This window comes from Knoellia altitudinis, assembly GCF_042666355.1.
GTDB classification, from domain to species: domain Bacteria; phylum Actinomycetota; class Actinomycetes; order Actinomycetales; family Dermatophilaceae; genus Knoellia; species Knoellia altitudinis.
This window is the reverse complement of the sequence record NZ_JBHTDK010000001.1, coordinates 2,332,436-2,446,992: the sequence shown is the minus strand read 5'-3', so window position 1 is coordinate 2,446,992 and position 114,557 is coordinate 2,332,436. Positions and strand designations below refer to the sequence as shown.

The window sequence follows — 114,557 nt, the reverse complement described above, 5'->3', positions numbered from 1 at the left end:
CGTTGTGGCCACCCTCACCGCCCCCCAGCTTCAGGCGCACGTCACCCGCAGGGATGTCCAGCTCGTCGTGGATGACGACGAGGCGGTCGGGCTCGACCGAGAAGAAGCCCATGAGCGCCTTGACCGGTCCACCCGACTCGTTCATGTAGCTGCTGGGCACGGCGATGACGGCGCTCGGCCCCGGCACTCCCCCGGGGGCCGTGCCGATCCGGACCTGCGCTGCCGCGGCACGCGCCTTGTGCGCGCGCAGCGCGCTCTTCGTCCGCGAAGCCAGCTCGCCGACGACCATCGCTCCCACGTTGTGGCGGTTTCCGGCATACGTCGGTCCGGGGTTGCCCAACCCGATGACCATCCACGTCTCACTCACAACGCACGAGTATGCCGTCCGCACACCTTCCGTCCCCAACCCACCGTGGCCGTCCGGGACGCCAGCAGGCCCGGTCCGCCATGGACCGGGCCTGCTGGTGCGAGCAGTGGAGCTGTGGCTCAGGCGTCGTCGGACTTCTCAGCGTCGCCCTCGGCAGCAGCGTCGCCCTCGGCGCCCTCTGCAGCCTCGCCCTCGGCCTCGGCGGCCTCCTCGTCGGTCGGCTCGTGCTCGATGCCGGCCTCTGCCTCGGCCTCGGCGAGCTCGGCCTCGAGGGCCTCGGCGGAGATCTGCTGGGTGACGTTGACGACGAGCGCCTCGGGGTCGGTGATCAGCATCGCGCCCGCGGGCAGCTCGACGGCGCCGGCGAGGATCAGGGTGCCGGCCTCGAGTCCCTCGACCGAGACGGTGACGGACTCGGGGATGTTGGTGGCCTCGACCTCGACCTGCAGGCTCGAGTTGTCCAGGTTGACCAGGGTCTCGGGGGCGGCTTCGCCCTCGAGGTGCACGGGCACGTCGATGACGACCTTCTCGCCCTTGCGGACGATGACGAGGTCGATGTGCTCGATGACCGGCTTGATCGGGTCGCGCTGCACGTCCTTGGCCAGGGCCAGCTGCTCGTCACCGTCGAGGACGATCGTGAGGAGCGCGTTGGGGTTCTTGAGCGCCATCATGGCGTCGTGACCCACGAGGGTGATGTGCAGCGGGTCGGCGCCGTGGCCGTACATGACCGCGGGGATCTTGTTCTCGCGGCGGATCTGGCGGGCGGCGCCCTTGCCGAACTTGGTGCGGGCCTGCGCCTGCAGCTTGATGGTGTCGTTGGACACGGGGACTCCTGGGAATGGGGGGATCGGTCAGGGACGACGCCGGTGGGGGCTGGGCGTCTGCGGTGGCCTCGACGCGGGACACGGCACGGACAGGCGCGCTGGTCCGCGGAAAGCCACGAGCCCGATGAGCCGTGCTTCCTCTGACCACCGCGTCGATCACGGACGTGCATGACCCGAAACTGTGTGGGCCGTGCTGCGTCCCTCGCCGAGGCAACCAGGGAAGTCTAGGCGACAGGGTGTGGAGCAGGGAAATCGGCGTCGTGTGCCGGGCGCTCGCCATCCGCCGCCACGTCACCATCCGCCGTCGTGTCACCGTCCGTCTCCGTGTCGGCGTCCGCGGTGCGCTCACCGACTCGGACGGCGACCACGCCACCGAGGATGAGCAGCCCGCCGGCGAGCTGGATCCATCCGGGCAGCTCGTCGAGGAGCAGCCAGGCGATGAGCACCGCGAAGAGCACCTCGGAGAGCCCGATGAAGCTCGCGACGGTGGCGCCGACGAGGCGGGTGCCGATGACGCCGACGCCGTAGGCGAGGGCTGCGGCCACGAGGGCGAGCTCGGCGACAGGCACCCACCACGCCGTGTCGACCCCGGCGATCTCGACGCTCGCGCGGGCGGTGCCGTAGTCGATGAGACCCGTCGCGCTGGCCGCGACGAGCACCACCGCACCCACCCCGAGCCCGAAGCCGGCGAGCGCCAACGGCGGCAGCGACTCCTCGTGCTCGTGGCCGGAGGTGACGTAGTAGGTCGCGAGGCCGACGGCTGCGAGGAGCCCCCACACCACTCCGGCCCAGGAGATCTGCACACCCGAGAAGACGTCGAGGACGAGGACGAGCCCGGCCACGGAGAGCGCGACGCCGCCCAGCGTGAGGCGTGACGGGCGGTGACCGTGCCGCGCCCACATCCAGCCGACGACGACGACGATCCCGAGGTACTCCAGGAGCAGTGCCACCGCCACGGACAACGTCTCGACGGCGTTGAAGTAGGCGAACTGACAGCCGGCGACGGCGACTGCACCGAAGGCGATGACCTGACCAGCGTTGCGGCGCAGGAGGCCCCACTGACCCCGCACGGCCCAGACCGCGACCGGCAGCAGGACGACGGCGGCGACCCCGACGCGCCAGGTCACCACACCGGCAGGAGTCCAGCCGGCACCGAGCAGCGACTTCGCGAACGCCCCCGAGGAGCCGAACGCCGCCGACGAGACGACGACGAGGACGAGCCCCAGGAGCACGGACCGTCCCGATCGGTTCTGGGTTCCGGCGTTCATGGCACTCACCTCTGTCAGGAGTAAACTAGATCTATGACCCTTACGAGAACCACGGTAGGGGTAGGCCATGTCAGGAGTCAAGATGCTTTTTGCCCATGACACCGAGCTGGCGCTGCAGTACGCCGCGTCGCTCATCAACACCGCGCCCGGGCACGGTGACTCGATGGTGGAGGACCTCCCCACGGTGGAGTCTCTGGTGAGCCACATGGACGGCTGGCAGTGGAGCGGAGACCGCCCGCGGACCCGCGCTGCGCTCGAGGAGGTCCATGCCCTGCGGCCCCGGCTCCTCGATCTCTGGACGCGCGACGTCGACGGTCTCGTGGCCGGCGTGAACGAGCTCCTCGCCAAGCACCAGGCCCTCCCCCGCCTCGTCAGGCACGACGACCTCGACTGGCACATCCACGCGACCCGCGACGACGAGCCCATCGCCAAGCGCATGGCCGTCGAGGCCGCCATGGCCTTCATCGACCTGATCCGGTCCGGCGAGACCGAACGCCTCCGGGTGTGCGCGGCCGACGACTGCGACGACGTGGTCATCGACCTCAGCAAGAACCGGAGCCGGCGCTACTGCGACGGGACCTGCGCCAACAGAGCCCACGTCGCGGCATACCGGGCTCGTCAACACGCTGACTGAACGTGCGACCTACTGCACCGCAGGTGGGGTGAGCACTCCACCTACGGTGCTGTAGGTGGCGTCGGAGAGCTCAGCCCGGGGGTCAGGCGCGGCCGCCGAAGAGGCTCGTCACCGAGCCGTCCTCGAAGACCTCCTTGATCGCGGCGCTGATGAGCGGCGCGATCGACAGCACGGTGAGGCCGTCGAACTCCAGCTCCGGGGCGATCGGCAGGGTGTTGGTGACGATGACCTCGCGGGCGGCGCAGTCACGCAGCCGCTGCGTCGCCGGCGCGGAGAGGATCGCGTGGGTCGCGGCGATGATGACGTCCTTGGCGCCGTCGGCCATGAGCGCGTCGGCGGCCTTGGTGATGGTGCCGCCGGTGTCGATCATGTCGTCGACGAGGACGCAGACACGGCCCTTGACGAGACCGACGACGCGGTTGGCGACGGCCTGGTTGGGCTGGTTGATGTCGCGCGTCTTGTGGATGAAGGCCAGCGGCGCACCCCCGAGGCGCTTGGACCACTGCTCGGCGACCTTGATGCGGCCCGCGTCCGGCGAGACGACGGCGAGGTCCTCGTGGCCGTACTTCGCCGACACGTAGTCGGACAGCACCGGCTGCGCCATGAGGTGGTCGACCGGCCCGTCGAAGAACCCCTGGATCTGGTCGGTGTGGAGGTCGACGGCGATGAGGCGGTCGGCGCCCGCGGTGTGGAAGAGGTCGGCCATGAGGCGGGCCGAGATGGGCTCGCGCCCGCGGTGCTTCTTGTCCTGACGGGCGTAGCCGTAGAACGGCATGACCACGGTGATCCGCTTGGCGCTGGCCCGCTTGAGCGCGTCGATCATGATGAGGTGCTCCATGATCGCCTCGTTGAGCGGGGCGGCGTGGCTCTGGATGACGAACGCGTCGGAGCCGCGCACGGACTCCTCGTAGCGGACGTAGATCTCGCCGTTGGCGAAGTTGTAGGCGCTCGTGGGGACGAGCTCGGTGCCGATGAGCGCGGCGATCTCCTGCGCGAGCCCGGGGTGCGAGCGCCCGCTGAAGATCATCAGCTGCTTCTTGGGCTTCTTGCGGATGTTGGCCGACTTCGGACGGTCTTCCTTCATCGTCAGGCCTTCTGCTCGGTGTCCGTGGGGTCCACAGGCGATTCGGTATGCCGGGTGCCCGCGTCCGTTGCCGCCTGGGCAGCCTCTGCGGTCGGGGTGCCGGCGCGGGCCCGGGCCACCCAGCCGTCGACGTTCTTCTGGCGGCCGCGGGCGACGGCGATCTGACCGGGCTCGACGTCGCCGGTGAGCGCGCTGCCCGCGGCGACATAGGCACCGTCAGCGACATCCACCGGGGCGATGAGGACGGTGTCGGAGCCGACGAAGGAGTGCTTGCCGATCGTCGTGTGGTGCTTGGCGACGCCGTCGTAGTTGGCGAAGATCGTGCCGGCGCCGATGTTGGCACCCTCGCCGATCGTGGCGTCGCCGGCGTAGGTGAGGTGCGGGACCTTGGCCCCGTCGCCGATCGTGGCGTTCTTGGTCTCGACGAAGCCGCCGATCTTGCCCTTGACGCCGAGCACGGTGCCGGGACGGAGGTAGGAGTACGGACCGACGGTGGCCTGCGCTCCGATCTGCGCGAGGTTGGCCTCGGTGCGCTTGACCTCGGCGCCCTCCCCCACCTCGGTGTCGGTGAGCGTGGTGTCGGGGCCGATCCGGGCATCGGGACCGATCGACGTCGCACCCAGGAGCTGGGTGCCCGGCAGGATCGTCGCGTCACGGCCGATGGTGACGTCGGCGTCGATCCACGTCGTGGCGGGGTCGACGATCGTCACGCCCTCACGCATCCACCTCTCGTTGTTGCGGCGGTTGAGCTCGCGGCCGAGGGTGGCGAGCTGGACGCGGTCGTTGACGCCCTCGGTCTGCCAGAGGTCGTCGATGAGGTGAGCTCCGACCCGGTGGCCGCCGTCGCGGGCGATGGCCAGGACGTCGGTGAGGTACTTCTCGCCCTGGGAGTTGTCCGTGCCGACCTCCTCGAGCGCGGCCCGCAGGACGGCGGCGTCGAACGCCCAGATCCCGGAGTTGATCTCGGTGATCGCCCGCTGCTCGTCGGTCGCGTCCTTGTGCTCGACGATCCCGAGCACCGAGTCGTCCTCGTCGCGCAGGATCCGGCCGTAGCCGCTGGGGTCCGGCACGCGCGCCGTGAGGACGGTGACCGCGCTGGCTGCGGTGGTGTGGGCGTCGAATAGGGCGGCGATCGTCTCGGCCGTCAGCAGGGGGGTGTCGCCGGAGGTGATGAGGACGGTGCCGCTGACGCCCGCAGGGAGCACGAGCAGGCCGCACTCCGCGGCGCGACCGGTCCCCTTGACCTCGTCCTGGTCGGCGATGATCGCGGCCGGGTCCACCTCGGTGGCGTGGGCGGCGACCCGGTCGCGGTCGTGGCGCACCACGACGACGACGCTCTCCGCGTTGCTCCCCCGGGCGGCGGCGAGCGCGTGACCGAGGAGGGTGCGGCCCCCGATCCGGTGCAGCACCTTGGGGGTGGCCGACTTCATCCGGGTTCCCTCGCCTGCGGCGAGGATGATGACAGCGGTGGGCCGAGCAGTGGTCACGAGTGGGGCTCCCGGGGTTCGTGGCGGCGTACCGCGCCACTCTACCGACGAGGAGCGGGTGTGCCGTCCGCGCCCGTTCCTGCCCCCGCCTCGCCGCGCACAACCCTTCCTGCCACGTGGCGGACCGGGCCAGCCGGAGTCACCTGAGCTGGGTCACCGTGCGCTGACCCGGGCTGCCGCCGAGCAGGATCTTGGTGTTCGACACGTTGTTGCTCGTGTTCGCCTCCTTGAGGCGGTTACGGAAGTTTGTCGTCACGCGCACGGAGTAGGCGCCGTTGGGGAGGCCATTGATGTCGAAGGCCTGGCCCGGCAGACCCTGGTAGTACGTGTCACCCCAGCCCGCCGGGAGCACCTGCCGGACCCACAGGGCAGCCTGACCACCGCAGGCGGACCAGAGCCGGTCGGTGTCGACTCGCTGCTCAGCGCCCGGGATCGTCAGGTCGATCGGATCCGTGGCAGCCAGGCAGAAGGCCTGCTTCCCGCTACGGGTGATCGAGCCGTTGGCGGCGACGAGGTCGTACTGGGCGATGTCCTCGAAGTGCCAGTGCAGGTGGCCCTCCCGCGGGTCCCACTCGAACTCACCGGCCGGGTACGACCGCGTCGGCACGCCGTTCCTGTACTCCCACTGGGTCGCCGTCATGGTGTTCTCGTTGACCCGGTAGCCCTCGACGACGAGTGGCCCGGAGCCGAGGTTGGCGATGTTGGCGCCGAACGTCAGCTGGTCGTTGCCCGCCTCGTCGGTGCCCGCGAACATGCCGAACGCCGGCAGCGCCACCATGTCGGGCAGACCGTTGCCCTTGCCTGACTTGTCGGACTTGCCGGCCGCAGCACGGCTGGTCCGCTCCGGGTGACTCCTGGCCTGGGCGATCCGCAGCGCGACCGACGACTGGAGCGTCGCGGTGCGTGCTGTCCTGGCGTTGACATCGGCGGCAGCAGCCCGCACCACCGGGTCGAGCATGGCGGGACCGTGGTCGGAACCCTTCGGCGTCTGGGCGGAGTGCCCTGCGTGCGGGCCGCTGGCAAGTCGACCCATCGCGCCCGGATCTGTGGTCGGCGGCTCCTCCTCGTTGCCCGAGCACCACTCGGGCTCGTAGGGGCACGGCACGGTCGTCACCGTCATGGCGAGCGAGGCAGAGGACTTGTCCGCCGGGATCGCGAACTGGCGGACGTAGGTCGGCGCGATCCTGAGGGTGAGCCGGTAGTCACCGTCGGCCCCGTCGAAGTTGCTGAGCAGCTCGTTGCCCACGGCAGCTGCCCAACCCTTGTCGAGCCCGTAGACGATGTGTCTGGTCAGCTCGGTGCCGCAGTGGTTCGCGAGCAGGGGCTCGGCCGGGCCGGTGCCGTCGAGCCTCGCCTGCATCTCGCCGCCCCAACCGCCGCCCGGGCAGAAGCTCAGCTTCTGTTGCGAGACGACCTGCCCGGTCGAGCTCTTGAGCTCCAGGTCCAGGAAGTCGGGCAGCCCCAGAGACATCGGCCCTCTGGAGGGTGTCTGGATCTTGCGGTCACGCTTGATCCTGCCCTTGTCGTCCCGGTGGACGAGCCAGAGATCCGCGGTCCCGTCCGCGGCTGGCACTGCCTCGATCTGCAGGGCAGCCTTGGTGACGCCGACGAAGGTCCCCAGCTCGGCAAAGATGTAGGGGTCGCCCTCCATGCGCTCGACCTGCAGGTGTGGCGTTGCGACGCGCAACCCCAGCCGCGGGTCGCCGGGCGCCGCGATGGCGCTCCACCCCTGTGCCACACCGACCGTCGTGAGTGCGAGCACCCCTGTGACAGCCACGATCCGACGACTGAACCTCATGCCAAACCTCCCCTTTGACGAAACCCCGATGACACCTTGGGCAGCAGAGGCCGGTGGGGTTGCCCGCAACCGAGACACATCTGCGTATGCCGCTGGGCACACCTTCACAGATCAGGGCGACTTCTCGCTCCGGAAACGCCCAAAGATGGCCCGTGGCGATCGAGCCGGAGGCAGGAGGGGTGGCTCGACAGGTGAGGCTCGACGGTGCTCCCCGGGTAGGAGTCGAACCTACGTCGCTAGTCCTGATTCAAAGTCAGGCGGGCCCTGCCGGCAGACCAACCGGGGAACGATGCGCGGGGCGAGCCCACGGCATACGACGCACAGGTTAGTTGACCCGTGCGCGACCGCGCGCACGGTCCGGATCTGCGGAGAGCGGCACCGGAGGGCACAATGACGCGTGTGAGTCGAGACGAGGCTACGGCCAGGGGGCGAACTCCACGGGGGCGGATGACGGGTGCGCAGCGTCGTGAGCAGCTCGTGGGGATCGGCCGTCAGCTCTTCGCGAAGCGTGGGTACGAGGCGACGACCGTCGAGGAGATCGCCAGCGCGGCCGGGGTGTCCAAGCCGGTGGTCTATGAGCACTTCGGCGGCAAGGAGGGCCTGTACGCCGTGGTCGTCGACCGTGAGATCCAAGCTCTCCTCGGGGCGATCGCCGGTGCGCTGACGTCGGGGGGCGGCTCGCGGGCGCTGCTCGAGCGGGCCGCAATGGCGCTGCTCGACTACATCGAGGGCTCGACCGACGGGTTCCGGATCCTCGTGCGGGACTCACCTCCCGGGCAGCAGACCGGCAACTTCGCCTCGCTCATGTCCGACGTGGCCTCCCAGGTCGAGCACCTGCTGGCCGCCCAGTTCACCCATCGCGCGCTCGACCCCAAACAGGCGCCGATGTATGCCCAGATGCTCGTCGGCATGGTGGCGCTCACGGGGCAGTGGTGGCTCGAGAACCCCAGGGCCAAGAAGCGCGACGTCGCCGCGGCCCTTGTCAACCTCGCCTGGAACGGGCTCACAGGCCTTGAGGCGAAGCCCGAGATCACCACCGGCTGAGGCAGTGCAGTCTGCCCGGATCGTCAGACGATGAAGTCGGCCTTGCGCGTGGCCACCTGCTGGAACTCGAGGCGGTTGCCGACGGGGTCGTGGGTGTGGAAGCGCCGCACCCCGGGGATGGCGTTGTCCCAGCTCACCTCTCCCCCGGCACCGGCGATGGCTGCCGCCAGACTGTCGACATCGTCCGTCGCGAGGCACGGGTGCGCCTTGGCGGCCGGGGCGAAACCGTCCTCGACGCCGCAGTGCAGCTGCTGCTCGCCCGCGGCGAACCACACTCCACCGCGTGCTGCGAGGACCGGCGGCTTCTGCAGCTCGGCCATCCCGCAGACGACGCCGTAGAAGTGGCGCAGCAGGTCCTCGCTGCCTGCGGGACAGGCGATCTGGACGTGGTGGATCCCGACGACGGACATCAGGCGCCGGCCTGGGTGGTGGTGGTCTCCGGAGCGGCGGCGCCCTTGCGGGCGACCGCGAAGACGCGCCGGAACGGGAAGAGGACTCCGACCTCACCTCGCGGGTAGGCCTGACGCAGGGCGGCGGCATAGGGCTCGATGAAGGCGTCCCGCTCCTCCCCCTCGGGAAGGATGTCAAGGACGGGTCGCAGGCCGGTGGCGCTCACCCAGTCGAGCACCGGGTCCTCCGACTCGCCCTCGGGGTCGAGGATGTGCGAGTAGACCGTCTCCCACGCATCGACGGTGGCGCCGAGGCGGCTGAGGAAGGTCAGGTAGGTCCTGGGCTCGCCCACTGCCGGGAGGTCCAGCGCCGCCAGCAGCTCGTTGGCACGGGCATGGGTGGCCGCCGTCTCGCGCATGAGGGCGTGACTGGGTGCGTCGAAGTTGTTAGGGACCTGGAGGGCGAGCCAGCCGCCCGGAGCCAGGGCCTCGACCCAGGCGGGCAGGAGGTCGAGATGGCCCGGCACCCACTGCAGGGTGGAGTTCGTGATGATGACGTCGGGGGTCTGGCCGAGGGCGGCCGGGTCCCAGTGCCTGAGGTCGGCCTGGATCCACTCGACCCGGCCGTCGGTGTCGAGGGCACGGGCCGCCTCGAGCATGGTCTCCGAGTCATCGATGCCGACGACGCGCGCCCCCGGCCACAGCTCCGCCAGGGTGAGGGTCGCGGGGCCGTTGCCACAGCCCAGGTCGACGACCAGCTCCGGGTCGTCGGCGCGCACCTGCGAGACGAGGTCGGCGAACGGACGACTCCGCTGCTCACCGAACCGTGAGTATGCCGCGGGGTCCCAGCTCGGCTGTGTGCGCATCGTGCTTCCTCCTGCAGGTCATGAACGATCCGTGGGCCAGTCTGCCTGTCACTCACTCTCCCGCGACTTTATCTTGATGTCAAGATACTTGACGGGAGTACAGTCGCCCCATGCCCGAGGATGATGTCGACCGTATCGTCTCAGCCTGGCGCCGGGAGCGTCCCGAGCTCGACGTCACCCCGCTCGAGATCCTCAGCCGGGTCTCCCGCCTCGCCCGCCGCCTCGACCTCGCCCGTGGCAGCGCTTTCGCTGAGCACGGGCTCGACGGCTGGGAGTTCGACGTCCTCTCGGCGCTCCGTCGTGCCGGGGCGCCCTATGAGCTCTCCCCCGGGCAGCTCATCGCCGAGACCCTCGTGACGAGCGGGACGATGACCAACCGGGTCGACCGGCTCCTGGGGCGGGGTTTCGTCGAGCGCCACCCGGACCCTCGCGACCGCCGGGGCGTCATCGTCCGACTCACGAAGGAGGGGATGCAGACGGTCGACGCCGCGCTCGACGACCTGCTGTCCCACGAGCGCGACCTGCTCGCCGAGCTCCCCCACGGCGAGCGCAGCGCCCTCGTCGGCCACCTGCGCGTCCTGCTCGCACCCTTCGAGACGTAGCCGTCGATCAGGGTTCGAGAGTGTCGGCGGCCTCGAGCCACTCGAGCTCGAGCACCTCGCGCTCGTCGACGATCTCGCGCAGCTCCTGGTTGAGTCCGAGCACTTTGGTGTGGTCGGCGACGTGCTCGGCCATCGCCGCGTGGATGCGCTCCTCCCGCGTCGCCAGCTTCGACAGCTGCTTCTCGACGCGGGACATGACCTTGCGCGCCTCGCGCTGCTCGGCCGGGCTGGCCGACGAGACAGGCTGTGCCGCAACGTTTTCGGACTCACGCACAGCGGCAGGCGACGCACCCGCGGCAGGCGGCATCGCGGCATACGTCGGGGTGACCGTGGCGCGCAGCCGGAGGTACTCCTCGACCCCACCGGGCAGCTGGCGCACGTGGCCGTCGCCGAGGAGGGCGACCTGCTGGTCGGCGACGCGCTCGAGGAGGTAGCGGTCGTGCGACACGACGAGGAGCGTTCCCGCCCACCCGTCGAGGACGTCCTCGAGGGCGGTGAGCGTCTCGATGTCGAGGTCGTTGGTCGGCTCGTCGAGGAGCAGGACGTTGGGCTCGTCCATGAGGATCCGCAGCACCTGGAGGCGGCGCCGCTCACCACCGGACAGGTCACCGACGCGCGTCTGCTGGCGCGGTCCGGGGAAGCCCAGGCGCTTGGCCAGCGACGAGGCGGTGACCTCCTTGCCGCCGAGGACGGTGACCTTGCGGACCTCCTCGACCGCGTCGATGACTCGGCTGTTGCTGAGCCGGTCGAGCTCGCGGACGTCCTGGGTCAGGTGCCCGATGCGGACCGTGATGCCTTCCTTGCGCTTGCCGGCCGTGAGCGGGATCTCGCCCGCGATGGCGCGCAGGAGCGTCGACTTGCCGGAGCCGTTGACGCCGACGATGCCGATGCGGGCCCCGGGAGCGAGGTGCCAGGTGATGCGCTCGAGCAGGGTGCGGTCGCCGAAGGACACGGAGGCGTCGAGCAGGTCGATGACGTCCTTGCCGAGCCGGCTCGTCGCGAACGCCATGAGCTCGACGTCGTTGCGCGGCGCGGGTTCGTCCTCGATGAGGGCGTTGGCGGCGTCGATGCGGAACTTGGGCTTCGACGTGCGGGCGGGCGGGCCGCGTCGCAGCCAGGCGAGCTCCTTGCGGAGCAGGTTGTCGCGGCGCTCGGCCGTGACCTTGGCCATCCGCTCGCGCTCGGCCTTGGCCAGCACGTATGCCGCGTAACCCCCGTCGAAGCCGTTCACCTGCCCCTCGACGACCTCCCACGTGCGGGTGGCGACGGCGTCGAGGAACCACCGGTCGTGGGTGATGGCGACGAGCGCGTTGTCGGGCCGGGAGCGGTAGTTCACCAGGTGGTCGGCCAGCCAGGCGACGCCTTCGACGTCGAGGTGGTTCGTCGGCTCGTCGAGGAGCAGGACGTCGGGGTCGTCGACGAGGAGCGAGGCCAGTGCCAGACGACGACGCTCGCCACCGGACTTGCCCGCCACCGTCGACTCCAGCCCGCCGAGCGCTGGTGCGTCGAGGCCGCCGAGCAGACCGGTGAGGACGTCGCGGATGCGCGAGTCTCCCGCCCAGACGTACTCCTCGAGCTCGCCGAGCACGACCTCCCGGACGGTCGCCTCGGGGTCGAGCGTGTCGTCCTGGGTGAGGACCCCGACCGTGCCTCCGCCGAGCCGGGCCACCCGGCCACTGTCCACGGCGAGCTCACCCGCGATGACCCGCAGGAGCGTCGTCTTGCCCCCACCGTTGCGGCCGACGATGCCGATGCGGTCGCCACCCGAGACACCGAGCGAGACGCCGTCGAGCACCTGAGCAGTGCCGAGCGCGAGGGCGGCGCGCTCGACCGAGATGATGACCGCCACTAGTCGACCCGCGCCGGGATGACGTGGGCCCCGTGGACCGGCCCGATGGCCTTGCGCACCTCACGGGCCGCGCCGGTGGCGGTGAGGGCCACGGTGAGGTCGATGGCCGACTCGACGTCCTCGACGAGGAACGCGACCGTGGGGCCCGACCCGGAGACGACTCCACCGAGGGCCCCGAACTCCATGCCGCTCGCGAGCACCTCGCCCAGCTCCGGGCGCAGCGAGATCGCGGCCTCCTGGAGGTCGTTGGTGAGCTGGGGCGCCAGGACGTGCGGGTCACCCGAGCGCAGCGCGACCATGAGCTCGGAGTTGGGTTCCGGTTGCACCGCCTTCGCCTTCGCACGGTCGCGGAGCCGGTCGCACTCCGCATACACCTCCGGTGTCGGCAGACCGATGTCGCTGATCGCGAAGACCCAGTGGTAGCTGCCGCGCGCGAGAACCGGCGCCAGGCGCTCGCCCCGGCCACTGCCCACGGCGGTGCCACCCCGGATCAGGAACGGCACGTCGGAACCCAGCTCGGCGGCATACTCCTCGAGCTCCTCGGTCGACAGGGCGAGACCCCACAGGCGGTCACAGGCCACGAGGGTGGCAGCCGCGTCCGCCGAACCGCCGGCCATGCCACCGGCGACGGGGATCGACTTGGCGATCGAGACATGGACCGGGGTGTCGACTCCGATCTCGTCGGCGAGCAGACGGGCGGCGCGCATCGCGAGGTTGGTCGAGTCGGTGGGCACGGCGTCGGCGTAGGGACCGGTCACGCTGCAGGTCCAGTCGTCGTCGAGGGCCACCGTGACGTCGTCATGCAGGTTGACCGCCTGGTAGACCGTCGACAGCGTGTGGAAGCCATCCTCCCGAGGCGGTCCGACCAGCAGCTCGAGGTTGACCTTGGCGGGGACACGCACCGTGACGGGTGAGGGGTCCGAGTGGGCCGAGGTCATGTCGCCACCCTAGTCATGACGTGGTCACGCACCACATCCACGCTGTCAGCGAACACGCTCGCGCCAGGGCGTCTGGCCGAGGTCCACTGTCGGCATGCGACTTCTTGTGCTCGGTGGGACGGCCATGCTCGGACGTGCGGTGGCGGAGCAGGCCGTCGCCGACGGTCATGAGGTGACCTGTCTCGCGCGCGGCGTCGCCGGTGCCGTGCCCGAAGGCGTCCAGTGGGTGCAGGGCGACCGGGACCTCGCCGACGGGCTCGCCGGGGTCACGGACGGGGGCCGGCCCTGGGACGCGGTCATCGACGTCGCGCGCCAGCCCGGGCAGGTGCGCCGCGCGGTCGCGGCCCTCGAACCGGTCTCCGACCACTTCGTCTTCGTCTCGACGGGCAACGTGTATGCCGACCACTCCGGTCTCGCGACCGACGAGTCCGTCCCGTTGTTGTCGCCGCTGGACGGCGACGTCATGGCCGACATGAGCGTCTACGGCGAGGCCAAGGTTGCGTGCGAGGCGGCCGTGCTCGACGGCTTCGGGGCCGACCGGACGCTCATCGCCAGAGCCGGTCTCATCGGCGGACCCGGCGACGCCTCGGGTCGGTCCGGCTGGTATCCGTGGCGCTTCGCCCACCCGGCGGGGGCCGGCGGGGCCGTGCTGACTCCCGACGACCCGGACCTGCCCATGTCGATCATCGACGTGCGCGACCTGGCTGCCTGGCTCGTGCGCTGCGCCGATGGCGGGACGTCCGGGGTCTTCGATGCCTTTGGCGAGCCGGACACGTTGGGCGGGCTGCTGTCGGCGGCCCGTGAGGTCGCTGGTCACGACGGGCCCGTGGTCCCGGCCTCGGCCGCCTGGCTCGCCGAGCACGGCGTGCAGGAGTGGATGGGCGAGGACAGCCTGCCGCTGTGGGTCTCGGACCCGGACTTGCGGGGCTTCGGCTCCCACACCGGAGCTGCCGCTCGAGCAGCGGGGCTCAGGAACCGACCGGTGACGGACACGCTTCGGGACGCGGCGGCATACGAGGAGGGTCGTGAGGTGAGCGAGCCGCGACGCTGCGGACTTCGCGACGACAAGGAGCGCGAGCTTCTCCGACTGCTGGGTCACTGAGGCCGCCGCTGACGCCTGTGGTCAGGACGGATTCGCAAACCTCAGCCTCGCTCGTGAACCGGATCGATCCGGGTGGCGAGTGAGGTCATGGTTCGCGAACCGCTTCGTGTCGCGCGTCAGTGGTCGGCACGGGTGCGGTGGGCCGAGGCGATGGCGGCGAACTGGTGGACGTCGAGCTGCTCCCCGCGGGTGCGCGGGTCGATGCCCGCCGCGACGAGCGCGGCCTCGGCTGCCTGCGGTGAGCCGGCCCAGCCCGCGAGAGCGGCTCGAAGAGTCTTGCGTCGTTGCGCGAAGGCGGCGTCGACGCAGGCGAACACCTCTTCACGGGCGGCGTCGGTCGGTGGTGCGTCGCGCCGGACGAGCTTGACCAGGCCGGAGTCGACGTTGGGAACCGGCCAGAACACCGACCGGCTGACGTTGCCGGCCAGTGCCACGTCGGCATACCAGGCAGCCTTGACGCTCGGCACGCCGTAGATCTTGGATCCCGGCCTGGCCGCGAGCCGTTCGGCGACCTCGAGCTGCACCATGACGAGGATGCGCTCGAGCGTGGGGAAGCGCTCGAGGAAGCTGAGGACGACCGGCACCGAGATGTTGTAGGGCAGGTTGGCGACGAGCGCGGTCGGAGCCTCACCGGGCAGCTCCTCCACCCGGAGGGCGTCGGCGTGCACGACGGTGAGCCGGTCCGCGACACCGGGAGCCACGGTCTGGACCGTCCCGGGGAGGGCGTCGGCCAGGGTCGGGTCGACCTCGACCACGGTCACGTGCCGAGCCACCGGCAGCAGCGCCAGGGTCAGCGAGCCCAGACCCGGGCCGATCTCGACCACGACGTCGTCCGGGCCGACACCGGCCACCCGCACGATGCGCTGGACGGTGTTGGCGTCGATGACGAAGTTCTGCCCCCAGGACTTCGTGGGGCGGATGTCGAAGCGGGCCGCGAGCTCGCGGATCTGGGCGGCTCCCAGGAGCCCTGACGACGACATGGCCGCCACCTTAGGGCGTGACGGACCCGCTGACACACCGAGGCCGTGCGCCCACCGAAGTGGGACACACGGCCTCGAGGGGGTCGCTCAGGGTCAGGCGGCGTGGCCGCAACCCCATGGCTGGAGACCACGGTCCGCGTAGACGCGGTTGGCGACGGTGATCTGCTCGGCCCGCGACGCGAGGTCGGCGCGGGAGGCGAAGTCGCCACCACCGGCACCGAGCCAGGTGCGGATGTCGAACTGCAGACCGCCGTAGTAGCCGTTGCCGGTGTTGATCGACCAGTTGCCACTGGACTCACACTCGGCGATGCGGTCCCACATGGCGGCGTTGCTGAGGTTGATGCCCGCGCCCGAGGTGTTGCCGGGAGACGGAGCGGGAGCCGGGGCCGAGCGGGTCTCCGGCTCGGGGTCCGGGGTGCTGGACGGAGCCGAGGGCTTGGGGGCCACGGGCTCGGGCTTGGCCTTGGTGCCGACCGCGATGACCTCGGTCACGGGAGCGCTGGTGACCTTGCGGCCGAGGATCCGGTCGCCGGCGGGCCTGCCGTCGACGAGGGTCCGGAGCACGTCGAACGACCGGGTGCCGTCCTTGCCCTCGGTGACGACCTTGCGGGTGCCCTCGAGGAGCGAGGCGTCCTTCTTGGTCCTCGTCGTGTGGTCGATCTCCTGCGTGGTCCTCAGCCGCTGCTGCGAGACCCGCTGCACGGTCACGGCCAGGCCGTTCCGGAGCGGTGTCGTGGCGGTCGGCGAAACGCGGTCGTCCTTGTCGTGCTTCACGCCGAGCTCACGCAGGGCGTCAGCGACGGTCGCGGACGTGGAGGTGTGCGACAACTTCTTCTTGTCGACGCTGACGGTCACGGCCTTGGGGGTGACCAGGCTCAGGGCGAGACCCTGGCGGCCGAGCGCCTGTGAACGCGAGGCGGAGAGCTTGGCGTTGCTGCCGGCGCGGATGTCGAGATCGCGGAGCGCGGCGTCGACGGTGGTGGCCGTCGTCCAGTACTCCTTCTTGACACCGTCGATGGTCACGATGAGCTTGCGCCCATAACGCACCGAGATGGTGTCACCGTCCTCCAGCGGCGAACCGACGGAGGGGACGACCTGGTCGTGCTCGCCGACCTTGATGCCCTTCTTGGCGAGCGCGTCGCCCACGGTCGAGCCGAAGACGTGCAGCGACGAGGTCTGGCCGTCGACGGACACCGCGACAGCCTTGTCGAGGTGGGCGACGCCGAAGGATCCGGCGGCGACCGTGAGTGCCGCGGCACCTTGGGCAGCGAGACGCAGGGGACGAGAAATCAAGAGGGCTCCGATGATCGAACTCTCCGGATACCAGGACGAGCGACAGTCCCTCAGGGAGGACTGCGGGCCCCCAGGGGAGGAGTCCCGACAACAGGAGAGCGAGGTCCACAGGCGTCACCGCCAGCGTCCTCGCCCCTGCTTCCGCCCGGAGCCCAGCTCCGGCCAACTCATCCACCATGACCAGAAATCGGGCAAAGGTCAAATTTCGGTAACGGCGAGATGGCCCGGAGGTGTCACCGGTGAGGCGCCTGTGACATGTGGGGTCTCACCACGGTCCGTAGACGCGCTCCGAGTTCGCCGAGAGCGCCGCACAGAGCGTGGGCACCGCCACGCCCAGGGTCGCCGCCATCGCCCGCACCGTCAACGGCACGAGGTGGGGGGCGTTGATCGCGCCACGCCAGGGGTGCGGAGTGAGGTAGGGCGCATCGGTCTCGACGAGCAGCCGGTCCAGCGGAACCACCGAGAGGGCGTCGCGCAGTCCGTGGGCGTTCTTGAAGGTCACGGTGCCGGCGAAGGACAGGTGGTAGCCCCGCTCCACACACTCCTGCGCCATGGTCAGGTCACCCGAGAAGCAGTGCAGCACAGTCGAATCCGGCGCACCCTCCTCCTCGAGGATGCGCAACACGTCGTCGTGGGCGTCGCGGTCGTGGATCTGGAGGGCCTTGCCCAGTCGCTTGGCCAGGTCGATGTGCCAGCGGAAGCTGTCGTGCTGCACGTCCCGTCCCTCGGGGCCGGTCCGGAAGTAGTCGAGCCCGGTCTCGCCGATGACCCTCACCCTGGGGTGCTGGGCCAGCTCCTCGATCTCGGCGTATGCCGCGTCGAGGCTTCCGCTCTCCGCGAGAGCGGGCACCTCGTTGGGGTGCAGGGCCACGCCACCGAGCATCGCGGCATACGTGTCGAGCATCTCGATCGTGGCGCGAGCTCCCGGGAGGTCACAGCCGATCTGGACGACACGGTCGACACCGACCGCCCTCGCCCTGGCGAGAAGGTCGGCGATGTCGACCGGCACACCCTCGCGCTCGATGTCGAGGTGGGCGTGGTTGTCGACGACGGCGATGGGCAGTGGGTCGGGCAGGTCCGGGACCCCCCTCGTCGAGGTGGTCGCGGTGGTCACGGCTGCTCGAGCCTCGCGAGCTCCTCCTCGACGATCGACTCGTCGAGCTTGACGAACACCCCGGTCGGCTTGGCGATCGGCGCCCCGACGGCCACCGGGCGCGACTCCCAGCTCGGGGTCGCGCTGTAGTCCCCGGTGATGATCGGGTAGGTCCGGTCCTTGTCGGCCTCGTCCAGCCCGTGGACGTCCTCGACAACCGGCATCGGGACGAACTCGCCCTGGCCTCCGATGAACGCGTGCACCCGGTTGGCGGCGTGCGGCAGGAACGGCGCGAGGATGGTGTTGAGGTCGCTGACGCACTGGATCAGGGTGTGCAGCACGGTGGCGAGGCGGTCGCGCTGGTCGTCGCCCTTGAGCTTGAACGGCTCGGTGTCCGTGACGTACTTGTTGACGTCGCCGACCGCCCGCATCGCCTCGCCCACCGCGGCCTTGATGCGCTGCCTGGCGAGCAGGTCACCCACCGTGTCGAAGGCCCGGAGCGTCGCGTCGCGCACGGCCTCGTCGACGGGCTCGAGCTCGCTCGGCGCCGGGATCTCGCCGAAGCTCTTGGCGATCATCGCGCCGGTGCGGTTGACGAGGTTGCCCCAGCCTGCGACGAGCTCGGAGTTGTTGCGCTGGACGAACTCGGCCCAGGTGAAGTTGCTGTCCTGGTTCTCCGGTCCGGCTGCACAGATGAAGTAGCGGATCGGGTCGGGGCCGTAGCGGTCAAGAACGTCGCGCAGGTGGATGACATGGCCGCGGCTCGAGCTGAACTGCTTGCCCTCCATGGTGAGGTACTCGCTGCTCACGACCTCGGTGGGGAGGTTGAGCTCGCCGTACTTCCCCGGCTGACCACCCTTGGCGCCGCGACCGGCATACGCCAGGAGCTCGGCCGGCCAGATCTGGGCGTGGAAGGTGATGTTGTCCTTGCCCATGAAGTAGTAGGAGAGCGCCTCGGGGTCGTTCCACCACTCGCGCCAGCGGTCGGGCTCACCCAGCCGACGGGCCCACTCGATGGACGCGGACAGGTAGCCGATGACCGCGTCGAACCAGACGTAGAGCCGCTTGGTGGGCAGCTCGCGCCACCCGTCGATCGGCACGGGGATGCCCCAGTCGAGGTCGCGGGTCATGGCCCGGGGGCGCAGCTCCTCGACGATGTTGAGGCTGAACTTGATGACGTTGGGACGCCAGGTCCCGGTCGCTTCGCGGCCACGGAGGTAGCCCTCGAGTGCCTCGGCGAGCGCCGGCAGGTCGAGGAAGAAGTGCTGGGTCTCGACGAACTTCGGGGTCTCGCCGTTGATCCGGCTCTTCGGGTCGATGAGGTCCGTGGGCTCGAGCTGGTTGCCACAGTTGTCGCACTGGTCGCCGCGTGCCTCGCCGTAGCCGCACACCGGGCAGGTGCCCTCGATGTAGCGGTCCGGAAGCGTGCGTCCGGTGCTCGGGCTGATGGCCCCGAGCTGGGTCTGCTCGACCATGTAGCCGTTGGCGTGGACCTGGGTGAACAGCTCCTGCACCACGGCGTAGTGGTTGGCCGTCGTGGTGCGCGTGTAGAGGTCGTAGGAGCAGCCGAGGTCGGCGAGCTCGCGGGCGATGACCTCGTGGTTGCGGTCGACGAACTCCTGCGGGGTGACGCCTTCTCGCTCCGCCTGGACGAGGATCGGCGTGCCGTGCTCGTCACTGCCGCTGACGACGAGGACGTCGTGGCCGGCCATCCGCGAGTACCTGCTGAACACGTCCGGGGGGACGCCGATCCCGGCCACGTGGCCGAGGTGGCGGGGACCGTTGGCGTACGGCCAGGCGACAGCAGACAGGATTTTGCTCACTGCTGAATCCTAGGCCGCGCACGCAACCGCGTTTGCCGCCGTCCGGACGCCACCGCCCGTCGAGACGACCAGGTCTTCCCCAGGCGACCAGTCAGGAATGGTCTCCTCGCGAAGGACTGGTCGCCTCAGCGTCGAGGCGTGGGTATGCCGTCCGCTCAGCCCTGTGACTCGGCTGCGGCGAGCTCGGACTTCCAGTCCCGGAAGCCCTCCTCGGTGCGGCCCTGGCGCCAGTAGCCCGAGATCGACACCTGCTCGCGGTCGAGCCCGCGCTCGCCCAGCAGGTGGGGACGGATGCCGTGCATCACCGCATTGCCCTCACCGTGGACGAAGGCGTGCACGCGGCCCTCCAGCCAGTCGAGTCCGCGGATGGCCTCGACGAGGTCTCCCCCACCTTCGCGGTGGATGAAGGTGAGCTCGGCTCCAGGGGGTCGTGCCAGGTGCAGCTCAGCGTCGGGACCGTCGACGAGCAGGAGGATGCGCGCCACGGCGTCGGGTGCCAGAGCAGCCAGCGCTGCGGTGATCGCAGGGATGGCCGACTCGTCACCCGCCAACAGGTGCCAGTCGGCGTCGGGGTCCGGGCGGTAGCCGCCGCCCGGGCCGTTGGCGAGCAGCGTGTCGCCCGGTTGCGCCATTGCCGCCCAGGGGCCGGCCACGCCCTCGTCGCCGTGCACCACGAAGTCGATCGCGAGCGTCCCGGCCTCGACGTCCGGGAAGAGCGCCGTGTAGGTCCGCACCACCGGGAGGTCCTCGGGTGGGATCGTCCCGCGCAGCGCCCTCATGTCGAGAGGCTCGGGGTAGCTGACACCCGGCTTGGGGAAGACCAGCTTCACGTAGCGGTCGGTCGACTCGTTGCCCTCGAACGCCGTGAGGTCTTCGCTGCGGAACCACAGCCGGCGCAGGCGTGGGGTCAGCTGCTCGGCGTTGGTGACGGTGAGGTGCGTGGCCACGAGGTCTCCTCAGGTTGGGTTCGACCAACCCAACTCTGCGCCATTAATCGCTGGCTCCGTCCACCGGGCACCTGTCAGGCTTCCCGACGGCCCGCCGCCAGAACGGCACTCACGGGTGACACGCAACCAGCACGACGCCACCAGGAGGTGCGCGATGAAGCAGATCACTCCCCGGCTCATGAACTGGGCCTCAGTCCTCGAACCTTCGACCCGGGAGCAGGCGGAGCGCACCTCCGAGCTCCCCTTCGTCTTCCCACACCTCGCGCTGATGCCGGACGCCCACCTCGGGCTGGGCGCGACGGTCGGCTCGGTCATCCCAACGGAGCGGGCCATCATCCCGGCTGCCGTCGGTGTCGACATCGGCTGCGGCATGATCGCCGTGCTCACCCAGTTCACCAAGGACGACCTTGGTGACCGGTCCCTCGCTCCCCTGCGGGAGTCGATCGAGCGGTCCATCCCGGTGTCGGCCGGTGCCGCGAACAAGAACGTCGTCGCCACCGCAGAGCCGCGGGTTGCCGAGCTTGCCGCGACGGCGTCCGAGGCCGGGTTCGACCCGACTCAGCGGGCCGGCAGGTGGCGGGAACAGCTCGGGACGCTGGGATCGGGCAACCACTTCATCGAGGTGAGCCTCGACGAGCAGGACCGGGTCTGGGCGTTCCTCCACTCCGGTTCACGAGGTGTCGGCAACAAGATCGCCCAGCACCACATCGCCATCGCCCGTCAGCTCATGGACCGCTACTGGATCACCCTCCCCGACCGGGACCTCGCCTACCTCGTCGAGGGCACGGACGAGTTCTGGGCCTACATCCGGGAGCTCCGGTGGGCGCAGCACTACGCCCTGCTCAACCGGGAGGAGATGATGGACCGGGTCCTGCGGCAGGTCGGCGAGTTCGTCGGGACGCCGGTCGACGAGCAGGAGCGGGTCAACTGCCACCACAACTTCACCCAGCAGGAGAAGCACTGGGGCAGGCAGCTCTGGGTCTCCCGGAAGGGCGCCATCGAGGCCAAGGTGGGTCAGCTCGGCCTCATCCCGGGCTCGATGGGTACGCGGTCCTACGTCGTCGAAGGACTCGGCAACGCGATGTCGCTCAACTCTGCGCCGCACGGTGCCGGACGGCTGTTCTCACGGAGCAGGGCCCGGAAGACGTTCACCCGGGACGAGCTGCGGGAGGCGATGGTCGGCATCGAGTACAAGGACTCCGACGCGTTCATCGACGAGATCCCGGGCGCCTACAAGGACATCGACCAGGTCATGACCGACGCCGCTGACCTGGTCAAGGTTCGGCACACGCTTCGGCAGATCGTCAACGTCAAGGGCGACTGACCCAGGCCCACGACCCACGTATGCCGTGTGGTCCCGACGACGGGACCACACGGCATACGCGATTGTCCCTGTGCGAGAGGGGAACTCAGCCGCGCAGGATCTCCTCGAGGACCTGCGGGTAGTTCGTGATGATGCCGTCGACACCCCAGCGGATGGCGCGCTGCATGTCCTGACCACCGTTGACGGTCCAGACGTTCGTCTCGAGACCGAGCTGGTGGATGCGGGCGACGTCGGACTCCTGGATGACACCCAGGGCCGGGTTGACCTGGTCGGCCCACTGGGCAGCGAGGGTGAGGTCGACCTCGGTCGGGCGGGTTCCAAAGAGCAGCCCCACGGGCACGTCCGGTGCGAGGTCGGCGTACGAGCGCAGCCACACGTGGTTGAACGACTGCATCGTCACGCGACCCGCCTTGACCGCCCTCTGGAACTCGCCCATCGAGCGCAGCTCCTTGTCGATGTCCCGCTCGATGCCGGGGTAGAGCTCGGGCAGCTTGGCCTCCATGAGCATGCCGGCGCGTTGGCCGACCGCGGCGACCCACTCGCGCAGGGTGGGGACGCGCTCCCCCGCGAACTGCGGCGCGAACCACGATCCGGCGTCGAGGCGCTTGACCTCGGCGAGCGTGAACGTGCCCACGTCGTAGGACAGGCGGCCCGGGAAGACCTGTTCGACGTCCGTCGTCCTGGCCAGGCTCGCGTCGTGCAGGATGACGAGCTTGCCGTCCTTGGTGCGCTGGATGTCGTTCTCGATGACGTCCGCGCCCTGGGCGAGTCCGAGGCGGATGGCGGCGATCGTGTTCTCGGGCGCTGCGCCGGACGAGCCCCGGTGCGCGATGTTGGCGACGTCGGGACGCGGGGCGGCCTCGCCCGCCGGCGCCAGGGTGACGCCGAGGCCGAGCGCGACGAAGGTTGCGGCGATGGCGCGCAGGCTGAGGGCAAGACGGGCGACGTGGGCCAGTCGGGACATGGGGACGTGCTCCTCACAAGACAAGATCTCGGTATGCCGTGTGCTCACGACCCCCCGACCCTCGCCGTCGCGGGTGACCCGCGCGTGAAGCGAATGTGGCCGCCCGGCATCGAGTAGACATGTCCTCGACGGTCAAGTCGCCGTCGGGGACGTCACTCAGGAGGTAGGCACGTGATCGCCGCACTGACCGGCATGGGGTTGTCCGCCGCCGCCGGCCTCAACGCCTACATCCCGTTCATGATCGTCGCGCTCATCGCCCGCTTCACCGACGTCATCACGCTGCCCGAGAGCTTCGCGTGGATCGAGTCGCCGTGGGCGATCGGCGTCGGCGCGCTGCTGCTCCTCACCGAGCTCGTCCTCGACAAGATCCCCGCCATCGACACGGTCAACGACGCGGTCCAGACGTTCATCCGGCCGAGCATGGGCGGGCTCATCTTCGCGGCGACGACGGCGGCCGAGGACATCGACCGGTCGACCTGGATGGGTGACAACCCCTGGGTCGGCGTCGTCCTCGGCATCCTCGTGTCCGGCCTCGTCCACTCCGGCAAGATGGCCGCGCGTCCGGCCATCAACGCCGGCACGCTCGGCGCCGGAGCACCGCTGGTGTCGACGGCCGAGGACGGTGCGTCGCTCGGGCTGTCACTCGTCGCGATCTTCATCCCGATCCTCGTGATCTTCGCCCTCATCGGCCTCGCCTGGCTGCTCGTGTGGATGTGGCTCAGGGTCCGCAGGTGGAGGAGGCGGCGACTCGAACGCGGCGGTGCGGACCCGGCATACCCGCGCGTCTGAAGACATCGCCGCGCGACACGCGCCTCGTCAGGAACGTCAGCGGTCGGCGTGCAGCCCACGCACGAGCATGGGCACTGCTGCCCTGACGAAGTCCTCACGCTTGTCCGCCGGCATGCGCGTGGCCGAGCCGAGCACGCCCTCGAGCGCCGCGACGGCGACCGAGGCGCGGATGCCTGAGTCGGTGCTGCCGCCGGCCTCGGAGATGCCGGCCACCAGCGTGTCGAGGCCGGCACGCCAGTTCTGGAAGACCTTCATGAGCTCCGGGCGACGCACGGCCTCGAGGGAGAGCTCCCCTTGCGTGCGAACCACCTGCGGCCGCTCCAGCCAACGCAGGAGCAGGTCCGTGGCCTCGTGGGCCAGGGCGTCGGTGTCGTCGGCATGGGTCGAGGCAAGCGACGCCATCTCGTCGACGTCGCGCGACATGCTCGCGGCGACGTGCTCGGCCAGACCGATGAGCAGCGCCTCGCGAGAGCGGTAGTAGGCCGAGCAGGTGCCCTCGGGCAGGCCCGCCCGCGCATCGACCGAGCGGTGGGTGAGGCCGCGCAGACCCAGGTCGGCCACGACCTCGGTGGCCGCCGCGAGCAGCTCGGCCCGCCGCCCCGATGCGGCGGGAGTCTCACGTGGGGTCATCGCGCCATTGTGCCGGTCGACGTCCCGGCTGACCGGCTGACCCGGGTTGCGGCTCGGGTTTCTACAGATGTAGAATTCTACACACGTAGAAACGAAAGGGGGCCCCTCATGGGCCAGCTCACCGACCTCGCGATCATCACCACCTACCTCACCGTCCTCGTCGGCGTTGCCGGGCTCCTCGTCGTCGGGCTCACTGCCTTCGTCGTCCTGCCCGCACTGCTCGAGTCGCGCACCCTGCGCCGTAGCCGCCGGCTCAGCATCCCGGCGTTCTACTTCCGCACCGCCGCCTCGCACTGACCCACCGCGCGCTGACCCTCAGCGAGGCGCCATAGGCTGCGCCCCATGCGCCGCCAACACCTCGTCGAGACGTGGTTGGTGCTCGGTGTCTCGCTCGGGGCGTCGGCCATCTGGAGCGCGCTGTCACTCATCCGCAAGCTCACGGCCGAGGTCTCGCTGAGCAGGCAGACGACCGCCATGAACTCGTCGGTGACGCCGGACCGGCCATGGCTCGACCTGGCCTACCAGCTCGTTGGGATCGCCCTGGCGCTCGTGCCCGTCCTCCTGGCCCTGCACCTGCTGTCTCGCGATGACGGGCGTGCCCGCTTCGCCATCGGCTGGGACTGGACGCGACCCGCTCAGGACCTCGTGCGGGGACTCGGACTGGCGGCCCTCGTCGGGATCCCCGGACTGGGCCTGTATGCCGCCGCCCGGGCTCTCGACCTCAACACCACCATCGCTGCGGCGAACCTCACCGACGTGTGGTGGGCCGTGCCCGTGCTGGTCCTGGCCGCCGCCCAGAACGCCATCCTCGAGGAGGTGGTGATGATCGGCTACCTCTTCACCCGCTGGTCACAGGCGGGCTGGTCGACGTCGGGAATCATCGTGTCCTCAGCCCTGATCCGCGGCTCCTATCACCTGTACCAGGGCTTCGGTGGATTCGTCGGCAACGCCGTCATGGGACTGCTCTTCGGCTGGCTCTACACCAGGACCAAGCGCGTCGGACCACTCGTCGTCGCCCACACGGTGCTGGATGTCGTGGCCTTCGTCGGGTATGCTCTGCTCAAGGACCACCTCAGCTGGCTCTGACGCAGCCCACGGCTCACCAGTCGGGGGACCTGTGACGGGTCGGGGCGTCTGGCCACCCCGACCCGTCACGCAACCCCCGACTGGTCCCCGCGGTCGAACCAGGTCGAGCGCCGCTCGGGCCGAACACCCTTCTCGGCCAGGATGGCGAGCAGCTGTTGCGGCCTCACGAGGTCGGTCCACACCCAGCGGGCCACCTCCGTCTGGCGCCGCAGCCGGTCTTCACACTTCTTCTCGGCCCACAGCACCCGGCCCGCCTCGTAGTGGCTTGCACCGGCCGGAATGCGGTACTTCATTCTGCCGTCGAACTCGCCGACCGTCCCCTCCCACCAGAAGTCGACGTCGCCCACGTGGCCGTCCTCGTCGGTGAAGGACACCTGCAGCCGCGGCCTGGGGACCAGCAGCCGGAACATCTGCACGCGCGAGAAGCTCTCCGCAGGCGACATGCTCAACCCGTCAGCCAGACTCACCGCCGTCGTGGCCAAAGCCCGCCCACGGGCTCTTGCCGGCACGAGGTCCACCTCGGCGGCGAGCTCGTCGCGGGTGCACATCGAGTGTCGAAGGCAGTAGTCGGCAGCGGTCACGGCGTCCTGCAGGGTGCCGTGACGCGCGAGGTCGACGACGGTTCGGGCCGGCGGGGTGACAAGCACACCGTTGACGAGTCACCCACCGACTCGCGCCCAAGCAGCGGGCGGAGGACCGACGAACCGCTCACGCCACGGCGCGTGACGAGATGCCGCACCCTCCTGGGCCAGGTGCTGATCCGAGGGATTCCGAGGACCGCGGCTGCCGACTCCCCAGCGAACCGGACCGCCTCTCCCTTGAGATGGGTGAGGGCCGTGGCGTGCACGAGGGCGGCGTGGCGGTCCACGGGGTTCAGGTCCTCGAAGCTCGACTCCGGCAGCCACACCCCCGTCCGGATCTGCCGCCATCCGCCACGACGGGGATCGATCCCCAGGCGACGCAGGTCGGACGTCCGGCGGAGCAGGCCGGGATCGAACGGCGGGTGGCGGGGAGGTCCGAGCATCTGCCGAGGATGGCAGGATCCGCTGGCCAAGCCGAAGAGTTGTCCCCAGGGCGCTTGCCCGCTTGTCACCAGTCGGGGCCGCTGTGACGGGTCGGGGCCTGGATGCACCCCGACTCGTCACTGAACCCCCGACTGGTGGGGGCGGGATGGCGAGGGGACACGCGAACGCGAGCGGGCGGCATACCGAGAACGATCCGGTATGCCGCCCGCTCAGCTGTCCGAGGTGTCAGCGGCCGTTCTTGAGGGCGGTGCGCAGGTCGAGGTTGAGCTGGCTGATGACGTCCTGCGGGATGCCCTTGGGGCACGCGCTCGTGCACGCACCGATGTTGGTGCAGCCACCGAAGCCCTCGTGGTCGTGCTGGTTGACCATGGAGACGACGCGGGCGTCGCGCTCGGGCTGACCCTGGGGCAGCTCACCGAGGTGGGTGATCTTGGCGCCGAGGAAGAGCATGCCGCTGGCGTTGGGGCAGGCTGCGACGCAGGCACCACAGCCGATGCACTCGGCGGCCATGAACGCCCGGTCGGCCTTGTCCTTGGGCACGGGCGTGGCATGGGCGTCGGGGGCGGAGCCGGTGTTGGCCGAGATGTAGCCGCCCGCCTGGATCATGCGGTCGAGCGAACCGCGGTCGACGACGAGGTCACGGATGACCGGGAACGCCTCGGCGCGCCACGGCTCCACCGTGATGGTGTCGCCGTCCTTGAACGAGCGCATGTGCAGCTGGCAGGTCGTCGTCCGCTCGGGTCCGTGCGCGTGGCCGGAGATCATCAGGCCACACATGCCGCAGATGCCCTCGCGACAGTCGCTGTCGAACGCGATCGGCTCGTCGCCCTGGGCGTTGAGCGTCTCGTTGAGGACGTCGAGCATCTCCAGGAAGGACATGTCCGGGCTGATGTCGGCCACCTGGTAGGTGACGAGGCCGCCCTTGTCGTCGGGGCCGGTCTGGCGCCAGATCTTGAGAGTGAGGTCCATTACTTGTAGCTCCGCTGCTTCAGCTTGATGAACTCGTACACGAGGTCTTCCTTGTGGAGGACGGGGGCGCCCATCCCGGCGCCGACCCCCTCGGTCTCGCCTGGAGGCGTGAACTCCCAGGCCGCGACGTAGGCGTACTCGTCGTCGTGACGCAGGGCCTCACCGTCCTCGGTCTGCGACTCCGCCCGGAAGTGACCGCCACAGGACTCGCGGCGGTGCAGGGCGTCGATGCACATGAGCTCGCCGAGCTCGAGGAAGTCGGCGACACGGCCGGCCTTCTCAAGGGACTGGTTGAGGGTGTTGGCGGCGCCGAGCACGCGCACGTTGCGCCAGAACTCGTCGCGCAGGCCCTTGATGAGGTCGATGGCCTTGAGCAGGCCCTCCTCGCTGCGCTCCATGCCGCAGTACTCCCACATGATGTTGCCGAGCTCGCGGTGGAACGAGTCGACGCTGCGCTCACCGTTGATGGCGAGGAGGCGCTCGGTGCGCTGCTCGACCTCGGCGCGAGCGGCCACGACCGAGGGGCTGTCCTCGGTGAGCGGCGCGAGCGAGCCGGTCGCGAGGTAGTCGCGGATCGTGTTGGGGAGGACGAAGTAGCCGTCGGCCAGACCCTGCATGAGGGCCGAGGCGCCGAGCCGGTTGGCGCCGTGGTCGGAGAAGTTGGCCTCGCCGGCGACGAACAGGCCCGGGATGGACGACGACAGGTCGTAGTCGACCCAGAGGCCACCCATGACGTAGTGGACCGCCGGGTAGATGCGCATCGGCGTCTCGTAGGGGTTCTCACCGGTGATCCGGGCATACATGTCGAAGAGGTTGCCGTACTTCTCCTCGACGGCCGCTCGGCCCAGACGCTCGATGGCGTCGGCGAAGTCGAGGTAGACGCCGCGCCGGAAGTCACCGACGACCGGGCCGACACCGCGACCCTCGTCGCACACGTTCTTGGCCTGGCGCGAGGCGATGTCACGGGGAACGAGGTTGCCGAAGGAGGGGTAGATGCGCTCGAGGTAGTAGTCGCGGTCCTCCTCGGCGATGTCCACCGCTGCCTTGTCGCAGTCCTCGCGCTTCTTGGGCACCCAGATGCGACCGTCGTTGCGCAGCGACTCCGACATGAGCGTCAGCTTCGACTGGTGCTCACCGGAGACGGGGATGCAGGTCGGGTGGATCTGCGTGTAGCAGGGGTTGGCCATGAGGGCGCCCTTGCGGTGCGCCCGCCACGTCGCAGTGACGTTGGAGCCCATCGCGTTGGTGGACAGGAAGAAGACGTTGCCGTAGCCACCGGAGGCCAGCACGACGGCGTCGGCGAGGTGGGTCTGGATCTCGCCGGTGACGAGGTCGCGCGCGATGATGCCGCGCGCTCGACGGTCGGCTCCCTCGCCGTCGACGATGACCTCGAGCATCTCGTGCCGGGTGAACTGCTCGACCGTGCGTGCGGCGACCTGGCGCTCGAGCGCCTGGTAGGCGCCGATCAGGAGCTGCTGGCCCGTCTGGCCACGCGCATAGAACGTGCGCGACACCTGGACGCCACCGAAGGACCGGTTGTCGAGCAGCCCGCCGTACTCACGGGCGAACGGCACACCCTGCGCCACGCACTGGTCGATGATGTTGGCGCTGACCTCGGCCAGGCGATAGACGTTGGACTCGCGGGAGCGGTAGTCGCCACCCTTGACCGTGTCGTAGAAGAGGCGCTGGACCGAGTCGCCGTCCTCCTTGTAGTTCTTGGCGGCGTTGATGCCACCCTGCGCGGCGATTGAGTGGGCCCGGCGCGGGGAGTCCTGGAAGCAGAAGGACTTCACGTGGTAGCCGGCCTCACCGAGCGTTGCGGCGGCAGCGCCACCCGCCAGTCCGGTGCCGACGATGATCACCGACATCTTGCGTCGGTTCGCCGGGTTGACCAGGGACGCCTCGAACTTGCGACGCGTCCACTTCTTCTCGATCGGGCCGTCCGGTGCCTTGTGGTCGTGGATGGAGGAGCCCTCGGTGTAGATGCCCTGGGCGAGGCCGGCGTTCTTCTTAGTCATGGTTCAGCGACACCTTCAGTCGATCAGGCCGAATGCGATGGCCAGGGGCGGGATGAGGAACCCGACGGTGATGAGCGCCGCGACGGCGAGCCCGATCGTCCGGGCACGAACGCGCGCCTTGGGCGAACCGGTCCAGCCGAGGGTCTGCTGCGCGCTGTAGACGCCGTGCTTGAGGTGCATGAAGAGCGCGACCATCGCGAGGATGTAGATCGCGAGCATCCACCACACCTGGAAGCTCGCGACGACGAGCTGGTAGGGGTTCTCGGTGACGTTGGGGCCCTGCTTGTCAGCGTTGGGCGAGACCTTGATGATCGTGAAGTGGAGGAGGTGCCACACGATGAAGACGAGGAGGAAGGTGCCTCCCCAGCGCATCCACTTCGTCGTCGCAGCCGTCTTGACGGCGGCGTACTTCGTCCGACGCGCACTGCCCGCTCGACTCCACAGCGTGTACGTGGCATACACGTGTCCGACGAGCGACAGGATGAGGACCAGTCGCACGATCCAGAGCAGCCCGTTGTGGGGAAGCATCGGCTCACCGAACGTCCGCAGGTGCTCCGCGTAGGTGTTGAATCCCTCCTCTCCCGTGAGGGCCTTGAGGTTTCCGTACATGTGCAGGAGCAGGTATCCGACGAAGACCAGGCCGGTCACTGCCATGAGCAGCTTGAGCGCGATCGTCGTGCTCCGCGCCGTGGTCCCGCGCGGGGAGAGCGTCGTCGTGGGCATGAACGAAACGTACCTCGCGCCGACCGGACCAACACGCTCAGGCAGACCTAAGTCACGTGTGAGATTGGCACGTTACTGACGCGTATGCCGTCCGCCCGCCGAACGCCGACTCGCTCAGGCGTCGAGGCGGGCCAGCTCGTCCTCGTCGAGGTCGAGGTCCGCCGCGGCTGCCGAGTCGGTGATCGACTGCGGGCGCTTCGCGCCGGGGATGGGGATGACGACCGGGGACTGGGCCAGCTCCCAGGCCAGAGCGACCTGCTGGGCACTGACCCCGCGGGCCGTGGCCACCTCGGCGAAAGCCGGGAAGGTCGAGGCGAGGTCCTTGGCACCGCCCAGGCCGCCGAGCGGGCTCCACGGGAGGAAGGCCAGCCCGAGCTCCTCGCAGACGTCGATCTCCGGGCGGCTGCTGCGGAAGGCGGGGCTGAACTGGTTCTGGACGCTGACTAGCGCGTCGCCGAGCACGGCGTGAGCGGCGCGGATCTGGTCGGGGTCGGCGTTGGAGAGACCGACGCGCGCGACCTTGCCGCTGTCGGCGATCTCCTTGAGGGTGCCGATGACCTCGTCGTAGGGCACGGCGGGGTCCGGACGGTGGTGCTGCCAGAGGGCGAGCTGCTCGACTCCGAGCCGGCCCAGGCTGGCGTCCACCGCTTGGTGCAGGTGGTCGGCCGAGCTGTCGGTGTCCCAGCCGCCGCCGTCGGTGCGCACGTGACCGCCCTTGGTGGCGAGAAGGACCTGGTCGCGCACGCCGAGCTCGTCGAGGATCGAGGCGATGAGCCGCTCGTTCTCACCCTGCGCGTCGGCGCCCTTCTCGTCGCCGGGCCCGTAGGCGTCGGCGGTGTCGAGGAGCGTCACGCCGGCATCGAGCGCAGCCCGGACTGTGTCGAGCAGCTGCTGCCGAGGCTGGCTGCCGCTCTGGTCGAAGGTCATCAGGCCCAGGCCAATGGCGCCGACCTGGACGTCTCCCACGTTGCGTGTCTTCATCGGTCCAACCTATCTCCCGTGCCCGACAAGGGTCTGGGCGTGTGCCGCCCAGCTCTCGTTGTCGCAGGTCGGTGACACGATGCGCGGATGGACGAGACCCGCAGCCTGTTGGACCGGGAGCGACAGGAAGCGCTCTACCGGTTGGCCGCGCTGACGGGTGACTTTGACCGGATCGTCGACGCGTCGCGCGACAGCAACGCCGACGACGAGCACGACCCCGAGGGCGCGACGATCGCCTACGAACGCTCGCAGGTCGACGCACTCATCCACCAGGCGCGAACGCAGCTGGTCGAGATCGACGCCGCCTCCGCTCGCCTGAGCGCTGGCGACTACGGCACGTGCGAGCGGTGCGGCCAGGCGATCCCCGAGGCTCGACTCCGAGCGCGCCCCACCGCGAGAACCTGCGTCACCTGCCCCTGAACCGCCGATTCAGGGTGATGCCGACGCTAGCTCGTCCGCTCTGGCCTGGGCGTTCGCCTGCTGGGCGTCACCGGTGAGGCCGTAGAGGACGGCAAGGTTGCGCCACGCATCAGGGCTCTTAGGGGCCGTGCGGGTCACCTCGACGAACAGGCGCTCGGCCCGGACCAGGTCGCCGCGCTCAGCCGCGACAACACCGTGTCGCAGGGTGAGCACGGGGTCACGGGGTGCGAGCACCCGAGCGGCTGCAAAGTGTTGGTCCGCCTCCGCTAGGTTACCTGCGAGTTCTGAGACGGAGCCCGCATCGCCGAGCGCCGCGGGAGAAGACGACAACAACCCGACGCGCCCGACCCACGTGATGCCGTGGGCGCCGAGCGCTTGGTCGCCGTTGCGCCCCGCGGCGGCGTAGGCGTGAAGAGCGGTGAGAGCGATGTCGTCCGCGGTCCACACGCGCAGCCGGGTCGCGAGCGTGAAGTGCGCGTCCGCTCTTGTCGTGTCGCCGGCCGCGACGGCGTCGATGCCTACCCGTAGCGGGACCTCCGCGACCGCCCCGAGGGTGAGCAGGGTGGCAACGAGAGCCGACCCGGAGGCATACCCCCATGGCGAGTGCAAAGCGGGAGCTTGCGCAGAGAGGCGATTGGGCGGTGATGGCGCGGTGACCGCCAACGGCAGTGCCGCCCCGAGGAGGGTGGCGGCTGCGATCGTGGTCGTCGGCCCGGTGAAATGAGTGAGCAGGACGACTGCGTAGCCCGGCAGGCCTATCATTGCTGCCGCGGAGAGATCGCCGCCCGGGTGACGGTGCAGGACCGTGAGCCGTCGAGCCACTGGCCGCGCCAGCAGCCCCAGACCGATCAGAGCCAGGACGACGAGGGTGAGACCACCCGCCGCCCACAGTTGAAGCGGGAGGGTGTGCGGGCTGTCGAGGATGAGGTCGGTCGGTTGGGTGCGGAACCACGCGACGGTATGCGCTGACGGGATTGCGTCGACGAAACCACTCGGCCCCACGCCGAAGGGGCGTGACGCGACGAGGCCCCAGGTCTCGCGCCACACGTCGAGCCGCCCGGTCACCGTCGCCCTTGACAGTGGTGAGGCGCCGGTCAGGCGATCGCGGGTGCCAGGAAGGGCGAAGGTCGTGAGCATGATCGCGAGCGAGCCAATCAAGACAAATCGGCGCTCTCGCCGGACGCACACGACGGCCAGGACTATCGCAGTCACCAAAGCTCCGAGCAGCGCCGCCCTCGATCCCGACGTGACGACACAGATCACCGCCGTAACCGTCGCAGCGATCGGGAGGGGTCTGCGCTGCCTTACAGACAGCAGCGCGAAGAAGCCCAGGGCCAGCACCCCGAACGCGCCCTGCTCCGTCGCGTTGCCGATCAGAGATCCGGGCCGCTGCTCCTCGCCCCCTAGGGGCTGCAATCCTGCTGTCTCGATGAGCGCGACACCTCCGACCGCGGCGGTGGCGAAGGCAAAGGCCTTGCTGAACGCGGCGAAGAGCTCGGGGCGCGTCGGGGTGAAAAGGCGTGTACCTGCGAGGAAAGCGAAGATGTAGGCCGCGCAGACGACCACACCCTCATAGCGCGGGGCCCGGCCGAGCAACTGGGCCAGTGGCGCGGCGCCGAGCAGCGCGGCAACGACGAGGAGGACCGCGCCCGCACCGATCACGAGCGACACCCGGCGCGGAAGTCGAGTGGCCGGCACGGTCAGCACCAGGACCGCTCCGGCCGCGGCGACGGCCGCCTTCGGGAGGGTGTAGCGGTCGAGGCCGCCGGGGAGGATGACTGCGGGGGCGAAACCGAGCAGCACGGCGCCCCAGCGCGCGAGGGTGCCCGTCGGCATCGGCATGGTCGAAGGCTAACTGCGGACGGGGCCACTCAACGGCGAGTCGCACCGGAGACGAGTTTGCGAAACAGGGCTCGTGAGGTGGCTGAACGATGGTTTGATTCACACCTCAGTGCCGTGAACAAGGGATGGCCGATGAAGCGCATCACGTCAAGGTTTGTTGGTCGCCGCCCCGCGCTCCGTCGCAGAGCAGTAGCGGTGACGGTCACTGTCGTGGTTGTCGCGACAGCTGAAGCCGCTCTTGCAGCTGACCCCCCTGGCACTGTGACTCTTGCCAGCGGACTGAGTAGCCTCCCAACCGGGTTCAACGCGCTGGCTCACACGAGTCGGGGCACCATCTTGGCTCTCGATGGCGCTGAGCAATTCCGTTTGGTGTCGGACAACGGGACACTCACAACGTTCCCCTTCCCCACCGACTCATGGGGACTGGATGCGTGTACGGACGTCGCCTCTGCGGTCCAGTACATGCCGGGGGGAGACCCAAGCATGGTCCACTGGCGCAACGTCGTCACGGCCACCAGCGGCTCGCGCGGTCTTGCCAATGGCCGCGCCTACGTCGGAGCCACCCCTACCGGCTGGCTCGAGAGCGAAACAGTTGCCACCGCAGAGACTGCCACGACGGTTCTCCACGCGATCACCGCCAGCACAGGAAGCGACACGGTGCGCGGGTCTTTCCCTGCCGACGACAGCGGAAATGCCCCCTCCATCCACGACTCAACCTGCGGAGCCACAGGCGTGGCCGTCGCCCTGAGCGGCAGCTCGAACTCGACCGTCGTCGTGATGCCGAACAGTGGTGGCCAGACGAATGTGACGAGCCTTGCCCACCCGCTCGGTGGCAGCGGCTACATCATGCTGCACGGCATCGTCGGCTCGACCGTCGCCTACGACGCCGTGACGTTCGATGGGGACGAGAAATGGACAACGAACACCTATCGCAAGGCGCCGGGAAGCTCCGCCGAGACCATCGCCGCCGAACCGACAAACGTCGCGCACCTCGCCATCTCGGCCACCGACACCTTCTACGCCACGCAAGAGACGGACTCCGCTCAGATGGCCTACTACCGCAAGCCGGTGGGCCAGGCGGCCGTGCAGGTCTCGGGCATCGCGATCTGGCCCTCTCTGATCGCACCCGCGGGCGCAGGCTTCCTAGTAGCGGGCCAGCAGAGGGAGGACTCTGGTATCTACACCGTCGTGGGTACGGCAGTGAAGCGGGTCTGGACTCCGCCCCTTCCGGCGCTGTCCGCGCTCTCGGTCGCCGCCGCGCCGGGGCGTGCCCTCTGGTCCGATGATCGCCGAACCGACGAGCCCCTCTGGTCGCGGTCGGTCACGGGCACGGCTGCCCTGACCGCGGGCGCCGAAGCTCTCATCGGCACCCGCGTCTCCGGTGGAGTCTTCTCCGTCAGCGGTCGGCGAACGGTGTGGACCAACCGAGACACCGGCAAGCTCGTCGTCCAGGACGGCCTGACATCCCAGAACCGGCCCGAACTCGGACTGGTCCGCGCCATGTCCGGACACCGAGTCCTAAGCATTCTCTACCCGGCGACTGGCGCGGGCGACCCGACGGTGGCGGTGACCAACTTGGTGACCGGAACCCGGACGGCAGCGCCTTTCATCACGGCGATCTGGGGCAACGTCGGCGTCGGCTTCGACGCCCTGCGCAACATCGTCAAGCAGGACCTCACCACCGGGACAAGAAGCGTGTTGGTGCCCACCGGATCAACCGGGGTGCCTACGGACGGGTGGGCGGAGGATCCCATCGTCGAGGGTGACCTCGTCGCGTGGATCTCGCACGGCAATGACGGATCCACACAGATCAACTGGCGCAATCTTCGGACAGGCGCCCAGTCTTCCAGGCCTGCCGCCACCGACACTTTTCTCAGCAATCTCAGCATTCGTGGAGCTGCCCTCGTTGCGATCCAATCATCCGCGAGCTCAGAGCCAGGGTCGACGGTGTACTCCGCGTACGCACTCGACACGGCGAGCGGTACGCAAATGCCCGACGTCATTTCAGGTCCAGCCACCTTCGACGACACCGTCCTCAAGGCCGGGCCATCCGGTCTCGCGTGGGTATCGCCCAACGGACAGCCGAAGGTGTCACCGATGCCGGACCAGCACCTGCGCCCCCGGCACGAAGGCAACCCGTTCGCGCCGACCACGTTCAACGCCGGTTCTGGCGCGACGCAGCCGTGGGTGGGGGAATGGGTCTTCACCGACCCCCTCACGGCGTGCTCGGTGCAGGTCAAGAACGATGCCGCCTCCCTGGTGCGCACGCTTGCCTGCGACCCCACCTACGCCAAGCAGGGGGAGGCCGTCGCCTCTTGGGACGGCAAGGACGCCACCGGCACCGTTGTCCCGTCCGGGACCTACACGTGGACGGTGCTGGGCCGTGACGCCGACGGCTCTGCCCTCGACACCGATGGGGTCTCCACGAGCATCACGGGCAGTATCGCCGTGACTGGGGCGGTTGTCGCAGACAAGTACGTCGCCCTGACCCCCGCCAGACTCGTCGACACCCGCAGTGGAACCGGAGCACCCAAGGCGCCTGTCGGCAGTGGGAAGGAGATCGCCGTCCAGGTCACCGGCGAGGGCGGGGTACCGACCACCGGGGTCTCCTCGGTCGTGCTCAACGTCACCGCGGTCGCTCCCACCGCCGGCGGCTACGCCACCATCTACCCGTCCGGCACCAGCCGCCCGACCGCGTCGAACATCAACTATGCCCAAGGCGCCACCATCGCCAACCAGGTCATCGTGAAGGTCGGGGCGGACGGCAAGGCTCGTCTGTTCACCTCCGCTGCCACCAACGTGATCGTCGACGTTGCCGGCTACTACCCGCCCGGCAGCCGCTACACGGGCTTGCCCCCTGCCCGACTTCTTGACACCCGCACCGGCGTCGGCGCCCCCACGGTCCGCATCCCTGCCGGTGGCACGGTCAACCTGCAGGTCACCGGCCGTGGGGGGGTCCCGACCACCGGCGCGGCGTCGGTCGCCTTCAACATCACCGCCGTCAACCCGAGCGCGGGTGGCTACATCACGGCCTGGCCCACCGGCACCGTCAAACCCAACGCCTCCAACGTCAACTTCGCCAAGGCGCAGACGATTGCCGGTTTAGCCGTCGCGAAACTCGGCACGGGGGGCAAGATCAGCATCTCGTCCTCCGCCGCAACGGATCTGCTCCTCGACGTCGCCGGCTGGTTCCCCACCAGCAGCGACTTCCACGGCACCGTCCCAGCCCGGATCCTCGATACCCGTCTCGGGACGGGCGCCCCGGCTGCTCCCGTCGATGGCGGAGGCACCTTGACCCTCCAGGTCGCCGGCAAGGGTGGAGTGCCTGCCACCGGCATCAAGGCTGTCCTCGTCAACGTCACCGTTGTTGGACCGACAACACCGGGGTTCCTGACCGCCTACCCGTCCACCGCGGCACGCCCGACAGCATCGAACCTCAACTTCGGCAAGGGCCAGTCCATCGCCAACACGGTCTTGGCCAAGCTCGGCACCGACGGCAAGATCAAGCTCTACACCTCCGCTGGCACTCACCTCATCACCGACGTCCAGGGGTACATCACGAACTGATCGAGCGGCCCCCGACTTTGTGACTGGCAAGCATGAGCGGGGGCGGCGACGCGTGTCTGAAACCGCGCGCATGTTCGGGACTTGTCTGGATCAGGGCTTCTGGGCGGCGAGCGCGGCGTTGTAGAGGGCCGACCTCGACAGGCCCGTGGCCGAGGCGACGTCGGCGCACACGTCCTTGAGCCGCTCCCCCGCGGCGACCCGGTCGAGGATCGACGTCAGGTTGCTCTCGACGTCACCCGCGACAGCAGCCGCGCCCGCCACGACGACCGTGATCTCGCCTCGCGCCCCGTCGTCGGCCCAGGCCACCAGCTCGACCAACGACCCGCGCCGCACCTCCTCATAGGTCTTGGTCAGCTCGCGGCACACCGCAGCCCGACGATCCCCGCCGAACGCCTCCTCCATCGCCGCCAGCGACTTCGCGATCCGGTGCGGGGCCTCGAAGAACACCATCGTCCGCTTCTCGTCGGCCAGGGACTTCAACACGCGCAGGCGCTCGCCACCCTTGCGCGGCAGGAACCCCTCGAAGCAGAACCGGTCCACCGGCAGCCCTGACACCGCGAGCGCCATGAGCACGGCCGACGGCCCCGGCACGCAGGTCACGCGCACGTCGATGCCGACCGCAGCGGAGACCAGGCGGTACCCCGGGTCCGAGACGGACGGCATACCCGCGTCGGTGACGACGAGGACGCGAGCGCCCTCGCGAAGTCTCTCGACGAGGTCCGCGGTGCGGGCGGCCTCGTTGTGCTCGTGATAGCTGACGACCTTGCCCGAAGGGTTCACGTCGAGCGCCTGGCAGAGCCGTCGCAGTCGGCGCGTGTCCTCGGCCGCGATGACGTCGGCGGTGGCCAGCTCGTCCGCCAACCGTGGGGCCGCGTCGCGGGCATCACCGATGGGGGTGGCCGCCAGCACGAGCACACCTTCGCGAGTCTGCTCCATGGCGCGATCCTCCCACGGCTTGCTCACAGGCAGCGTTGCCTACGATGGCCCGGTGACCCGGACCGAGGAGCTGCGCGAACGGCTGCTCGGGACCCGTCCGACCGATCGCGTCTGGGGGTGGGTCGGGCCGCTGCTCATCGCCGCGATCGGGGGGTTCCTCCGGTTCTGGCACCTCGGCCGACCGGACTCGCTGGTCTTCGACGAGACCTACTACGTCAAGCAGGGCTGGTCGCTCATCGAGCACGGCGTCGAGCTGCGCGTCGCGGGCAAGAACGAGGACGCCGACAAGCTCTGGAACGCCGGCGACGTCAACGTCTTCAGCGACCAGGGCGACATGGTCGTCCACCCGCCGGTGGGCAAGTGGCTCATCGGCTTCGGCGAGTGGCTCTTCGGTCCGGGGAGCTCGTTCGGGTGGCGCTTCGCCGTCGCCGTGCTCGGCACGCTGTCCATCCTCATCGTGGGGCGGGTCGCCCGCCGCCTGTTCGGCTCGACGCTGCTCGGCTGCATCGCGGCGCTGCTGCTCGCCGTCGAGGGCACCCACTTCACGATGTCACGCACAGGCATCCTGGACATGGTCGTGTCGTTCTTCGCGCTGGCCGGCTTCGCGGCGCTCGTGGTCGACCGGGACACGAGCCGCGAGCGACTGGCAGGCATCATCGGCAGCCAGCCGGCCGGCATACCCCTCGAGCACGGACCGTGGCTGGGACTCCGGCCGTGGCGTTGGGTCGCGGGGCTCTCGCTGGGGCTGTGCGTCTCGACGAAGTGGTCGGGGCTGTTCTTCCTCGCGGTCTTCGGGCTGATGACGGTGCTCTGGGACATGGGCGCGCGGCGCGCGGTGGGCGTGCGGCCGTGGATCCGTGAGGGGCTCCTGAAGGACGGGCCGTATGCCGCGGTGCAGCTCGTCGTGACCTCCGCCGTCGTCTATGTCGCCTCGTGGGCGGGCTGGTTCGCGTCGAGCAACGGCTACCACCGGCAGTGGCACACGTTCCATCCGGGCGAGGGCATCCAGTGGCTGCCGGCGGTGCTGCGCAACTGGGTGAAGTACCACCAGGACATGTGGGACTTCAACACCACGCTCTCGACTCCGCACTCCTACTCGTCCAACCCGTGGGGCTGGATGATCCAGGCGCGCCCGACGTCGTTCTTCTACGAGGGCACGAAGCGTGGCGAGGGCTCGTGCGTCGCCGACACGTGCTCACAGGCGGTGCACACGATCGGCACGGTGTCGCTGTGGTGGGTCGGGATCGTGGCCCTGCTCGTGTGCGCCTTCCACTGGGCCGTGCGGCGGGACTGGCGCGCTGGAGCGGTGCTGGCGGGGATGCTCGCGGGGTATGCGCCGTGGTTCATGTACCAGCACCGCACGATCTACGCGTTCTACACGGTGGCGTTCGAGCCGTGGGTGGTGCTGGGGGTGGTGTTCTGCCTCGGGCTCGTGCTCGGCGGCGCAGGTGCGTCGCCGGAGCGGCGGCGGCTTGGTGCGGTCGTCGTGGGCGGCTACCTGCTCGTGACGATCGCCCTGTTCGCGTGGTTCTACCCGATCTACTCGGGGCAGGTCATCCCGTACTCGCAGTGGTTGCGCCTCATGTGGTTCCCCAGCTGGATCTGAGGCGTTCCGGAGCGGTCCTGTCGGGGGCCGTCCGTAGGGTGTGAAACATGTTCCTCCTCCGTGACGACGGGCGACTGATCCTCAGCCCGAGCGACCTGCGCCTCGCCTCCCAGTGCGAGTTCGCCCTGGTGCGCGAGCTCGACGTCACGCTGGGCCGCACGCCGAGGGCGCCGCAGACCGAGGAGCTCATGCTGGAGCGGCTCAAGGAGCTCGGCGACGCCCACGAGCGCCAGGAGCTCCTGCGGTTGTCGGCCGCGCACCCGGGTCGCGTGAAGCAGTTCCCGCGTCCCGACTATGACCTGTTGTCGCTCACGGCGGCACACGAGACGACCCTTGCGACGCTGTCGGGCGTCGACACCGACGTCGTGTTCCAGGCGACCTTCTTCGACGGCGGACTGGTCGGCCACGCCGACTTCCTCGAGCGCACCGACGACGGGTGGCTCGTCTGCGACACCAAGCTCGCGCGCAGCGCGAGCGTCCCGGCACTGCTGCAGATCGCGGCGTATGCCGCCCAGCTGCGGTCCGCGGGCGTGCCGACTGCTCCGGTGGCCCGGTTGGTCCTGGGCAGTGGAGTGGCGACCGACCACCTGCTCGACGACATCCTTCCTGTGTATGCCGCCCGGCGAGCTCGTCTGGAGGCTGTGCTCGCCGAGCACACCGCCGAGCCCGGGGCGGGTGAGTGGGGCGATGCTCGCTGGTTGGCGTGCGGTCGGTGTGAGGTCTGCGAAGCGGAGGCGGAGGTCGCTCGCGACGTGCTGCTCGTGGCCGGCGTGCGCCTGCCGCAGCGTCGGCGGCTGCTCGAGGCAGGGGTCTCGACGATCGAGGAGCTGGCCACACGCACCGAGCCGGTGGCCGACGTGCGCGAGTCGACGCTGGAGCGGTTGCGCGAGCAGGCGCGGCTGCAGCTCGTCCAGGAGGCCGACCCGGACGGGCGGGTGGTGGCCGAGGTGACGTCGCCGACCGCACTGCGCGCTCTGCCGGCCCCGAGCGACGGTGACATCTTCTTCGACTTCGAGGGGGACCCACTGTGGAGCGAGCGGGGTTCCCACGACTGGGGACTGGAGTACCTGTTCGGTCTCGTCGAAGTGGATGGGATCGACGTCGGGAAGGGCGAGAAGCCGCGGTTCCGGACGTTCTGGGCGCACGACCGCGTGCAGGAGAAGCAGGCGCTTCTCGACTTCGTCGACTACCTCCATGAGCGCCGTCGCCAGTGGCCAGGCCTGCACGTCTACCACTACGCGCCCTACGAGAAGACGGCGCTGCTGCGGCTCGCCGCCCGCCACGGGGTGTGCGAGGACGACATCGACCAGTTCCTGCGCGAGGGTGTCTTCGTCGACCTGTATGCCGTGGTGCGAGCCGGTATTCGCGTCTCTCAGCGGTCCTACTCCATCAAGAAGCTCGAGCCCCTCTACATGGGTGACCGGACCGCGGCCGTCGCCAAGGGCGACGACTCGATCGTCGCCTACCACCGCTTCGTCCTCGCCCGCGAGATCGACGACCATGCCACGGCCGGGCGCGAGATCCAGGACATCGCGAACTACAACGAGGAGGACTGCGTCTCGACGTTGCTCTTGCGCGACTGGCTGCTGGCCCGTCAGGTCGAGGCGGCTGTCGCTGTGGACGGACGGGGCAGCACGACAGCCGACCTCGGCGTCGGTGACGGTACGCCGGCCGGCGGGGACGTCTCGGCGCAGGTGCCGAGCGACTCCCGGCTCGCCCTGCTCGAGCTCGAGACCCTGCTGCGGTCCACCATCGACGGGGTCAAGCCGCAGGACCGCACACCGACGCAGCAGACGATCGCGATGGTGGCGGCGACGCTGCTGTTCCATGCCCGTGAGGACAAGCCGTTCTGGTGGAAGCACTTCGACCGGCTGCGCCTGCCGGTGAGCGAGTGGATGTCGGACCCGGGGGTGTTCGTCATCGAGGGCTGCTCCGTTGCGCAGACCTGGCACCGGGCCACCTCCCGGCAGCGCCCCCGTCGCGTCCTGCGACTCGAGGGCGAGCCCATGGGTGGGGTCCTGCTCGGTCCCGGCTCCGAGGTCGCCGCCATCTACTCCTCTCCCCCGCCGGCCGGCGTCGAGCTGCTGCCGGGGCACATCAACGCCAAGTCCTCGGCCTCGGTCAAGGTGCTCGACTCGGAGGACGTCATCGCCCCCAACGGCCGGGTCCACCAGGTGCTCATGGTCGAGGAGCTGATGCCCAAGGACGGCATCGAGCACGACGACCACCTCGTCGCGCTGGTGCCGAGCGGCATCGTGCGCACCCTGCACATCGACGCGGCACTGGAGCGCCTCGCTCGACGCGTCCAGTCCTCGTTGCCGGAACTCCCGACCTGCGCGGGGGTCGACGTGCTGCTGCGCCGTCCACCCCGGCTGCGGTCCGGGGGCTCGCTGCCCGCGCTCGGGTCCAGCGACGACCGCCACGTGCGGGCGATCACCGAGGCGCTGCTCGACCTCGACCGCTCGGCCCTGTCGGTGCAGGGCCCGCCCGGGACGGGCAAGACCTATGTCGCCTCACAGGTCATCGCCACCCTCGTGCGCGACCACGGCTGGAAGGTCGGGGTGAGCGCACAGTCGCACTCGGCGATCCAGAACGTCCTCTCGTCCGTCGTCGCGGCTGGGGTCGACAAGGCCCAGGTCGCCAAGGCCAGCAAGGACGTCAGCGACCCACCGTGGACGCACCTCGCCAAGGCCGACGAGCTCTCGACGTTCACGGCGGAGCAGGAGGCGCTCGGCCGCGGCTATGTCATCGGTGGGACGGCCTGGGACCTCACCAACCCCTCGCGGGTGCAGCCCGGACAGCTCGACCTGCTCGTCATCGACGAGGCCGGTCAGTTCTCCCTGGCCAAGACCTTGGCGGTGGCGGAGTCGGCCGACCGCCTGCTCCTCGTGGGTGACCCGCAGCAGCTCCCGCAGGTGTCCCAGGGCACCCACCCGGAGCCGGTCGACGACTCCGCGCTCGGCTGGGTCATCCGCGCCGAGCGAGAGGACGAGCGGGTCCTCCCCTCCTCGCACGGCTACTTCCTCGAGACGACCTGGCGCATGCACCCGGCCCTCACCGAGCCGGTGTCCCGACTCGCCTACGAAGGTCGCCTGCGCTCCCACGAGGACCGCACGGCCAAGCGCCTGCTCGACGGTGTCGAGCCCGGCCTGCACGTGCGGCTCGTGGACCACCGCGACCGCGCCCAGTGGTCCCCCGAGGAGGCCGACGTCGTCGTGCAGCTCGTGCGCGAGCACGTCGGTCTCGCCTGGCAGCTCTCCCCCGGCGCTCCGTCGCGACCGTTGGCGCAGGACGACATCCTCGTCATCACGCCCTACAACGCCCAGGTCGGCACGCTGCGGGCGGCGCTGGACGCCGCGGGCTTCGAGGACGTCGCCGCCGGTACGGTCGACAAGTTCCAGGGGCGGGAGGCGCCGGTGGCCATCGTCTCGATGGCGGCCTCCGCCCACGCCGACGTCCCCCGCGGCATCGGCTTCCTCCTCGACCGGCACCGGCTCAACGTCGCCGTCTCTCGAGCACAGCACGCGGCATACCTCGTCCGTTCGACCGTGCTCACGGACTTCGCGCCGCGCACGCCCGCCGAGCTCGTCGCTCTCGGAGCCTTCCTCGGGTTGTGCGAGCGCGCGGTGACGACGTCGACCGTGGAACACGCGACGGTGAGCGCCTGACTCGGCAGGCGGTCAGCGCGGTGGAGCCGTCGGCGAGGGCGGCTCGCCGGACTCGACGGGTTCGATCGGCCTCTCGAAATCGACGTCGATCTGCTGGTAGGCCTTGAACCGGCCGATGCGGGCCTGCTGCGCGTAGGCCCGCCGATCACCGTCGGTGAGGTCCACGTTGTCGGTGAACTGGGTGAGCAGGGCCCTCGGGTAGAGGTGGCGTTCGCGCACCACGTCGGCCTCGGCGAAGAGCACGGTGCCGAACGCGGCCAGGTGGAAGAACGCGAAGAGGCCGATGACGATGCCGAACACCCCGTTGGTCGCGGACTGCGAGCTCGCCGCCGACTCGACGAGACCGACGCCGAAGTACTGCAGCACCTGCCATGTCGCGGCGGCACCTATTGCCCCGACGGCGACCTGTCGCAACGAGAGGTCCAGTGCCACGGCACGACGCATCCCGAGGGCGAAGACCATCGCCGTGCCGACGAAGGTCAGCACTGTGACGACGGGCCTGGTCATCACCGGGAAGCTGTCACTGGCTCGAGCACTGACGACGGAGATCGCGGTCGTCAGGACGACGAAGAGCAGGATCGTGAGCAGGAGCAGGAAGCTGCGGCCCCGTGCCCGGAACGGGTTGGGTCGGGAGTTGCGCGGGACTCCCCACACGGTGTTCATCGCGTACTGGAAGGCCTGTCCGACGCCGAGCCCGCCATAGAGCGCGACCACGATGCTCACGATGATCCCGGCAATGCTTCCGCGCAGGGTCTGCGGCTGCCCGAGCTGCTCCCCGATGACCGGGATCTCCGAGAGTGCCGAGTTGAGGACCCGCGCCTGCAGGTCGGGGTAGTTCACGAGGACGAAGCTCAGCGCCGTCGTGAAGAGGATGAGCAGCGGGAAGAAGGACAGGAACGCGTAGTAGGCGATGAGCCCGACGAGGTAGCCGGCCTGGTCGTCGACGAACTTGTAGATGACGGCCAAGGGGAATCCCACGACGGGGTGCTTGCGCTGGAAGCGATCCAGCTGTCCGACTTGTGCCACGCCCGAATCTCATCACAGCCTGATCCGTCCCACGTCAGAAGGCCGTGTAACCCCCGTCGGCGACGAGCACCGAACCCGTGATGAACGAGGACGCGTCACTGGCCAGGAAGACCACCGCCGGCGCCAGCTCCTCGACCGTGCCGTAGCGGCGCAACGGCGCGTCCTCGATCCAGTTCTGGCGGAAGCGTGGCTCGTCGACCGGGGACATGTCCGTCTTGATGTAGCCAGGTGCCAGCGCGTTGACCCGCACCCCGAACTCGCCCCACTCAGCAGCCAGACTGCGCGTGAGGTGGTGCACGGCGGCCTTGGAGGCGTTGTAGGCGGGCTGCCACTGGGGTCGGTTGACGATGAGGCCGGACATCGACCCGATGTTGATGATCGTCCCCGCCCGCTCCTGCACGAAGTGGCGGCCGAAGGTCTGGCTGCAGGTCCACACCGCATCGAGGTTGACGTTCATCACCTGGCGCCAGTCCTCCGGCGTGACGTCGAGGGCCGGGGCGTGCACACACGCACCGGCGTTGTTGACGAGGATGTCGCACCGCCCGAACCGTTCCAGAGTCTCGTCGAGGGCGCGGGTGACGTCGTCCGGGTGGGTGACGTCCACGGGGAGGTATGCCGTGTCGACGCCTTCGCCGGTCAGGGCCTCGGCCACAGTGGCCCCTCGGTCCTGGTCGCGACCGAGCAACATGACCGAGGCACCCGCGGCGCCGAGGGCCTTGGCGAACCCCTCTCCGAGGCCGCGGGTCCCACCCGTGACCACGGCCACCCTGCCGTCGAGCGCGAAGGGATTCTGCGTGTCCGTCATGAGGTGTCCTTGCTCCAGAGGATGGTGACCGAGGGTCATCCGCAACCCATGGACATCCCACCACCTCGATGAGGCTCAGTCCCCACACAGCGGCGGGGCAAAGGTCCGCAAGCCTCGTTCCGCGACCTCTCCCCACCTGGCACGCAAGAGGGCCGGACACAGTGTCGTGTCCGGCCCTCTTGACTCTGGTGGAGCTGAGGGGATTCGAACCCCTGGCCTTCTCATTGCGAACGAGACGCGCTACCAACTGCGCCACAGCCCCATTGAGCGGCCTCACGATAACACCGGGCGAGGCCGGTCACGAAACCGGACGACCCGGCATACGCTCGACGACATGCGCCTCCGTATGCCGTCCAGCCGCGTCGGTCGCGCCGACCCCGCTGACCTGCCCCGACTCGGGATGTCGGCACCGGCTCTTGCCTCCCCGTTGACCCACCACGAGCCCGCCGCCGACCCGGATCCGGCGCACCAGCCGGCCGCCTGGCAGGTGCCCATGGGGGTGCGCACCGCGAGCGAATGGTCCTGGCGACTCCTCATCATCTCGGCCGTCATCTTCGGTGCGCTGTGGATCCTCGCCTACCTCTCCGCCGTCACGGTGCCGATCATCGTGGCACTTCTCCTGACCGCCCTCCTCCGGCCGGTGACGCGGGTGCTCAGCCGGGTCATCCCACGCGGTGCGGCGGCCGGGCTCACCGTCCTCGGCACCCTCGCCGTCATCGTGGGGGCGCTGAGCTTCGTCGGGTCCCAGCTGACCTCGCAGTTCAGCGACATCAGCAGCCAGGTCGGCGAAGGCATCACCGAGATCCGCAGCTGGTTCCGGACCACCTTCGGCATCACCGACACCCAGGTCGACGACTGGATCGCCCAGGCACGTGAGCAGCTCAGCTCGGGTGGCGGCAACCTCGGTGAGACCGCGGCGCAGGCGGGTCTCACCGCGACGCACGTCGTCGCCGGGTTCTTCATCGCACTGTTCGCCCTCTTCTTCTTCCTCTACGACGGTGAGCGCATCTGGGCGTGGGTCGTGCGCCTCTTCCCCCGCACCACCCGTGACCGCGTCCACTCCTCCGGCGTCATCGCGTGGAGCCAGCTCTCGGCGTTCACCCGCGCGACGATCCTCGTGGCGGCCGTCGACGCCCTCGGCATCGGCATCGTGGCCGCCCTGCTCGGGGTGCCCTTCGCCTCGGGCGTCGCCGTGCTCGTGTTCTTCGGCGCCTTCGTCCCGGTCATCGGTGCCGCGATCTCGGGTGCCGTGCCGGTGCTGCTCGCCCTCGTGGCCCTCGGCCCGGTCCAGGCGCTCATCATGCTCGGTGGCGTCGTCGCGGTGCAGCAGCTCGAGTCGCACGTGCTCCAGCCGTTCCTCCTCGGCCGCGCCGTCCGCGTCCACCCGCTCGCCGTCATCCTCGGGATCGCTGCCGGTGTCGTCGTCGCGGGCGTGCTCGGTGCCCTCATCGCGGTCCCGCTCGTAGCCGTCCTCAATGCCGTCGGTCACCACCTCCTCGACGAGGAAGAGGTGCCCGACGACCTCGAGGACGACGTGGAACAGGCGGAGGCCGAGCAGGAGGTCTGACCCTGCACGACGAACGCCCCGCAAGGTCCTCGCGGGGCGTTCGTCGTGTGCTGGGGGAAGTGTCAGGCGCCGGCGGTGCGGCGCTGCAGCACCTCGTCGTATGCCGGGTGCTCGGCTTGCGCTGCCGGCTCCGCTTCCCTTGCAGGCGCGGGACGCTCGGCGGCCTTCGCCTTCATCGTGTAGGTCGGTCGCGGCACCGGACGCGGATCCCAGGTGAGGGGGATGTCGTCCTCGTCGATCTCGGGCAGGGCGACCTCGTGCCCAGCGACCGGCTGTGTCTCGGCGACCGGCTGACGCTCCACCGGCGCCTGCGCCGGGGTGGCGCTGGCGACAGTCTCGGAGGCCACGTCGAACGGCGCAGCGACCTGAGCCTGCTCGATCTGTGTCTGCTCTGCCGCCACGGTCTCGATCGCCGTGGTCTGCGCCGAGCGCTGGGCAGCCGGACGCGCTGACCCGGACGGCGCAGCCGGCGCGGCCACACGGACAGGCGTCGTCACACGAGAGGGCTGGGACGTGTCGGCGCGAACCGCAGCCCGGCGGGCACGGCCCCGAGCGGCGCGCTGGGCCTTGAGCTCGGACTGGACACCGGCGCGCAGCCAGAAGAAGCCGCCGACGGCCATGGCCAGGGGAACGACGAACGACCAGGCCACCAGGACGCCGAGCGCGGCGAGCACACCGAAGACGATGGTGCCGACGAGACTGATGAGCACGACCAGGCCTCGGGCTGCGCGGGCCGGGCGCATGGTGTGGCGCGGCGCTGCGACCGGCTCCACGAGGCGAGCAGGCTCGACCGGGGTGGCGACGTGGGCCTCGGCGCGCTTGACCGTGACCTGGGGCCGCATGGCCCGGGCAGGGCTCACGGCATAGGTGCGGGGAGCCTGCCCACCGTGGTCGACCGAGGGCAGCGGCGCGCGCCGCTGGAGGACGCGCATCGTCTCGGAGAAGGCGTCGACCGACCGGATCGTGGCGAGGTGCTCGCGACGACGGACCCAGTACTGGACGAAGTAGGCAGCCCAGACCCCAATGATGACAAGGAAGATCAGGCTGCTCGGCTGCACGAGCACGACGTTAGGCGTGCGAGAGGTCAGTCAGTCGGACGCTCAACGGTGTGTCGCGCACGTGACTGCTGTGACGTGTGGGTCAGCCGGTCCATCAGCGTCCCGCCGTCGAGATCCTCTGTCGTCAGGGCGAAGGAGCGATGGTCGCGCCAGTCGCCGTCGATGTGGAGCATCCGCTGACGCAGGCCTTCGTCCCGGAAGCCGAGCTTGTGGACGACGGCCAGGCTCGCGGTGTTCTCGGGTCGGATGTTGACCTCGATGCGGTGCAGCCCGAGGTCCTTGATCGCGTGGTCGGCCACGAGCGCCAGAGCAGTCGGGATGATGCCCTTGCCGGCCACCGACTGCGCCACCCAGTAGCCGACGGTGCAGGACCGGAACGACCCCATGACGATGTTGCTGACGTTGACCTGGCCGACGAGCCGTCTGTCGACCTCGATGACGAGCGGGATCATCCGGCCCGCGAGCGCATCCTCCTGGTAGAGGTCGACGAGGTCGTCGAACGTCCGGGGCGAGGTGGCCGGGACCGGCGAGGTCGCATCCCAGGGGCTCAGCCATTGGCGGTTGCGGGCCCGCACCGACGAGTACTCGTCGGCGTCCTCGGACCGGAGCGGCCGGAGGAGGATCGGCACACCCTGGGTGGTGGTGCCGGCCAGCAGCAGCGACCATCCGCGTCGCGGGCGGTTCCACCGCATCAGTGGTCGCCCCCTGCGAGCTGGCTCAGCGCGTGCCCGAGCACGGGCTCGAGAACGGCGAGGGCGTCGCGCACCCCTCCGGTGGAGCCGGGGAGGTTGACGACGAGGGTGCACCCGGCCACGCCGGCCAGCCCACGAGAGAGCATCGCGGTGGGGACACCAGCAGCGACGCCGGCGGCCCGGATGGCCTCCGCGATCCCCGGCACCTCGTGGTCGAGCAGGCCGGCCGTCGCCTCGGGGGTCGCGTCCGTCGGGCTGATGCCCGTGCCGCCGGTCGTCAGCACCAGGTCGGGCCCCGCCGCCAGCGCAGCCTCGAGGGCCTCGACGATGTCGGCGTCGGCCACCACCGTGGGGTCCTGCACCTCGGCGCCCCAGGCACGCAGGGCCTCGACGATGAGGGCGCCGCCCTTGTCGGGGTAGACACCCTGCGACGCGCGGGTCGACGCCGTGACGACGACGGCGCGGCGCCCTGCGAGGCTGGCCCCGCCGGTCACTGTTCGACCCAGTCGCCGGACCTGCCGCCGGACTTGGCGGTGACGCGGACGTCGGTGATGCGGCCGTGCTTGTCGACGGCCTTGACCATGTCGATGAGGGCGAGAGCAGCGACACTCACGGCGGTGAGGGCCTCCATCTCGATGCCGGTGCGGTCAGCGGTGCGGACGGTGGCGCTGATGTCGACGCCGTCGTCGGCGACGACGAGGTCGACCGACGCGGCATGGACCGCCACCGGGTGCGCGAGCGGGATGAGCTCCGGTGTGCGCTTCACGGCCTGTATGCCGGCCAGCCGCGCCACCGCGAGTGCGTCCCCCTTGGGGACCGTCCCGTCACGCAGGGCCACGATCGCCGCAGGTGCGAGGAGCACCCGGCCCCGGGCGCTGGCCGCACGAGCCGTCACTGCCTTGGCGGACACGTCGACCATGTGCGCCGTCCCGTCGGCCCGGACGTGCGTCAGCCCACTCGCCCCACCCTCGCCCCCCGCCGCATTATCGGGTGACCCGATAAAGGGGGCCTCGACCCGAGTCGGCACATCGGGTGAAGCGGGCCTTTGTCGGGTGGAGCTGGAGTCATCGGTGGCCACGAGGCAGATTCTCCCCCACCAGGGAGACGAGTTGGACCGTGTCCCCGGGCCGGATCTGCGTGGTCTCGGCGTCGACGACCGCCAGGTGCGTGGCTTCGGCCAGGGCCCCGAGCATGTGTGACCCCTGTCCGCCTGACGGCCGGGCGCCGTCAGCACCCAGCACCACGCGGGTGAACTCGACCTTGCCCCCGATCGACGACCACCCCTCTGCGGCCATGGCTTCGGTGGTCGCCACCTCGGGGTCGAGACCGGCCAGGGCTCGCAGCACGGGCAGCACGAAGACGTGGAACGACACGAACGAGCTCACCGGGTTGCCGGGCAGGGTGATGATCGGCGTGCGCTGCTCGCCGACGACCCCGGCGCCCTGCGGCATGCCGGGACGCATGGCCACCTTGACGAAGTCGACAGTGCCCGTGTCCGAGAGGACCTCCTTGACCGTGTCATAGGCGCCCATCGACACCCCGCCGGTCGTGAGGACGAGGTCGGGCTGCCCCGGCACGTCCCGCAGGAGGGATGCCATGGCCTCGGCGTCGTCGTCGAGGGGGCTCCGGCCCACGACCTCGGCGCCGGCTGCGCTGACCAGCGCAGCGAGCATCACGCTGTTGGAGTCCACGATCTGTCCGTGCTCGAGCGGGGTGCCCGGCGGGACCAGCTCGTCGCCGGTGGACAGGATCGTGACCCGCGGACGCGGGGCGACCGTGACGACGGCGACGTTGGACGCCGCCGCCAGCGCGACCTGACCCGGCCCCAGACGCGTGCCGCCACGCAGCACCACGTCGCCGACGTGGACGTCCTCGCCCTGCGAGCGCAGATGGCGACCGACCTCGGCCGCCAACGTCAGCGCAACCCGCGACACGCCCCCGTCGCTCGCCTCGACCGGCACGATCGCGTCGGCGCCCTCGGGCAACGGAGCACCCGTCATGATCCGCATCGCCACACCAGGTCGCAGCACGTGTCGACGGGTGTCGCCCGCCGCGATGTCGCCGTCGACGTCCAGCACCACGGGGGAAGCGGCGCTGGCGCCGGCGACGTCGGCCGAGCGGACGGCATACCCGTCCATCGCGCTGTTGTCGAAGCCCGGAAGGTCCACTGCCGCAACGACATCGGCAGCCAGGAGGCGCCCCAAGGCCTCCGACAACGGCACCGTCACCGGTGGCAGTGCGGCGACGAGGGCGAGCAGTGCCGCCCGGTGCTCGTCGACCGTTCTCACACGTCGCCCTCGAGGCGGGCACCGTCCGGGATCGTGCGCGGCTCGTCGGCGCGCACGGTGACGTCGCCGACGCACACCACGTCACGACCGAAGGTCACGTCCCCCTCGACCACCAGGGAACGGGCCTCGCGGATCGACGGCACCCCCTGCGCGAAGCGGGCCTCGAAGTCGTCGATGAGCTTGAACTCGCCCGACAAGTCGATGAAGGGCTCGTCGTGGTCGATGAGCGAGACCACCCGGCTCGCGGCGTCGAGCTCATAGAGGTCGGACCGCACCAGCAGCAGCTCGTTGGTCGTCTTGACCGGGCGGAACCGGTCGCGCGGCACGAAGAGGGCACGCGACCCCTCGAAGACCTCGATCGCGGTGCCCATGGACGACTCGATCTGGATGACCGGCGTCGAGTCCTTGCGGGTCGGGTCCACGGTCTTGCGGTTGACGATGATCGGCAGCTCGAGGACGCCAGCCCGCTCGGCCAGCTGGGTCGCGAGGACGTCGAGGTCGATCCAGAGGTTGTTGACGTGGAAGTACTCGTGCCGCTCGTTGTCGGCGAAGAACGCCTCCTCGCCGGGAGCGACCTGGGCGGAGTCGCGCAGGATGAGTCGACCGTCCTCGCGACGGTGGGCGAGGTGTCCGCCCTTGCGGTCGTTGCGGGTGCGGGCACAGACCTCGGCCACGTAGGGGATGTCCTCGCTCGCCATCCAGGCCGGGATCCGGGCATCGCACACGGCGCCCAGGTTGTCCGCGTTGGAGAGGAAGAGGTGGCGGAACCCCCGCTCGCGCAACGTGTCGAGCAGGCCGCTGGACTGGAGCGCGATGTAGACGTCGCCGTGTCCGGGCGGGCACCACTCGAGCTCGGTGTCGTCCGGCCACGAGACCGGGGTGAGGTCGTCGGCGCGCAGCTTGGGCTCGGCGCTCTGGAGGAAGGTCAGCGGCAGCCCCTCGACCTCCAGGCCCTCGTGCGCGGCGAGGATCTGCACGGTCTCGTCCTGCGTCCGGAACGAGTTCATGAAGACGACCGGCAGCTCGACGTCGTGCTCCTCGCGGATGGCGAGGACCTGGCGCGCGATGATGTCGAGGAAGGTCAGCCCGTCTCGCACCGACAGAGCGGACTTGGCGCCGCTGATCCCCATCGACGTGCCGAGTCCACCGTTGAGCTTGAGCACCACCGAGGTGGCGAGCGCCTTGCGGGCCTCGGCGGCGGTGACCTCGAGGTCGGCCAACGCCTGCACCTCGCCCAGCGGCTCGATCGAGTCCTCGACGATGTGTCCCGTCGCGTCCGCCTCAAGCATCGTGTAGAACCGGGTGAACGCCATGGTCGCCCGCTCATCCACCCCGCGTGCTCGCATCAGCTCGGTCGCCCGCTGCAGCCCGTCGTCGCCCATGCCGCAACCCTAGGCGAACGCTTCGTGCCCGTGCGGGGCTGCGGGCGGCCAGACTGGTCCGGTGACCGAGGACCGCACGAGCCGCGACAAGGCCGCCCTGCGCCCGACCCTGCTCGCGGCTCGGCGAGAGACCGCGGCGGCGCGTGACCGTGACGCCGACGACCTCGTGCTGTCGGTCCACGTCGTGCGGCTCGCGCACGAGCTCGGCCTCGCCGCCGGTGACGTCGTCGCGGCCTACGAGGCACTGCCCAGCGAACCACCGACTGCGGCGACGGTCACCGCCCTCACCGCACGCGGCATACGCGTCATCGTCCCGATCACGTTGCCGGACAACGACCTCGACTGGTGCGATGCACCCGACGAGCGGCGTATGCCGCTGGGCCCCGACACGATCTCGGCCGCCGGGCTGATCCTCACGCCGGGTCTTGCCGTCGACCTCGTCGGGACCCGGCTGGGTCGGGGTGGTGGAAGCTATGACCGCGCCCTCGCCCGCCGGTCACCTGACACGCACGCGTTCGTCGTCCTCCACCCCGGGGAGCTGCACAGCGCGCGACTCCCCTTCGACACCCACGACGAGCCGGTCGACGGCATGCTCACCGTCGACGGGGTCACCTGGTTCCGGGCCGGCGGATAGGCCCCCCGACGCGCCGTTCGGTCAGTCGGTCTCCGGCACGAGGGCCAGCTCGGCCTCGGTCGCCTCGCGCACGGCCGCCTCCGTGAAGGGCCACGGGTGCTGACGCCCGTCGACCCAGTCCTGCGTCTGGTCGTCGTAGTGCCCGTTGAACGCGTGTCCGCTCGCGCCGGTCTGGTTGATCCACGTCGACCGGTCGAGGGCACCGAGGTCGACGACCATCCGCATCGACGGGGCCCAGTTGGTCTCGTAGCCCTGGCTCGCGTCCCAACCGTTGGCGTTGACGATCGCGGAGCCTCCCGGCATCTTGAAGCCACCGCGGTTGAAGATCGCGCGCACGATGCCGGGCACCGTGTCGCCACCGAGGGCCTGGTGCTTGAGCTCGAGGGTGTGCAAGGCCCCCCAGCGCCAGTCGTCCGGGTCCTTGCCGAGCCGCTTGGTGAGCTCGAGCCGGGCCTCGACCTGGGCCTGGCGGAGGATCTCGTCACGGCTCTCGGTGATGCCTGCCGTCTGGCGGTTGTCCCACCAGGCGCTCCTGGGGTTGCCGAGCATGCGCGTGACCGCCGCCATGTAGCGGCTGCCGCCGTTGGCCCTGAGGTCCTCGGGCACCTCGTCGTCGAAGAGCAGCTTGAGGAGGTTGGCCCAGACTGCGTTGTAGTAGGCCGCTGCCGCGCCGGCCTGGGAGTCGTCCGCAGGAGCGGTGTGGTCCCAGTCCCTCAGCAGGTCCTGGGCCTCACGCGTGAAGGCCACCTCCTGCTCCGAGTCGTCGGCGTCACCCAGTGGCACCGAGAGCAGGGCCTTGACCAGGATCGGGGCGAAGTCGTTGCGCGAGTCCATCTGGATGCCGGCCATCTGCTGCGGCGAGACCTTGCCACCGTCCTTGGTCGCGGTCTCGAGCAGCTCGCGGATGCGTTGTGACCGGTAGCCGTGGTCCCACTGGATCGTGAGGAACGGCGTCGTGCTCGCGGTGACGGCCTGGTTCGCCGCCACGAGGAAGCCTTCGGCGGGATCGAAGGACCAGGGCATGGACTCGAAGGGCACGTCCGCCTTCCAGTCGTAGGCCTCGTCCCACCCCGGAGCTGGCCAGTAGCCGGGAGGGGAGCCGGGGAAGGCGGACACCCTCACCGGCACCTGACCCGGAGCCTGGTAGCCGATGTGGCCGTCGACGTCGGCATAGAGCAGGTTCTGGGCGGGGACGGCGAAGGACCTGGCCGCCTCCCGGAACTCCCCGAAGTCCTGGGCCACGTTCATCTCGAAGATCGCGTCGGCCGTCTTGCTCGGCCGCAGGCCCGTCCAGGCCATCGACACGGCGAAGTCCTGGCTTGACGCCGCCGTGCCCTCGGTCGCCGGCACCGGGGCGCGCTCGCCGGCGTCGTCGAGGTTGCTGATGACGTCGGACATGAGTGGCCCGTGTCGCGTGGAGCGGACGGTGATCGTCACGTCGGCGGCTCCGGCGACCTTGATGACCTCTCGCCGGGTCGTGAGCGGCTCCCACTCCTCCCCACGCAGGACCCGGTCCCCGTCGAGCCTCTCCAGGTAGAAGTCGCTGACGTCAGGGCCGAGGTTGGTGAAGCCCCACGCGATCCTGTCGTTGTGACCGATGACGACGCCGGGGACCCCGGAGAAGGAGAAGCCCGCGACGTCGAGCGGGCACTGCTCCGAGACCTGGCGGCAGTGGAGGCCGACCTGGTACCAGATGCCCGGCTGCCCCGGGCTGAGGTGCGGGTCGTTGGCGAGCAAGGGCTTGCCGGTCGTGGACTTCTGCGACCCGACCACCCACGAGTTCGAGCCGATGCCGTCACCTCGACCGAGGAGCGCCGGGACGGCTGCGAGCGCACGTCCCACTGCCGCATACGCCCGTTGTGCCGACGGGCTGGAGAGCTCGTCAGCGGGGGCCGACGACGCCGGAACAGGCGCGGACAGCGCACCCGGGATCGCAGACGGCTGACCGACCGCGACCCCGCTCGAGCTCCAGTCCTGCGGCGAGAGGATCGGCTTGTTGTCGAGGTCGTAGGGCGGGTAGATCTCGGCGATCTGGGCGGGGCTGACGCGCGTCGAGAGCCGGGCGCGGGCCAGCTCGTCCGAGTAGTCGCCACGCAGGTCCCACGCCATCGCCTTGAGCCACGCGATGGAGTCCGCGGGCGTCCACTCGTCGATGCGATAGTTCGAGACCTGGGTCCCGAGGACGACGTACTCGAGTGAGGTCTGCGACGGTGACCGGCCCCGGAGGTAGGCGTTGACCCCGTCCGCGTAGGCCTGGAGGTAGGTGCGGGTCGACGGCTCCAGCGTCGGCAGCTCCGCCTCGGCGATGCGGCGCCAGCCCATGGTGCGGATCACCTTGTCGGTCTCGAGCCCGGCGTCGCCGACGAGCTCGGAGAGCCGCCCCGACGTGACGTGGCGACGCAGGTCCATCTCGAAGAACCGGTCCTGGGCGTGGACGAAACCCTGGGCCCGGGCGATGTCGGTGACGCTGTCGCCGTAGATCTGCGGGACACCGCGCTCGTCACGCAGGACGTCGACCTTGCCGCTCAGCCCGGCGATGGTGATCTCGCCCTCGGTCTGGGGGAAGGAGCGACGAACGAGCGAGACGCCGACGATCGAGAGGACGAGAGCGGCCACGGCGAGGACACCGACCACGGCCAGGCCCACCCGTCGGGCAACACGGTGTGAAGTCACCCTGCGAGACTAGGACAGTCAGGCGAGACGACGAGCAAGGACGGGCCGTGATCGACACCCTGGGCATGCCGCGCGCGCTCAGCGGTGCGCGAGACACGTTGGTGGCGGCCGAGTCCGGTGAGCTGCACGCACTTTCGGTGGCACTGCTCATCGGCGCCGCGGTCCTTATCACGGCCATCGCCGCGGTGCGCCTCTCGACGCGGTCCGGCCTGCCCTCGCTCCTCATCTATCTCGGGATCGGCCTCGCGCTGGGCAACCGCGGGCTGGGCATCGACTTCTCCGACACCGAGCTGACCCAGGTCCTCGGCTATGCCGCCCTCGTCCTCATCCTCACCGAGGGTGGTGTCACGACGAAGTGGGGCTCCATCAAGGGTGCGCTCGCCCCCGCGGCGGCGCTGGCCACCGTCGGCGTCGTCGTGTCGATCGGCGTCGTCGCGGTGGCCGCCCGCTTCGTGCTGGACATGCCGTGGAACGCCGCCCTCCTCGTCGGCGCCATCCTCGCGTCGACCGATGCCGCAGCCGTCTTCGCCGTGCTGCGCAGGGTGCCGCTCCCGCGCCGGATCAGCGGCATGCTCGAGGCCGAGTCGGGCTTCAACGACGCCCCCGTCGTCATCCTCGTCACGGCGCTGGCCGCCCAGACCGCCGCCACCGGCGGCATCTCGTGGGGTCCCCTCGCCGTCACGGTCGTCCTCGAGCTCGTCGTCGGCTCGGCCGTGGGCCTGGCGGTGGGGTGGCTCGGTGGCCGGCTGATGGCCAAGGTGGCCGGTGGGTCGTCCGCGCTCTTCGCCATCGGGGTCGTCACCATCTCGGTGCTGGCCTATGCCGCCGCCGACGTCATCCACGCGTCCGGGTTCATCGCCTGCTACCTCGCGTCCCTCGTCCTCGGCAACATGGGCCTGCCCCACCGCGCGTCCGTCCTCGGCTTCTCGACCGCACTCGGGTGGCTCGCCCAGATCGGGCTGTTCGTCCTGCTCGGGCTGCTCGCGGACCCCGCGGGCTTCCCGTCGGTGCTGGTTCCCGCCGTCGTGCTCGGACTCGTCCTCCTCCTGGTCGCTCGACCCCTGTCGGTGATCGTGGCGTGCACACCGTTCGGCCTGGGCTGGCGGTCGCAGGCGTTCCTCTCGTGGGCGGGCCTGCGCGGCGCCGTGCCGGTCGTGCTGGCGACGGTCCCCCTGACCCTGGGCACCGAGGGCGTGGAGTGGATCTTCAACCTCGTCTTCGTCCTCGTCGTCATCTTCACGCTCGTGCAGGCCCCGACCCTGCCGTGGGTCGCGCACCGGCTCGGGCTCGACAGGTCGCACCACTCCGTCGACCTCACGCTCGAGACGACGGCGTTCGACGACATCGGCGCGCACCTCATGGAGGTGACGGTCGGGCCGACGTCGCGCATCGCGGGGGTCCAGATCTATGAGCTGCGACTTCCGCCCGGCGCCAACGTCGCCCTGGTTGTCCGCGAGGGCGTCTCCTTCGTCCCCAAGGAGACGACGCCGTTGCGCCGGGGCGACCAGCTCCTCATCGTCACGCCCGCCGCAGTGCGCGCGAGTGTCGAGAAGCGTCTGTATGCGGTGAGCCGCGGCGGCCGCCTCGCCGGCTGGTCCACCCCCGGGACCCCGCCCACCTCCTGACCGGTCTGCGGACACAAGACGCACGGCAGGTATGCCGCACGGCTCGGCCAGTGGGCGGCATACCGGAGCATCCCTCGACGTTCCGTATCCTTGGAAACGCTCATGCCGCAGTGCCCAGGAGGGAACCCCGTGCCCACGTACGCCTATGCGTGTCGCGAATGCGACCACCGTTTCGAGGTCGTGCAGTCGTTCAGCGACGACTCGCTGTCGATCTGCCCCGAGTGCGACGGGTCTCTCCGCAAGGTCTTCAACTCCGTCGGAGTCGTCTTCAAGGGCGGCGGGTTCTATCGCAACGACTCGCGCGCGGCCGCCACGAGCAGCACGCCCGCGGCGTCGACGGGCGGCTCGTCCGACTCGGGCACGAGCAGCTCCTCGTCCTCCACCTCGGACTCATCCAGCTCGTCGAAGCTCTCGAGCTCCGGCGGCTCGTCGGACTCGAAGGCGTCGTCCTCGTCCAAGGCGTCCGCCTGACCCCTCGCGGTCGAGGGGCCTGGCCGCGGTCAGCTGCGGGGGCCCTTGCGGTGCGGCTTCTTGTCCGGACGCCCGCCACGCTCCTGTGACTCGCTCAGCTCGATGAGCTGACCGGAGATCCGGGTCGTGCGCAGCTTGTCCCACGTGCCCGAGGGCAGCGTCGCGGGCAGCTCGACGAGCGAGTGGTCGGCGCGGATGTCGATGTGGCCGAAGTCCTGCCGGCCGAGTCCGCCCTCGTTGGCGAGCGCGCCGACGATCTGGCGTGGCTCGACCTTGTGGCGGCGCCCGACGGCGATCTTGTAGGTCGCCATCGGGACGTTCGCCCCCCGCCTCGCCGGACGCTCGTCGCCCCCACCCCTCCCCGGGCGGCCGCCACCACGGTCGTCGCGGCGCGGGCCACGGTCCTCGAAGTCGCGCTCACGTCGCGGCGGGCGGACCGGGTCAGGACCGAGCAGCATCGGCTCGTCACCCTGGAGCACGATCGCCAGCGCGGCGGCGACATCGGCCTCGGGCACGTCGTGGTTGCGCACGTAGTGGGCGATGACGTCACGGAAGGTGCTGAGCTCGCTCGACGCGAGGGCCGAGGTGATGCGGTCGTCGAAACGACCCAGGCGGGTGGCGTTGATGTCCTCGACGCTGGGCAGCTGCATCTCGGTCAGGGTCGTCTTGGTGGCCTTCTCGATCGCCTTGAGGAGGTAGCGCTCCCGAGGGGTGACGAACGAGATCGCGTCGCCCGAGCGCCCGGCACGCCCGGTGCGACCGATGCGGTGGACGTAGGACTCGGTGTCGGTGGGGATGTCGTAGTTGACGACGTGGCTGATCCGCTCGACGTCGAGACCGCGCGCGGCGACATCGGTGGCCACGAGGATGTCGAGCTTGCCGGACTTCAGCTGGGCGACGGTGCGCTCACGCTGCGCCTGGGCGATGTCGCCGTTGATGGCCGTGGCCGAGAAGCCACGCGCCCGTAGCTTCTCGGCGAGCATCTCGGTCTCGTTCTTGGTGCGGACGAAGACGATCATCCCCTCGAAGTTCTCGACCTCGAGGATCCGGGTGAGGGCGTCGATCTTCTGCGGGTAGGAGCAGAAGAGGTAGCGCTGGGTGATGTTGGGCGCCGTCTCCGTCGTGCGCTCGACGGTAATCTCGAGGGCGTCGGTGAGGTACTTCTTGGAGATCCGTCGGATCTGCGAGGGCATGGTCGCCGAGAACAGGGCGACGTGCTTCTCCGCCGGGGTGTCCGCGAGGATCGTCTCGACGTCCTCGGCGAAGCCCATCTTGAGCATCTCGTCGGCCTCGTCGAGGACGAGGAAGCGCAGCTCCGACAGGTCGAGCGTGCCCTTCTCGAGGTGGTCCATGATGCGGCCGGGGGTGCCGACGACGATGTGGACGCCGCGGCGCAACGCGCTCAGCTGCACGCCGTAGGCCTGGCCGCCGTAGACGGGCAGCACGTGGACGCCGGGCATCCGCGAGGCGTACTTCTCGAAGGCCTCGCAGACCTGGAGGGCGAGCTCGCGGGTCGGCGCGAGGACGAGGGCCTGGGGTGACTTCTGCTTGAGGTCGAGGCGGCTGAGGATGGGCAGCGCGAAGGCCGCCGTCTTGCCGGTGCCGGTCTGCGCCAGACCGACCACGTGGCGCCCTTCGAGCAGCGCCGGGATCGTCGCGGCCTGGATCGGGGACGGTGTCTCGTAGCCCACGTCCTTGAGCGCCCTGACGACTCTTTCGTCGAGGCCGAGGTCGGCGAAGGTGCTCTGCTCGGGCTCTTCGGGGGTCACGCTGTTGTCGCTCACGACTCGACGGTACTGGCGCGCACCCCGCGACAGCGAATGACGTGCTTGCGCAGCGGGCTCTGCCGGACGGCATACCGGCCCTTCGTATGCAGTGTCGCCCGTCATCCACAGGGTCACCTTCACCGGGTACGTCGTCCACAGACTCGTTCCGAGCCCGCCTTGACCGACCCGCCCGACCTAGCGTCGAGGGATGCCACGCCTCCGCCTCCCCTCGCCGTCCCGCCCGGAGCTCCTCGGTCCGTCCCGGCGCGCCCGCTGGCGCCGGTGGGCCCTGCGCCGGACGGTTGCCGTGGCCTGTGCGGTGGCCGCCCTGCTCGCCCTCGTCGGCATCGTCCGTCCGCCCTCTCCTGCCACGACCACCGTGCTCGTGGCGGCGCGTGCCCTCCCTGCGGGGACCGTCCTGACCGCGTCGGACGTGCGGTCCGCCGACCTCGAGTCGCGGCCGCGGGCGGTGGGTGCCGTCGGGGCGGTGGCCGACCCGGACGAGCTCGTGGGGCGTCGCCTTGCCTCGAGGGTGCAGGTCGGCGAAGTGCTCACGGTGGGCCGGCTCGTCCCGCAGACACCGGCTGACGGGCTGCCGACGGACCATGTCGCGGCCCACGTCCTGCTCGCCGACGAGCGCTCGCTCGACCTCGTCTCGGCCGGTCAACGGGTGACGTTGTTCGCCGACACCGGGGGCTCGGCAGTCGCGCGCGACGTACTGGTCCTCGGCGTCGACACGCCCGACGACGGCGGACTTCCCACATCGTTGCCGGGCTCCCACGTCTCCCCTCGAGGTCTCGTCATCGCGCTGTCACCGACCGCCTTGGACCAGGTCTTCGCTGGTCAACGACCGGACGGGGGGCCACCGCGGGTGCTGGCCGTGGTGACCGGTTGACCCGAGCCGTAGCCCTGCGACGACGCGTCCGGCGCTCGTCTCGCTCGGGCCTTCGGTGACTTGTACTGTGGTCGCGCTTCGGCGAATTCCCGTCGCGCAGCGTGTTGATCGAACGGAAGGACAGAAACCATGAAGGGCTTCAAGGACTTCGTGCTCAGGGGCAACGTCGTCGAGCTGGCTGTCGCAGTGGTCATCGCCACGGCCTTCGGCGCGGTCGTCAAGGCCATGGTCGACGTCATCATGTCGATCGTGGGCAAGGTCGGCAACCAGCCCAAGTTCGACGAGTGGCGGCCGGCTGGCATCCCGCTCGGCGCGTTCATCACCGCGCTCGTCGCGTTCCTCATCCTGGCCGCCGTCGTCTACTTCTTCATCGTCAAGCCCTACACGCTCGCCAAGGAGCGTCTGTTCCCCGCGGAGCCCGAGGCCGAGACGATCGACCCGAACACCGAGCTGCTCAAGGAGATCCGCGACAGCCTGCGCGCCCGTCCCAACCTCTGAGCTGACGGCTCAGCCCTTCCGGGGATCCGCGCGACCGAAGCCGGGCATGGGCTTGGCCGATCGCCGGAGGGCGGGCGCGAGTGCGGCGGTGATGAGCAAGGACAGGACGGCCATCACCGCCATGGCCCAGCCCGCGGCGCGCGGACCCTCCAGCAGCTGGGCGGTGCCGCCGGCGAGGACGGCGCCCACGCCCTGACCGGCCATCAACCCGGTGCTGGACAGGCCGAACGCCTGACCGCGGACGTCCTGTCGGGTGTGCCAGACGAGGCGCTCCTGCATGGGCAACGAGGCCGGGTAGGCGAGCGCCGAGACCGTTACCAGCACGACCACGACGGGCATCGGCAGCGACAGGGGGAAGACGAGGAACGGCAGGGCGAGCACGACCCGCAGCGGCACGATGAGCCGGTCGCGCAGCTCCTCCGACAGGAAGCGTCCGATCACGACGTCGCCGCTCAGCATGCCGACGGCGCCGGCAGCGAAGAGGTAGCCGGCGTCCTCACCGGCATAGGGGATGAACAACGCCTCGCACCCCACGATGAGACCGTTGGGGACCCACATCATCAGGAAGAGGGGGAGGACGATCGGCGACCGCAGCAGCTCCCGGTTGACGCGACGGCTGCGTTCGACGACCTTGCCGGTGGCGCGCGGTGGGTGCTCACCGATCCCGAGCCGGACGACGGCACCCGCCACCACCCCGGTGACGGCGGCGATGCCGAACAACCAGGACGGCGACAACGCAGCGAGGACAAGGGCACCCACCCCGTAGCCGATGACCTGCATGCCGCCCACAGTGATGTTCATCGTGGCCCGGGCCAGGACGAATGCCTCCTGGGGCACGATGTCCGACAGCAGCGAGACGACCGTGCCGGACGTCGCCGCCAGAGTGACGTATCCAGCGGCGAGGATGACGAACCGCATCTCCCAGGTCAGGCCGGGCAGCAGCTGCAGCGCGGCGGTGGTCGTGGTGACCCCGGCGGTGAGGGTCATCGCCGTTCGCGGACGCAGCAGGTCCGATGCGGCCAGCAGGTAGCGCGCGGTGACCAGCTGCACGAGCGGACCACCGAAGAGTGACAGGGCCGTCAGCAGCGGCGACCCGGTCTCGTCGTACATGACGGTCCCGAGCGCGAGACTGGACACGACCACGCCGACCATGGCGAACAGCCGGGACACGAAGAGCACCCGGAACTCTCGGATGCCGAAGATCTCGCGGTAGGTCGTCACGGACGTACTCTGGCGCCGACCGTGACAGCAAGGCCATCTCTTCGCGTGGAGGCGAAACATGGGGACGTGGCAGGTGCCGGCATCCGTGCTGGCAAGAGCTCGTTTCGACATCTCACCCATGGCCGAGGTCGTCGGTGCCCTGGGCCACCTCGCCGGCAGCCGTGGCCGGTTTCGTGGTGACCGGGCCTTCGTCGCAGCACACGGCGAGGCGTTCGGTCGGATGCTGGCCGACCACCCGGGCCGCGCAGCCGTGGCGGCGCACCATTCCCGCCGTGGCTGGCTCGCCGACTTCCTGACGTTGCCGTCCGACCTCCCCTCGCCGGCGTTCGCCCACGAGCTCTCCCTCGTCCGAGCACTGGGAGACAGGCGGGTTCGTGCTGACCTGCGGAAGTCGTCGCCGAGCACCCTGCCGAGGGTCCTCATGCGGCCCGGGGTGTCGACCCACGCAACCGAACTCCTGGAATGGCTCTGGACGCACACCATCGCGAGCGACTGGCCGCGGCGCGAGCGCATCCTGCGGGCCGACATCGTGGCTCGCACGTCGCGCCTTGCCTCCCACGGGTGGGAGGGCGTGCTGCGGGACCTGGGCCGCGACCGCGAGTGGCTCGAGGGCGACGAGCTTCGGATCAACCGCGCCGACCATCCGACCCGGCGACTGGACGCCGACGCCCAGCTGACCTTCATCCCTGTGGGGTGGGATGGCAGCTGGGTCGGCTGGGCCCTTCCGGACAGGTACGCCATCTACTACCCCATGACCGGCGCACTCGCTCCCCCTGCCGGTGAGACACCCGACGGACTGGCCCGGCTCGTCGGCCCGAACCGGGCCCACATCCTGCGTGAGCTGGGCGACCCGGCGAGCACGACGGCCCTCGCCGCCCGAACGCGCCTGCCGATGGGGGCCGTGGGCAACCACCTCAAGGTGCTCCTCGACAGTGGGCTCGTGCTGCGCCGGCGATCCGGTCGCGAGGTCCTCTACTGGCGCACCGCCCTCGGCGACGCCCTCACCGCCGCCGGAAGGTGACGGGCCGGTCCTGTCGCGGCGCCGGGAGGGGCTCAGTCCCAGTGGGGCGGACGGTTCTCGCGCAACCACCGTGCGGACGCGTCGCCGTCGCCGGCCTCTCCCCAGCCCTCGTCCGTGTCGTCCTTGGTCTGGTCGACCTTCTTGGCGGTATGCCGTCCGCTCACCGACGCGTCCTCCTCTCGTGCTCGCCGGCCCGGCTCGCTCGGCTGGTCGACCAGCGGACGAGCAGAGGTCAGCCCCGCGTCGGAGCCGACCCGGCGGGGAGCGCTCGACGAGCGACGGGAGCGACGCGTCATGACCCGCCGCGCTCTGCGAGGTCCCGGATCCGGGCGACGTCGCGCGCCGGGTCGCGGAAGGCGTCGCGGGTCCAGACCCGCACGTGGCTCCAGCCCAGACGGCCGAGGTGCTCGGCACGCAGACGGTCACGGTCGCGCGCACTGGACATCGCGGCATACGCCGGCCCGTCGGACTCGACGGCCACGGCCAGCCGGCCGCGGTGGTTCGGGTCCTCCACGGCGAGGTCGATGGGGTCGGCCGAGGACCCGTAGCGCTCGTGGACGGTGAGCCCACCGGCCCGCAGTCGTCGGGCGAACTCGGCCATGACGACCGACGGTGCGGTCAGGTCGGAGCTGTCCCCCGCGACCGGCTCGGTGGCGCTGTCGACCGGGTCCGATGATGCAGCAGCGCCTGGGTGGGCGGCATCGGCCGCGTGCGCGAGGAAGTCGCGCAGCATGACGGCTCCCCTGGCCTTGAGCCGCTGGGGGTCGAGCTCGTCGGCGCTGATCGACGACACGACCGTCATGCGCTTCTTGGCCCGGGTGATGGCGACGTTGAGCCGCCGCTCCCCGCCCTCGACGTTGAGTGGGCCGAAACGGTGCAGCACCCGCCCGTGCGGGGTCTTGCCGTAGCCGACGGAGAGGATGATGGCGTCCCGCTCGTCGCCCTGGACGCGCTCGAGGTTCTTGATGAAGAAGCGCTCGTGGAGGTCCTCCTTGAAGAAGGCCGCCGCCTGCGGCTCGAGGCCGAGCAGGGCCCGGCGCACGGCGTCGTCGAGTCGCTGGGTGTGCGCCAGCCCGAGGGCGATGACCCCGAGGCTCTCGCCCGGCCGGTCCCGAGCGTGCTCGATGACGAGGTCGACGACTCGCTCGACCTCGGCCTGGGTGGTCTCGACGCTGCCCGCCCCCTCGGTGACGACTCCCGCCCCGTCGACGAGCTCGTGACGCAGCACCGGGGCCGAGCCGGCACCCGGGAAGGTGACGAGCGACCCGTCATAGACGTGCTCGTTGGCGAAGGAGATGAGCCGCTCGTCCTGCGAGCGGTAGTGCCAGGACAGACGGCGGCTCGGCAGGGTCGCGGCCATGACGTCGAGGACCGACTCGACACCCTCGGTGAGTGAGTCGTCCGGTGAGGCGTCGCCCGCATCCGTGACGGTCGTGAAGAAGGACGTCGGAGGCAGCTGCTTGGCGTCCCCCGCGAGGACGACCTGACGGGCCCGCGAGATCGCCGACACGGCCTCGGCCGGTGGGATCTGCGAGGCCTCGTCGAAGACGACGACGTCGAACCACACACCGGGAGGCAGCACGGACGCGACGACGAGCGGGCTCATCACCCAGCACGGCCGCACGGCGGTGAGCAGCTCACCCGTGGCCGGCAGCAGGTCACGCAGTGCCCGGTGACGGCGTGACTTCGCGCCCTCGGCGCGGATGAGGCTCTCATGCTCCGGCGCGTCCGCGAGGACCCGGTCGACGTTGGCGCGCACGGCGGCCCGGACCCGACTGGCGTTGTGTCGCAGCACCTCTCGGTCGGCCGCAGCGAACTCGCCGACGGTCCGGCGCAGGTCGTCGCCGTCGTGGGCTCCGACCCGGGCGTCACGCAGGGAGATGTCGTCGAGCACCGAGCTCCACCACACGAACTCGGCCTCGCCCGCGACCCTGTCGGCACTCACACCACGGGTCGAGAGGTCATCGAGTAGCCCTCCGAGCCCGGCGGCGCGCAGGGACTCGGTCGGGCCGATGACCGACGGCACGACGGCCAGCCGGTCGGGGGCCTGCGCGAGCGACTCCAGGCGCGCGCTGAGCTCGGCCCGTGGCACGTCCACGAGGCTCGGAGCACCGTCCGTGGCCGGCACGCGCTCGTCGAGCCAGGCCAGGTCCGCTGCCAGAGCGGCATACGCGTCCATCGCCCGGTCGAGGTCCGCCGGCATCTCCGGACGCCCACCGGCTCCGGCCATCTCGCGCCAGGCGCTGCGCTGCTCGTTCGCCGCGACGAGCGCCGCATGGAGGTCCGCGGGCGGCCGTCCCGGGCGCACGTAGCGACGCACCTGGCGCCTGAGGCTGCGCCGCTCCCACCAGCCGAGGTCGGCATCGACCGACGACCGGTACTCCGGGGAACCGGTGGCCGCGACGAAGTCGCCGAGCGGGACGTCGAAGATCTCGGGCCGGAACGTCTCGAGGGTGTCGCGCACCTCGGCGACGGTGTCGAGGATGCGCCCCCAGTCGCGCACGGTCCGTGCGGTGGGCAGGCTCAGCCCCGTGAAGACCTCCGCGAGGATGGCCCCGACGCTCGAGATGCCGTCACCGGACCAGCGCTCGACAAGCTCGCGCGCGCGCACTGCGTCGTCCGGGGTGCGGACCGTGGCGCCGAACCAGGGGTCGGCGGCGTGGTCGGTACGCCAGGCACCGAGGGACGCGATCCGGGTGAGCTCGCGGGTGAGCACCTCGTAGCGGTCGCGGGGCAGGGACTGCAGGGCCTCACCGCGGATGCGCACGCGCGAGTGCGGCGGGTGCTCACTCCCGCCGAGCGCGCTGATCGCCTCCTGCACGTCGTGGACGGAGACGCCCCACGGGTGGCGCGGCTCGTGCATGGCGTCGCGGTGCTCGCGCAGCGTGGATGCGGCGGCACGCAGCCGGTCGACGTCACGGCCGGGCGGGTCGGCGGGCCGCTTCGTGTGACCGGGGAGCGACTCCGCGAGCTCGGCAGCGATGCGTCGGCGGCCCCGGGCGCCGTCGTGGAGGTCGAGGACGAGGTCGCCGAGACCGACCCGGTCGAGCCGGCCCACGACGGCGTCGATGGCAGCCCGCTTCTCGGCGACGAAGAGCACGCGTCTGCCGTCCGCCGCGAGGGCCGCGACGAGGTTGGCGATGGTCTGGGACTTGCCCGTGCCGGGCGGGCCATGGATGACGAGGTGCGCGCCGGAGCGAGCCGCCTCGATGGCCTCCTGCTGGGACGAGTCGGCGTCGAGGACGAGCAGGCCCCGGGCGGGGTCGGGGACGCTGTCGACCGGGCGGCTCGGCAGCTCGTGGCGCACGGACCGCATCGCCGTGGGATCGCCGGCCATGGCCGCGATGACGTCGTGGTCCGCGAGCGCGTCGCCCTGGGTCGCGAGGTCGGCGACCATCGGCAGCTTGGCGTAGGAGAAGGTGCCCAGCACGATCCGTGGCGAGACCTCGAAGTCCGGCACGTCCGCGCAGGCCTGGGTGAGTGCGGCATACGCGGGATAGGGGTCGAAGCCACCGGCGGTGTGCGTCAGGGCCTCGAACCGTTCGGGGTCGATCGTCAGTCCCTGCTCGGACGAGAGGTAGTGCTCGAGCACCGGGTTGAGCTCGATCTCGTCGCCGAGGTCGAGCTCGTAGTCGTCGTGCTGCGGAGTCGTCGGCCGCAGCGTGCAGCTCCGCAGGAACACGGGCGCGGCAGGTCGCCGGGTCGTCGCCGCCTTGCCGCGACCGAGGCTCCACGTGGCCATCCCCACGGCGACGAACCCGGTGTCGATGCCGCGTTCCTCGCGCAGCTCGCGGCTCTTGGCGGCGATGGTGCGGGCCCGCCGCCTGGCCTCGCCGAACGCCACCGGCTCACGGACGAGATCGGACAGTCGGGTCGGCCGGCCGGCAAGGAGCATGGAGACCCCGCCAGGGTGCGCAGTGGTGAGGTCGAGGGTGCCGGTGGGCAGGTCGCGATACCAGAGCAGGGTGTTGCGACCCCCGAGGTCGACGAGGTGCCTCGTCCATCCCGCCACGGCGTGGCGGACTCGCTCGGTCCGCGAGTCGATCTCTGACTGCGGTCCGATGTCACTCACCGCTGCAGGCTAACAACGACCGCTGGTATGCCGTGCCGCGCTCGCGCTGGCATCTCACGTCCCGACCGGGAACCGTCCCGACGGCCGCTGTGCACTGCTGCGCCACAGCGCAGCAGTGCACAGCGCGCGGCGGACGGCGGACGGCGCACGGCGCACGGCGCACGGCGCACGGCGCACGGAGCTACTGCGAGGGATCCGCGCGGCCGCGCAGCACGACGGCCGCGACGCCGATGGCCAGGGCGATGACGAGACAGGCGAGGGCGAGGACGTGGAAGCTCGCCCGGTCGACGACGACTCCGGCCAGGGCCCCGCCCAGTCCGGCCGACAGCCCCATGACGAGGTCGCTGGCGCCCTGCGCCCCCGGACGCTCGGCGACCGGCAGCGCTCCAGTGAGCAGCGTCGAGCCGGACACCAGGGTGCAGGACCAGCCCAGCCCGAGGAGGAACAGGGCGATGAGCAGCCCTGTCGAGTGGCCCATCGGCGCCGTCGATGCCAGCAGGGTGGCCGCAGCGAGGATGCCGGACCCGACCATGGCGACCACTCGCCCACCGAGCCGGTCGACCGCCATGCCCGTGAGCGGCGAGAAGGCGAACATCCCGAGGATGTGGACGCTGATGACGAAGCCGATGACCGTGAGGTCGGCATGCCCGTGCCGCATGTGCAGCGGCGTCATGACCATGACGCTGACCATCGTCATGTGCCCGAGGGCCAACGTGATGAGCCCGAGCAGGGCCTGGGGTCGAGCGACGATGACCCGCAGGCCGCGGCCGATGGAGCCGTGGGTCCGCTGGGACGCGCTGGGGTCGGCGTCGGTGACGCGCTTGCGAGCCTCGATCAGCGGGTCGGGGCGGAGCCGCCACGTCAGCACGACGATGGCGAGCACCAGGCCGACGAGGGAGAAGACGAAGGGGCCCGTGAGCCGCGGGATGCCCAGCACCCGTGACACGCTCTCGCTCGACCCGACGAGGTTGGGGCCGAGCACGCTCCCGATCGTCGTCGCCCACACGACGAGACTGAGGTCCCGCCCACGGTGGGCCGGGTCGGCAAGGTCGGCCGCGGCATACCTCGCCTGGTTGTTCGACGCCGTGGACCCGCCGAAGAGCAGGCTCGCCACGAGCAGGAGCGTGAAGCTTCCGACGATGCCGGAGGCGATGAGTCCGAGGGCGCCCACGAACGAGAGCGCGTAGCCCAGGACGAGTCCCGGCCGCCTCCCCCGGGCGGCGCTGAGGCGGGCCATGGGGATGGCGATCAGGGCCGAGCCGATGACCTGGAAGGTCGACCCCAGCCCGGCATAGGTCGGCGATCCCGAGACGTCCTCGGCCAGCAGGGCACCGACCGCTACGCCGCTGGCGAGCGAGACACCACCGAGGATCTGCGACATCGAGAGGGTGGCGACGGTGCGGCGCTGCACCGGGTCGCGATGCGTGGTCGTCTCGGTGTGGTCCGGTGCGGTCACGCGCCGAGTATGCCGTGATCTAGTCTGGTTCGCGGCCTCCGGGCCCTTCCCGCCCTCGTAGCTCAGGGGAAGAGCACTTCTCTCCTAAAGAAGGTGTCGCGTGTTCGAATCACGCCGAGGGCACCCGTACCTGAATTGCCCAGACGTGTACGACGACGACACAGCCGAATCCGCCCGGAGGCCGGGGCTGGTCAAGCGCCGTCGCTGGTGCCACGCTGGCGTCATGCCCCGCGCACAGGCTTCGACAGCACGAGAGGCCGAGCACGATGCGGAGCTCTGCTGCGCCGTCGCCGTGGCATGCAGCCTGGCCTTCCTCGTGTTCGTCGCCCTGCCGGTGCACGCGGACGCGCTCGAGATCCCCGTTGCGCTCGAAGGCCTGTGGCCTGTCGGGTTGCTCGTGGGCGCGTTCCTCGGCCCGGTGGCCGCTGCTCTCGCGGCATTCGCGAGCGCATCGGTGCTGTGGGGTCACGGACCTCGGCTGACGCAGCGAGCCAGGCGCCTGCACTGCAGCACGATCATGGTGTCCACTGTGCTGCTCGTGGCGTATGTCGCGAGCTCGAGCGCCCTGCGTACCTGGTTGGACTAGCGCGTCCTCACGTGACGCACGCCCTCACCGCGCCGGGTTGGCCTTCGCCCAGGCCACGATCTCGTCCGGTGTGTTGATGGCCGTGCCGTCATCGAGCACCAGGACGGGCACGAAGAACGAGCCGGTCAGCGCGTGGACCTCGCGACGCACCTTGCGCTGCAGGAACTTCGGCAGGTGCTCCTGGCCACGGGCCTTGATGATCTCAGGGGCATGACCGGCGTCGACCAGCGCCTGGTGCGCCTTGTGGCAGTCATGGTGGTCGCTACCGCCGGTGCCCCAGCAGATGTAGAGCCTCATCGCGCCGCCTCCTGATCGTCACGGTTGCGGCACCGAACCTACTCGCGGTCGTCGTTCTCCGGGATAGTCCTTCAGGGCTACGCCTCCGGGCCGCACCGGCGAAGTGCCCGTTTCCGCGCCGCAGCACGTAGTCTTGACCTGCGTCCCGCCGTTCGGCGAGGACGCGCCGCGACACCGGGGCCAAGGATCGACCCCGGCACGCATGCACGTTGGCCGCAGTCGCCGTCCTCTCGGCATGGCCGCGTTGCCTCACGCCCGGTGGACCCGGCGCCGACTTCGGCGCACCCCACCCTGTCCGACTCAGGAGAAGGAACCGCTTGGCACAGCGAGCTCCCCGCCGCGCTGGCGCGCAGCGCACTACGACGCGCGACCAGCGGCGCCCCCGCGCCCGTGACGCCGAGGGCATCATCCCCGTCCTGGCCAAGACCATCCGGCAGGTCGAAGCCGCAGCGCGCGGTGGCAAGGTCAAGCCGAGCGGTCGCACGGCATACCAGGTCGTCGCCCTGCTCATGCGGGAGGAACGCGCCCGGGTCAAGGCAGACACCGCCATCTCGGAGGCCCAGCGGACCGGCGCACTCACCCGGCTCGACGGCATCGCCACGATCCTCGCCAAGATGGCGGCTCGCGACACCTCGCTGCTGGCGCTGCTGGCAGACGGCGCCGACGTGTCCTACGCGGCCAAGAGCCTCAAGAACGACCTTCTCAGAGCCAGCGGGCAGGAGCCCGAGCCGGAGCCCGAGCCCGAACCGCCGGCCGCTGCCGACTTCAGCTCCCCCGCCCCGCGCCGGGTCGTCCCGCAGACCGTCATCGCCCGCCAGCTCGCGAACCCCTTCCTCGCGCCGGACTTCTCGTCCGTCCCGACCCGTCGTCCGACCACGAACCGGCTCGGTGACTGGGAGCTGCTCAACCCGCTGTTCCGCGCGTTCGAGTACGGCGGCGACGCCACGTGCATGCCGTTGCCCGAGCCGGCTGCCGTCGTGCACGGCATCAAGGACCTCGAGCTCATGCACCACCAGGCCCAGGTCGTGGCGGCCGCTGCGGCAGGCCACCGCACCTTCCTCCTCGCCGACGAACCCGGTCTCGGCAAGACCGCGCAGGCGCTGCTCGCCGCTGACGCCGCGAACGCCTTCCCGCTGCTCGTCGTCGTCCCCAACGTCGTCAAGGCCAACTGGGCGCACGAGGCCGCGCTGTGGACCCCACGCCGGGCGGCCACCGTCATCCATGGCGACGGGGAGTCCATCGACGGCTTCGCCGACATCGTCATCGTCAACTACGAGATCCTCGACCGGCACGTGGGCTGGCTCGGGAACCACGGCTTCCGCGGCATGGTCGTCGACGAGGCGCACTTCATCAAGAACAAGTCGTCGCAGCGCTCGCAGCACGTCCTCGAGGTGTCCGAACGCATCCGGGCGCGCACGAGCAACGCGTTGTTCATGGCCCTCACCGGCACGCCGCTGATCAACGACATCGAGGACTTCAGGGCGATCTGGCAGTTCCTGGGGTGGATCGAGGCCAAGAAGCCCAGGCACGAGCTCATGGCCGCCCTCGAGGAGACCGGCCTGACGCCCGCCGACCCCGGTTTCTACGCCGCCGCGCGCACCAGCGTCATCGACCTCGGCATCGTGCGACGCCGCAAGGTCGACGTCGCCTCCGACATCCCGGCCCGTCGCGTCGCCGACCTGCCGGTGGAGCTCGACGACGAGGCCAGCCGCTCGATCCGCGCCGCGGAGCAGGAGCTCACCCGTCGCCTGGTCGCCCGCTACGAGTCGACCCTGGCCGCCCGCAAGACCGCCCCCGAGGTCGAGGGCATCGACCACGACCTCGTCCGTCGGGTCGCCGAGTGGGAGCGCAAGAACGCCGGGTCGGCCAAGACCGGCGACAACGTGTTCACGGTGATGCGCAAGATCGGGCAGGCCAAGGCCGGCCTGGCTGCTGACTACGCCGCCCAGCTCGCCCGGAGCGTCGGCAAGGTGGTCCTGTTCGCCAAGCACGTCGACGTCATGGACACGGCCGAGCAGACCTTCGCCAAGCGGGGCGTCGGCTACGCGTCGATCCGCGGCGACCAGACGCCCAAGGTGCGCAAGGCCAACATCGAGGCGTTCCTCACCGACCCGGACATCGCCGTCGTCGTGTGCTCGCTCACCGCGGCCGGGGTGGGACTCAACCTCCAGGTCGCCTCGAATGTCGTGCTGGCCGAGCTGTCCTGGACGTCGGCGGAGCAGACGCAGGCCATCGACCGAGTGCACCGCATCGGCCAGACCGAGCCGGTCACTGCGTGGCGGATCATCGCCGCCCAGACGATCGACTCGCGCCTCGCTCAGCTCATCGACGACAAGGCCGGGCTCGCGGCCCGCGCCCTGGACGGTTCGGACGAGGAGATCGGCTCCTCGGCCGACGTGCAGCTCGAGGCGCTCATGTCGATGCTGACCGAGGCGTTGCAGGCCGCCGAGCGCTGATGCCGATCACCGGTCCGCGATGGCCTGACTGATCAGGAGCGCGTAGGCCTCGATGCTCGCCGGACCACTGAGGCGGCTGTCCTCGCCGACGACGAAGTGTGGCGTCGACACGATGCCACTCGCGCCTGCGGCCGCGACGTCGGCCGCCACCTCCGCCGAACGCTCCGACGAGGCGAGCAGGTCCCCCACCCGATGCTCGTCGAGGCCTGCCTCCGCCGCGAGGCGTTGCAGGACCCGTGGTGAGCCCACGTCGAGCCCCTCGGTGAACACGGCGGCATACAGTCGCTCGAGGACGGCCCCCTGGAGCGCAGGACCACCGAGCGCGAGACCCAACGCGACGAGGCGGTGCGCGTCCGTGGTGTCGGCCGTCGGAGGGCTCGTCACGGTGATGTCGATGCCATCCGGTCGGCACGCGATGGCCGCCCGCTCGAGCTCGGCCGGGGCCACCGGGCCGGCGAGGAAGGCGTGGTGGATGAGGACGATGTCTGCGGGACGTTCGGACACCGCGACGGCCGCTTCGACACGATGCTTCGCGACGTAGGACCACGGGTCGGTGACGTCACCCCACAGGCCAAGAACGAGGTCGGTCATGCACCAACTGTTCCATACGACGACGAACGCCCCCGGGCCCGCGCGGGCCCAGGGGCGTTCGATCTGGCGTATGCCGGACGGTCACCTCGTCGAGGTGACCTGGCCTGCTCAGAAGCGGCCGAAGCCGGTGGGGGTGCCCCACATGTTGCGCTCGCTGGAGAACTTCCCGGTGCGGGGCGAGTCGATCATCATGTCGCCACCGGTGAAGATGCCGACGTGGTAGGCGGGGCTGCCGTAGAAGACGAGGTCGCCGGGGCGAGGGCTCGAGACACGGGTCGCGGCGCGCTGCTGGGCGGACGCGGTGCGCGGGATGGAGATCCCGGCCTTGTTGTAGACGTACTGGGTGAAGCCGGAGCAGTCGAAGCCGGCGGGGGTGCTGCCGCCGTAGACGTAGGCGATGCCGAGGAGGCCACGGGCGATGTTGACGACTTGGCTCGAGGACTTGCTGCTCGTGGACGTCGAGCTCGGGGACGGGGCGCTCGAGGACTCGGTGGGAGCGGTCACGCGCGTGCGAGACGAGGACCGGCTCGTCGTCGGCGTGGTGCGCGTCCTCGTCGAACGCCGCGAGGTCTCGGAGCGCTCGCTGCGCTCACCGGCCGCGACGAGGCGGCTCTCGCGGGGCTCTTCCACACGCACGACGGGCTTCGGCCGGGGCTTGGGCTTCGGCTTGGCGATGACCGTGACGCCGGTGACACCGACGGCCTGGGCCACGACCGGCGTGGCGGCCAGAGGGGCGCTGATGGCCGGGGCTGCCGCTGCGACGGCCGGTGCTGCGGGAGCGCTGCTCCTCACCTGCTGAGCCGTGTCGGGGGCAGCGGAGGCGGGCAGTGCGAACGCCGCCACCAGGCCACCCGAGGCTGCGAGCACCGCGGTGGCCTTGGCGCCGGTAGCACCGGCGCGCGAGGCAAGGACGGACAGTTCGGAGACAGGGTTGTGTCGTCCGGGCGTGCGATGACGCCCTTGGGTGGAGTGAGCCACGGTGAACCTCTCGGTGCCTACGGGGTGAGCTGTCGGGTTCGGACGGAGGTTCTGCCCGGCCAGTCGGAACTGACTTAACCCCGAGGAGCAACCAGTGGTCGCCCCAGAATTGGGTCCCCCGCTCCTGTCAAGCGGATTGCGATGCAGTCGACGACGGTGACAGGACTCGGCATATCCGTCGCGACGACTCACCCCAGGGGGAGATGAATCGTGGCCACGGTACCCAATTGCCCGGCCGAAGTCACGTTTGGGTCACGGCGCCCGAAATGCGAGGGAAGGAGCAGCCCCCGAGTACACGACGAGGGCGGCAGGACCGGTTCAGGTCCCACCGCCCTGCGACGTCGGCTCAGGTCACTCGACCGAGATGTGCACGTGGTCGTAGTGGTTGGCCGTGACGGACCCACGGTCGTCCATGGACCGCCAGCCGGATGCGCCGGAGAGCCAGATGCGCTGCTTCCAGATCACGTAGGTGATGTCGAGCCGGCTCATGTTGTTGACGGCCCACTGGGCGACGGCGTCACCCGTGGACCCGGACACCATGACATCGACCGCACGACCGCTGCCGTGGTCGCCCGCGCCTGCGCGGAAGCCACCGATGCTGGTGATGCCGAAGTTGGAGCGAACCGCCGAGCAGACCGTGGAGGCGTTGCTGCCCAGGCCCTTGTCGCTGCACCAGCCGACGTACTCACCGGATCCGACACCCGACGGGACGGACGAGGTCGACCTGGACGACCGCGACGTGGACGACGAGCTCGACGACCTCGACTCCTCTTCGGAGGACGTGTCGGACGACTTGGAGGTCTCGCTCTCCTCGGCCCTCTCGGCCTTCTGGGGCGTCTCGACGGCCTTGGGCTCGGGCTTCGGCTTCGGCTTGGGCCTGGGCTTCGGCTTGGCCACCGCGGTGACACCGATGGGACCGGCCGAGACCTTGACGCTGTCGGCGACGGCCGGGGCCGTCACGGAGGTGGCGCCGGCGACCGCGGTGCGGCCAGAGCTGCGCGACGTGGTGCCGGCCACGGAGTCGGCGCGGTCGCGAGCCACGAGCGCCGAGGTCTGGCCGGACAGCTCGACCTGGGGCGGGTCTGCCTGGACGGGGATGGCCAGCGCAGCCGCGATGCTGGTGGCTAGGCCCAGGCCGACGAGGCTCTTGAGCATGGTGGGTCGGGACATCGACGAGAACGAGCGGAGATCGGGGAGTCGACCGCGCTCAGAAGCACGTCGTCGACCGGGACGGGACACAGGGGAAATCACGAACGAGAACCTCTCGGGTGGATCAGGGATGACCCCACGGTAACGGCGCCCTCCGGCAAAGTCACATTCCGGTAACGGGCACGGCGGATCCATGACGGCACCCAAGGGGCCGGGCAGCGCTGGTCCAGCAGCGAGGCAGAGGTGGATCGGTGGGTCAGACGGGGGCTGCGGCCCGGGCCACGAAGACGTGCGAGGCGATGTCGTGCGGCAGCGAGACCCCGGTGGACTCGTCGGCTCCGGCGAGGGCGGCGATGACCCGGGCGCCCTCACGGCGCACGACTGCGAGCTGGCCGGGGAGGAGGCCAGCGGCGGTGATGAGGCCCAGGGCCTCGTGGTCGACCTGGGCGGGCTCACCGATGCGGCGCACCGTGACCGTGATCGGCAGGGTCCCGGCCACCTCGCTCAGCGTCGACAGACCCAGACGGAAGTCCTCACCGAGCGCCTCACCGAACTCGTCGAGGCCCGGGATCGGGTTGCCGTAGGGGGACTCCGCGTGGTCGGCGAGCAGACCGAGGATCTTGATCTCGACCCGGTCGGACATGACGTGCTCCCACCGGCACGCCTCCTCGTGCACGTACTCCCACTCGAGGCCGATGACGTCCACGAGCAGCCGCTCGGCGATGCGGTGCTTGCGCATGACCCGCGTGGCGAGGCGGCGGCCCTCGACCGACAGCTCGAGGTGTCGGTCGCCCGCGACGGCGAGCAGCCCGTCACGCTCCATGCGGGCCACGGTCTGCGAGACGGTCGGGCCCGAGTGGCCCAGCCGCTCGGCGATGCGGGCCCGCAGCGGCGTGATGCCCTCTTCCTCAAGTTCGAAGATCGTGCGGAGGTACATCTCCGTGGTGTCGATGAGATCGGTCACGCCTCCATTCTCTCATCACGTTCCGACAGGGTTGACCGCCTTGCGGCGCGGATCGTGTGCCGGGAGCCACCGGGCCAGCCATGGCGCACCTCCCAGCACGAGCAGCCCGAGGACGACGGAGGAGGCACCCAGGCTGGCGACGACGGTCACGCCGCTCACGAGGAGCGGCGCGCCGTTCTGCCCGAGAAGCGAGAGGAAGCGCCAGACGGCGAGGAACTGCGCGCGGCCGACGACGGGGGCGGCGTCGGCCCCGAGCGTCTGGACGATGCCCGAGCCGAGTCCGTTGCCCACGCCCATGGCGGTCGAGACCACGGCCACCGTCGTGAAGCTGTGCGACAGCGGCAGCAGCACCATCCCCACCCCGAGCACCACGAGGAAGGGCACGGCCACCCAGACGCGACCGAACCGGTCCATGACCGAGCCCGCCGGATAGAAGAGGAGGACCTCGGCGCCACCGGCGATCCCGAAGAGCAGCGCGGTCTGGCTGTCGGTGATCCCCACCGACTCCGCCCAGAGGGGCACGATGACGAACCTCCCCTGACGGGCGGCACCGATGAGCACGACTCCCGCCCCGATCGTCAGGAGCACGCGCCGGTGACCGCGCACGACGTCGAGCAGGCTGACGCGCTCTCGTGCCCCAAGGACGTCGCCAGCGCTCTCCGAACCCAGGCCGTCCGGGTCGTCGTGGTCCCGCAGACCGAACCACGCCCAGACCGCAGCCGAGAACCCGGCGGCGACGGCCACGGCATACCCCGCCTGTGTCCCCCACACGTGGATGAGGGGCGCCGCGATGAAGGGGCCGACGAAGAGGCCGACGCGCTGCACGCCCCCCATCGTCGACATCGCGCGGGCACGGATCCGCACGGGTGCCCGAGCCGTGAGCCACGACTGCCGGGCGAGGAGGAAGACCGAACCCGTCATGCCCATGAGGCCGATGGCGACACCGAGGACCCACAGGTTCGGCGCCACCACCGCGAGCGCTGCTCCGAGGGCATCGACGACGGCGGCGCCGGCGAGGGCCCGCCGCTCACCGATGCGCGCCACGAGCGAGCCCGCCGGCAGCGACGAGACGAAGGCCGAGAGGCCCTCGATGAGGACGAACGCCGCCGCCAGGGCGATGCTCGCCCCGAGGTCGCGGGCGCTCAGCGCCACGACCGGGACGGCAGCACCCACGCCGACCGACCAGACCGCGGTCGGCCCGAACGCCGGCAGCGCGATGCTGCGCAACGAGAAGTCGTCGGTGACGGACACGTCCTCCACCCTGACACGGGCAATGTCGGTGACAGTGTGGATCACCAGCCGATCGCCACACCTGCCCCACCGCTTGAGCGTCGGAGTGCACAATGTTGCTGCCCGACACCGGATGGACCCGAGACGAGGGAACTTGTGACATCGACGTCCCAGAACGCCCAGCCCGCCGCTGCCAGCGAGGCCGGCCCTGATCCCGACTTCCGGCCCGGCCTGGAGGGCGTGGTCGCCTTCGAGTCGCGCATCGCCGAACCCGACAAGGAGGGTGGGGCCCTCCGCTATCGCGGCGTCGACATCAAGGACCTCGTCGGTCGGGTGAGCTTCGGCCAGGTGTGGGGTCTGCTCGTGGACAACGAGTTCGACCCGGGGCTGCCGCCGGCCGAGCCCTTCCCTCTCCCGGTGCACACCGGCGACATCCGGGTCGACGTGCAGTCGTCGCTCGCCCAGCTCGCGCCGGTCTGGGGCTTCAAGCCACTTCTCGACATCGACGCCACCGAGGCCCGCGACAACCTGGCTCGGGCCTCCGTCATGGCCCTCTCGTTCATCGCGCAGTCCGCCCACGGCCAGAGCTCGCCCATGGTCCCCCAGAGCCAGGTCGACCAGGGGCGCACCATCGTCGAGCGCTTCATGATCCGGTGGCGCGGCGAACCCGACCCCGCGCACGTCGAGGCCATCGACGCCTACTTCATCTCCGCCGCCGAGCACGGCATGAACGCCTCGACCTTCACTGCCCGGGTCATCGCCTCGACCGGTGCCGACGTGGCGGCCTGCCTGTCCGGCGCCATCGGCGCCCTGTCCGGGCCGCTCCACGGCGGCGCACCGTCCCGCGCCCAGCACATGATCGAGGGCGTCGAACGCAGCGGTGACGCCACGGCATACGTGGCGGGGGTGTTCGACCGCGGCGAGCGGCTCATGGGCTTCGGGCACCGCGTCTACCGCGCCTACGACCCACGAGCTGCCGTGCTGCGCGACACCTGCAAGCGCCTCGGAGCACCGCGCTACGAGGTGGCCGTCGAGCTCGAGAAGGCGGCCATCGCCGCCCTGGCCGAGCGCTACCCCGATCGCGTCATGGAGACCAACGTCGACTACTGGGCGGCGGTGCTCCTCGACTTCGCCCAGGTGCCCGGCGACATGATGACCCCGCTCTTCGTGGCTGCCCGCACGGCCGGTTGGAGCGCGCACATCCTCGAGCAGAAGCAGACCGGGCGACTGATCCGCCCGAGCTCGCGCTACATCGGCGAGGCGACCCGCGGCATCGAGTCGGTCACCGGCTTCCGCCAGGGCTGAGACAGCGCACCGGCGACAACGGCACGGCACACCCCTTCGGTATGCCGTGCCGCGCGTTCCCGTGTGCGTCCAGCAGCACTCGGGGAAACCTCGCCGCGTCGTCGTCGGCGCCCCGGCGACGACGTCCGGCGAGACGCCGTCCGGTGGGTGAACTCCGACCGGGTGCGCCCGCGGAGTGCGGGAGACTGCACCGGTGACTGACGCCGCGATCACCATCCCCGCCGACCTCCTTCCCGCTGACGGCCGTTTCGGCTCCGGACCCTCCAAGGTCCGCCCGGAGCAGGTCGAGTTCCTCGCCTCGCTGGGCTCCACCGTCCTTGGCACCTCGCACCGCCAGGCCCCGGTCAAGAACCTCGTCAAGTCGGTGCGCTCCGGGCTCGCCGACCTCTTCTCCCTCCCCGAGGGCTACGAGGTCGTCCTCGGCAACGGTGGCGCGACCGCCTTCTGGGACATCGCCGCCTTCGGCCTCGTCCGCGAGCGCGCGCAGCACCTCGCCTTCGGTGAGTTCTCGAGCAAGTTCGGTGCGGTGACGTCCAACGCGCCGTTCCTCGGTGAGTCCTCGATCATCAAGAGCGACCCCGGGACCCGCCCCAGCGCCGTCGCGGAGGACGGCATCGACGTCTATGCCTGGGCGCACAACGAGACGAGCACCGGCGTCATGACCGACGTGCGCCGCGTCGAGGGTGCCGCCGACGACGCGCTCGTCCTCATCGACGCCACGTCCGGCGCTGGGGGCCTGCCGGTCGACGTCGCCGAGACCGACGTCTACTACTTCGGCCCGCAGAAGTGCTTCGCCGCCGACGGTGGGCTCTGGCTCGCCCTCTTCTCCCCCGCCGCGCTGGCCCGCGTCGACGAGATCACGGCGTCCGGACGCTGGGTGCCCGACTTCTTCAGCCTGCCGACCGCGATCGACAACAGCCGCAAGGACCAGACCTACAACACCCCCGCCGTGGGCACGCTCGCACTGCTCGACAACCAGGTGCAGTGGCTCAACGCGCAGGGTGGCCTCGACTGGGCGACGGCACGGACCAAGGACTCGTCCGACCGTCTCTACACGTGGGCCGAGTCGGTCGACTACGCCACGCCCTATGTGGCGGACCCCGCCGCACGCAGCCAGGTCGTCGCGACGATCGACTTCGACGACGCCGTCGATGCCTCGGTCATCGCGGCCACCCTGCGAGCGCATGGCGTCGTCGACGTCGAGCCCTACCGCAAGCTCGGCCGCAACCAGCTGCGTGTCGCGACCTTCCCGGCCGTCGACCCCGAGGACGTCAGCAAGCTCATCGCCTCGATCGAGCACGTGGTCGCCGCGCTCTGAGCCGGGGCCCCGCGCGCCGCTGAGCGGCGCGACGGAGTCAGAAGCTGGTGAGCCGACCACCCATGGGTGGTCGGCTCACCCATCTCTGGCTCGCCCACCGCATCGGAGGGGGCCACGGGTTGCCTCGCGCACACTTGCCGAGGTCAGGGTTCCTCCGGGTAACCTTGGCGCTGCGCCAACGACGGCGCGCGTGAAGGAGAGCCGACATGGGTGTCAGCAGGCCGAGGGCAGCACTCGCTGCTCTGCGCACCACCACGGGACGACGTGTCGTCGGGGTCGTCGCAGCGCTGGCCGTCACGACGACGGGTGTCGCGGCGGTGGCGGCGACTGAGACCAAAACCCAGCCCCGTCCCCGCATCGTCGTCCCTCCCGTCGCGGTGCAGCAGGCCGGTGGCGTGACGACGCTGCCCGCTCTCCCCGCCCTGCCGCCCCTCGAGCTCCCCGACCCCAACTCCTCGATCCCTCCTGAGTCGCTCACTCCTCCCCTGCCCGACGGGCCGCAGACGTGGGGGCTCTCGAGCGTCGCGAGCGGCATCCCGGCTCAGGCACACGCGGCATACCAGGCCGCGCAGCGTCTCCTCTCCTCCGCCGACCCGGGCTGTCGGATCGACTGGGCCCTGCTCGCGGGCATCGGCAAGGTCGAGAGCGACCACGGCCGCTGGGGCCGCAACCTCCTCGACTCCGCCGGCACCGCCGTGCCCGGCATCTTCGGCATCCCGCTGACCGGCGCCGGGGTGGCCCGCATCACGGACACCGATGGCGGCCGCTTCGACCGTGACACCACCTACGACCGCGCGGTCGGGCCGATGCAGTTCATCCCCGGCACGTGGAAGTCCGTGGGGGCCGACGGCAACGGTGACGGCAGGCGCGACCCGCAGAACATGTCCGACGCCGCGACGGCCGCCGGGATCTACCTCTGCTCGGGCCCTGGTGACCTCACCCAGCCCGGCGACCTCACCCGTGCCGTGCTCCGCTACAACCACTCGATGGACTACGTCGCCAAGGTCACGAGCATCGCCGCGTCCTACCGGTCGGGCCACAGCGTCCTGCCGGCCACCGCGCTGCCGCCCGGGTTCGGCGACCGCGCCCCCTACCTGCCGCCCGCCGGCGCGGCTCCCCGTTCGGGTGGTGCCAGCGCGACGCCGAGCCCGTCGACGGCCCCGTCCGCGAAGCCGAAGCCCAAGCCCAGGCCGGCACCGAGCTCCAAGCCCACCGCTCCCGCCCAGCAGCCGGCCCCGAGACCCGCACCCACCACGGCTCCGGCGCCCCGGCCGACCACGGTGCCCAAGCCCAAACCGGTGCCCGCTCCACCACCGCCGACCCTGCCCAAGGTCACGGCGACGCCCGTGCCGTCGACGACGGTGAAGGTCGACCCCGACCCCTTCTCCCCCGGTGACACGGTGAAGATCACCGCAGGCGCCCACGTGGGCGTGACCACCAAGATCCTCAAGGTCGACACGGTCAAGAACACCGTGACCGTCGCGGTCACCGTCCTGGGCGCCGAGGTCCCCGTCACCCTCCCCTACAGCTCCATAGCCCCGGTCAAGTAGGCCCGTACGCGTCGGTTGGTGCGACGCTCACGGACGCGGTCAGGTCAGGACGGCATACGCGATCGCCACGATGAGGACGATCGCGAGGACGCCGAGGGTCATCCGTCGCCGGAAGCCGGGGGTCATCGAGCCGCCTCGGGAGCGGGCTCGGTGACGGTGTCCCGCACGGTCGGGACGGTCTCGATGGTGATGCGCGGGGACCGCTGCGACTCATAGCTCACCCGGACATTCTCCCTGCGCGCCAGCCACCACAGGACGACGACCAGCGTGCTGCCCATGGCGATCGGCCCGATGGCGATGGTCCAGCGGGGACCCCAGACCTCGCCGATCCAGCCGATGATGGGCGCTCCGATCGGTGTGCCGCCCATGAAGATCGCCATGTAGAGCGCCATGACCCGACCACGCACGAGCGGGTCGGTGCGCAGCTGCACCATGGCGTTGGCGGTGGTGAGCGCGGTCAGGGCGGACAGCCCGACGGGGACGAGCGCGAGGGCGAACAGCTCGTAGGTCGGGGCCAGCGCTGCCGCCACCGTCGACACGACGAACCCGGCGAGAGCCAGGAGCAGGACCCGCAGCCGGGGTTCGCCCCGACGAGCACTGAGCAGCGCGGCGGTGAGCGAGCCGACCGCCATGATGGAGCCGAGGATGCCGTACTCGGTGGGTCCCTTGTGGAACTCCTGGGTCGCCATGAGCGCCGTCGTCACCTGGAAGTTCATCCCGAAGGTGCCCAGCACGAAGACGAGCAGCATGACCACCTTGAGGTCCGGGCGGTTGCGGACGTAGCGGATCCCGTCCCGGATCGCTCCCTTGCCGCGGGTGAGGGGGGTGGTCATGAGCTCGCTCACCCGCAGCAGCGACAGGGCGACGAGGACGAAGACGAACGTCAGCACGTTGACGAGGAGGGTCCACCCCGTGCCGACGGTGGCGATCATCAGGCCGGCGACGCCGGGACCGATGAGCCGACCGCCGTTGAAGGAGGCGCTGTTGAGCGCGACCGCGTTGGCCAGCTTGTCTCGCGGCACCATCTCGGAGACGAACGACTGGCGGGCGGGGTTGTCGACCGCGGTGATGACGCCCTGGGTCAGGGCGATCGCATAGACCTGCCAGAGGGTCGCGACGTCCGCCAGGACGAGGGCGGCGAGCACGAGGCTGGTGACGAGGAGCAGCGCCTGCGTGACGAGGAGGATCTGCCGCTTGGGGTAGCGGTCGGCGATCGCCCCGGCCCAGGGGGCGAGGAGGAGGAAGGGCAGGAACTGGAGGCCGGTCACGATGCCGAGCGCCTGGCTCGAGTGGTCCGTCAGCTCGGTGAGGACGAGCCAGTCCTGGGCGACCCGCCCCATCCACGTGCCGATGTTGGAGACGAAGGAGCCGGCGTAGTAGATCCGGTAGTTGCGTTCGGTGAACGAGGTGAAGGTGGGGCTCATTCGGCGGCCACCCGGGTGAGGATCGCGGTGGCCCGCTGCAGGACCGCCTGCTCCTCGGGGTCGAGGTGGGACACACGAACCGACATCCACGCGTCCCGCTTGCGGCGGATCTCCTTGAGGACCCGCCGGGCCTCGGGCGTGAGGGTGAGAATGATCTGCCGCTTGTCCTTGGGGCCGGGGGCTCGCTCGACATAGCCCAGCTCGACGAGGCGGTTGATCGTGCGGGTCATGCTGGGCGCGCTCACGCGCTCGATCTCGGCCAGCTCTCCAGGCGTACCTGGGGCGTCCTCGAGGCGACACATCGCCGAGAACTGGTGTGGCGCAATGATATCCGTGCTCTCGTAGCGCACTCGGCGCGAGATCCGCATGCAGGCCAACCGGAGCTCACCGGCGAGGGAGGACACCGCGGCAGGCCGCAGGGCGGCATACGGAGGCGGCTGTTCACTCATGTACTTAGCCTAACTCATTACCTGTGCTAAGTATTTCGGATCTCAGCTCCTGAACGTCCTCGCGCGCTGCGCGGCTTTTGTATGCCGCCCGGCCCTCCAGTCGCTAGGGTTCGCGCATGCCGACTGCCACCACCACAGGCGACCCGCGCCACACCGGGTCCAGCGCGTTCGACCGCTACTTCAAGATCTCCGAGCGTGGATCGACGATCGGCCGGGAGGTGCGGGGCGGGGTCGTCACGTTCTTCACGATGGCCTACATCGTCGTGCTCAACCCGCTCATCCTCGGCTTCGCACCCGACGTCAACGGGGACTTCCTCGGTGGCGGCCCCGGCGACGGCTCCAACCTGCCGGCCATCGCCGCCGGCACCGCCCTCGTCGCCGGACTCCTCACGATCCTCATGGGGGTGGTCGCGAACTTCCCCCTCGCGCTGGCCACCGGGCTCGGGCTCAACGCCTTCGTCGCCTTCGCCGTCGCGTCACAGATGACCTGGGCCGATGCCATGGGCCTCGTCGTCCTCGAGGGCCTCATCATCCTCGTGCTCGTGCTCACGGGCTTCCGGCAGGCGGTCTTCCACGCCGTGCCCAGGCAGCTCAAGGTGGCGATCTCGGTCGGCATCGGCCTGTTCATCGCACTCATCGGCTTCGTCGACGCCGGCTTCGTGCGCCGCACGGGCACCGGCCCCGTGCCCGTGCAGCTCGGTGTCGACGGCTTCCTCGGCGGCTGGCCGACCCTCGTCTTCGTCGTGGGCCTCATCACCGTCATCGTGCTGTGGGTGCGCAAGGTTCGCGGCGCCATCCTCATCGCCATCGTCGCCGCGACCGTGCTCGCGATCATCATCGAGGCCATCGCCAAGATCGGCCCCATGGTCGCCGGCGACAACGTCAACCCCACCGGGTGGGGGCTCATCGTCCCCAAGCTGCCCGAGAAGATCGTCGACTCCCCCGACCTTGCGACGGTCGGACAGTTCTCGCTGCTCGGCTCGTTCCAGTCCGTCGGCGTCGTCGCGGCCGCGCTGCTCATCTTCACGCTCATGCTCGCCGACTTCTTCGACACCATGGGCACGATGACCGCCATCGGTCACGAGGCCGACCTGCTCGACGAGGACGGTCTGCCGCCGAACACCGACCGCATCCTCGCCGTCGACTCCATCGCCGCCGCCGCCGGTGGTGCCGCGGGGGTCTCGTCGAACACGAGCTACATCGAGTCGGCCTCGGGTGTCGGCGAGGGCGCCCGCACCGGCCTGGCATCCGTCGTGACCGGCCTGCTCTTCCTCGCGTCGATGGTCTTCGCGCCGCTCATCGAGGTCGTCCCGTCGGAGGCCGCCGTCCCCGCACTCGTCCTCGTCGGCTTCCTGATGATGCAGCAGGTCAAGGACATCGACTGGGACGACGTCGAGATCGCCATCCCGGCGTTCCTCACCATCGTGCTCATGCCGTTCACGTACTCGATCACGGCAGGCATCGGCGCCGGCTTCGTCGCCTACGTCCTCATCAAGGTCGTGCGCGGCAAGGTGTCGGCCATCCACCCCCTCATGTGGCTCGTCGCCGGACTCTTCGTCTTCTACTTCGCCATCGACCCGATCCAGACCGCCCTCGGCGTCTGAACGACCACCACTGCCTAGCCGGCGTCGTGGGCGTTGCCGCGACCGCGACGGACATAGAGCAGGCCCAGCGAACCGAGCACCAGACCTGCAACGCAGGCCCACGGCCACCAGGACCGGTCGCCCTCGTGCAGGGCAGGGACGAGGAGCGTCGCCGCGAGCGCCACCAACCACAGCGCCAGCCCGATGACGATGATCCGCTGGGTCGGGACGTGCAGGGCCTGGAGCGCCTCGACCTCACGCCCGCTGACGGTGTCGGGAGCCCCGGACCCCGGTATGCCGTCCGCCCCCCGCCCGCTCGAACCCTCGGCGCCGCTCATGGGCGGGTCAGACCCGCTCGAGCTCGTTGTCGTCGAGCACGATCGGCGCGATCACCTCGGGCTCGGGGCCCTGCATGTCTGCCTCGGAGTGTGCACCACACCCGTGGTCAAGGCTCACGACGCGACCGTCGGAGGGTGACCAGGCGCTGGCGCACACGCCGAAAAAATCCCGCAACGCCCCTGCCATCGGCACGAAGAAGCCACAGGACGAGCAGGGTGCCGGAGCCTTCTGCGCGACCGGCGCGTTGGGCCCGTGGTCGCCCTCGTACCACCGCTGGGCGGCAGCCTCGCGACCCTCGGCCGACAGCACGCGCGGGCGCCCGAGACCGAGCTCCCACAGCGCCATCTGGTCGACGTCCTCGTCGCCCGTGGCCTCGAACCCGGCCACGAGCAACGGGTCGTCGTCGATCTTGGGGGTGACATCGCCGGGTCCGACGTCTCCGGGAGCCAGCCGGTCGGCATACGGAAGCCACTCCGGTGACAACAGCGCGCCGTCACCGGGGACGAGGTTGGTCTCAGAGACCGTGACGATCTTGGAGCGCGGCACGCGCGCGACGGTGATCGCCCAGCGCCAGCCGGGGTAGGCCCCAGCGGTGCACGCGAAGTAGTGCGTCGCCAGGCGGTCCTGCACCATCTCCATGCCGAGGTGCTCACCGACCGTGCCGGACTCGGCGATCGACTCGGCGGCCTCGCGTGCGAGGTCGACCGCTCCGCGCAGGGTGACGTCAGGCTTGAGCGCCGGCATCAGATCTCGAGGTCGTCGGCGACGGCGCGCAGCACCTGGGCGACCTTCGAGCCGTGACCCTTGTCGGGGTAGTGGCCGCGGCGCAGCGACTCCTGCACCGAGTCGAGGAGGGTGATGACGTCCTCGACGATGACGACCATGTCCTCGGCGGGCTTGCGGTCGCGCACCTTGCGGTTGGCCGTGACGCTCGCGGCCGGCTCGAGCAGTCGCACGGACAGCGCCTGGGCGCCACGTCGGCCCTCGACGATCCCGAACTCGATGCGAGCACCGTTCTTGAGCGACGTCACTCCCTCGGGGAGCGCGCTCGAGGGCACGAAGACGTCGCCGCCCTCGGCGGGGTCGTCGGTGGACACGAATCCGAAGCCCTTCTCGGAGTCGTAGAACTTCACCTTGCCAGTGGGCACGGAGCACCTCTGTGATTGCTGCGGGTGGTCCGGAGTGCGGGCAACGCACCTCCGGGCTGTCCCGCACAGGCTATCTCGGACCAGGTATGCCGCGCGCACACCTTTCGCGCACCCGTCACCGGTGCGGGCGAAAGTCGGTTGGGTGGTGTCGGTGGACCCTGCGAGAGTTCTCCGGTGAGTACCGCGACCGACCGCCCCAAGGTGAGCCTGCGACAGTTCTGGGCCGACCTGCCGACCCCGGGCCGCTGGTTGCTCTCCACCGTCGCCGTCCAGACGCTCGGTCGCGGCCTCACCCTGCCGTTCACCGTCATCTACATCAACGAGGTCCGCGGCATCGGCCTGGGCACTGCCGGCACCCTGCTCGCCCTCATCGCCATCGTGGCACTCGTCGTCACCGGGCCCGGTGGGTCGCTCACCGACCGCATCGGCGCCCGGCGCATGCTCCTCGCCGGCACGACCGCCCAGCTCGTCGGCTGCGTGGTCCTGGCCTTCGCGACCAACGTGCCGATGTTCGTCGTCGGCTTCGTGCTGCTCGGGTTCAACTTCGGCGTCTCGTGGCCGGCCTTCAACGCGCTGATCGCCTCCGTGGTGTCCGGGCCGCTGCGGCAGCAGTACTTCGGGGTCAACTTCGCCCTCGTCAACCTCGGCATCGGCCTCGGCGGGGTCGTGGGGGGCCTGTTCGTCGACGTCGACGACCCCCGCACCTTCACGCTCATCTTCCTCGCCGACGCCCTGAGCATGCTCGTGCCCATCGGCCTCCTGCTCGGCCCGCTGCGTCACGTCCACGGTCGGGCCGAGCGCCCCGAGGGCACCGCGACCGTCGGCTACCTCGACATCCTGCGGCGCCCGGCGGTCCTCTGGCTGACCTTCATCACCTTCCTGTGCACGTTCATCGGCTACGGCCAGATCGAGTCCGGCTTTCCCGCGTTCTCACGCCAGGTGGGCGAGGTGTCGACCCAGGTCATCGGGCTCGCGTTCGCCGTCAACACCTTGATCATCGTGGCGATGCAGTTCACCGTGCTGAAGCTCGTCACCGGCCGCCGCCGCAGCCGCGTCCTCCTCGTCATGGTCGGCTTCTGGATCGCGTCCTGGATCATCCTGTCGCTGGCCGGCCTCGGCCCGGGGGCTCTGGTGGCAACGGTCGCGGTCGTGGTGTTCATGGGGGTCTTCGGGTTCGGCGAGATCTTCATGCAAATCGCCATCCCGGCCATCACCAACGACATGGCCGACGACCACCTCCGTGGCCGGGCCAACGCCGTCAACGCCGGCGCCTTCCAGGGTGGCGCCATCCTCGGACCGATCGTGTCCGGACTGCTGCTCGAGCACGACCTCTCGGGCATCTTCATCACCACCATGATCGCTGGTCTCGCCCTCATGGCTGGTGCCATCTTCGCCCTCGAGCGTCGACTCACCCCCCTGGAGAACGGCGTCACCCAGGGCTGATCCCCCAGGTGCCCGTCCACGTCTCACCAGGGGCGAGCTCGAGCAGTGAGTCGCCGGAGTTGAAGGCGTCGGCCGGGCACGTCATCGGCTCCACCGCGATTCCGTGCGCACCCGGCTGGTCGGCCTCGGCCTTGCCCGAGAAGACCTGGGCCCACGGCAGCGACGCCGCATCGGCCCACACCTCGACGACCGGTCGCCCGGGCGGGGCGATCGTGACGGTCCAGCGTCCGTCGACGACGTCGAGATCGGTGTACGCCGTGTCGAGACGGTGCGTGCCCAGCGCCTTGCGCTCCCGGAAGTCCGAGGCCTGACCCTGCACCGGGATCGTCCGGATCGGCAGGAGGCGGTCGTCCACCTCGACGTAGGAGGCGGCCGGCACCTCGACCTCGACCTCGCCCACGGGCGCATCCCCGATGGCGACATAGGGGTGGGCGCCGTACCCGAACGGCGCGGGCAGCTCCCCCACGTTCGTCACGCGGGTGGTGACGGTCAGACCGTCCTGCGCCACGGCATACGTCGTCGTGGTCTCGAGGTGCCAGTCCCACCCCGGCTGCGGGAAGAGTCGGTGACCCACCGTGATCGAGGCGTCGGTGCGCTCGACGAGGCGCCAGGGCGCCCATCGGACGAGGCCATGACTCGCGTTGCCCAGATCGACCTCCGTGAGCGGGAGCTGGTGCTGGACCCCGGCGTAGGCATAGCGGCCGTCACGGATCCTGTTCGGCCACGGGATGAGCTGCTGACCACGACCGCTCGTGCACTGACGATCCACCCCGTAACCCGCGAGGACGTCCATGCCGTCGCGCGACCAGGTCCGCAGACCCCCGCCGACCTCGACGACGGTGAGCTCGTCGGACCCTGCCGACAGGTGCCACTGCGCGCCGCTGGGTGAGGTCTGGGGGGACTTCATGGCCCCGAATCTACGCGTAAGGTGGTGCAGTGCTGCCCGTGTCCCCCGCTCCGATCCGTTCCCTTGCCGATGACATCAGGGGACGATCCGACGAGGAGCTCGCCGCCCTGCTCGCGGCCCGACCCGACCTCGCACGTCCCGCTCCCAGCGACCTCACCGCGCTGGCGTCACGCAGCTCGACGCGGGCCAGCACCGTGCGCGCCGTCGACGGCCTGGACGCAGCGCACATTCACGCCCTCGAGGCCGCCGTCGTGGGCCCCGACGCCGTGACCGCGGACGTCCTCGCCCGGCTCCTCGGCGGCGCCGACGTGCAGCGGGCCGAGTCCCTGCTCGCCGACCTCTGGGCTCTCGCGCTGGTCTGGCGGGCCCCGCACGGCCTGGTGGTGACCCGCACCGTCGCCGACGTGCTCGGCGAGAGCATCGCCGGGCTCGGTCTCGCGGCCGATGACCTCCCCGGCCCGGCGGCACCGGACGAGGCGACGCTCCGCTCCGAGATCGCCCTCGCCCCTCCGCGGGCACGAGCCATCCTCGACCGCCTCACCTGGGGCCCGTCGGTGGGGATCGTCCCGGCCGCCGACGGTCCAGGTCGTGAGGGTCCCGCCGACGACGGTCCTCGTTGGCTCCTCGCCCACGGCCTGGTCCGCGCCGTCGCGTCCGACCAGATCGCGCTCCCCCGCGAGGTGTCCATGGTCCTTCGCGACGGGCGGGTGCACCGAGACGCCCAGCTCGAACCCCCGCTGGTCACCGGACCGGCTCGGCAGGTCGAGGAGGTCGACGCGGCTGCCGGTGCCGCCGCCAGCCAGGTGCTCGCCCTGCTCGACGAGCTCCTCGACTCGTGGTCGCAGACGCCGCCGCGGGTCCTGCGCACCGGCGGCCTGGCCGTGCGCGACCTCAAGGCCGCCGCCAGCCAGCTGGACACGTCACCGGAGCACACGGCATACCTCGTCGAGCTGGCCCTCATCGCCGACCTCGTCGCCGATGACGGTGAGGTCGACCCACACTGGGTGCCGACCGCGGAGTACGACATCTGGCAGACCGAACCCGGCGGCGAGCGCTGGGCCCGACTGGCTCTGGCCTGGCTCACGACGACGCGGGCCCCGCATCGCGTCGGCAGCCGCACCGACTCCTCGGCGGTCATCAACGCGCTCGGGGCCGACGGGCAGTGGCCCCCCATCCGCACCCTGCGACGAGGAGTGCTCGACCTCCTGGGCGACGCCGACGTGGGCATCGCCCCGAGTGCCGCCGACGTGGCCGGTGCCGTGCGGTGGCGACGACCGCGCCGGGTGCCCCGCACCCTCGACGCCGTCGTCGACGCAGTCCTGCGGGAGGCCGCCTGGCTCGGTGTCACCGGCAAGGGAGCCCTGAGCGTGGGCGGACGCGCCCTGCTCGCCAGCGACGGAGACCTCCAGAAGGTTGCCGAGTCGATCCATCCGCACCTGCCTGCGCCGGTCGACGCCGTGCTCCTGCAGGCCGACCTCACCGCGATCGCCCCCGGGCCCGTCACGGGTTCCCTCGCCGCCTTCCTCCGGCTCGTCGCCGACGTCGAGTCACGGGGTGGGGCCACGGTGCACCGCTTCAGCGAGGACTCGGTCCGCCGCTGCCTCGACACCGGTTGGACGGGCGAGGACATCCTCGCCGGGCTGCGCGATGCCAGCAGTACGCCCGTGCCGCAGCCCCTGGAGTACCTCGTGCGCGACGTCGCCCGCCGTCACGGCACGATCCGGGTGCGCGGCGTCAGTGCCGTCATCCGGAGCGAGGACGAGGGAGGGCTCGACGTCATGCTCGCCAACCGCCGCCTCGCCGCCCTCCAGCTGCGACGCATCGCGCCGACGGTGCTCACCTCACCGGTGGCCCCGGAGGTCGTGCTCGAGATGCTGCGCGAGGAGGGCTTCGCACCCGTGTCCGAGTCACCGTCCGGCACGGTGACGGTCCCGACGAGGCCGGTCCGTCGAGCCGTGCGCCAGCGCGGCGTCGATCCCGCCCTGGTCCAGGCGATGGATCGCGCCCAGCTCGGCTCGCTCGTCGCCGGGCTGCGCGCCGCCGAGGCAGAGGCGCACACCCGCGCCTCCGTGAGCGCCGAGAGCCGCGGCGGACCGGCCATTCCCGCGAACGACCCGACGACGTCGATGGCCGTGCTCCGCGAGGCCATCGCCGACGGACGGGCGGTGTGGTTGGGCTACTCCGACGGCATCGGTCGCACCCAGCGGCTGCTGTTCTATCCCGAGCGGATCGACGGCGGCCGCGTTTCCGGAGTGAACGAGGGCGTGGGGCGCACTCTCTCGATCCACCGCATCACCGGCGTCGTCACCGACTGACTCCCCCTGCGGACCACGGAGTCGCCGCTCCTCTGCCGGTCCCCGCCATAGTGCCGATTCGCCGCTGTCCCATCCGCCGTCGCGCGCTGAGCGCGCTCCGGCTCCCGCCAGGCCCAGCCGGCGGCGAATCGGCACTATGTCGGGGCCCTGTGGGTCGCGTCTCGTCAGTCGGTGGCAGGGGTGAGGGCGCGGACGACGGCGGAGGGCGAGGGACGGCCGAGCTGGTGGGCCATCCAGGCGCTGGTCGCGAGGAGCGACTCGAGGTCGACTCCGGTGCGGACGCCCGCGCCCTGCATGGCCCAGACGAGGTCCTCGGTGGCGAGGTTGCCGGTCGCGCTCTCGGCGTAGGGGCAGCCGCCGAGGCCGCCCGCGCTCGAGTCGACGACGGTCACTCCGTGGCGCAGGGCGACGAGGGTGTTGCTCAGCGCCTGGCCGTAGGTGTCGTGGAAGTGCACGCCGATGCGGTCGACCCCGATGTGCCTCTGCTCCAGGGCATCCAGCAGCCGGGCGACATGACCCGATGTGGCGACCCCGATGGTGTCGCCGAGCGACAGCTGGTCGCAGCCGAGGTCCATGAGCCTCTCGCACACGTCGACCACCTGCTGCACCGGGACCGGGCCCTCCCAGGGGTCGCCGAAGCACATCGACACATAGGCACGGACCCAGAGGCCGGCGTCGCGGGCGCGCTCGACGACGGGCCGGAACATCTCGATCGACTCGTCGACCGTCCGGTTGAGGTTCTTGCGGGCAAAGGTCTCGGTCGCGCTACCGAAGATCGCGATCGCGCCGACACCTGCGTCGAGGGCCCGGTCCAGACCGCGCTCGTTGGGCACGAGCACCGGTCGCCGGGGGCCGCGCCCCTCATCGCCGAGGAGGTCGAGCACCTCGCTGGCATCGGCGAGCTGCGGCACCCACTGGGGGTTGACGAAGGACGTCGTCTCGATGGTCGCCAGCCCCGCGGCGGCAAGGCGTCGGATGAACTCGGCCTTGACCTCGGCGGGCACGACGGTCTTCTCGTTCTGCAACCCGTCTCGCGCTCCCACCTCGTAGATGGTGATCTGGGGTGGAAGCGTCGGGTCGGCCTCGACCTGCGGTGCGCGCATGCTCATACCTGATCCTGACACGCGCCAAGCCCACGCCCATGCGGGGCCAGAAGCAGGGACGACGCCACGCAGGCACCCCCGGGCGGGATACCTTGTCGCCATGAGTGAGAACGACAAGGACCCGCGCCCGGGGGAGTTCACGGATCCGACGGCCAGCCCTGACTGGACGGCGCCGTCGTCAGCGTCATCCTCCGATCAGGCCGACGAGGCGGCCCCGAGTCCGGAGCCGCCGCAGTCCTCACCGACCGAGCAGATCCCGCAGGGCTCCCCGTTCCCGCCCGCGCAACCGGGTCCCCCGTCGCCCGGCTATGACGCGCCCTACCAGGCACCGCGTGGCGAGAGCTACCCGTATGCCGGCTCGAGCGCGCAGCCGACGAACCCGTATGCCGCGACGCCGCCTCCGGCTCCGCAGGACCCCTACGCGGTACCCCAGCCCGCCTACGACCCGTATGCAGCCAGTGGTGCGCAGGGACAGCAAGCCGGCTACCCGGCATACCAGGCTCCTGGTCAGTGGCAGACTCCGCCGCCGGGGTACGGCGCCCCGCCGCCCCAGAACACGAGCGCGCTCGTCCTCACGATCATCTCCGGCATCGTCACGGTCTCGTGCTGCCTCCCGGGCATTGCCCCGCTGATCCTCGGCATCATGGCGTTGAGCAAGCAGTCGACCGACCCGGAAGCCTCACGCCGCCTCTCCAAGTGGGGTTGGATCGCGTTCGCGATCGGCGCAGGGCTCGCCGTCATCGGCCTGATCGCGTTCATCGCGGTGGGGGTGGCTGGCGGCTTCGACGACGGCGGCTACAGCTCCGACTCCGACTACTCCTACTGAGGTCGCGTGACTGACGGCGCACTGATCGTTCAGAGCGACAAGACCCTCCTGCTCGAGGTCGACCACCCCGGGTCGGCCGACGCCCGGCGTGCCATCGCACCGTTCGCCGAGCTCGAGCGCGCCCCGGAGCACATCCACACCTATCGCATCACTCCGCTCGGGTTGTGGAACGCGCGGGCCGCCGGGCACGACGCCGAGCAGGTCATCGATGCCCTCGTGACGCACAGCCGATACCCCGTGCCCCACGCGTTGCTCGTCGACGTCGCTGACACGATGGCGCGCTACGGGCGCCTGACGCTCACCAAGGAGGACGGCCGTCTCGTCCTGCGCACGACCGACCGCGCGGTGCTCACCGAAGTATTACGGCACAAGCGGATCAAGCCGCTCATCGGCGACCGCATCGACGAGGACACGGTCGTCGTGCACCCGAGCGAGCGCGGCCACCTCAAGCAGGAGCTGCTCAAGGTCGGGTGGCCGGCCGAGGACGAAGCCGGCTACGTCGACGGCGAGGCCCACGAGATCACCCTCGACCAGAGCGACGGCTGGTCGATGCGTCCCTACCAGGAGCAGGCGGTCGACGGCTTCTGGGACGGCGGCTCGGGTGTCATCGTCCTCCCCTGCGGTGCCGGCAAGACGCTCGTCGGCGCCGGCGCCATGGCCAAGGCCTCCGCGACCACCCTCATCCTCGTCACCAACACGGTCTCGGCACGGCAGTGGAAGGACGAGCTGATCCGCCGGACCAGCCTCACCGAGGACGAGATCGGCGAGTACTCCGGCGCCCGCAAGGAGATCCGGCCCGTCACCATCGCGACCTACCAGGTGCTCACGACGCGTCGCAAGGGCGTCTACACCCACCTCGACCTGCTCGATGCCCGCGACTGGGGACTCGTCGTCTATGACGAGGTGCACCTGCTGCCGGCCCCGATCTTCCGGATGACCGCCGACCTCCAGGCTCGACGCCGACTGGGGCTCACGGCAACGCTCGTGCGCGAGGACGGGCTCGAGTCCGACGTCTTCTCGCTCATCGGCCCCAAGCGCTTCGACGCACCGTGGAAGGACATCGAGGCACAGGGCTACATCGCGCCGGCCGACTGTGTCGAGGTCCGGGTCTCGCTGCCCGACGGACAACGCATGGCGTATGCCGTCGCGGAGCCCGACGAGCGCTACCGTCTCGCCTCCTGCTCGGACGCCAAGCTCCCCGTCGTCGAGAAGCTCGTGGCCAGGCACCGGGGCGAGCCGACGCTGGTCATCGGCCAGTACCTCGACCAGCTCGACGAGCTGTCCACCCGGCTCGGCGCCGAGGTCATCACGGGCGCGACCACGGTGACGGAGCGCCAGCGGCTCTACAGCGCGTTCCGCGAGGGCGAGATCAGCCTGCTCGTCGTCTCGAAGGTCGCGAACTTCTCGATCGACCTGCCCGAGGCGAGCGTGGCCATCCAGGTGTCGGGGACCTTCGGCTCGCGCCAGGAGGAGGCCCAGCGCCTCGGCCGGGTGCTGCGGCCCAAGGGCGATGGCCGGACGGCCCACTTCTACACCGTCGTGGCCCGCGACACCGTCGACGCGGACTTCGCCGCCCACCGGCAGCGCTTCCTCGCCGAGCAGGGCTACGCCTACCGCATCGTCGACGCCGACGACCTCGACTGATCCCGACCCCGAGATGACCACTTCTTGGTGAGGTGACCATCGATGAGTGGTCGCCTCACCGAAAACTGGTCATCTCGACCAGGGTGATGTGCGACGAAGAGGTGGGGCCCGAAGGCGCGAGAGGGGGTCGAGACAGGAACGACCTCACCTGCCCTGGATTCACTTCTGCCCGGCTGGTGCCAGCCGCGCAGAGGCTGGCCCGCGGCGTCCGCGTGCGAGCGCGGATCGTCACGTTGAACGCCTCTCGCGCCAACCGCGCGGAAGCTGCCAGCGCATGAGTCCTGGGTCGGCCCCACTGCAGCGTGTGCACCTCGCCGTCCGGCGGACCCTCAGCCGATGCCTCGCGGTTCTCCGCGTGAACACGAGATGGGCCTGAGCCAGCCGAGCCGATGGTCGGGCGGTCGCCGGGCTCCCCAGGGGTGACCCGGAGCGGACCCCAGGGGACCCTGAAAGGTGGGCGGACGGCATACGCCGCAGCGCAGCGTGTGTGAGAGTGGCGCCATGACGCAGCAGCCCCAGGGGAACCCGACCGCCCAGCCCACCCGCTTCCGCATGCGGCAGAAGCTCACGATGATGGTCAACCGCTACGAGATCCACGGTGTCGGTCCGGACGGCTCCGAGGTCGGCCTCTGGGCCTTTGCCGAGCAGAAGCGGATGGCCTTCAAGGAGCAGGTGACGTTCTTCGCCGACGCGGGCAAGAGCCAGCCGGTGTTCGGGTTCAAGGCGCGCACTCGCATGGACCTCGGCGCGACCTATGACATCACCGATGCGTCGGGGGCTCCGATCGGGCAGTTCCGCAAGGACTTCGGCAAGTCGCTGCTCCGGTCGACGTGGCACCTCACGACGGCCGACAACCGGGTCGCGCTGGGCCAGGAACGCAACCAGGGCATCGCGATCCTGCGCCGGGTGTGGACCCTCATCCCCGTCATCGGCGACATCCCCGTGCCGTTCCTGTTCCACTTCGACTTCACGCTGCCCGACGGCCAGGTCGTCATGAGCAGCATGAAGAAGCCGGCGCTGCGCGACGTCTACGAGGTCGAGCTCCCCGTGGTCGACGGCCAGCAGCCCATCGACTGGCGCGTCGGCGCAGCCATGTCGGTCGCGCTGGACGCCCTCCAGTCCCGCTGAGCCAACCCTGAGACGGTTCGGTCCGTGTCCGACGCAGCGAACCGCCGCGAGCGCCCGGCGTTCGTGCTCCATGAGCACCGCAAGCCACGCCCCCACTTCGACCTGCGGCTCGAGGAGGAGGGCGTCCTTCGGTCGTGGGCGGTCCCCCGTGGCCTTCCCGACGACAGCGGACACGACCGGCTCGCCGTCGCGGTTTCCGACCACGACCTCCAGCACGCGACCTACACCGACGCTGACAAGGACATCGCCGACAGCGGCTGGTGGGAGCTCGTCGACCGCACTCCCCGCCGGTTCGTCTTCGTGCTCCACGGGCAGTCCGGCGCGCGACGGTACGCCCTGATCGACACCGGCCGGGACTGGTTGCTCCACCTGACGAAGGAGCAGCCCGGCGCATAGTGCGCGGTGAGCTCACGGCATACATCCAGACAACTCCCAGACTCGGGGCGGACACTAAGAACGTGAGTGCACCCAACGCGAACCCTGAGGCCACGCTGCTCGTCGTCGAGGACGAGCCCAACATCCGTGAGCTCCTCGCGACCTCGCTGCGCTTCGCGGGCTTTGAGGTCGTCACGGCCGCCACGGGGGGCGAGGCCGTCAAGCTGGCCGACCAGCACCACCCGGACCTCTGCGTCCTCGACGTCATGCTGCCCGACATGGACGGGTTCGCGGTCACCCGCAAGCTGCGCGAGTCCGGGCGCCGCCTGCCCATCGTCTTCGTCACCGCGCGCGACTCGGTCGACGACAAGATCACCGGCCTCACCGTCGGCGGCGACGACTACGTCACCAAGCCGTTCAGCCTCGAGGAGGTCGTGGCCCGCATCCGTGCCGTCCTGCGGCGCACCCGTGGCGACGTCGACGACAGCTCGGCCCTGCGGTTCGAGGACCTCGAGCTCGACGAGGACAGCCACGAGGTGCGCCGCGCCGGCCGCGTCATCGAGACGAGCCCCACGGAGTTCAAACTCCTGCGCTACCTCATGCTCAACCCCAACCGCGTGCTCTCCAAGGCGCAGATCCTCGATCACGTGTGGGAGTACGACTTCCGCGGCGAGAGCGGCATCGTCGAGTCCTACATCTCCTACCTGCGCCGCAAGATCGACACCGATGGGCAGCCTCCGCTCATCCACACCAAACGCGGTGTCGGCTACGTGCTCCGCCTGCCTCCGCAGGGCTGATGGGCAAGACCCCCGGCCCGCAGGCGGTCGTGCGGCGCCTCGAGGAGATGCCGCTGCGAGTGCGACTCGTCGCCATCGTCCTCGTGGTCCTCGCGGCAGCACTGCTGTTCTCGAACCTCGCCACGGCCTACCTCATGCAACGCGACCTCATGGGGCGGGTCGACGACGAGCTGCGAAACGTCCGGGTGCCGGTGGCCACCCAGGCGTTCGCCGACCTGAGGCGGGGTGACGAGGAGTCGACTCCCACGGGCTATGCCTTCGTCCTCTTCCCCGTGAACGCCCAGGCCATGATGATCTATCCCACGGGAGAGAAGCTCCACCCCGACGTTCCCCGGCTCGCCCTCGACGACCCCCGCGTGACCCAGGGGCAACCCTTCACCGTGAGGTCGCTCGACGGCGAGCTCACCTGGCGCTTCGTCGCAGGCCGGACCACGGGCAACGAGGCGACCTTCGCCGTGGGTGTCCCGCTCCGCTCGGTCAAGCAGACGGTGACGCGGCTGCTCGTCACGACCGGTGCGCTCAGCGCTCTCGTCCTTGCCGGGTCGGCACTGCTCGGCTGGTATGCCGTCCGGCGGGCCTTCCGTCCGCTCGCCCAGATCGAGGACACCGCCGCCGCCATCGCCGGCGGCGACCTGACCAAGCGCATCCCCGTGCGCGCCGCCGAGGACGAGGTCACGTCGCTGTCCCGCAGCCTCAACGCCATGCTCGCCCAGGTCGAGACGTCCTTCGCCGTGCGCGAGGCCTCGGAGGACCGGATGCGGCAGTTCGTCGCGGACGCCAGCCACGAGCTGCGCACCCCGCTCGCGACGGTTCGCGGCTACGCCGAGCTGCACCGCCAGGGCGCCATCTCGAGCGCCGAGGAGACCCGCGCCGCGATGGAGCGCATCGAGTCCGAGTCGGGACGCATGAGCGGTCTCGTCGAGGACCTCCTCACCCTCGCGCGCCTTGACGAGGAGCCCACGGCGTCGATGGGCGAGGTCGACCTCACCGTCCTAGCGGCCGACGCCACGGCCGATGCCCGCGTGCGCGCCGGCGGGCGCCGGATCACTCTCACGGGTCTGGGCGGGCCGGTCGACGCCACCGTGGTGTGGGGGTCCGAGTCACGGTTGCGACAGGTCGTGACGAACCTCGTCGCCAACGCCGTGCGGCACACACCGCAGGGAACGCCGATCGAGCTCGCAGTCGGTCTCGACGGTGCGGAAGGTGTCATCGAGGTACGCGACCACGGCGACGGAATCCCTTCTGACACAGCCCATCGCGTGTTCGAGCGCTTCTATCGCGCCGACCCCTCGCGCGGCCGCAACGCAGGTGGCGGCAACGGTCTCGGGCTCGCCATCGTCGCCGCCATCGTGGCTGCACACCACGGACGCGTCGGTGTGCAGGAGACCCCCGGAGGCGGTGCGACGTTCGTCGTGCGCATACCCACAGGCCCCTCACAGTCCCGGCCCAGCGCTCCTTGAGGTCGAAGGACTTGAGTGTGTTGTGCCAGCCCCACGAAGGAGACATCAGATGAGCAGCAACGAACCAGGAACGACCGGACCGTCGGACGACTCCACCCGCGACACCCCGGCTCACCCGGACGGAGCGGTGACCCAGTCGCTCCCGCAGCACGTCGCCTCTGACTCCCCCTTCTCGCAGCCGGGCCACCCTGCGCCCACCACCTGGTACGGCGCCCACGAGCCCTCGGGTCCGGTGTTCCCCCCGCCACCGGCCTCCGGGGCAGCCCCGCAGAACCCCGGCCCCCAGCCGCGCCAGCGGCGCCGGGTGGGGGAGCTCTTCACGGTGGCTGCGCTCACTGCCGCCCTCGCATCGGGCGGCACGTACGCCGCGACCCAGCTGGGGTCGCAGGACGCGCAGAATCCCCCGACTGCGTCGTCCTCCACCAGCCTGGGTCGCGGCGCATCGACCGCGCCGGTGTCGCAGACCGACCCCCAGTCACCGAACTGGACGGCCACGGCGGCCGCCGTCTCCCCCAGCGTCGTCGCCATCAAGACCGACAGCGGCGAAGGGTCAGGCGTCGTCATCGACGACTCCGGCCACGTGCTAACCAACAACCACGTCGTCGCCGGAGCCCAGGAGCTGACCGTCACCCTCTCGGACGGTCGGGCCTTCGAGGGCAAGATCCAGGGGACCGACCCCTCGACCGACCTCGCCGTGGTGACGATCGAAGCCGCACCCGACGACCTTCGGCCCATCTCGCTCGGAGACTCGGATGCGCTCAAGGTCGGTGACCCGGTCATGGCCGTCGGCAACCCGCTCGGTCTCGCGGGCACGGTGACGACGGGCATCGTCAGCGCGCTCAACCGCCCCGTGACGACCAGCGCCGCCGAGCAGCAGCCACAGGAGCAGAACCCCTTCGGCAACCAGCAGCCGCAGCAGCAGTCGAGCAGCGAGCCGGTGGTCACCAACGCCATCCAGACCTCTGCCGCGATCAACCCGGGCAACAGCGGCGGCGCCCTCGTCAACGCCAACGGGCAGCTGGTGGGCATCAACTCCTCGATCGCCTCCCTCGGCTCCTCGTCCGGGACGGGCGGCAACATCGGCATCGGCTTCGCCATCCCCGTCAAGGAGGCGGCCCGGATCGCCGAGCAGCTCATCGAGGACGGCACGGCCGAGCACGCCTACCTGGGCGTCGCGCCCGTCGACGGCACCGCATCCGACGGCAAGGCCACCCGAGCCGGAGCCGAGCTGCGCACCGTCTCGGCCGGCACCCCGGCCGAGAAGGCTGGACTGAAGCCGGGCGACGTCGTCATCGCCGTCAACGACGAGCGGGTCGAGTCCGCCGAGGCGCTCGTCGCCCACATCCGCGAGTACGCCGTCGGGGACACGGTCAAGCTCACCGTGCTGCGCGACGACAAGAGCCAAGAGGTCTCCGCGACGCTCGCCGCGGCCCCAGCGAGCTGATCTGCCAGCCAGGTCCTTTCAGGGAGGGACATGGCGACCGACCACTCAGCTGGCACACCAACATCTGAGTGATCCGGTGAGTACCCCGACTCATGGAGTCGGGGTACTCGTCGTTCCACCCTGTGACCATGAGCAACCAGCTGCAGGATGTGCGGCGCCTCGAGGGTGAGTTCGCCGACGCGATGAACCGGATGTATGCCGTGGGCAACGGGCTCGCCCGGATGCGCGCCTCGCTCGAGATGAGCGACGTGGTGGAGACGGCGCCGTCGGCGCCGAACGCCCTGTCCCTGCCGGTCACGCCGGTCACGCCGGTCACGCCGGTTTCACCGGCCGTGTCCCCGCCCGCCACCGTGCCGGGCGCGCCGTCGTCGGCCCCTCCCGGCCGGACCGAGCCTGTGCGGACCATGGCTCCGATGCCGTCGTGGTGGCAGCGGGAAGGCGCGGTCACCCGGGTGCTGGCGGTGGCCGGCGCCGTCGTGACGCTGGTCGGCATCGCCATGCTGCTCGCGCTGGCCATGCAACAGGGCTGGTTCGTGCCCGAGCTGCGGGTGGCCCTCGGAGTCGCCCTCGCCGTCGCGCTCGTCGGCGGGGGTCACGTCGTCCGTGGCCGTGAGAGCTCTCGCGGACGCTCCAGCGCCGCTCCGGTCGCCCTCGCCGCCACGGGGTATGCCGCGGGCTACCTCGACGTCATCGCCGTCACGACCGTCTATGGCTGGGTCCCCCGTGTCGCGGGCCTCACCATCGCTGCCGCCGTGGCCGTCACCGGTCTGCTCCTCGCTCGCCGCTGGAGCAGCCAGCTCCTCGCCGTGCTCACGGTGCTCGGCGCCACGCTCCTCGCGCCCGTCGTCACCGGGGAGCTCGGTGACGAGGTGTCCCTCTTCACCGTCGTCCTGTCGGCCGCTGCACTGCTGGCGCGGGGCGACCGCGGCTGGCCGATGCTGGCCGTGGCTCGCACCATCCCGGCCACCGGGCTGGTCCTCCTGGGGATCGCGGTGACGGAGGGAGACGGCACGCCGTCCACGCTCGCGATCGCCGCCGCTGCCGCGCTGACGGGTCTCGCGCTCGTCGGTGCGGTCTCTGCCGGTCGCCACCATCGCGGTGACGTGGTGGGCAGCGCCACCCTGGCTGCAGCCACCATCTCGCTGCTCGTCGCGTTCGGAGTGCACGGCGAGACGTTGCGCACGACCGGATTCGCGCTCGTCGCAGTCGCTTTCGCGGTGACCCTGGCGGTGACGTCACGCTCCCCCATCGGCCCGGTGCCCACACCCCTGGCCACCACGGTCGGAGCGATCTCCGGTGTGTCGGCGCTGCTGGCGGTCATGAGCGGCGCTCCGGAGCGTTGGGTCGTGACCGGCATCCTGCTGACCGCGCTCGGGTATGCCGCCGCCGCCGTCACGACCCGATCTCGCGTCACGCTCTGGGTCGCCGCCGGAACTGCGGTCGTCGCGTCCGTCGCCTACCTGACGCACCCCACGGCCTACGTCGAGCTGGGCCAGGCCAGGGACCACGACGCGACGTCGGCCCTTTTCGACAGCCTGCTCGCAGGTGGGGTCGCGGCCCTCGGTGCGTGGAGCGTCGACGTCGTCCGTGGGATCCCGGCCCACGTCCGCCGAGTCACTCGCATCGCGGCGCTCATCGCCGGTCTCGCCACGTCGGCCGTCGCCGTGATCTCGGTCGGGCTGCTCGTCGGCGATGCGCTCTCCGCGACGTCGGCGGGCTTCCTCGCCGGGCACGCGCTGGCCACGGTCCTGTGGATGCTCGCCTCCGCGTGGTTGCTGCTGCACGGCCTGCAGGCGGAGTCGCGCCGCGCGCTCTCGCTGCGGCTGGGGCTCGGCCTCGCGGCTGTCAGCGTCGCGAAGCTGTTCCTCTTCGACCTCGCGACCCTCGACGGGCTGTGGCGCGTGCTGGCCTTCATCGTCACCGGACTGCTGCTCCTGGCCAGCGGGACGGCATACGCGAAGGCCCTGGACCGGACCCGACCGCCGGCGGCCACCACCTGAGAGACTTCCCGCATGCTGCGGGACGAGATGTGGGACGAGGCCGTGCGGGCCGTCAGGGGTGACGCGCACGGCCTCGTCTCCGTTCGCACCGACCTGGTCCGGCGGTGGTCGGAGGCTCATCGCGGCTACCACGACCTGCGTCATCTCGACGAGGTCGTCGCGGCCCTCGCCGACCTGCGTGGCGCCGCCATCGACACCGACACCGACTGGGCCGGCGTCGTGTTCGCTGCGTGGTTCCATGATGCCGTCTACTCGGTCGACGACGCTGCCGACAACGAGCGTCGGAGCGCGCTGCTGACGCGAGAAGGGCTGTCACGCAACGGGATCGGCCAGGACACCACGGAGATGGTCGTCGCCCTGGTCGAGGCTTCGCAGGCGCACGACGTGCGGGAGACGCGTGGTCCACAGGCCGCCTTCCACGACGCAGACCTGTGGATCCTCAGCGCACCCGGTGACCGGTTCGACGACTACTGCGCCGACGTCCGCCGGGAGTATGCGACCGTCCCCGACCGCCCCTACGCCGTAGGACGCACGGCGATCCTTGCGCCCTTCCTCGAGCGCGAGTCTGTCTATCGCACCGACCACGCCCGGCAGCGGTGGGAGCCGGCGGCCCGGCGCAACCTCGCTCGGGAGATCAGCCGCCTCGCCACCAGCTGACGTCTCAGCCCTGCGCCGTGCGTGGTGACCGGTCGAGCAGCCGGTCGACGACGAGTCCCAGCACGCCCGCCAGTGCGATCCCGCCGACCGCACCGAGCAGCGGGTTTTCGTGGACCCAGTGCCCCGCCAGGGCGCCGATGGCGACCGAGTAGGTCGCCCAGCTCAGCGCCGCGAGCCCGGACAGCAGGACGAACCGTCGGTGCCCGAAGGTGCCGGCACCCGCGGTGACGTTGACCGCCACCCGACCGACCGGGATGTATCTCGCCACGACGATCGCCAGGCCACCGCGGCGGTCCAGCTCCCGCTCGCCCCTGAGGAAGGCGCGGCGCAGCTTGGGCCGCGGGCTGTCGCGAAGGCGCCGGAGTCCTGACCGCCTCGCCAGCAGGAAGGTGAGGTTGTCACCGAGGAAGGCTCCCAGGGCTGCCACGACTCCGAGCGCGAGGAGGTGGGGTGAACCCGTGGCCACCCCGAAGGCCGCGAGAGTGATGATCACCGACTCGCTCGGCACCGGAGGGAGGACGGCGTCGAACGTCGCGAGGAGGAAGAGAGTCGGCAGCACCCACACGGCGGCGGCGTTCTGCTCGATGAGGGTGTTGATGGCCTCGAACACGCGAATCTCCCCTTGTGACAGCGACATCCGGATCCGCGCGGTTCGCCGATCACCCTGTCACTGCCAACCTAGGAGCGCCGAGGGCCCCCGACCATGGGGTGGATCCCCGGCTGTTCCCTGAGGTCGTCCCCGGGGCCCTCAGGGGTGCGAGTGGACCTGATCCTGCGCCCGGGGGTTCAGCAGTGGCCACCAGTGCCGGTCCCCCAGCTCCCGCTCCTGACGCGCGGGCGGGCACCACGACCCCGCGGTCGGCGTCGCGCCGTCGGCGGGCACGGCGTGCACGGTGAAGCACGCCTGCGGCGTCGGCCACGGATAGGTCGGGTCGGGGGTGCTCACGACGTTGCGGACGTATCCCAGCAGGCGGGCGGAGTCGGCCGACAGGCCGAGGTCTGCGCACAGTGAGGCCAGGGCCAGCACGGCGGTCTCGCCCTCGCCGACCGTCCGGGCGGGCAGGTCCGGCCCGTGCCCGTCCGCGCGCTCGACGACGAGCAGGCCACGCGCGTCCCGGACCGCCGCTCGCACGACGACCGTGTTGGGGGGCGGGTTGTCCTGGCGCGACGCGATGACGTCGGCGCGGCTGCCCGGGGGCAGCCACGGAGCGTCGGGCGTGCTCCGCACCACGCGCTCGTGCCTGCGCTTCGAGATGCGAAGTCCGCTGTCCCGCAGGCGTTTCAGCAGCTCACGGCCCTCCAGCGGCACGGCCCCCGCTGCGACGACGTCGGCGTAGAGCTCCTGCGGGATGTCGTAGTGGTCGCCCTCGAAGGCGCGGCGGGAGATGCCGACACGGTCCGCGAAGTCGTGCAGCTCGGCATACGAGTCGGTGCTCACCAGGTGCGACCACAACCGTCCGTGGGCGGGCCACGCTGGCGGGTCGATGAGCAGCATTCGCAGATCGTATGCCGTGTGTCGCACCCGAGCCTGTGGACAACTCCACGGCGGGTTGCGCGGACTTCCCTAACGTCAGGGGCCAGTGGTCACACCACCGGGTGTGACCCCGACGAAGGGGAGCAGACCATGGCAGCCCAGTTCCAGGTCGACACCGAGCGCATCCAGGCCGCCTCCGGTGACATCGCCCGCATCTCCAGCGAGATCGAGGGCCAGGTCGCACAGATGCTGGCCCGGTTGACAGCTCTTCAGGACGCGTGGAAGGGCGGCGCAGCCACCCAGTTCCACGGTGTCGTCACACAGTGGCAGGGCACCCAACGTCAGGTGCAGACCTCGCTCGACTCCATCGGCAACGTGCTGGCAGCCGCAGGGGCGCAGTACGCCGACACCGAGGCCCAGAACATGCGCATGTTCACCTGAACGGCCGGCGACGGGCGCGACACCCCTGAGGTCGCGCCCGCCGCCGGTGCTCACTCGGTGGTGACCGCCCTGAGGATGTCGAGCCTCGAGGCCCGCCACCCGGGCCACCATGCAGCCAGGATGCCCACGAGTCCGGCGATCCCGACGAAGAGCGCCAGCTGTGGCCAAGGGATCGCCAGGACGTCGATGCCGTCGTCACGCAGTGACCGCTGGAGGGCGACCCCGAAGGTCACCCCCAACCCGATGCCCAGCGTCGCTCCGAGCAGGGCGATGACGATCGACTCGAGGCGGAGCATCCGCTTGAGCTGACGCCGGCTCAGTCCCACCGCTCGCAGCAGGCCGATCTCACGGGTGCGCTCGATGACCGACAGGGCGAGGGTGTTGATGATGCCGAGGATCGCGATGATGACGGCCAGACCGAGCAGCGCATAGATGAGGTAGAGCATCTGGTTGATCTGGGTGCGCTGCTCGTCGGCGAACTCGTCCTGGTCCTTGACCGTCACCACGGGGAGGTCGGCGATCGCCCGGTCGAGGTCACGACCCACCTGCGCCGGAGCAGTCCCCGGCTCACGGGTGATGAAGACGAAGGAGTCCGTCCTGGGTCCGCCCAGCGACTCCAGAGCCGCCAGGCTGAGCAGGTAGTCCGAGGACAGCAGCGCCGAGTCACCGTGGATCGCCGACACCGTGAACGGCTTCGTCGTGCCGGCCCGGGTCAGGTCGAGCTTGGACCCGACGGCGAGCTTGTCGACGGTGGCGCGCTCCTGCGAGATGGAGACCGTCGTCGGCGTGAGGTCGGCCAGGCGGCCGGACACCATGGGCGTGGGCCCGAGCACGCCGACGTGGTCGGGGTCGATCCCGATGACCCCGCCACGCTCGCTGCCCACGTCGAGGGCGTCCCAGCGGAAGGCCGCGACCTCCTCGACGCCGGGCACGGCCGCCAGCTCCTTGGTCACCTCGACCGAGAAGGGTGTGCCGACGACGCTGGAGACGACGTAGTCCGCGACGAACTCCTTCTCGATGGACCTGTCGATGCTCGCCTTCGCGCTTGCCCCGAAGACGGCCATCATCGACACGAGGGTCACGCCGATCATCAGCGCCGAGGCGGTGGCAGCCGTGCGCCGGGGGTTGCGCTGCGCGTTCTGCTGCGCCATGAGGCCGACGGCACCAAAGACCTTGCGCCAGACCCAGCCGATGCCCGCGATGACCGGGCGCCCGACGAGTGGGCTGATGAGCGCGACGCCGAGGACGACACCGAGGATGCCGGCTCCCACCCAGTAGGTCTGGTTGGGCACGTCGGTGAACAACCCCGTGAGCAGGAGTGCTGCGCCCACGACCGTCAGGACGCCACCGACGATGATCCGCCCGCGCATGCCGCTCTCCGCGAGGACGGCGTCGTCGCGCATGGCCGCGACCGGAGGGACCTTGCCGGCCTTGCGGGCGGGCACGTAGGCCGCGACGAGGGTCACGAACAGACCGACGACGAGGGACACCACGACGGTGCGCGGCGAGAGGATGAGTGCCTGCCCGCTGAGGTCCAGCCCGAACCGACCGAACAGGACGCGGATGCCCATCGCGAGCACGACGCCGAGTCCCAGCCCGATGACCGACCCGACGAGCCCGATGACGCCGGCCTCGAAGAGCACCGACCGCGCCACCTGGCGCCGGGTCGACCCCAGCGCCCGGAAGAGCGCGAGCTCCCGCGAGCGCTGGGCCACGAGGATGCTGAAGGTGTTGACGATGAGGAACGAGCCGACGACGAGTGCCACACCTGCGAAGACGAGCAGGAACGTCGTGATGAAGCCGAGCGCCTCCTGGATGTCACTCGCCGCAGCCTTGGCAGCAGCGTCGCCGGTGACTGCCTCGACGCCCGGAGGCAGCTTGGCGGCCACGGCGTCGCGCAGCTCCTGCTGGCTCGTCCCCGACGATGCCGTCACCCAGATGTCGGAGTAGGTGTCCTTGCCCTCCATGAACAGCGCCCGAGCCTGGGCAGTGTCGAAGATCGAGAGGCTTGCCCCCGCGAGCCCTCCGTCCGTGGTGGCGAGTCCGACCAGCCTGGCCTGGATGCGCGGCTGGGCACCCGAGCTGACGATGTTGACCCTCTCGCCGAGGAGGTAGCCGGCCTTGTCGGCCGTCCTGTCGTCGAGGACGACCTCGCCCGGGCCCGTGGGCCAGCGACCGCCATCCAGTCTCGCGCGCTCCAGGCCCTTGGCCGCAGGACCACCGGTGTGGTTGAGCCCGAGCCCCGGCGGGCCGAAGCCCCCGATGAGCTTGCCGTCCTTCCCGACGACGAAGGTGCCGAAGTTCGTGATGTTGCCGTCCGCGCGAGCCGCCCCCTCGACACCGGCGAGCTCGGTGACGAGCGAGCCCGGGAGCGTCGCGCTCGAGGGCTGCTGCTCGAGGTCGACCTCACCGGACACCGGTCGCACGACGACGTCGCCGACGGACCCGTTCATGATCGAGTCGAAGCTGCGCCCGAGGGTGTCGGTGAAGACGAAGGACCCGGCGACGAACGCCACCCCGAGGATGATGGCGAAGGCACTCATGAAGAGCCGCAGCTTGCGGGCCAGGAGGCTCTTCCAGCTGGCGCGCAGCATGGTTCAGCCCCTGGCGTTCGAGTCGATGTCCTTCATCGCCTCGAGGATCAGCTCGGGTGACGGCTCGCGCAGCTCGGCGACGACCCTGCCGTCGGCGAGGAAGACGACGCGATCGGTCCAGCTCGCGGCTTTGGGGTCGTGGGTGACCATGACGATGGTCTGCCCGAACTCGTCGACCGAGCGGCGGAGGAAGGCGAGCACCTCGGCGCCCGAGGTCGAGTCGAGGTTGCCCGTGGGCTCGTCCGCGAAGATGATCTCGGGCCGGCTCACGAGAGCACGCGCGCACGCCACCCGCTGCTGCTGGCCACCGGAGAGCTCGCCGGGGCGGTGCCCGAGCCGGTCGCCGAGGCCGATGGTCGAGATCACCTGGTCGAACCAGGCGCGGTCCGGCTTGCGCCCGGCGATCGAGAGCGGCAGCAGGATGTTCTCCTGCGCACTGAGCGTGGGGATGAGGTTGAACGACTGGAAGACGAAGCCGATGTGGTCGCGACGGACCCTGGTCAGGTCCTTCTCCTTGAGCGACGTGAGCTCGATGTCCCCCAGCTGCACCGAGCCGCGCGTCACCGAGTCCAGGCCGGCAGCGCAGTGCATGAGCGTGGACTTGCCCGAGCCGGACGGCCCCATGATGGCGGTGAACTCGCGAGCGTTGAGGTCGAGGCTCACGCCCTTGAGCGCCGTGACGGCGGTGTCGCCCGAGCCATAGGTCTTGACGAGGTCGGTGACGCGAGCGGCGACCTGCGCCGGCGCGGTGGTGGCGCGGCGCTCTGGAGCGAGGTCAGTGGTCATGGCGACCACGCTAGGTGGGCGGACGGCATACGCGCTGTGGGTTTCTGCCCCGAGCGGACCCTGAGTCGACCCCGACACAGCGCAGGCCCTCAGTCCGCACCAGGGAGCCAGCGCACCGGGTCGTCGATGACGCGCTGGAGCTGGAGGTAGGCAGCACCGAGACCGCCGGGTGCCGGATCGGGGCCGGCCACCCGCACCGTCGGGGGCGCCCACCCCGACGACAGAACGCGTCGACACAGGGTCAGTTCGACGGCCGGACCCACGAGATCGGCGACCTCCCGCAGGTGGCCACCGAGGACCACGACAGGGACGTCCACCACGTTGACCACGGCCGCCAGGGCGTGACCGAGCGCCCAGGCTGCGCGCTCCACCGCGGCGACGGCCGACGCGTCTCCCCCACGCGCCCGCTCCCCCAGCTCGGCCGCCGTCGTCTCGGAGGGCAGACCGGCAGCGGCAAGCATGGCGCGCTTTCCGGCATACAGCTCAAGGCACCCGGTTGACCCGCAGGCGCAGGCGGGCCCGTGGGGGTCGACGCTGACGTGCCCGATCTCGCCGGCCCATCCGTGTCGGCCCGGCAGCGCGCGACCGTCGATGACGATGGCGCCACCGATGCCGATCTCGCCCGAGAGATGGATGAAGTCGGTCAGACCACTCGAGCGACCTGGCCGGTCGAGTCGCACAACTGCGGCTGCGAGCTCGGCCTCGTTGCCGATCGTGAGCCCTCCCGCGCCGAGGGACTCGGTGTCGAGGAGCTCCGAGATGGCGACGTCCGACCAGCCGAGGTTCGGAGCGCGCAGCAGCACCCCGTCTGCGGCGACGATGCCGGGGACGGCGAGGCCGGTGCCGACGAGGCGCAGATCGGGCGGGGCGGCCCTGAGCGCCTCGTCCGCGAGGAGGGACAGGCGCGAAAGGACCTCTCCCGGAACCGAGTTCGTGAAGTCCCCCAGCTCGATCCGTTCGACGAGGACCGCCCCGGAGAGGTCGACGACGAGAGCAGCGAGGTGACCGACGTTGACCTGCAGCCCCAGGGCGGCGAGGTGCCCAGCACGTGGCACCAGCGGCGTGCCGGGGCGCCCCCGTCGGGCAGTGCCACGACTGCTCGGCGCGTGCGAACCGATCTCCTGCTCCGCAAGCACCCTGCCCCTGAGGAGCTCGTCGACCAGGCGGGACGCGGTCGCCCGGGTCACCGAGATCGCCGTGGCGACGTCCGCTCGCGTGGGTGGAGCCTCAGCCGCGAGCACCGCGGAGACGACTCTCGCCAGGTTGGCGGCGCGCAGGCCGTCCACCGCCGCAGCGGCCGGACCCGGATCCACGGCGCGGCGAGCAGGAAGGGCTGGAGACACCTCTTGACAGTAAGGGATCGCCTCATTAGTTTTACGGCAAAACACAAAGGAGCTCCTCCCATGACAACGACGTCACGCACCCCCACTCCCGAGCACAAGTTCTCGTTCGGCCTCTGGACGGTGGGCTGGACGGGCATCGACCCGTTCGGCTCGGCCTCGCGCCCGGCCCTCGAGCCCTGGGAGTACGTCAAGGAGCTCGCCGCGCTCGGCGTCTGGGGCATCACGTTCCACGACAACGACGTGTTCCCCTTCGATGCCGACGAGAAGACCCGCAACGAGCGCGTCGGGCGACTCGCGAAGGCCACCGAGGAGGCGGGCCTCGTCATCGAGATGGTCACCACCAACACCTTCAGCCACCCCGTCTTCAAGGACGGTGGGCTCACCAGCAACGACCGCTCGGTGCGCCGGTTCGGGCTGCGCAAGGTGCTGGGAGCGGTGGACCTGGCCGCCGAGCTCGGCGCCGAGACCTTCGTGATGTGGGGCGGCCGCGAGGGCAGTGAGTACGACGGGAGCAAGGACCTGCACGCCGCCTTCGACCGCTACAAGGAGGGCCTCGACACCGTCGCCGGCTACATCAAGGACAAGGGCTACGGCCTCAGGATCGCCCTCGAGCCCAAGCCCAACGAGCCTCGTGTTGACATCCTCCTGCCGACCGTCGGTCACGCTCTCGCGATGATCGCCGAGCTCGAGCACGGTGACATCGTCGGGCTCAACCCCGAGACGGGCCACGAGCAGATGGCCAACCTCAACTACACCCATCAGCTCGCGCAGGCCCTGTGGAGCGGCAAGCTCTTCCACATCGACCTCAACGGCCAGCGCGGCCTGAAGTACGACCAGGACCTCGTGTTCGGTCATGGCGACCTCATGTCGGCGTTCTTCACCGTCGACCTCGTCGAGAACGGCTTCCCGGGAGTCCCGGACGGACCGCGCTACACCGGGCCGCGGCACTTCGACTACAAGCCGTCGCGCACCGAGCACATGGACGGTGTGTGGGAGTCGGCCAAGGCGTGCATGTCGTCCTACCTGCTCCTCGCCGAGAAGGCGAGGGCGTTCCGTGCCGACGCGCGCGTCCAGGAAGCCATGACGTATGCCGGCGTGCTCGACCTCGCTCGGCCCACCCTGGACGAGGGCGAGACGATCGAGCAGTTCCTCGCCACCGATGACGGCTTCGACGCGGAGAAGGCGGCCGAGCGTGACTTCGGCTTCGTCCGGCTCAACCAGCTCGCGGTCGAACACCTCATCGGCTGAGCCCCCGCGGCTCTCGTCGCTTCACTCGAGGGCATCGGCGAAGTGGGACGCGAAAGGGCGGCCCCCCGTTCGGGGGACCGCCCTTCGTCGGCGTCTGCCGGATGGGTCTGATCAGGAGATCAGAAGCCCATACCGCCCATGCCACCCATGTCGTCGCCGCCGCCGCCCATCGCCGCAGCAGCCTTCTCGGGCTTGTCCGCGATGACTGCTTCGGTGGTGAGGAACAGAGCGGCGATCGACGCGGCGTTCTGGAGCGCCGAACGCGTCACCTTGGCCGGGTCGATGATGCCCGCGGCGATGAGGTCGACGTACTCACCCGTCGCGGCGTTGAGGCCCCAACCCGACTCGAGGTTGGACACCTTCTCGGTGACGACGCCGCCCTCGAGGCCCGCGTTGATCGCGATCTGCTTGAGCGGAGCCGAGATCGCGACGCGCACGATGTTGGCGCCCGTCGCCTCGTCACCCTCGAGCTCGAGCTTGTCGAACGCAGCCTTGCCCGCCTGGAGGAGGGCGACGCCACCACCGGCGACGATGCCCTCTTCGACGGCAGCCTTGGCGTTGCGCACGGCGTCCTCGATGCGGTGCTTGCGCTCCTTGAGCTCGACCTCGGTGGCCGCGCCCGCCTTGATGACGGCGACGCCACCGGCGAGCTTGGCGAGGCGCTCCTGGAGCTTCTCGCGGTCGTAGTCGGAGTCCGACTTCTCGATCTCGGCGCGGATCTGGTTGACGCGACCCTGGATCTGGTCGGCGTCGCCTGCGCCCTCGACGATGGTCGTCTCGTCCTTGGTGACGACGACCTTGCGAGCGGTGCCGAGCAGGTCGAGCTCAGCGGTGTCGAGCTTGAGCCCGACCTCCTCGGAGATGACCTGGCCACCGGTGAGGATGGCGATGTCGGCGAGCATGGCCTTGCGACGGTCACCGAAGCCGGGAGCCTTGACGGCAACCGACTTGAAGGTGCCCTTGAGCTTGTTGACCACCAGCGTCGACAGGGCCTCGCCCTCGAGGTCCTCCGAGATGATGAGCAGCGGCTTGCCGGACTGCATGACCTTCTCGAGCAGCGGCAGCAGGTCCTTGATGCCGGAGATCTTCGAGTTGACGACGAGCACGTAGGGGTCGTCGAGGACGGCCTCCATGCGCTCGGTGTCCGTGACGAAGTAGTGGCTGATGTAGCCCTTGTCGAAGCGCATGCCCTCGGTGAGCTCGAGCTCGAGGCCGAAGGTGTTGCTCTCCTCGACGGTGATGACGCCTTCCTTGCCGACCTTGTCCATGGCCTCGGCGATCATCTCGCCGATCTGGGGGTCAGCTGCGGAGATGGAGGCGGTGGCAGCGATCTGCTCCTTGGTCTCCACGTCCTTGGCGTTGTTGAGCAGCTCCTCGGACACGGCCGCGACGGCCTTCTCGATGCCGCGCTTGAGGGCCATCGGGTTGGCTCCGGCGGCAACGTTGCGCAGGCCTTCCTTGACGAGGGCCTGGGCGAGGACGGTCGCCGTCGTCGTGCCGTCACCGGCGACGTCGTCGGTCTTCTTGGCGACCTCCTTGACCAGCTCGGCGCCGATCTTCTCGTAGGGGTCGTCGAGCTCGATCTCCTTGGCGATGGACACACCGTCGTTGGTGATCGTGGGGGCTCCCCACTTCTTCTCCAGCACGACGTTGCGGCCCTTGGGGCCCAGGGTGACCCTGACGGCGTCGGCGAGGATGTTCATTCCTCGCTCGAGTCCGCGGCGTGCCTCTTCATCAAAAGCGATGATCTTGGCCATTCGGGTGGTTCCTCCCACGCGAATCGAAGGTGTGGCCAGGCGATGCCCGCGACGGACGGACCGGCGAAGCGCACTTCATGTCTGCGCGCGTGCCGACCCTCATCGGTCTGGCCGTGATGTTCAGGCTTGGCACTCACTTGAGGAGAGTGCTAACGCCATTATTGGCACTCTCGGGTGGAGAGTGCAAACGCCCGCACCTGTCCGGACGCGCAGTTCGCCAGAAGCTGGTCGCGCGCCGGCGCAGCAGAGTCAGAGGCTGGGTGCGTGGCCCTCGAACGTGGCGCGCATCGCACCGTCGGCCTCGGAGGACACCGGGTCGTCGAGATCAGCGACGAACACGGCGACGAGGGTGCGTGCCGGGTTGGACTGGGCCTCGGCGAGGGCGACCCGCCAGGCCGCGAGGTTGGGGTGGTCGAGCTCCGTGCAGGCCTGCGCCGGCTCGAGTGACTCCACCGCAGCGGCGAGCTGCGAGGTGGTCAGCTCGAGGGTCGCGGTGGACCCGTCGTGCCCCAGCACCGTGGCCAGGATGACCGCGGGCAGACCGTGGCGCCCACCCGGCGTGTTGATGTGCCCGAAGTCCAGCTCGGCCGAGCTGGACGCGGAGCTCAGCCCCACGGCATACGCCACCGGAGGGCGCCAGCCCTCGATCCTGGCGGCGAGGTGGTCCGTGATGGCGGCGAGGCCGTCGGGGGTGCTCCAGTCGAGCTCGCTCACGGCTCAGCCCTGCGGCTGCAGGCCGAGGCGGCGGGCCGAGCGCGCGCGTTGACGGGTCGCGCGCTGGCGGCGGAGGCGCTTGACGAGCATCGGGTCGTGCTCGAGGGCGACCGTGCTGTCGATGAGGGCGTTGAGCACCTGGTAGTAGCGCGTCGGGCTCATGTCGAAGAGCTCCTTGATGGCCGACTCCTTGGACCCGGCGTACTTCCACCACTGGCGCTCGAAGTCGATGATGCGGCGGTCACGGTCGGTCAGCCCCTCGACACTGGACGCTGCGGACTGCTCTTCGTGGACGGCGTTCACGGTTCGACCCTTCTGGTGTGACGGCTGCGGTGGCCAGCCTAACGGTCGAATGACACGCCTGTCATTAGGGTCGGCGTGTCCGCTGGACATGCTGCGGGACGGCTACTCAGGCGGCTCAGGCGTCACAGGGGCCCCGTTGACCAGGTATGCCGTGAGCTCATCAACGGTGTCGACGACGGTGTCCGGGTCGGTCGCCTCGAGCGCTGCGCGCTCCCCCGCGCCCCACGTCACGGCCACGGCGGACATACCGGCTGCCCGGGCAGCGAGCATGTCGACGGTGGCGTCGCCGACATAGACGGCGGCCGTGGGGTCGACACCGACCTTGGCCGCGGCCGCGAGGAGGGGCTCCGGGTCGGGCTTGTGCCTCGTCGTGTGCTCGAGGGCGCCGACGACGTCGATGAGGTGGTCGATGCCGACGGCTTCGAGCGCCAGGCGCGCGGTCTCGGTCCTCTTGCTCGTGACGATGTGGAGGTTCGCCCCGGCCTCGGTGAGAGCCGCGAGCATCTCCGGCACGCCGGCATACCGCTCGATGAGACGTGCCGTGTTGGCGAGGTTCCACTCGCGGTAGGTGCTGTCGAGGTCGTGCCCGCGCTCGGGGTCCTCCTCGAGCAGGGCGGCGAGCAGCGGCCGGCCGATCCAGGCGCGGGCCCGGGCGTCGTCGATCTCCTCGCCGCGCACCTCACGGAAGGCGTGCTGGTAGGACGCCACGATGAGCGGGATGGTGTTGGCGAGCGTGCCGTCGAGGTCGAAGAAGATGGTCTGCCAGCGCGGTGTCGTCACCCCCCCATCTTCGCCCCGCGTGCCTCAGCGAGCGTCGACGGGCTCGATGCCGAGACTGGCGAGCAGCTCGACGACACGGCGCTTGATGTCGTCGCGGATCGGACGCACCGACTCGACGCCCTTGCCGGCCGGGTCCTCGAGCGCCCAGTCCTCATAGCGTTTGCCCGGGAAGATCGGGCACGCGTCGCCGCAGCCCATGGTGATGACGACGTCGGAGGCCTGGACCGCCTCGGTCGTGAGGACCTTGGGTGCGGCCGCCGCGAGGTCGATGCCCTCCTCGGCCATGGCTTCGACGGCCGCGGGGTTCACCTGGTCGGCAGGCGCACTGCCGGCCGAGCGGACCTCGACCCGGCCCCCGCCGAGCGCCTCGAGGTAGCCGGCGGCCATCTGCGAGCGCCCGGCGTTGTGGACGCAGACGAAGAGGACGGAAGGTCGTTCGGTCATGGCTGGATCCTGTCAGTCGAGAAGGTCGCGGAGGAGGACGGAGACGCGCTTCTGGAGGTCGTCGCGGATGTCGCGGACGACCTCGATGGGCTGGTCCGCGGGATCGGCGACGGTCCAGTCCTCGTAGCGCTTACCCGGGTACACCGGGCAGGCGTCGCCGCACCCCATGGTCACGATGACGTCGGCAGCGCGCACGGCCGTGTCGGTGAGCGGCTTCGGATAGGGCTGGGACAGCGGGATCCCGCGTTCGGCGAGGACCTCGATCACAGCCGGGTTCACGGCGTCGGCGGGCTTGGACCCGGCCGAGCGCACGTGCACGCGTCGCGCCGACAGATGCTCAGCCAGAGCCGCGGCCATCTGTGACCGGCCGGCGTTGTGCACACAGACGAAGAGGATCTCGGGGACGGGCTTGGCGATCCGACCCTCGGCCTGTGCCGCAGCCATGAGCTGCTCACGGGCCTGGCGGGCGACGAGCACCGGAAGGAACTCGCCGATCGTGGCGCGAGGCTCGAGGAGCTCTCGAGCGTCGGCGACCGCCTGGGCGACGGTCTCACGTGAGAACACGCCCTCGTAGGCATAACCGAGGTCGTCGACGAGGGCGGCAAACGTGGCATCAGTGTTCATGGCTGCACTCCTAGCTGGTCGAGCTCGGACCGAAGGCGGCGGACGCGCTCCCGGATGTCGTCGCGGACGAGGCGCATGCGTTCCATGCCCTCGATGCCGCGGCTTGCAGGTTCGTCGGTCTCCCAGGTCTCGATCTCGGCCCGCATCCCCGGGACACGGTCGACGACGGCCTCGGAGCCAAGGACCACGACGCGGTCGACCCGGGCCAACAGCTCGGGCTCGATCGGCTTGGGCGCTTCACCGGCGACGTTCGCGCCGACCTCGGCGAGGGACTCGACGGACTCGGCGTTGAGGGCGGAACCGGGCTTGGTCCCGGCCGTGTGGACCTCGACGCCGTCACCCGCCTCGAGTCGCATGAGGGCACCGGCCATCTGCGACTTGCCGCCGTTCTTGACGCAGACGAAGAGGACGGAAGGGCGTTCGGTCATGACTCCTCCTTGGGGGTGTCCACCAGCAGGTGTATGCCGGCCAGGCCGACTGCGACACCCGTCACCTGG

At 70.3% G+C, this 114,557-nt stretch carries 102 protein-coding genes, 3 tRNA genes, 1 pseudogene and 1 riboswitch (2 of these 107 running past the window's edge); of the genes and pseudogenes, 39 read left to right on the top strand and 67 right to left on the bottom strand.

Translation table 11 applies throughout. The annotated features are described in order from the left end of the window. The 3 genes from pth to ACFQW8_RS11615 form a co-directional block, all read right to left on the bottom strand. Positions 1-352: the 5' portion of an aminoacyl-tRNA hydrolase gene (pth, locus tag ACFQW8_RS11625; protein WP_380088665.1), read on the bottom strand. Its footprint begins 227 nt before the window's first position; 352 of the gene's 579 nt are visible here — the first part of the coding sequence; the start codon lies at positions 350-352; its stop codon lies beyond the left edge, outside the window. A 134-nt stretch (positions 353-486) separates the two neighbouring features. Further along, positions 487-1,191 (bottom strand): 50S ribosomal protein L25/general stress protein Ctc, encoded by a 705-nt coding sequence (locus tag ACFQW8_RS11620; protein WP_380087500.1) that lies wholly within the window; start codon positions 1,189-1,191, stop codon positions 487-489. 224 nt (positions 1,192-1,415) lie between these two features. Beyond that, positions 1,416-2,459 (bottom strand): EamA family transporter, encoded by a 1,044-nt coding sequence (locus tag ACFQW8_RS11615; protein WP_380087497.1) that lies wholly within the window; start codon positions 2,457-2,459, stop codon positions 1,416-1,418. 82 nt (positions 2,460-2,541) lie between these two features. Here ACFQW8_RS11615 and ACFQW8_RS11610 point away from each other — a divergent pair, with 82 nt between their 5' ends. Further along, on the top strand, positions 2,542-3,093 hold the full coding sequence (locus tag ACFQW8_RS11610) for a CGNR zinc finger domain-containing protein (RefSeq protein WP_380088663.1): 552 nt from the start codon (positions 2,542-2,544) through the stop codon (positions 3,091-3,093). Between the two features lie 82 nt (positions 3,094-3,175). Here the strand turns inward: ACFQW8_RS11610 and ACFQW8_RS11605 are convergent, their stop codons facing one another. From ACFQW8_RS11605 to ACFQW8_RS11590, 4 genes are all read right to left on the bottom strand, one after another. After that, complete coding sequence (locus ACFQW8_RS11605; RefSeq protein WP_380087496.1) at positions 3,176-4,177, bottom strand: ribose-phosphate diphosphokinase; 1,002 nt, start codon at positions 4,175-4,177, stop codon at positions 3,176-3,178. Between the two features lie 2 nt (positions 4,178-4,179). Next, positions 4,180-5,664: a bifunctional UDP-N-acetylglucosamine diphosphorylase/glucosamine-1-phosphate N-acetyltransferase GlmU gene (gene glmU, locus ACFQW8_RS11600; RefSeq protein WP_380087494.1), complete on the bottom strand. Its 1,485-nt coding sequence runs from the start codon at positions 5,662-5,664 to the stop codon at positions 4,180-4,182. 139 nt (positions 5,665-5,803) lie between these two features. Then, entirely contained in the window at positions 5,804-7,462 is a 1,659-nt protein-coding gene (locus ACFQW8_RS11595; protein ID WP_380087492.1) for a lysyl oxidase family protein, read from the bottom strand. 207 nt (positions 7,463-7,669) lie between these two features. Then, positions 7,670-7,748, bottom strand: a tRNA-Gln gene (locus tag ACFQW8_RS11590). 161 nt (positions 7,749-7,909) lie between these two features. On the opposite strand from ACFQW8_RS11590, the gene ACFQW8_RS11585 reads away from it, so the two are divergent. Continuing rightward, complete coding sequence (locus tag ACFQW8_RS11585) at positions 7,910-8,506, top strand: TetR/AcrR family transcriptional regulator (RefSeq protein ID WP_380087490.1); 597 nt, start codon at positions 7,910-7,912, stop codon at positions 8,504-8,506. A 23-nt stretch (positions 8,507-8,529) separates the two neighbouring features. Here the strand turns inward: ACFQW8_RS11585 and ACFQW8_RS11580 are convergent, their stop codons facing one another. Then, a complete protein-coding gene (locus tag ACFQW8_RS11580) occupies positions 8,530-8,916 on the bottom strand; it encodes a glyoxalase (RefSeq protein WP_380087488.1) in 387 nt (128 codons plus the stop codon). Beyond that, on the bottom strand, positions 8,916-9,761 hold the full coding sequence (locus ACFQW8_RS11575; RefSeq protein ID WP_380087487.1) for a methyltransferase domain-containing protein: 846 nt from the start codon (positions 9,759-9,761) through the stop codon (positions 8,916-8,918). The genes ACFQW8_RS11580 and ACFQW8_RS11575 overlap by 1 nt, the downstream gene beginning before the upstream one ends. Before the next feature lie 110 nt (positions 9,762-9,871). On the opposite strand from ACFQW8_RS11575, the gene ACFQW8_RS11570 reads away from it, so the two are divergent. Further along, a complete protein-coding gene (locus ACFQW8_RS11570) occupies positions 9,872-10,363 on the top strand; it encodes a MarR family winged helix-turn-helix transcriptional regulator (protein WP_380087485.1) in 492 nt (163 codons plus the stop codon). Between the two features lie 7 nt (positions 10,364-10,370). Here the strand turns inward: ACFQW8_RS11570 and ACFQW8_RS11565 are convergent, their stop codons facing one another. Beyond that, complete coding sequence (locus ACFQW8_RS11565; RefSeq protein ID WP_380087483.1) at positions 10,371-12,212, bottom strand: ABC-F family ATP-binding cassette domain-containing protein; 1,842 nt, start codon at positions 12,210-12,212, stop codon at positions 10,371-10,373. Further along, a complete protein-coding gene (locus ACFQW8_RS11560) occupies positions 12,212-13,150 on the bottom strand; it encodes a 4-(cytidine 5'-diphospho)-2-C-methyl-D-erythritol kinase (protein WP_380087481.1) in 939 nt (312 codons plus the stop codon). Before ACFQW8_RS11560 ends, ACFQW8_RS11565 begins: the two co-directional genes overlap by 1 nt. Positions 13,151-13,244: 94 nt before the next feature. Between ACFQW8_RS11560 and ACFQW8_RS11555 the strand changes: the two genes are divergently transcribed. Beyond that, positions 13,245-14,252 carry an NAD-dependent epimerase/dehydratase family protein gene (locus ACFQW8_RS11555; protein ID WP_380087479.1) on the top strand — a complete coding sequence of 336 codons (1,008 nt, stop codon included), beginning with the start codon at positions 13,245-13,247 and terminating at the stop codon, positions 14,250-14,252. A gap of 116 nt (positions 14,253-14,368) precedes the next feature. On the opposite strand, the gene rsmA is transcribed toward ACFQW8_RS11555, so the two are convergent. From rsmA to ACFQW8_RS11530, 5 genes are all read right to left on the bottom strand, one after another. Then, the gene (gene rsmA, locus ACFQW8_RS11550; protein ID WP_380087477.1) at positions 14,369-15,232 is read right to left on the bottom strand and encodes a 16S rRNA (adenine(1518)-N(6)/adenine(1519)-N(6))-dimethyltransferase RsmA; all 864 of its coding nucleotides are present in this window, start codon (positions 15,230-15,232) and stop codon (positions 14,369-14,371) included. A 93-nt stretch (positions 15,233-15,325) separates the two neighbouring features. Continuing rightward, positions 15,326-16,525: a ubiquitin-like domain-containing protein gene (locus tag ACFQW8_RS11545; RefSeq protein ID WP_380087475.1), complete on the bottom strand. Its 1,200-nt coding sequence runs from the start codon at positions 16,523-16,525 to the stop codon at positions 15,326-15,328. A 265-nt stretch (positions 16,526-16,790) separates the two neighbouring features. After that, positions 16,791-17,639, bottom strand: a complete 849-nt coding sequence (locus ACFQW8_RS11540) for a TatD family hydrolase (protein WP_380087473.1) — start codon at positions 17,637-17,639, stop codon at positions 16,791-16,793. Further along, positions 17,636-19,441: a methionine--tRNA ligase gene (gene metG / locus ACFQW8_RS11535; RefSeq protein ID WP_380087471.1), complete on the bottom strand. Its 1,806-nt coding sequence runs from the start codon at positions 19,439-19,441 to the stop codon at positions 17,636-17,638. The genes ACFQW8_RS11540 and metG overlap by 4 nt, the downstream gene beginning before the upstream one ends. Positions 19,442-19,596: 155 nt before the next feature. Continuing rightward, the gene (locus ACFQW8_RS11530; protein WP_380087469.1) at positions 19,597-20,388 is read right to left on the bottom strand and encodes a siderophore-interacting protein; all 792 of its coding nucleotides are present in this window, start codon (positions 20,386-20,388) and stop codon (positions 19,597-19,599) included. 154 nt (positions 20,389-20,542) lie between these two features. Between ACFQW8_RS11530 and ACFQW8_RS11525 the strand changes: the two genes are divergently transcribed. Then, the gene (locus ACFQW8_RS11525) at positions 20,543-21,712 is read left to right on the top strand and encodes an RtcB family protein (RefSeq protein ID WP_380087468.1); all 1,170 of its coding nucleotides are present in this window, start codon (positions 20,543-20,545) and stop codon (positions 21,710-21,712) included. An 85-nt stretch (positions 21,713-21,797) separates the two neighbouring features. Here ACFQW8_RS11525 and ACFQW8_RS11520 read toward each other — a convergent pair whose 3' ends face one another. Continuing rightward, a complete protein-coding gene (locus ACFQW8_RS11520) occupies positions 21,798-22,676 on the bottom strand; it encodes a glycerophosphodiester phosphodiesterase (protein ID WP_380087466.1) in 879 nt (292 codons plus the stop codon). 171 nt (positions 22,677-22,847) lie between these two features. On the opposite strand from ACFQW8_RS11520, the gene ACFQW8_RS11515 reads away from it, so the two are divergent. Continuing rightward, a complete protein-coding gene (locus ACFQW8_RS11515) occupies positions 22,848-23,465 on the top strand; it encodes a DUF4126 domain-containing protein (RefSeq protein ID WP_380087464.1) in 618 nt (205 codons plus the stop codon). Between the two features lie 36 nt (positions 23,466-23,501). Here ACFQW8_RS11515 and ACFQW8_RS11510 read toward each other — a convergent pair whose 3' ends face one another. Beyond that, on the bottom strand, positions 23,502-24,095 hold the full coding sequence (locus ACFQW8_RS11510; RefSeq protein WP_380087462.1) for a TetR/AcrR family transcriptional regulator: 594 nt from the start codon (positions 24,093-24,095) through the stop codon (positions 23,502-23,504). A gap of 108 nt (positions 24,096-24,203) precedes the next feature. On the opposite strand from ACFQW8_RS11510, the gene ACFQW8_RS11505 reads away from it, so the two are divergent. Together ACFQW8_RS11505 and ACFQW8_RS11500 are read left to right on the top strand one after the other, a co-directional pair. Next, positions 24,204-24,392 carry a hypothetical protein gene (locus ACFQW8_RS11505; RefSeq protein ID WP_380087460.1) on the top strand — a complete coding sequence of 63 codons (189 nt, stop codon included), beginning with the start codon at positions 24,204-24,206 and terminating at the stop codon, positions 24,390-24,392. Positions 24,393-24,437: 45 nt separating this feature from the next. After that, complete coding sequence (locus tag ACFQW8_RS11500; RefSeq protein ID WP_380087459.1) at positions 24,438-25,181, top strand: CPBP family intramembrane glutamic endopeptidase; 744 nt, start codon at positions 24,438-24,440, stop codon at positions 25,179-25,181. 65 nt (positions 25,182-25,246) lie between these two features. Here the strand turns inward: ACFQW8_RS11500 and ACFQW8_RS11495 are convergent, their stop codons facing one another. The 5 genes from ACFQW8_RS11495 to ACFQW8_RS11475 all read right to left on the bottom strand — a co-directional run bounded on the left by ACFQW8_RS11495 (position 25,247) and on the right by ACFQW8_RS11475 (position 30,897). Beyond that, complete coding sequence (locus ACFQW8_RS11495) at positions 25,247-25,828, bottom strand: hypothetical protein (protein ID WP_380087458.1); 582 nt, start codon at positions 25,826-25,828, stop codon at positions 25,247-25,249. 603 nt (positions 25,829-26,431) lie between these two features. Next, positions 26,432-27,175, bottom strand: a complete 744-nt coding sequence (locus ACFQW8_RS11490; protein WP_380087456.1) for a succinate dehydrogenase/fumarate reductase iron-sulfur subunit — start codon at positions 27,173-27,175, stop codon at positions 26,432-26,434. After that, positions 27,175-29,193: a fumarate reductase/succinate dehydrogenase flavoprotein subunit gene (locus ACFQW8_RS11485; RefSeq protein ID WP_380087454.1), complete on the bottom strand. Its 2,019-nt coding sequence runs from the start codon at positions 29,191-29,193 to the stop codon at positions 27,175-27,177. Before ACFQW8_RS11485 ends, ACFQW8_RS11490 begins: the two co-directional genes overlap by 1 nt. A 15-nt stretch (positions 29,194-29,208) precedes the next feature. Further along, positions 29,209-29,916: a succinate dehydrogenase cytochrome b subunit gene (locus ACFQW8_RS11480; protein ID WP_380087452.1), complete on the bottom strand. Its 708-nt coding sequence runs from the start codon at positions 29,914-29,916 to the stop codon at positions 29,209-29,211. A 114-nt stretch (positions 29,917-30,030) separates the two neighbouring features. Further along, a complete protein-coding gene (locus tag ACFQW8_RS11475; RefSeq protein WP_380087451.1) occupies positions 30,031-30,897 on the bottom strand; it encodes an aldo/keto reductase in 867 nt (288 codons plus the stop codon). Between the two features lie 87 nt (positions 30,898-30,984). Between ACFQW8_RS11475 and ACFQW8_RS11470 the strand changes: the two genes are divergently transcribed. Then, on the top strand, positions 30,985-31,317 hold the full coding sequence (locus tag ACFQW8_RS11470) for a TraR/DksA family transcriptional regulator (RefSeq protein WP_380087450.1): 333 nt from the start codon (positions 30,985-30,987) through the stop codon (positions 31,315-31,317). 9 nt (positions 31,318-31,326) lie between these two features. Here the strand turns inward: ACFQW8_RS11470 and ACFQW8_RS11465 are convergent, their stop codons facing one another. Further along, positions 31,327-33,159, bottom strand: coding sequence for an O-antigen ligase family protein (locus ACFQW8_RS11465; RefSeq protein WP_380087448.1), 1,833 nt, complete (start codon positions 33,157-33,159; stop codon positions 31,327-31,329). 732 nt (positions 33,160-33,891) lie between these two features. Here ACFQW8_RS11465 and ACFQW8_RS11460 point away from each other — a divergent pair. Then, positions 33,892-36,726 (top strand): FlgD immunoglobulin-like domain containing protein, encoded by a 2,835-nt coding sequence (locus ACFQW8_RS11460; protein WP_380087446.1) that lies wholly within the window; start codon positions 33,892-33,894, stop codon positions 36,724-36,726. Between the two features lie 90 nt (positions 36,727-36,816). On the opposite strand, the gene rsmI is transcribed toward ACFQW8_RS11460, so the two are convergent. After that, on the bottom strand, positions 36,817-37,662 hold the full coding sequence (gene rsmI / locus ACFQW8_RS11455; protein ID WP_380087443.1) for a 16S rRNA (cytidine(1402)-2'-O)-methyltransferase: 846 nt from the start codon (positions 37,660-37,662) through the stop codon (positions 36,817-36,819). Between the two features lie 52 nt (positions 37,663-37,714). Between rsmI and ACFQW8_RS11450 the strand changes: the two genes are divergently transcribed. Both ACFQW8_RS11450 and ACFQW8_RS11445 read left to right on the top strand, forming a co-directional pair. Next, a complete protein-coding gene (locus ACFQW8_RS11450) occupies positions 37,715-39,268 on the top strand; it encodes a dolichyl-phosphate-mannose--protein mannosyltransferase (RefSeq protein ID WP_380087442.1) in 1,554 nt (517 codons plus the stop codon). A 47-nt stretch (positions 39,269-39,315) separates the two neighbouring features. Then, the gene (locus tag ACFQW8_RS11445; protein ID WP_380087440.1) at positions 39,316-42,936 is read left to right on the top strand and encodes a TM0106 family RecB-like putative nuclease; all 3,621 of its coding nucleotides are present in this window, start codon (positions 39,316-39,318) and stop codon (positions 42,934-42,936) included. A gap of 12 nt (positions 42,937-42,948) precedes the next feature. Here ACFQW8_RS11445 and ACFQW8_RS11440 read toward each other — a convergent pair whose 3' ends face one another. From ACFQW8_RS11440 to ACFQW8_RS11430, 3 genes are all read right to left on the bottom strand, one after another. Further along, the gene (locus ACFQW8_RS11440) at positions 42,949-43,962 is read right to left on the bottom strand and encodes a YihY/virulence factor BrkB family protein (protein WP_380087438.1); all 1,014 of its coding nucleotides are present in this window, start codon (positions 43,960-43,962) and stop codon (positions 42,949-42,951) included. 34 nt (positions 43,963-43,996) lie between these two features. Next, positions 43,997-44,767, bottom strand: coding sequence for an SDR family NAD(P)-dependent oxidoreductase (locus tag ACFQW8_RS11435; RefSeq protein WP_380087435.1), 771 nt, complete (start codon positions 44,765-44,767; stop codon positions 43,997-43,999). Between the two features lie 186 nt (positions 44,768-44,953). Continuing rightward, positions 44,954-45,029: transfer RNA gene (locus ACFQW8_RS11430), tRNA-Ala, on the bottom strand. Positions 45,030-45,101: 72 nt separating this feature from the next. On the opposite strand from ACFQW8_RS11430, the gene ACFQW8_RS11425 reads away from it, so the two are divergent. Continuing rightward, positions 45,102-46,334, top strand: a complete 1,233-nt coding sequence (locus tag ACFQW8_RS11425; RefSeq protein WP_380087433.1) for an AI-2E family transporter — start codon at positions 45,102-45,104, stop codon at positions 46,332-46,334. A gap of 62 nt (positions 46,335-46,396) precedes the next feature. Here ACFQW8_RS11425 and ACFQW8_RS11420 read toward each other — a convergent pair whose 3' ends face one another. From ACFQW8_RS11420 to ACFQW8_RS11395, 6 genes are all read right to left on the bottom strand, one after another. Then, on the bottom strand, positions 46,397-47,392 hold the full coding sequence (locus ACFQW8_RS11420) for a hypothetical protein (RefSeq protein ID WP_380087431.1): 996 nt from the start codon (positions 47,390-47,392) through the stop codon (positions 46,397-46,399). Positions 47,393-47,418: 26 nt separating this feature from the next. Next, positions 47,419-48,084 carry a GNAT family N-acetyltransferase gene (locus tag ACFQW8_RS11415; protein WP_380087429.1) on the bottom strand — a complete coding sequence of 222 codons (666 nt, stop codon included), beginning with the start codon at positions 48,082-48,084 and terminating at the stop codon, positions 47,419-47,421. Next, entirely contained in the window at positions 48,084-48,578 is a 495-nt protein-coding gene (locus tag ACFQW8_RS11410; RefSeq protein ID WP_380087428.1) for a MogA/MoaB family molybdenum cofactor biosynthesis protein, read from the bottom strand. Before ACFQW8_RS11410 ends, ACFQW8_RS11415 begins: the two co-directional genes overlap by 1 nt. Further along, positions 48,575-49,003 (bottom strand): cyclic pyranopterin monophosphate synthase MoaC, encoded by a 429-nt coding sequence (gene moaC / locus ACFQW8_RS11405; RefSeq protein ID WP_380087426.1) that lies wholly within the window; start codon positions 49,001-49,003, stop codon positions 48,575-48,577. Before moaC ends, ACFQW8_RS11410 begins: the two co-directional genes overlap by 4 nt. A 145-nt stretch (positions 49,004-49,148) precedes the next feature. After that, positions 49,149-50,372, bottom strand: coding sequence for a molybdopterin molybdotransferase MoeA (locus ACFQW8_RS11400; protein WP_380087425.1), 1,224 nt, complete (start codon positions 50,370-50,372; stop codon positions 49,149-49,151). Beyond that, complete coding sequence (locus ACFQW8_RS11395; protein WP_380087423.1) at positions 50,369-51,754, bottom strand: UTP--glucose-1-phosphate uridylyltransferase; 1,386 nt, start codon at positions 51,752-51,754, stop codon at positions 50,369-50,371. The genes ACFQW8_RS11400 and ACFQW8_RS11395 overlap by 4 nt, the downstream gene beginning before the upstream one ends. 61 nt (positions 51,755-51,815) lie before the next feature. Here ACFQW8_RS11395 and ACFQW8_RS11390 point away from each other — a divergent pair, with 61 nt between their 5' ends. After that, positions 51,816-52,388, top strand: coding sequence for a 5-formyltetrahydrofolate cyclo-ligase (locus ACFQW8_RS11390; RefSeq protein ID WP_380087421.1), 573 nt, complete (start codon positions 51,816-51,818; stop codon positions 52,386-52,388). A gap of 21 nt (positions 52,389-52,409) precedes the next feature. Here ACFQW8_RS11390 and ACFQW8_RS11385 read toward each other — a convergent pair whose 3' ends face one another. Then, entirely contained in the window at positions 52,410-55,061 is a 2,652-nt protein-coding gene (locus tag ACFQW8_RS11385; RefSeq protein WP_380087419.1) for a penicillin acylase family protein, read from the bottom strand. Between the two features lie 47 nt (positions 55,062-55,108). On the opposite strand from ACFQW8_RS11385, the gene ACFQW8_RS11380 reads away from it, so the two are divergent. Continuing rightward, a complete protein-coding gene (locus ACFQW8_RS11380) occupies positions 55,109-56,686 on the top strand; it encodes a potassium/proton antiporter (protein ID WP_380087416.1) in 1,578 nt (525 codons plus the stop codon). 102 nt (positions 56,687-56,788) lie between these two features. Further along, positions 56,789-56,956 (top strand): annotated as a pseudogene (locus ACFQW8_RS11375) (FmdB family zinc ribbon protein); the annotation flags it as partial. A gap of 14 nt (positions 56,957-56,970) precedes the next feature. Here the strand turns inward: ACFQW8_RS11375 and ACFQW8_RS11370 are convergent. Then, entirely contained in the window at positions 56,971-57,144 is a 174-nt protein-coding gene (locus ACFQW8_RS11370; RefSeq protein ID WP_380088685.1) for a hypothetical protein, read from the bottom strand. A gap of 42 nt (positions 57,145-57,186) precedes the next feature. Further along, on the bottom strand, positions 57,187-59,046 hold the full coding sequence (locus tag ACFQW8_RS11365) for a DEAD/DEAH box helicase (RefSeq protein ID WP_380087414.1): 1,860 nt from the start codon (positions 59,044-59,046) through the stop codon (positions 57,187-57,189). An 85-nt stretch (positions 59,047-59,131) separates the two neighbouring features. Here ACFQW8_RS11365 and ACFQW8_RS11360 point away from each other — a divergent pair, with 85 nt between their 5' ends. Next, positions 59,132-59,818, top strand: a complete 687-nt coding sequence (locus ACFQW8_RS11360) for an SAF domain-containing protein (protein WP_380087413.1) — start codon at positions 59,132-59,134, stop codon at positions 59,816-59,818. Positions 59,819-59,947: 129 nt separating this feature from the next. Next, entirely contained in the window at positions 59,948-60,316 is a 369-nt protein-coding gene (gene mscL / locus ACFQW8_RS11355) for a large conductance mechanosensitive channel protein MscL (protein ID WP_380087411.1), read from the top strand. A 9-nt stretch (positions 60,317-60,325) separates the two neighbouring features. On the opposite strand, the gene ACFQW8_RS11350 is transcribed toward mscL, so the two are convergent. After that, positions 60,326-61,537 (bottom strand): MFS transporter, encoded by a 1,212-nt coding sequence (locus ACFQW8_RS11350; RefSeq protein ID WP_380087409.1) that lies wholly within the window; start codon positions 61,535-61,537, stop codon positions 60,326-60,328. 58 nt (positions 61,538-61,595) lie between these two features. Between ACFQW8_RS11350 and ACFQW8_RS11345 the strand changes: the two genes are divergently transcribed. Next, positions 61,596-62,558 carry an ArsR/SmtB family transcription factor gene (locus ACFQW8_RS11345; protein ID WP_380087407.1) on the top strand — a complete coding sequence of 321 codons (963 nt, stop codon included), beginning with the start codon at positions 61,596-61,598 and terminating at the stop codon, positions 62,556-62,558. 32 nt (positions 62,559-62,590) lie between these two features. Here ACFQW8_RS11345 and ACFQW8_RS11340 read toward each other — a convergent pair whose 3' ends face one another. The 3 genes from ACFQW8_RS11340 to ACFQW8_RS11330 form a co-directional block, all read right to left on the bottom strand. Next, entirely contained in the window at positions 62,591-62,854 is a 264-nt protein-coding gene (locus ACFQW8_RS11340) for a hypothetical protein (RefSeq protein ID WP_380087405.1), read from the bottom strand. Continuing rightward, positions 62,851-66,630: an AAA domain-containing protein gene (locus ACFQW8_RS11335; protein ID WP_380087404.1), complete on the bottom strand. Its 3,780-nt coding sequence runs from the start codon at positions 66,628-66,630 to the stop codon at positions 62,851-62,853. Before ACFQW8_RS11335 ends, ACFQW8_RS11340 begins: the two co-directional genes overlap by 4 nt. A gap of 181 nt (positions 66,631-66,811) precedes the next feature. Further along, positions 66,812-68,086, bottom strand: a complete 1,275-nt coding sequence (locus tag ACFQW8_RS11330; protein WP_380087402.1) for an MFS transporter — start codon at positions 68,084-68,086, stop codon at positions 66,812-66,814. A 51-nt stretch (positions 68,087-68,137) separates the two neighbouring features. Between ACFQW8_RS11330 and ACFQW8_RS11325 the strand changes: the two genes are divergently transcribed. Continuing rightward, positions 68,138-68,209, top strand: a tRNA-Arg gene (locus ACFQW8_RS11325). A gap of 100 nt (positions 68,210-68,309) precedes the next feature. Next, complete coding sequence (locus ACFQW8_RS11320; protein WP_380087401.1) at positions 68,310-68,672, top strand: hypothetical protein; 363 nt, start codon at positions 68,310-68,312, stop codon at positions 68,670-68,672. Positions 68,673-68,696: 24 nt separating this feature from the next. On the opposite strand, the gene ACFQW8_RS11315 is transcribed toward ACFQW8_RS11320, so the two are convergent. Further along, positions 68,697-68,969, bottom strand: coding sequence for a hypothetical protein (locus ACFQW8_RS11315; RefSeq protein ID WP_380087399.1), 273 nt, complete (start codon positions 68,967-68,969; stop codon positions 68,697-68,699). 317 nt (positions 68,970-69,286) lie between these two features. Here ACFQW8_RS11315 and ACFQW8_RS11310 point away from each other — a divergent pair, with 317 nt between their 5' ends. Continuing rightward, positions 69,287-71,425 (top strand): DEAD/DEAH box helicase, encoded by a 2,139-nt coding sequence (locus ACFQW8_RS11310; protein WP_380087397.1) that lies wholly within the window; start codon positions 69,287-69,289, stop codon positions 71,423-71,425. Between the two features lie 6 nt (positions 71,426-71,431). Here ACFQW8_RS11310 and ACFQW8_RS11305 read toward each other — a convergent pair whose 3' ends face one another. From ACFQW8_RS11305 to ACFQW8_RS11285, 5 genes are all read right to left on the bottom strand, one after another. Beyond that, positions 71,432-72,016, bottom strand: coding sequence for a DsbA family oxidoreductase (locus tag ACFQW8_RS11305; protein ID WP_380087394.1), 585 nt, complete (start codon positions 72,014-72,016; stop codon positions 71,432-71,434). A 108-nt stretch (positions 72,017-72,124) separates the two neighbouring features. After that, positions 72,125-72,994 carry a C40 family peptidase gene (locus ACFQW8_RS11300; RefSeq protein WP_380087392.1) on the bottom strand — a complete coding sequence of 290 codons (870 nt, stop codon included), beginning with the start codon at positions 72,992-72,994 and terminating at the stop codon, positions 72,125-72,127. 2 nt (positions 72,995-72,996) lie between these two features. Then, a riboswitch (cyclic di-AMP (ydaO/yuaA leader) is annotated at positions 72,997-73,145 on the bottom strand. Between the two features lie 200 nt (positions 73,146-73,345). Further along, positions 73,346-74,164: a hypothetical protein gene (locus ACFQW8_RS11295; protein ID WP_380087390.1), complete on the bottom strand. Its 819-nt coding sequence runs from the start codon at positions 74,162-74,164 to the stop codon at positions 73,346-73,348. 235 nt (positions 74,165-74,399) lie between these two features. Next, positions 74,400-75,107, bottom strand: a complete 708-nt coding sequence (locus ACFQW8_RS11290; RefSeq protein ID WP_380087388.1) for a metal-dependent transcriptional regulator — start codon at positions 75,105-75,107, stop codon at positions 74,400-74,402. A 15-nt stretch (positions 75,108-75,122) separates the two neighbouring features. Beyond that, positions 75,123-76,358, bottom strand: coding sequence for an MFS transporter (locus tag ACFQW8_RS11285; RefSeq protein ID WP_380087386.1), 1,236 nt, complete (start codon positions 76,356-76,358; stop codon positions 75,123-75,125). A 135-nt stretch (positions 76,359-76,493) separates the two neighbouring features. On the opposite strand from ACFQW8_RS11285, the gene ACFQW8_RS11280 reads away from it, so the two are divergent. The 3 genes from ACFQW8_RS11280 (at position 76,494) to ACFQW8_RS11270 (ending at position 80,510) form a co-directional block, all read left to right on the top strand. Next, on the top strand, positions 76,494-77,642 hold the full coding sequence (locus tag ACFQW8_RS11280; RefSeq protein ID WP_380087383.1) for a citrate synthase 2: 1,149 nt from the start codon (positions 76,494-76,496) through the stop codon (positions 77,640-77,642). Positions 77,643-77,835: 193 nt separating this feature from the next. Further along, positions 77,836-78,960 (top strand): phosphoserine transaminase, encoded by a 1,125-nt coding sequence (serC, locus tag ACFQW8_RS11275; RefSeq protein WP_380087381.1) that lies wholly within the window; start codon positions 77,836-77,838, stop codon positions 78,958-78,960. Positions 78,961-79,166: 206 nt separating this feature from the next. Continuing rightward, positions 79,167-80,510, top strand: a complete 1,344-nt coding sequence (locus tag ACFQW8_RS11270; protein ID WP_380087379.1) for a lytic murein transglycosylase — start codon at positions 79,167-79,169, stop codon at positions 80,508-80,510. Between the two features lie 122 nt (positions 80,511-80,632). On the opposite strand, the gene ACFQW8_RS11265 is transcribed toward ACFQW8_RS11270, so the two are convergent. Both ACFQW8_RS11265 and ACFQW8_RS11260 read right to left on the bottom strand, forming a co-directional pair. Continuing rightward, positions 80,633-81,934, bottom strand: a complete 1,302-nt coding sequence (locus ACFQW8_RS11265) for an MFS transporter (protein WP_380087377.1) — start codon at positions 81,932-81,934, stop codon at positions 80,633-80,635. Continuing rightward, positions 81,931-82,383, bottom strand: a complete 453-nt coding sequence (locus tag ACFQW8_RS11260; protein ID WP_380087375.1) for a MarR family winged helix-turn-helix transcriptional regulator — start codon at positions 82,381-82,383, stop codon at positions 81,931-81,933. The genes ACFQW8_RS11265 and ACFQW8_RS11260 overlap by 4 nt, the downstream gene beginning before the upstream one ends. A gap of 116 nt (positions 82,384-82,499) precedes the next feature. Here ACFQW8_RS11260 and ACFQW8_RS11255 point away from each other — a divergent pair, with 116 nt between their 5' ends. Further along, positions 82,500-83,987 carry an NCS2 family permease gene (locus ACFQW8_RS11255; RefSeq protein WP_380087374.1) on the top strand — a complete coding sequence of 496 codons (1,488 nt, stop codon included), beginning with the start codon at positions 82,500-82,502 and terminating at the stop codon, positions 83,985-83,987. 14 nt (positions 83,988-84,001) lie between these two features. On the opposite strand, the gene ACFQW8_RS11250 is transcribed toward ACFQW8_RS11255, so the two are convergent. From ACFQW8_RS11250 to ACFQW8_RS11240, 3 genes are read right to left on the bottom strand one after another with little or no spacing between them, the layout of a single operon-like run. After that, positions 84,002-84,304 carry a DUF2530 domain-containing protein gene (locus tag ACFQW8_RS11250; RefSeq protein WP_380087373.1) on the bottom strand — a complete coding sequence of 101 codons (303 nt, stop codon included), beginning with the start codon at positions 84,302-84,304 and terminating at the stop codon, positions 84,002-84,004. A 7-nt stretch (positions 84,305-84,311) separates the two neighbouring features. Then, the gene (locus ACFQW8_RS11245) at positions 84,312-85,049 is read right to left on the bottom strand and encodes a DUF3027 domain-containing protein (protein WP_380087372.1); all 738 of its coding nucleotides are present in this window, start codon (positions 85,047-85,049) and stop codon (positions 84,312-84,314) included. Then, the gene (locus tag ACFQW8_RS11240) at positions 85,049-85,453 is read right to left on the bottom strand and encodes a cold-shock protein (protein WP_380087370.1); all 405 of its coding nucleotides are present in this window, start codon (positions 85,451-85,453) and stop codon (positions 85,049-85,051) included. Before ACFQW8_RS11240 ends, ACFQW8_RS11245 begins: the two co-directional genes overlap by 1 nt. A 174-nt stretch (positions 85,454-85,627) precedes the next feature. On the opposite strand from ACFQW8_RS11240, the gene ACFQW8_RS11235 reads away from it, so the two are divergent. Beyond that, positions 85,628-86,896 (top strand): MFS transporter, encoded by a 1,269-nt coding sequence (locus ACFQW8_RS11235; RefSeq protein WP_380087368.1) that lies wholly within the window; start codon positions 85,628-85,630, stop codon positions 86,894-86,896. On the opposite strand, the gene ACFQW8_RS11230 is transcribed toward ACFQW8_RS11235, so the two are convergent. Beyond that, a complete protein-coding gene (locus tag ACFQW8_RS11230; RefSeq protein ID WP_380087366.1) occupies positions 86,883-87,803 on the bottom strand; it encodes an aldose 1-epimerase family protein in 921 nt (306 codons plus the stop codon). The two genes, ACFQW8_RS11235 and ACFQW8_RS11230, sit on opposite strands and share 14 nt — an antisense overlap. Positions 87,804-87,832: 29 nt before the next feature. On the opposite strand from ACFQW8_RS11230, the gene ACFQW8_RS11225 reads away from it, so the two are divergent. Beyond that, positions 87,833-90,118: a helicase-associated domain-containing protein gene (locus ACFQW8_RS11225; protein WP_380087364.1), complete on the top strand. Its 2,286-nt coding sequence runs from the start codon at positions 87,833-87,835 to the stop codon at positions 90,116-90,118. Positions 90,119-90,282: 164 nt separating this feature from the next. Here ACFQW8_RS11225 and ACFQW8_RS11220 read toward each other — a convergent pair whose 3' ends face one another. Next, positions 90,283-91,221, bottom strand: coding sequence for a hydroxymethylglutaryl-CoA lyase (locus tag ACFQW8_RS11220; protein ID WP_380088661.1), 939 nt, complete (start codon positions 91,219-91,221; stop codon positions 90,283-90,285). Positions 91,222-91,321: 100 nt separating this feature from the next. Between ACFQW8_RS11220 and ACFQW8_RS11215 the strand changes: the two genes are divergently transcribed. From ACFQW8_RS11215 to ACFQW8_RS11175, 9 genes are all read left to right on the top strand, one after another. Further along, positions 91,322-92,047, top strand: a complete 726-nt coding sequence (locus ACFQW8_RS11215) for a hypothetical protein (protein WP_380087363.1) — start codon at positions 91,322-91,324, stop codon at positions 92,045-92,047. A 6-nt stretch (positions 92,048-92,053) separates the two neighbouring features. After that, positions 92,054-93,691 carry a DNA repair helicase XPB gene (locus tag ACFQW8_RS11210; protein ID WP_380087361.1) on the top strand — a complete coding sequence of 546 codons (1,638 nt, stop codon included), beginning with the start codon at positions 92,054-92,056 and terminating at the stop codon, positions 93,689-93,691. Positions 93,692-94,192: 501 nt separating this feature from the next. Further along, complete coding sequence (locus ACFQW8_RS11205; RefSeq protein WP_380087359.1) at positions 94,193-94,819, top strand: hypothetical protein; 627 nt, start codon at positions 94,193-94,195, stop codon at positions 94,817-94,819. A 24-nt stretch (positions 94,820-94,843) separates the two neighbouring features. Continuing rightward, positions 94,844-95,215, top strand: a complete 372-nt coding sequence (locus ACFQW8_RS11200) for a DNA polymerase ligase N-terminal domain-containing protein (RefSeq protein WP_380087357.1) — start codon at positions 94,844-94,846, stop codon at positions 95,213-95,215. A gap of 62 nt (positions 95,216-95,277) precedes the next feature. After that, complete coding sequence (locus ACFQW8_RS11195; RefSeq protein ID WP_380087355.1) at positions 95,278-95,991, top strand: response regulator transcription factor; 714 nt, start codon at positions 95,278-95,280, stop codon at positions 95,989-95,991. Beyond that, positions 95,991-97,451, top strand: coding sequence for a sensor histidine kinase (locus ACFQW8_RS11190; protein WP_380087353.1), 1,461 nt, complete (start codon positions 95,991-95,993; stop codon positions 97,449-97,451). The genes ACFQW8_RS11195 and ACFQW8_RS11190 overlap by 1 nt, the downstream gene beginning before the upstream one ends. A 49-nt stretch (positions 97,452-97,500) precedes the next feature. Then, a complete protein-coding gene (locus ACFQW8_RS11185; RefSeq protein ID WP_380087351.1) occupies positions 97,501-98,895 on the top strand; it encodes a S1C family serine protease in 1,395 nt (464 codons plus the stop codon). A gap of 128 nt (positions 98,896-99,023) precedes the next feature. Further along, entirely contained in the window at positions 99,024-100,895 is a 1,872-nt protein-coding gene (locus ACFQW8_RS11180) for a DUF2339 domain-containing protein (protein ID WP_380087349.1), read from the top strand. A 12-nt stretch (positions 100,896-100,907) separates the two neighbouring features. Then, positions 100,908-101,552: an HD domain-containing protein gene (locus ACFQW8_RS11175; RefSeq protein WP_380087347.1), complete on the top strand. Its 645-nt coding sequence runs from the start codon at positions 100,908-100,910 to the stop codon at positions 101,550-101,552. A gap of 4 nt (positions 101,553-101,556) precedes the next feature. Here ACFQW8_RS11175 and ACFQW8_RS11170 read toward each other — a convergent pair whose 3' ends face one another. Together ACFQW8_RS11170 and ACFQW8_RS11165 are read right to left on the bottom strand one after the other, a co-directional pair. Beyond that, positions 101,557-102,162, bottom strand: coding sequence for a DedA family protein (locus tag ACFQW8_RS11170; protein WP_380087346.1), 606 nt, complete (start codon positions 102,160-102,162; stop codon positions 101,557-101,559). A 138-nt stretch (positions 102,163-102,300) separates the two neighbouring features. Next, positions 102,301-103,047, bottom strand: a complete 747-nt coding sequence (locus tag ACFQW8_RS11165; RefSeq protein WP_380087344.1) for a DUF4031 domain-containing protein — start codon at positions 103,045-103,047, stop codon at positions 102,301-102,303. 129 nt (positions 103,048-103,176) lie between these two features. Between ACFQW8_RS11165 and ACFQW8_RS11160 the strand changes: the two genes are divergently transcribed. Next, a complete protein-coding gene (locus ACFQW8_RS11160) occupies positions 103,177-103,467 on the top strand; it encodes a WXG100 family type VII secretion target (protein ID WP_380087343.1) in 291 nt (96 codons plus the stop codon). A gap of 50 nt (positions 103,468-103,517) precedes the next feature. Here the strand turns inward: ACFQW8_RS11160 and ACFQW8_RS11155 are convergent, their stop codons facing one another. From ACFQW8_RS11155 to ACFQW8_RS11145, 3 genes are all read right to left on the bottom strand, one after another. After that, positions 103,518-106,061: an ABC transporter permease gene (locus ACFQW8_RS11155; RefSeq protein ID WP_380087341.1), complete on the bottom strand. Its 2,544-nt coding sequence runs from the start codon at positions 106,059-106,061 to the stop codon at positions 103,518-103,520. Positions 106,062-106,064: 3 nt separating this feature from the next. Then, positions 106,065-106,847: an ABC transporter ATP-binding protein gene (locus ACFQW8_RS11150; RefSeq protein ID WP_380087340.1), complete on the bottom strand. Its 783-nt coding sequence runs from the start codon at positions 106,845-106,847 to the stop codon at positions 106,065-106,067. An 89-nt stretch (positions 106,848-106,936) separates the two neighbouring features. After that, positions 106,937-108,190, bottom strand: coding sequence for an ROK family protein (locus ACFQW8_RS11145; protein WP_380087338.1), 1,254 nt, complete (start codon positions 108,188-108,190; stop codon positions 106,937-106,939). A gap of 60 nt (positions 108,191-108,250) precedes the next feature. Here ACFQW8_RS11145 and xylA point away from each other — a divergent pair, with 60 nt between their 5' ends. Next, positions 108,251-109,438: a xylose isomerase gene (xylA, locus tag ACFQW8_RS11140; RefSeq protein WP_380087337.1), complete on the top strand. Its 1,188-nt coding sequence runs from the start codon at positions 108,251-108,253 to the stop codon at positions 109,436-109,438. Between the two features lie 119 nt (positions 109,439-109,557). Here xylA and groL read toward each other — a convergent pair whose 3' ends face one another. The 8 genes from groL to ACFQW8_RS11100 form a co-directional block, all read right to left on the bottom strand. Further along, positions 109,558-111,195, bottom strand: a complete 1,638-nt coding sequence (gene groL, locus ACFQW8_RS11135) for a chaperonin GroEL (protein WP_380087335.1) — start codon at positions 111,193-111,195, stop codon at positions 109,558-109,560. 249 nt (positions 111,196-111,444) lie between these two features. Continuing rightward, the gene (locus ACFQW8_RS11130; protein WP_380087333.1) at positions 111,445-111,909 is read right to left on the bottom strand and encodes a hypothetical protein; all 465 of its coding nucleotides are present in this window, start codon (positions 111,907-111,909) and stop codon (positions 111,445-111,447) included. A gap of 3 nt (positions 111,910-111,912) precedes the next feature. Further along, positions 111,913-112,212 (bottom strand): DUF3263 domain-containing protein, encoded by a 300-nt coding sequence (locus ACFQW8_RS11125; RefSeq protein ID WP_380087332.1) that lies wholly within the window; start codon positions 112,210-112,212, stop codon positions 111,913-111,915. A 102-nt stretch (positions 112,213-112,314) separates the two neighbouring features. Further along, positions 112,315-112,992 carry an HAD family hydrolase gene (locus tag ACFQW8_RS11120; RefSeq protein ID WP_380087331.1) on the bottom strand — a complete coding sequence of 226 codons (678 nt, stop codon included), beginning with the start codon at positions 112,990-112,992 and terminating at the stop codon, positions 112,315-112,317. Positions 112,993-113,016: 24 nt separating this feature from the next. After that, entirely contained in the window at positions 113,017-113,436 is a 420-nt protein-coding gene (locus tag ACFQW8_RS11115) for an arsenate reductase ArsC (RefSeq protein WP_380087329.1), read from the bottom strand. 12 nt (positions 113,437-113,448) lie between these two features. After that, positions 113,449-114,060 carry an arsenate reductase ArsC gene (locus ACFQW8_RS11110; protein WP_380087327.1) on the bottom strand — a complete coding sequence of 204 codons (612 nt, stop codon included), beginning with the start codon at positions 114,058-114,060 and terminating at the stop codon, positions 113,449-113,451. Then, positions 114,057-114,488, bottom strand: coding sequence for an arsenate-mycothiol transferase ArsC (locus ACFQW8_RS11105; protein WP_380087325.1), 432 nt, complete (start codon positions 114,486-114,488; stop codon positions 114,057-114,059). Before ACFQW8_RS11105 ends, ACFQW8_RS11110 begins: the two co-directional genes overlap by 4 nt. Beyond that, positions 114,485-114,557, bottom strand: partial view of an aquaporin gene (locus tag ACFQW8_RS11100; protein ID WP_380087323.1) — the 3' end only. The gene runs 599 nt beyond the window's last position; the window shows 73 of its 672 coding nt (coding positions 600-672); its start codon lies off the right edge, out of view; the stop codon is at positions 114,485-114,487. Before ACFQW8_RS11100 ends, ACFQW8_RS11105 begins: the two co-directional genes overlap by 4 nt.

Coding starts and splice junctions, on each gene's coding strand:
- ACFQW8_RS11470 (WP_380087450.1), top strand. CDS start 30,985: ATGGACGAGACCCGCAGCCTGTTGGACCGGGAGCGACAGGAAGCGCTC.
- ACFQW8_RS11585 (WP_380087490.1), top strand. CDS start 7,910: ATGACGGGTGCGCAGCGTCGTGAGCAGCTCGTGGGGATCGGCCGTCAG.
- ACFQW8_RS11270 (WP_380087379.1), top strand. CDS start 79,167: ATGGGTGTCAGCAGGCCGAGGGCAGCACTCGCTGCTCTGCGCACCACC.
- ACFQW8_RS11215 (WP_380087363.1), top strand. CDS start 91,322: ATGAGTGAGAACGACAAGGACCCGCGCCCGGGGGAGTTCACGGATCCG.
- ACFQW8_RS11485 (WP_380087454.1), bottom strand. CDS start 29,193: ATGACTAAGAAGAACGCCGGCCTCGCCCAGGGCATCTACACCGAGGGC.
- ACFQW8_RS11255 (WP_380087374.1), top strand. CDS start 82,500: ATGCCGACTGCCACCACCACAGGCGACCCGCGCCACACCGGGTCCAGC.
- ACFQW8_RS11395 (WP_380087423.1), bottom strand. CDS start 51,754: ATGGGCGACGACGGGCTGCAGCGGGCGACCGAGCTGATGCGAGCACGC.
- ACFQW8_RS11190 (WP_380087353.1), top strand. CDS start 95,991: ATGGGCAAGACCCCCGGCCCGCAGGCGGTCGTGCGGCGCCTCGAGGAG.
- ACFQW8_RS11570 (WP_380087485.1), top strand. CDS start 9,872: ATGCCCGAGGATGATGTCGACCGTATCGTCTCAGCCTGGCGCCGGGAG.
- ACFQW8_RS11250 (WP_380087373.1), bottom strand. CDS start 84,304: ATGAGCGGCGCCGAGGGTTCGAGCGGGCGGGGGGCGGACGGCATACCG.
- ACFQW8_RS11510 (WP_380087462.1), bottom strand. CDS start 24,095: ATGACCCCACGTGAGACTCCCGCCGCATCGGGGCGGCGGGCCGAGCTG.
- ACFQW8_RS11345 (WP_380087407.1), top strand. CDS start 61,596: ATGGGGACGTGGCAGGTGCCGGCATCCGTGCTGGCAAGAGCTCGTTTC.
- ACFQW8_RS11245 (WP_380087372.1), bottom strand. CDS start 85,049: ATGCCGGCGCTCAAGCCTGACGTCACCCTGCGCGGAGCGGTCGACCTC.
- groL (WP_380087335.1), bottom strand. CDS start 111,195: ATGGCCAAGATCATCGCTTTTGATGAAGAGGCACGCCGCGGACTCGAG.
- ACFQW8_RS11115 (WP_380087329.1), bottom strand. CDS start 113,436: ATGACCGAACGACCTTCCGTCCTCTTCGTCTGCGTCCACAACGCCGGG.
- ACFQW8_RS11595 (WP_380087492.1), bottom strand. CDS start 7,462: ATGAGGTTCAGTCGTCGGATCGTGGCTGTCACAGGGGTGCTCGCACTC.
- ACFQW8_RS11465 (WP_380087448.1), bottom strand. CDS start 33,159: ATGCCGATGCCGACGGGCACCCTCGCGCGCTGGGGCGCCGTGCTGCTC.
- ACFQW8_RS11555 (WP_380087479.1), top strand. CDS start 13,245: ATGCGACTTCTTGTGCTCGGTGGGACGGCCATGCTCGGACGTGCGGTG.
- ACFQW8_RS11305 (WP_380087394.1), bottom strand. CDS start 72,016: ATGACCGACCTCGTTCTTGGCCTGTGGGGTGACGTCACCGACCCGTGG.
- rsmA (WP_380087477.1), bottom strand. CDS start 15,232: ATGTCGTCGTCAGGGCTCCTGGGAGCCGCCCAGATCCGCGAGCTCGCG.
- ACFQW8_RS11155 (WP_380087341.1), bottom strand. CDS start 106,061: ATGCTGCGCGCCAGCTGGAAGAGCCTCCTGGCCCGCAAGCTGCGGCTC.
- ACFQW8_RS11520 (WP_380087466.1), bottom strand. CDS start 22,676: ATGTCCCGACTGGCCCACGTCGCCCGTCTTGCCCTCAGCCTGCGCGCC.
- rsmI (WP_380087443.1), bottom strand. CDS start 37,662: ATGGAGCAGACTCGCGAAGGTGTGCTCGTGCTGGCGGCCACCCCCATC.
- ACFQW8_RS11320 (WP_380087401.1), top strand. CDS start 68,310: ATGCCCCGCGCACAGGCTTCGACAGCACGAGAGGCCGAGCACGATGCG.
- ACFQW8_RS11205 (WP_380087359.1), top strand. CDS start 94,193: ATGACGCAGCAGCCCCAGGGGAACCCGACCGCCCAGCCCACCCGCTTC.
- ACFQW8_RS11525 (WP_380087468.1), top strand. CDS start 20,543: ATGAAGCAGATCACTCCCCGGCTCATGAACTGGGCCTCAGTCCTCGAA.
- ACFQW8_RS11105 (WP_380087325.1), bottom strand. CDS start 114,488: ATGACCGAACGCCCTTCCGTCCTCTTCGTCTGCGTCAAGAACGGCGGC.
- ACFQW8_RS11425 (WP_380087433.1), top strand. CDS start 45,102: ATGCGCCTCCGTATGCCGTCCAGCCGCGTCGGTCGCGCCGACCCCGCT.
- ACFQW8_RS11490 (WP_380087456.1), bottom strand. CDS start 27,175: ATGGACCTCACTCTCAAGATCTGGCGCCAGACCGGCCCCGACGACAAG.
- ACFQW8_RS11480 (WP_380087452.1), bottom strand. CDS start 29,916: ATGCCCACGACGACGCTCTCCCCGCGCGGGACCACGGCGCGGAGCACG.
- ACFQW8_RS11150 (WP_380087340.1), bottom strand. CDS start 106,847: ATGACCACTGACCTCGCTCCAGAGCGCCGCGCCACCACCGCGCCGGCG.
- ACFQW8_RS11260 (WP_380087375.1), bottom strand. CDS start 82,383: ATGAGTGAACAGCCGCCTCCGTATGCCGCCCTGCGGCCTGCCGCGGTG.
- ACFQW8_RS11560 (WP_380087481.1), bottom strand. CDS start 13,150: ATGACCTCGGCCCACTCGGACCCCTCACCCGTCACGGTGCGTGTCCCC.
- ACFQW8_RS11340 (WP_380087405.1), bottom strand. CDS start 62,854: ATGACGCGTCGCTCCCGTCGCTCGTCGAGCGCTCCCCGCCGGGTCGGC.
- ACFQW8_RS11475 (WP_380087451.1), bottom strand. CDS start 30,897: ATGAAGACACGCAACGTGGGAGACGTCCAGGTCGGCGCCATTGGCCTG.
- ACFQW8_RS11505 (WP_380087460.1), top strand. CDS start 24,204: ATGGGCCAGCTCACCGACCTCGCGATCATCACCACCTACCTCACCGTC.
- ACFQW8_RS11160 (WP_380087343.1), top strand. CDS start 103,177: ATGGCAGCCCAGTTCCAGGTCGACACCGAGCGCATCCAGGCCGCCTCC.
- ACFQW8_RS11230 (WP_380087366.1), bottom strand. CDS start 87,803: ATGAAGTCCCCCCAGACCTCACCCAGCGGCGCGCAGTGGCACCTGTCG.
- ACFQW8_RS11185 (WP_380087351.1), top strand. CDS start 97,501: ATGAGCAGCAACGAACCAGGAACGACCGGACCGTCGGACGACTCCACC.
- ACFQW8_RS11180 (WP_380087349.1), top strand. CDS start 99,024: ATGAGCAACCAGCTGCAGGATGTGCGGCGCCTCGAGGGTGAGTTCGCC.
- ACFQW8_RS11580 (WP_380087488.1), bottom strand. CDS start 8,916: ATGTCCGTCGTCGGGATCCACCACGTCCAGATCGCCTGTCCCGCAGGC.
- moaC (WP_380087426.1), bottom strand. CDS start 49,003: ATGGTCGACGTGTCCGCCAAGGCAGTGACGGCTCGTGCGGCCAGCGCC.
- ACFQW8_RS11365 (WP_380087414.1), bottom strand. CDS start 59,046: ATGACGGGCGACACTGCATACGAAGGGCCGGTATGCCGTCCGGCAGAG.
- ACFQW8_RS11500 (WP_380087459.1), top strand. CDS start 24,438: ATGCGCCGCCAACACCTCGTCGAGACGTGGTTGGTGCTCGGTGTCTCG.
- ACFQW8_RS11415 (WP_380087429.1), bottom strand. CDS start 48,084: ATGCGGTGGAACCGCCCGCGACGCGGATGGTCGCTGCTGCTGGCCGGC.
- ACFQW8_RS11110 (WP_380087327.1), bottom strand. CDS start 114,060: ATGAACACTGATGCCACGTTTGCCGCCCTCGTCGACGACCTCGGTTAT.
- ACFQW8_RS11360 (WP_380087413.1), top strand. CDS start 59,132: ATGCCACGCCTCCGCCTCCCCTCGCCGTCCCGCCCGGAGCTCCTCGGT.
- ACFQW8_RS11615 (WP_380087497.1), bottom strand. CDS start 2,459: ATGAACGCCGGAACCCAGAACCGATCGGGACGGTCCGTGCTCCTGGGG.
- ACFQW8_RS11445 (WP_380087440.1), top strand. CDS start 39,316: ATGTTCCTCCTCCGTGACGACGGGCGACTGATCCTCAGCCCGAGCGAC.
- mscL (WP_380087411.1), top strand. CDS start 59,948: ATGAAGGGCTTCAAGGACTTCGTGCTCAGGGGCAACGTCGTCGAGCTG.
- ACFQW8_RS11295 (WP_380087390.1), bottom strand. CDS start 74,164: ATGTCCCGACCCACCATGCTCAAGAGCCTCGTCGGCCTGGGCCTAGCC.
- ACFQW8_RS11165 (WP_380087344.1), bottom strand. CDS start 103,047: ATGCTGCTCATCGACCCGCCAGCGTGGCCCGCCCACGGACGGTTGTGG.
- ACFQW8_RS11575 (WP_380087487.1), bottom strand. CDS start 9,761: ATGCGCACACAGCCGAGCTGGGACCCCGCGGCATACTCACGGTTCGGT.
- ACFQW8_RS11175 (WP_380087347.1), top strand. CDS start 100,908: ATGCTGCGGGACGAGATGTGGGACGAGGCCGTGCGGGCCGTCAGGGGT.
- ACFQW8_RS11315 (WP_380087399.1), bottom strand. CDS start 68,969: ATGAGGCTCTACATCTGCTGGGGCACCGGCGGTAGCGACCACCATGAC.
- ACFQW8_RS11220 (WP_380088661.1), bottom strand. CDS start 91,221: ATGCGCGCACCGCAGGTCGAGGCCGACCCGACGCTTCCACCCCAGATC.
- xylA (WP_380087337.1), top strand. CDS start 108,251: ATGACAACGACGTCACGCACCCCCACTCCCGAGCACAAGTTCTCGTTC.
- ACFQW8_RS11435 (WP_380087435.1), bottom strand. CDS start 44,767: ATGACGGACACGCAGAATCCCTTCGCGCTCGACGGCAGGGTGGCCGTG.
- ACFQW8_RS11610 (WP_380088663.1), top strand. CDS start 2,542: ATGCTTTTTGCCCATGACACCGAGCTGGCGCTGCAGTACGCCGCGTCG.
- ACFQW8_RS11265 (WP_380087377.1), bottom strand. CDS start 81,934: ATGAGCCCCACCTTCACCTCGTTCACCGAACGCAACTACCGGATCTAC.
- ACFQW8_RS11605 (WP_380087496.1), bottom strand. CDS start 4,177: ATGAAGGAAGACCGTCCGAAGTCGGCCAACATCCGCAAGAAGCCCAAG.